Source organism: Mycobacterium sp. Root265 (genome assembly GCF_001428895.1).
In the GTDB taxonomy this organism is placed as follows: Bacteria; Actinomycetota; Actinomycetes; order Mycobacteriales; family Mycobacteriaceae; genus Mycobacterium.
In genome coordinates this window covers 1-112899 of sequence record NZ_LMJA01000004.1, presented here as the reverse complement: position 1 = coordinate 112899, position 112899 = coordinate 1, and the positions used below count along the sequence as shown (strand labels likewise).

116 protein-coding genes (1 of these 116 only partly in view) are annotated in these 112899 nt (G+C 68.0%); 49 read left to right on the top strand and 67 right to left on the bottom strand.

Features of this window, described 5'->3' with window-relative positions; translation table 11 throughout:
* Positions 1-476: the 5' portion of a DoxX family protein gene (locus ASE48_RS06850; protein WP_057166299.1), read on the bottom strand. Its footprint begins 346 nt before the window's first position; 476 of the gene's 822 nt are visible here — the first part of the coding sequence; it begins with the start codon at positions 474-476; the stop codon falls past the left edge of the window.
* A gap of 178 nt (positions 477-654) precedes the next feature.
* On the opposite strand from ASE48_RS06850, the gene ASE48_RS06845 reads away from it, so the two are divergent.
* Both ASE48_RS06845 and ASE48_RS06840 read left to right on the top strand, forming a co-directional pair.
* Entirely contained in the window at positions 655-1761 is a 1107-nt protein-coding gene (locus ASE48_RS06845) for a PQQ-dependent sugar dehydrogenase (RefSeq protein WP_442928708.1), read from the top strand.
* 137 nt (positions 1762-1898) lie between these two features.
* Entirely contained in the window at positions 1899-3311 is a 1413-nt protein-coding gene (locus ASE48_RS06840; RefSeq protein ID WP_057166298.1) for an HNH endonuclease signature motif containing protein, read from the top strand.
* A 10-nt stretch (positions 3312-3321) separates the two neighbouring features.
* Here ASE48_RS06840 and gatB read toward each other — a convergent pair whose 3' ends face one another.
* Together gatB and ASE48_RS06830 are read right to left on the bottom strand one after the other, a co-directional pair.
* On the bottom strand, positions 3322-4824 hold the full coding sequence (gatB, locus tag ASE48_RS06835) for an Asp-tRNA(Asn)/Glu-tRNA(Gln) amidotransferase subunit GatB (RefSeq protein WP_057166297.1): 1503 nt from the start codon (positions 4822-4824) through the stop codon (positions 3322-3324).
* Positions 4825-4840: 16 nt separating this feature from the next.
* Positions 4841-5314: a MarR family winged helix-turn-helix transcriptional regulator gene (locus tag ASE48_RS06830; protein WP_057166296.1), complete on the bottom strand. Its 474-nt coding sequence runs from the start codon at positions 5312-5314 to the stop codon at positions 4841-4843.
* Positions 5315-5386: 72 nt separating this feature from the next.
* Here ASE48_RS06830 and ASE48_RS06825 point away from each other — a divergent pair, with 72 nt between their 5' ends.
* A complete protein-coding gene (locus tag ASE48_RS06825; protein ID WP_057166417.1) occupies positions 5387-6079 on the top strand; it encodes an NAD(P)-dependent oxidoreductase in 693 nt (230 codons plus the stop codon).
* A gap of 7 nt (positions 6080-6086) precedes the next feature.
* Here the strand turns inward: ASE48_RS06825 and ASE48_RS06820 are convergent, their stop codons facing one another.
* From ASE48_RS06820 to ASE48_RS06805, 4 genes are all read right to left on the bottom strand, one after another.
* Positions 6087-7094 carry a hypothetical protein gene (locus ASE48_RS06820; RefSeq protein ID WP_057166295.1) on the bottom strand — a complete coding sequence of 336 codons (1008 nt, stop codon included), beginning with the start codon at positions 7092-7094 and terminating at the stop codon, positions 6087-6089.
* 1 nt (position 7095) lies between these two features.
* On the bottom strand, positions 7096-8430 hold the full coding sequence (locus ASE48_RS06815; protein WP_057166294.1) for a Dyp-type peroxidase: 1335 nt from the start codon (positions 8428-8430) through the stop codon (positions 7096-7098).
* Positions 8427-8987 carry a hypothetical protein gene (locus tag ASE48_RS06810; RefSeq protein WP_057166293.1) on the bottom strand — a complete coding sequence of 187 codons (561 nt, stop codon included), beginning with the start codon at positions 8985-8987 and terminating at the stop codon, positions 8427-8429. Before ASE48_RS06810 ends, ASE48_RS06815 begins: the two co-directional genes overlap by 4 nt.
* A gap of 205 nt (positions 8988-9192) precedes the next feature.
* A complete protein-coding gene (locus ASE48_RS06805) occupies positions 9193-10224 on the bottom strand; it encodes an ATP-dependent 6-phosphofructokinase (protein ID WP_057166292.1) in 1032 nt (343 codons plus the stop codon).
* A gap of 77 nt (positions 10225-10301) precedes the next feature.
* Between ASE48_RS06805 and poxB the strand changes: the two genes are divergently transcribed.
* Complete coding sequence (gene poxB / locus ASE48_RS06800) at positions 10302-12032, top strand: ubiquinone-dependent pyruvate dehydrogenase (RefSeq protein WP_057166291.1); 1731 nt, start codon at positions 10302-10304, stop codon at positions 12030-12032.
* A gap of 3 nt (positions 12033-12035) precedes the next feature.
* On the opposite strand, the gene gatA is transcribed toward poxB, so the two are convergent.
* On the bottom strand, positions 12036-13517 hold the full coding sequence (gatA, locus tag ASE48_RS06795) for an Asp-tRNA(Asn)/Glu-tRNA(Gln) amidotransferase subunit GatA (RefSeq protein WP_057166290.1): 1482 nt from the start codon (positions 13515-13517) through the stop codon (positions 12036-12038).
* Positions 13514-13813 (bottom strand): Asp-tRNA(Asn)/Glu-tRNA(Gln) amidotransferase subunit GatC, encoded by a 300-nt coding sequence (gene gatC / locus ASE48_RS06790; RefSeq protein WP_057166289.1) that lies wholly within the window; start codon positions 13811-13813, stop codon positions 13514-13516. The genes gatA and gatC overlap by 4 nt, the downstream gene beginning before the upstream one ends.
* A 70-nt stretch (positions 13814-13883) precedes the next feature.
* Between gatC and ASE48_RS06785 the strand changes: the two genes are divergently transcribed.
* The 7 genes from ASE48_RS06785 to ASE48_RS06755 all read left to right on the top strand — a co-directional run bounded on the left by ASE48_RS06785 (position 13884) and on the right by ASE48_RS06755 (position 18702).
* Positions 13884-14543, top strand: coding sequence for a hypothetical protein (locus ASE48_RS06785; RefSeq protein ID WP_057166416.1), 660 nt, complete (start codon positions 13884-13886; stop codon positions 14541-14543).
* 73 nt (positions 14544-14616) lie between these two features.
* Entirely contained in the window at positions 14617-15246 is a 630-nt protein-coding gene (locus ASE48_RS06780; RefSeq protein ID WP_057166288.1) for a DUF4178 domain-containing protein, read from the top strand.
* An 8-nt stretch (positions 15247-15254) separates the two neighbouring features.
* Positions 15255-15761 carry a DUF2617 family protein gene (locus ASE48_RS06775; RefSeq protein ID WP_057166287.1) on the top strand — a complete coding sequence of 169 codons (507 nt, stop codon included), beginning with the start codon at positions 15255-15257 and terminating at the stop codon, positions 15759-15761.
* Entirely contained in the window at positions 15758-16189 is a 432-nt protein-coding gene (locus ASE48_RS06770; RefSeq protein ID WP_057166415.1) for a DUF4247 domain-containing protein, read from the top strand. Before ASE48_RS06775 ends, ASE48_RS06770 begins: the two co-directional genes overlap by 4 nt.
* Positions 16190-16204: 15 nt before the next feature.
* The gene (locus ASE48_RS06765) at positions 16205-16669 is read left to right on the top strand and encodes a DUF350 domain-containing protein (RefSeq protein ID WP_057166286.1); all 465 of its coding nucleotides are present in this window, start codon (positions 16205-16207) and stop codon (positions 16667-16669) included.
* Positions 16666-18201, top strand: a complete 1536-nt coding sequence (locus ASE48_RS06760; protein WP_057166285.1) for a polyamine aminopropyltransferase — start codon at positions 16666-16668, stop codon at positions 18199-18201. Before ASE48_RS06765 ends, ASE48_RS06760 begins: the two co-directional genes overlap by 4 nt.
* 240 nt (positions 18202-18441) lie before the next feature.
* Entirely contained in the window at positions 18442-18702 is a 261-nt protein-coding gene (locus tag ASE48_RS06755) for a hypothetical protein (RefSeq protein ID WP_057166284.1), read from the top strand.
* Between the two features lie 87 nt (positions 18703-18789).
* Here the strand turns inward: ASE48_RS06755 and ligA are convergent, their stop codons facing one another.
* On the bottom strand, positions 18790-20865 hold the full coding sequence (ligA, locus tag ASE48_RS06750) for an NAD-dependent DNA ligase LigA (RefSeq protein WP_442928706.1): 2076 nt from the start codon (positions 20863-20865) through the stop codon (positions 18790-18792).
* Positions 20866-20898: 33 nt separating this feature from the next.
* The gene (locus ASE48_RS06745) at positions 20899-21492 is read right to left on the bottom strand and encodes a class I SAM-dependent methyltransferase (RefSeq protein WP_057166282.1); all 594 of its coding nucleotides are present in this window, start codon (positions 21490-21492) and stop codon (positions 20899-20901) included.
* An 83-nt stretch (positions 21493-21575) separates the two neighbouring features.
* Between ASE48_RS06745 and ASE48_RS06740 the strand changes: the two genes are divergently transcribed.
* Positions 21576-21971 carry an MmcQ/YjbR family DNA-binding protein gene (locus ASE48_RS06740; RefSeq protein WP_057166281.1) on the top strand — a complete coding sequence of 132 codons (396 nt, stop codon included), beginning with the start codon at positions 21576-21578 and terminating at the stop codon, positions 21969-21971.
* Between the two features lie 34 nt (positions 21972-22005).
* Here ASE48_RS06740 and ASE48_RS06735 read toward each other — a convergent pair whose 3' ends face one another.
* Positions 22006-22893, bottom strand: coding sequence for an alpha/beta fold hydrolase (locus tag ASE48_RS06735; RefSeq protein ID WP_057166280.1), 888 nt, complete (start codon positions 22891-22893; stop codon positions 22006-22008).
* A 94-nt stretch (positions 22894-22987) separates the two neighbouring features.
* Between ASE48_RS06735 and ASE48_RS06730 the strand changes: the two genes are divergently transcribed.
* Positions 22988-24598, top strand: coding sequence for a 4-coumarate--CoA ligase family protein (locus ASE48_RS06730; RefSeq protein ID WP_057166414.1), 1611 nt, complete (start codon positions 22988-22990; stop codon positions 24596-24598).
* A 4-nt stretch (positions 24599-24602) separates the two neighbouring features.
* On the opposite strand, the gene ASE48_RS06725 is transcribed toward ASE48_RS06730, so the two are convergent.
* The 8 genes from ASE48_RS06725 to ASE48_RS06690 form a co-directional block, all read right to left on the bottom strand.
* Positions 24603-25391: a hypothetical protein gene (locus ASE48_RS06725; RefSeq protein ID WP_057166279.1), complete on the bottom strand. Its 789-nt coding sequence runs from the start codon at positions 25389-25391 to the stop codon at positions 24603-24605.
* Between the two features lie 50 nt (positions 25392-25441).
* Positions 25442-26452, bottom strand: coding sequence for a methionine synthase (locus ASE48_RS06720; protein ID WP_057166278.1), 1011 nt, complete (start codon positions 26450-26452; stop codon positions 25442-25444).
* 25 nt (positions 26453-26477) lie between these two features.
* Entirely contained in the window at positions 26478-27545 is a 1068-nt protein-coding gene (mnmA, locus tag ASE48_RS06715; protein WP_057166277.1) for a tRNA 2-thiouridine(34) synthase MnmA, read from the bottom strand.
* Positions 27542-28729, bottom strand: coding sequence for a cysteine desulfurase family protein (locus ASE48_RS06710; RefSeq protein WP_057166276.1), 1188 nt, complete (start codon positions 28727-28729; stop codon positions 27542-27544). Before ASE48_RS06710 ends, mnmA begins: the two co-directional genes overlap by 4 nt.
* A gap of 47 nt (positions 28730-28776) precedes the next feature.
* Positions 28777-29637: a lysophospholipid acyltransferase family protein gene (locus tag ASE48_RS06705; RefSeq protein ID WP_057166275.1), complete on the bottom strand. Its 861-nt coding sequence runs from the start codon at positions 29635-29637 to the stop codon at positions 28777-28779.
* A complete protein-coding gene (locus ASE48_RS06700; protein ID WP_057166274.1) occupies positions 29634-30485 on the bottom strand; it encodes a GNAT family N-acetyltransferase in 852 nt (283 codons plus the stop codon). Before ASE48_RS06700 ends, ASE48_RS06705 begins: the two co-directional genes overlap by 4 nt.
* Positions 30486-30629: 144 nt before the next feature.
* Entirely contained in the window at positions 30630-31586 is a 957-nt protein-coding gene (locus ASE48_RS06695; protein ID WP_057166273.1) for an electron transfer flavoprotein subunit alpha/FixB family protein, read from the bottom strand.
* 43 nt (positions 31587-31629) lie between these two features.
* Positions 31630-32421 carry an electron transfer flavoprotein subunit beta/FixA family protein gene (locus ASE48_RS06690; RefSeq protein ID WP_057166272.1) on the bottom strand — a complete coding sequence of 264 codons (792 nt, stop codon included), beginning with the start codon at positions 32419-32421 and terminating at the stop codon, positions 31630-31632.
* Positions 32422-32618: 197 nt separating this feature from the next.
* Here ASE48_RS06690 and ASE48_RS06685 point away from each other — a divergent pair, with 197 nt between their 5' ends.
* The 5 genes from ASE48_RS06685 to ASE48_RS06665 all read left to right on the top strand — a co-directional run bounded on the left by ASE48_RS06685 (position 32619) and on the right by ASE48_RS06665 (position 37770).
* The gene (locus ASE48_RS06685) at positions 32619-33404 is read left to right on the top strand and encodes a class I SAM-dependent methyltransferase (RefSeq protein ID WP_057166271.1); all 786 of its coding nucleotides are present in this window, start codon (positions 32619-32621) and stop codon (positions 33402-33404) included.
* 62 nt (positions 33405-33466) lie between these two features.
* Positions 33467-34999 carry a 1,4-alpha-glucan branching protein domain-containing protein gene (locus ASE48_RS06680; protein ID WP_057166413.1) on the top strand — a complete coding sequence of 511 codons (1533 nt, stop codon included), beginning with the start codon at positions 33467-33469 and terminating at the stop codon, positions 34997-34999.
* Positions 35000-35024: 25 nt separating this feature from the next.
* Positions 35025-36254, top strand: coding sequence for a glycosyltransferase family 4 protein (locus ASE48_RS06675; RefSeq protein ID WP_057166270.1), 1230 nt, complete (start codon positions 35025-35027; stop codon positions 36252-36254).
* Positions 36255-36374: 120 nt separating this feature from the next.
* Complete coding sequence (locus ASE48_RS06670) at positions 36375-36992, top strand: ArsR/SmtB family transcription factor (RefSeq protein WP_057166269.1); 618 nt, start codon at positions 36375-36377, stop codon at positions 36990-36992.
* The gene (locus tag ASE48_RS06665) at positions 36976-37770 is read left to right on the top strand and encodes an SRPBCC family protein (protein ID WP_057166268.1); all 795 of its coding nucleotides are present in this window, start codon (positions 36976-36978) and stop codon (positions 37768-37770) included. The genes ASE48_RS06670 and ASE48_RS06665 overlap by 17 nt, the downstream gene beginning before the upstream one ends.
* Here ASE48_RS06665 and ASE48_RS06660 read toward each other — a convergent pair whose 3' ends face one another.
* Complete coding sequence (locus tag ASE48_RS06660; protein WP_057166267.1) at positions 37771-38508, bottom strand: acyltransferase; 738 nt, start codon at positions 38506-38508, stop codon at positions 37771-37773.
* 47 nt (positions 38509-38555) lie between these two features.
* Between ASE48_RS06660 and ASE48_RS06655 the strand changes: the two genes are divergently transcribed.
* Complete coding sequence (locus tag ASE48_RS06655) at positions 38556-39845, top strand: outer membrane protein assembly factor BamB family protein (protein WP_057166266.1); 1290 nt, start codon at positions 38556-38558, stop codon at positions 39843-39845.
* Here ASE48_RS06655 and ASE48_RS06650 read toward each other — a convergent pair.
* The 8 genes from ASE48_RS06650 to ASE48_RS33085 all read right to left on the bottom strand — a co-directional run bounded on the left by ASE48_RS06650 (position 39842) and on the right by ASE48_RS33085 (position 46031).
* Positions 39842-40546: an esterase gene (locus tag ASE48_RS06650; protein ID WP_057166265.1), complete on the bottom strand. Its 705-nt coding sequence runs from the start codon at positions 40544-40546 to the stop codon at positions 39842-39844. The genes ASE48_RS06655 and ASE48_RS06650 overlap by 4 nt on opposite strands.
* Before the next feature lie 63 nt (positions 40547-40609).
* Positions 40610-41836 (bottom strand): class I SAM-dependent methyltransferase, encoded by a 1227-nt coding sequence (locus ASE48_RS06645; protein ID WP_162264193.1) that lies wholly within the window; start codon positions 41834-41836, stop codon positions 40610-40612.
* Positions 41770-42795 (bottom strand): class I SAM-dependent methyltransferase, encoded by a 1026-nt coding sequence (locus ASE48_RS06640; protein WP_235570855.1) that lies wholly within the window; start codon positions 42793-42795, stop codon positions 41770-41772. The genes ASE48_RS06645 and ASE48_RS06640 overlap by 67 nt, the downstream gene beginning before the upstream one ends.
* Before the next feature lie 9 nt (positions 42796-42804).
* Positions 42805-43524, bottom strand: a complete 720-nt coding sequence (locus tag ASE48_RS06635; protein ID WP_057166264.1) for an enoyl-CoA hydratase — start codon at positions 43522-43524, stop codon at positions 42805-42807.
* Positions 43521-44363 (bottom strand): NUDIX hydrolase, encoded by an 843-nt coding sequence (locus tag ASE48_RS06630; RefSeq protein WP_057166263.1) that lies wholly within the window; start codon positions 44361-44363, stop codon positions 43521-43523. The genes ASE48_RS06635 and ASE48_RS06630 overlap by 4 nt, the downstream gene beginning before the upstream one ends.
* On the bottom strand, positions 44360-45202 hold the full coding sequence (locus ASE48_RS06625) for an ABC transporter ATP-binding protein (RefSeq protein WP_057166262.1): 843 nt from the start codon (positions 45200-45202) through the stop codon (positions 44360-44362). Before ASE48_RS06625 ends, ASE48_RS06630 begins: the two co-directional genes overlap by 4 nt.
* Entirely contained in the window at positions 45163-45891 is a 729-nt protein-coding gene (yczE, locus tag ASE48_RS06620; RefSeq protein ID WP_057166261.1) for a membrane protein YczE, read from the bottom strand. The genes ASE48_RS06625 and yczE overlap by 40 nt, the downstream gene beginning before the upstream one ends.
* Positions 45888-46031: a hypothetical protein gene (locus ASE48_RS33085; protein WP_200962094.1), complete on the bottom strand. Its 144-nt coding sequence runs from the start codon at positions 46029-46031 to the stop codon at positions 45888-45890. The genes yczE and ASE48_RS33085 overlap by 4 nt, the downstream gene beginning before the upstream one ends.
* 62 nt (positions 46032-46093) lie before the next feature.
* Between ASE48_RS33085 and yczR the strand changes: the two genes are divergently transcribed.
* A complete protein-coding gene (yczR, locus tag ASE48_RS06615) occupies positions 46094-47542 on the top strand; it encodes a MocR-like transcription factor YczR (RefSeq protein WP_057166260.1) in 1449 nt (482 codons plus the stop codon).
* Here yczR and serB read toward each other — a convergent pair.
* Together serB and ctaD are read right to left on the bottom strand one after the other, a co-directional pair.
* Entirely contained in the window at positions 47539-48804 is a 1266-nt protein-coding gene (gene serB, locus ASE48_RS06610) for a phosphoserine phosphatase SerB (RefSeq protein WP_057166410.1), read from the bottom strand. The genes yczR and serB overlap by 4 nt on opposite strands.
* A gap of 51 nt (positions 48805-48855) precedes the next feature.
* Positions 48856-50601, bottom strand: a complete 1746-nt coding sequence (ctaD, locus tag ASE48_RS06605; protein WP_057166409.1) for an aa3-type cytochrome oxidase subunit I — start codon at positions 50599-50601, stop codon at positions 48856-48858.
* Between the two features lie 162 nt (positions 50602-50763).
* Here ctaD and ASE48_RS06600 point away from each other — a divergent pair, with 162 nt between their 5' ends.
* The 4 genes from ASE48_RS06600 (at position 50764) to ASE48_RS06585 (ending at position 54202) form a co-directional block, all read left to right on the top strand.
* Entirely contained in the window at positions 50764-51834 is a 1071-nt protein-coding gene (locus tag ASE48_RS06600) for an iron-siderophore ABC transporter substrate-binding protein (RefSeq protein ID WP_057166259.1), read from the top strand.
* Positions 51835-51843: 9 nt separating this feature from the next.
* Positions 51844-52119, top strand: coding sequence for a YciI family protein (locus ASE48_RS06595; RefSeq protein WP_057166258.1), 276 nt, complete (start codon positions 51844-51846; stop codon positions 52117-52119).
* Between the two features lie 176 nt (positions 52120-52295).
* Positions 52296-53345 carry an NAD(P)-dependent alcohol dehydrogenase gene (locus ASE48_RS06590; RefSeq protein WP_057166257.1) on the top strand — a complete coding sequence of 350 codons (1050 nt, stop codon included), beginning with the start codon at positions 52296-52298 and terminating at the stop codon, positions 53343-53345.
* 77 nt (positions 53346-53422) lie between these two features.
* Positions 53423-54202: a DUF6498-containing protein gene (locus ASE48_RS06585; protein WP_057166256.1), complete on the top strand. Its 780-nt coding sequence runs from the start codon at positions 53423-53425 to the stop codon at positions 54200-54202.
* A 4-nt stretch (positions 54203-54206) separates the two neighbouring features.
* Here the strand turns inward: ASE48_RS06585 and ASE48_RS06580 are convergent, their stop codons facing one another.
* Genes ASE48_RS06580 through ASE48_RS06560 form a run of 5 tightly spaced genes read right to left on the bottom strand, consistent with a single transcriptional unit; the run spans position 54207 to position 59276 of the window.
* Positions 54207-54527 (bottom strand): DUF3349 domain-containing protein, encoded by a 321-nt coding sequence (locus tag ASE48_RS06580; protein WP_057166255.1) that lies wholly within the window; start codon positions 54525-54527, stop codon positions 54207-54209.
* A 12-nt stretch (positions 54528-54539) separates the two neighbouring features.
* Positions 54540-55517: an FAD binding domain-containing protein gene (locus tag ASE48_RS06575; RefSeq protein ID WP_057166254.1), complete on the bottom strand. Its 978-nt coding sequence runs from the start codon at positions 55515-55517 to the stop codon at positions 54540-54542.
* On the bottom strand, positions 55514-56026 hold the full coding sequence (locus ASE48_RS06570) for a (2Fe-2S)-binding protein (protein ID WP_057166253.1): 513 nt from the start codon (positions 56024-56026) through the stop codon (positions 55514-55516). Before ASE48_RS06570 ends, ASE48_RS06575 begins: the two co-directional genes overlap by 4 nt.
* Positions 56023-58218: a xanthine dehydrogenase family protein molybdopterin-binding subunit gene (locus ASE48_RS06565; RefSeq protein WP_057166252.1), complete on the bottom strand. Its 2196-nt coding sequence runs from the start codon at positions 58216-58218 to the stop codon at positions 56023-56025. Before ASE48_RS06565 ends, ASE48_RS06570 begins: the two co-directional genes overlap by 4 nt.
* Entirely contained in the window at positions 58215-59276 is a 1062-nt protein-coding gene (locus ASE48_RS06560; protein ID WP_057166251.1) for a cupin domain-containing protein, read from the bottom strand. The genes ASE48_RS06565 and ASE48_RS06560 overlap by 4 nt, the downstream gene beginning before the upstream one ends.
* Before the next feature lie 212 nt (positions 59277-59488).
* On the opposite strand from ASE48_RS06560, the gene ASE48_RS06555 reads away from it, so the two are divergent.
* Positions 59489-60142, top strand: a complete 654-nt coding sequence (locus tag ASE48_RS06555; RefSeq protein WP_057166250.1) for a response regulator — start codon at positions 59489-59491, stop codon at positions 60140-60142.
* A 4-nt stretch (positions 60143-60146) separates the two neighbouring features.
* Here the strand turns inward: ASE48_RS06555 and ASE48_RS06550 are convergent, their stop codons facing one another.
* Positions 60147-60500, bottom strand: a complete 354-nt coding sequence (locus ASE48_RS06550; RefSeq protein WP_057166249.1) for a response regulator — start codon at positions 60498-60500, stop codon at positions 60147-60149.
* A 93-nt stretch (positions 60501-60593) separates the two neighbouring features.
* Between ASE48_RS06550 and ASE48_RS06545 the strand changes: the two genes are divergently transcribed.
* Entirely contained in the window at positions 60594-62096 is a 1503-nt protein-coding gene (locus ASE48_RS06545) for a GAF domain-containing sensor histidine kinase (protein WP_235570852.1), read from the top strand.
* On the opposite strand, the gene ASE48_RS32610 is transcribed toward ASE48_RS06545, so the two are convergent.
* From ASE48_RS32610 to ASE48_RS06515, 7 genes are all read right to left on the bottom strand, one after another.
* Positions 62086-62259, bottom strand: a complete 174-nt coding sequence (locus tag ASE48_RS32610) for a hypothetical protein (RefSeq protein ID WP_156409086.1) — start codon at positions 62257-62259, stop codon at positions 62086-62088. The two genes, ASE48_RS06545 and ASE48_RS32610, sit on opposite strands and share 11 nt — an antisense overlap.
* A gap of 139 nt (positions 62260-62398) precedes the next feature.
* Complete coding sequence (locus tag ASE48_RS06540) at positions 62399-62731, bottom strand: hypothetical protein (RefSeq protein ID WP_057166248.1); 333 nt, start codon at positions 62729-62731, stop codon at positions 62399-62401.
* A 107-nt stretch (positions 62732-62838) separates the two neighbouring features.
* Positions 62839-63459 carry a nucleotidyltransferase domain-containing protein gene (locus ASE48_RS06535; protein WP_057166247.1) on the bottom strand — a complete coding sequence of 207 codons (621 nt, stop codon included), beginning with the start codon at positions 63457-63459 and terminating at the stop codon, positions 62839-62841.
* Between the two features lie 11 nt (positions 63460-63470).
* On the bottom strand, positions 63471-64433 hold the full coding sequence (gene nrdF / locus ASE48_RS06530; RefSeq protein WP_057166246.1) for a class 1b ribonucleoside-diphosphate reductase subunit beta: 963 nt from the start codon (positions 64431-64433) through the stop codon (positions 63471-63473).
* Between the two features lie 142 nt (positions 64434-64575).
* Positions 64576-65091, bottom strand: coding sequence for a nuclear transport factor 2 family protein (locus ASE48_RS06525; RefSeq protein WP_235570850.1), 516 nt, complete (start codon positions 65089-65091; stop codon positions 64576-64578).
* 49 nt (positions 65092-65140) lie between these two features.
* Entirely contained in the window at positions 65141-66625 is a 1485-nt protein-coding gene (locus ASE48_RS06520) for a flavin-containing monooxygenase (RefSeq protein WP_057166245.1), read from the bottom strand.
* Between the two features lie 100 nt (positions 66626-66725).
* Positions 66726-67469, bottom strand: a complete 744-nt coding sequence (locus ASE48_RS06515) for a TetR/AcrR family transcriptional regulator (protein ID WP_057166244.1) — start codon at positions 67467-67469, stop codon at positions 66726-66728.
* A gap of 169 nt (positions 67470-67638) precedes the next feature.
* Here ASE48_RS06515 and ASE48_RS06510 point away from each other — a divergent pair, with 169 nt between their 5' ends.
* From ASE48_RS06510 to ASE48_RS06500, 3 genes are read left to right on the top strand one after another with little or no spacing between them, the layout of a single operon-like run.
* The gene (locus ASE48_RS06510; protein WP_057166243.1) at positions 67639-68823 is read left to right on the top strand and encodes a geranylgeranyl reductase family protein; all 1185 of its coding nucleotides are present in this window, start codon (positions 67639-67641) and stop codon (positions 68821-68823) included.
* Between the two features lie 39 nt (positions 68824-68862).
* A complete protein-coding gene (locus tag ASE48_RS06505) occupies positions 68863-69270 on the top strand; it encodes a VOC family protein (protein WP_057166242.1) in 408 nt (135 codons plus the stop codon).
* Positions 69271-69307: 37 nt separating this feature from the next.
* Positions 69308-69724, top strand: a complete 417-nt coding sequence (locus tag ASE48_RS06500; protein ID WP_057166241.1) for a VOC family protein — start codon at positions 69308-69310, stop codon at positions 69722-69724.
* A gap of 5 nt (positions 69725-69729) precedes the next feature.
* Here the strand turns inward: ASE48_RS06500 and ASE48_RS06495 are convergent, their stop codons facing one another.
* Positions 69730-70443 carry a GntR family transcriptional regulator gene (locus ASE48_RS06495; protein WP_235570848.1) on the bottom strand — a complete coding sequence of 238 codons (714 nt, stop codon included), beginning with the start codon at positions 70441-70443 and terminating at the stop codon, positions 69730-69732.
* Between the two features lie 169 nt (positions 70444-70612).
* Here ASE48_RS06495 and ASE48_RS06490 point away from each other — a divergent pair, with 169 nt between their 5' ends.
* From ASE48_RS06490 to ASE48_RS06470, 5 genes are read left to right on the top strand one after another with little or no spacing between them, the layout of a single operon-like run.
* Positions 70613-71599: a BMP family protein gene (locus tag ASE48_RS06490; RefSeq protein WP_057166239.1), complete on the top strand. Its 987-nt coding sequence runs from the start codon at positions 70613-70615 to the stop codon at positions 71597-71599.
* Between the two features lie 14 nt (positions 71600-71613).
* Positions 71614-73149, top strand: coding sequence for an ABC transporter ATP-binding protein (locus ASE48_RS06485; protein WP_057166238.1), 1536 nt, complete (start codon positions 71614-71616; stop codon positions 73147-73149).
* Complete coding sequence (locus ASE48_RS06480) at positions 73146-74216, top strand: ABC transporter permease (protein ID WP_057166237.1); 1071 nt, start codon at positions 73146-73148, stop codon at positions 74214-74216. Before ASE48_RS06485 ends, ASE48_RS06480 begins: the two co-directional genes overlap by 4 nt.
* A complete protein-coding gene (locus tag ASE48_RS06475; protein ID WP_057166236.1) occupies positions 74213-75139 on the top strand; it encodes an ABC transporter permease in 927 nt (308 codons plus the stop codon). The genes ASE48_RS06480 and ASE48_RS06475 overlap by 4 nt, the downstream gene beginning before the upstream one ends.
* Before the next feature lie 28 nt (positions 75140-75167).
* The gene (locus ASE48_RS06470) at positions 75168-76151 is read left to right on the top strand and encodes an ornithine cyclodeaminase family protein (RefSeq protein WP_057166235.1); all 984 of its coding nucleotides are present in this window, start codon (positions 75168-75170) and stop codon (positions 76149-76151) included.
* A gap of 3 nt (positions 76152-76154) precedes the next feature.
* Here the strand turns inward: ASE48_RS06470 and ASE48_RS06465 are convergent, their stop codons facing one another.
* A complete protein-coding gene (locus tag ASE48_RS06465) occupies positions 76155-76868 on the bottom strand; it encodes a LysR family transcriptional regulator substrate-binding protein (RefSeq protein WP_057166234.1) in 714 nt (237 codons plus the stop codon).
* A gap of 41 nt (positions 76869-76909) precedes the next feature.
* Between ASE48_RS06465 and ASE48_RS06460 the strand changes: the two genes are divergently transcribed.
* A complete protein-coding gene (locus ASE48_RS06460; RefSeq protein ID WP_057166233.1) occupies positions 76910-77296 on the top strand; it encodes a DUF5997 family protein in 387 nt (128 codons plus the stop codon).
* Positions 77296-77775: a hypothetical protein gene (locus ASE48_RS06455; protein WP_057166232.1), complete on the top strand. Its 480-nt coding sequence runs from the start codon at positions 77296-77298 to the stop codon at positions 77773-77775. Before ASE48_RS06460 ends, ASE48_RS06455 begins: the two co-directional genes overlap by 1 nt.
* Here ASE48_RS06455 and ASE48_RS33080 read toward each other — a convergent pair.
* The 9 genes from ASE48_RS33080 to ASE48_RS06410 form a co-directional block, all read right to left on the bottom strand.
* Complete coding sequence (locus tag ASE48_RS33080; RefSeq protein ID WP_200962090.1) at positions 77753-77917, bottom strand: hypothetical protein; 165 nt, start codon at positions 77915-77917, stop codon at positions 77753-77755. The two genes, ASE48_RS06455 and ASE48_RS33080, sit on opposite strands and share 23 nt — an antisense overlap.
* Before the next feature lie 34 nt (positions 77918-77951).
* Positions 77952-78584 (bottom strand): hypothetical protein, encoded by a 633-nt coding sequence (locus ASE48_RS06445; RefSeq protein WP_156409085.1) that lies wholly within the window; start codon positions 78582-78584, stop codon positions 77952-77954.
* 34 nt (positions 78585-78618) lie between these two features.
* A complete protein-coding gene (locus ASE48_RS06440; RefSeq protein WP_057166229.1) occupies positions 78619-79047 on the bottom strand; it encodes a VOC family protein in 429 nt (142 codons plus the stop codon).
* Between the two features lie 142 nt (positions 79048-79189).
* On the bottom strand, positions 79190-81358 hold the full coding sequence (gene nrdE / locus ASE48_RS06435; protein ID WP_082614033.1) for a class 1b ribonucleoside-diphosphate reductase subunit alpha: 2169 nt from the start codon (positions 81356-81358) through the stop codon (positions 79190-79192).
* Complete coding sequence (gene nrdI, locus ASE48_RS06430; RefSeq protein WP_057166227.1) at positions 81325-81777, bottom strand: class Ib ribonucleoside-diphosphate reductase assembly flavoprotein NrdI; 453 nt, start codon at positions 81775-81777, stop codon at positions 81325-81327. Before nrdI ends, nrdE begins: the two co-directional genes overlap by 34 nt.
* A gap of 33 nt (positions 81778-81810) precedes the next feature.
* Positions 81811-82056, bottom strand: coding sequence for a redoxin NrdH (locus tag ASE48_RS06425; protein WP_057166406.1), 246 nt, complete (start codon positions 82054-82056; stop codon positions 81811-81813).
* Between the two features lie 418 nt (positions 82057-82474).
* Entirely contained in the window at positions 82475-85672 is a 3198-nt protein-coding gene (locus tag ASE48_RS06420; protein ID WP_057166226.1) for an ATP-binding protein, read from the bottom strand.
* 1 nt (position 85673) lies between these two features.
* Positions 85674-86900: a glycosyltransferase gene (locus ASE48_RS06415; RefSeq protein WP_057166225.1), complete on the bottom strand. Its 1227-nt coding sequence runs from the start codon at positions 86898-86900 to the stop codon at positions 85674-85676.
* Positions 86901-87011: 111 nt separating this feature from the next.
* On the bottom strand, positions 87012-87578 hold the full coding sequence (locus ASE48_RS06410; protein ID WP_235570846.1) for an NADPH-dependent FMN reductase: 567 nt from the start codon (positions 87576-87578) through the stop codon (positions 87012-87014).
* 83 nt (positions 87579-87661) lie between these two features.
* Here ASE48_RS06410 and ASE48_RS06405 point away from each other — a divergent pair, with 83 nt between their 5' ends.
* The 4 genes from ASE48_RS06405 to ASE48_RS06390 are packed head-to-tail and all read left to right on the top strand — an operon-like array spanning position 87662 to position 90666.
* Positions 87662-88270 carry a TetR/AcrR family transcriptional regulator gene (locus ASE48_RS06405; protein ID WP_057166224.1) on the top strand — a complete coding sequence of 203 codons (609 nt, stop codon included), beginning with the start codon at positions 87662-87664 and terminating at the stop codon, positions 88268-88270.
* On the top strand, positions 88267-89298 hold the full coding sequence (locus tag ASE48_RS06400; RefSeq protein ID WP_057166223.1) for a DNA polymerase IV: 1032 nt from the start codon (positions 88267-88269) through the stop codon (positions 89296-89298). The genes ASE48_RS06405 and ASE48_RS06400 overlap by 4 nt, the downstream gene beginning before the upstream one ends.
* Positions 89292-90446, top strand: a complete 1155-nt coding sequence (locus ASE48_RS06395) for an AAA family ATPase (protein ID WP_057166222.1) — start codon at positions 89292-89294, stop codon at positions 90444-90446. The genes ASE48_RS06400 and ASE48_RS06395 overlap by 7 nt, the downstream gene beginning before the upstream one ends.
* A 19-nt stretch (positions 90447-90465) precedes the next feature.
* A complete protein-coding gene (locus ASE48_RS06390) occupies positions 90466-90666 on the top strand; it encodes a hypothetical protein (RefSeq protein ID WP_057166221.1) in 201 nt (66 codons plus the stop codon).
* Here ASE48_RS06390 and ASE48_RS06385 read toward each other — a convergent pair.
* Positions 90663-91523, bottom strand: coding sequence for an SDR family oxidoreductase (locus tag ASE48_RS06385; protein WP_057166220.1), 861 nt, complete (start codon positions 91521-91523; stop codon positions 90663-90665). The two genes, ASE48_RS06390 and ASE48_RS06385, sit on opposite strands and share 4 nt — an antisense overlap.
* A gap of 34 nt (positions 91524-91557) precedes the next feature.
* Positions 91558-92202 carry a TetR/AcrR family transcriptional regulator gene (locus ASE48_RS06380; protein WP_057166219.1) on the bottom strand — a complete coding sequence of 215 codons (645 nt, stop codon included), beginning with the start codon at positions 92200-92202 and terminating at the stop codon, positions 91558-91560.
* A gap of 135 nt (positions 92203-92337) precedes the next feature.
* Between ASE48_RS06380 and ASE48_RS06375 the strand changes: the two genes are divergently transcribed.
* The 3 genes from ASE48_RS06375 to ASE48_RS06365 all read left to right on the top strand — a co-directional run bounded on the left by ASE48_RS06375 (position 92338) and on the right by ASE48_RS06365 (position 95801).
* Positions 92338-93819: a cytochrome P450 gene (locus ASE48_RS06375; protein ID WP_057166218.1), complete on the top strand. Its 1482-nt coding sequence runs from the start codon at positions 92338-92340 to the stop codon at positions 93817-93819.
* A 111-nt stretch (positions 93820-93930) separates the two neighbouring features.
* The gene (locus tag ASE48_RS06370; RefSeq protein ID WP_057166217.1) at positions 93931-95424 is read left to right on the top strand and encodes a cytochrome P450; all 1494 of its coding nucleotides are present in this window, start codon (positions 93931-93933) and stop codon (positions 95422-95424) included.
* Positions 95424-95801: a DUF4267 domain-containing protein gene (locus tag ASE48_RS06365; RefSeq protein WP_057166216.1), complete on the top strand. Its 378-nt coding sequence runs from the start codon at positions 95424-95426 to the stop codon at positions 95799-95801. Before ASE48_RS06370 ends, ASE48_RS06365 begins: the two co-directional genes overlap by 1 nt.
* A gap of 15 nt (positions 95802-95816) precedes the next feature.
* Here the strand turns inward: ASE48_RS06365 and ASE48_RS06360 are convergent, their stop codons facing one another.
* Entirely contained in the window at positions 95817-96290 is a 474-nt protein-coding gene (locus ASE48_RS06360) for a hypothetical protein (RefSeq protein WP_057166215.1), read from the bottom strand.
* Positions 96291-96510: 220 nt separating this feature from the next.
* Between ASE48_RS06360 and ASE48_RS06355 the strand changes: the two genes are divergently transcribed.
* On the top strand, positions 96511-97260 hold the full coding sequence (locus tag ASE48_RS06355; protein ID WP_057166214.1) for a sulfite exporter TauE/SafE family protein: 750 nt from the start codon (positions 96511-96513) through the stop codon (positions 97258-97260).
* A gap of 3 nt (positions 97261-97263) precedes the next feature.
* Here the strand turns inward: ASE48_RS06355 and ASE48_RS06350 are convergent, their stop codons facing one another.
* Together ASE48_RS06350 and ASE48_RS06345 are read right to left on the bottom strand one after the other, a co-directional pair.
* On the bottom strand, positions 97264-98619 hold the full coding sequence (locus tag ASE48_RS06350) for a neutral zinc metallopeptidase (protein ID WP_057166213.1): 1356 nt from the start codon (positions 98617-98619) through the stop codon (positions 97264-97266).
* 109 nt (positions 98620-98728) lie between these two features.
* On the bottom strand, positions 98729-99496 hold the full coding sequence (locus ASE48_RS06345) for an SDR family NAD(P)-dependent oxidoreductase (protein WP_057166212.1): 768 nt from the start codon (positions 99494-99496) through the stop codon (positions 98729-98731).
* Positions 99497-99595: 99 nt separating this feature from the next.
* On the opposite strand from ASE48_RS06345, the gene ASE48_RS06340 reads away from it, so the two are divergent.
* Positions 99596-101128 carry a molybdopterin-dependent oxidoreductase gene (locus tag ASE48_RS06340; protein WP_057166404.1) on the top strand — a complete coding sequence of 511 codons (1533 nt, stop codon included), beginning with the start codon at positions 99596-99598 and terminating at the stop codon, positions 101126-101128.
* Here ASE48_RS06340 and dosR read toward each other — a convergent pair.
* The 3 genes from dosR to narJ all read right to left on the bottom strand — a co-directional run bounded on the left by dosR (position 101109) and on the right by narJ (position 102940).
* Positions 101109-101759, bottom strand: a complete 651-nt coding sequence (gene dosR, locus ASE48_RS06335) for a hypoxia response regulator transcription factor DosR/DevR (protein WP_057166403.1) — start codon at positions 101757-101759, stop codon at positions 101109-101111. The two genes, ASE48_RS06340 and dosR, sit on opposite strands and share 20 nt — an antisense overlap.
* Before the next feature lie 13 nt (positions 101760-101772).
* On the bottom strand, positions 101773-102213 hold the full coding sequence (locus ASE48_RS06330; protein ID WP_057166402.1) for a pyridoxamine 5'-phosphate oxidase family protein: 441 nt from the start codon (positions 102211-102213) through the stop codon (positions 101773-101775).
* Positions 102214-102304: 91 nt separating this feature from the next.
* A complete protein-coding gene (gene narJ, locus ASE48_RS06325) occupies positions 102305-102940 on the bottom strand; it encodes a nitrate reductase molybdenum cofactor assembly chaperone (protein WP_082614032.1) in 636 nt (211 codons plus the stop codon).
* Between the two features lie 121 nt (positions 102941-103061).
* Between narJ and ASE48_RS06320 the strand changes: the two genes are divergently transcribed.
* Genes ASE48_RS06320 through ASE48_RS32095 form a run of 3 tightly spaced genes read left to right on the top strand, consistent with a single transcriptional unit; the run spans position 103062 to position 107062 of the window.
* On the top strand, positions 103062-104591 hold the full coding sequence (locus ASE48_RS06320) for an ATP-dependent DNA ligase (protein ID WP_057166211.1): 1530 nt from the start codon (positions 103062-103064) through the stop codon (positions 104589-104591).
* A gap of 45 nt (positions 104592-104636) precedes the next feature.
* Entirely contained in the window at positions 104637-106925 is a 2289-nt protein-coding gene (locus ASE48_RS06315) for a carbon starvation CstA family protein (RefSeq protein ID WP_057166210.1), read from the top strand.
* On the top strand, positions 106871-107062 hold the full coding sequence (locus ASE48_RS32095) for a YbdD/YjiX family protein (RefSeq protein WP_082614031.1): 192 nt from the start codon (positions 106871-106873) through the stop codon (positions 107060-107062). The genes ASE48_RS06315 and ASE48_RS32095 overlap by 55 nt, the downstream gene beginning before the upstream one ends.
* Here the strand turns inward: ASE48_RS32095 and ASE48_RS06310 are convergent.
* The 3 genes from ASE48_RS06310 to ASE48_RS06300 are packed head-to-tail and all read right to left on the bottom strand — an operon-like array spanning position 107059 to position 110197.
* Positions 107059-108294 (bottom strand): cytochrome P450, encoded by a 1236-nt coding sequence (locus tag ASE48_RS06310; protein WP_057166209.1) that lies wholly within the window; start codon positions 108292-108294, stop codon positions 107059-107061. The two genes, ASE48_RS32095 and ASE48_RS06310, sit on opposite strands and share 4 nt — an antisense overlap.
* Positions 108291-109151, bottom strand: coding sequence for an SDR family oxidoreductase (locus ASE48_RS06305; RefSeq protein WP_057166400.1), 861 nt, complete (start codon positions 109149-109151; stop codon positions 108291-108293). The genes ASE48_RS06310 and ASE48_RS06305 overlap by 4 nt, the downstream gene beginning before the upstream one ends.
* Positions 109151-110197: an LLM class F420-dependent oxidoreductase gene (locus ASE48_RS06300; RefSeq protein WP_057166208.1), complete on the bottom strand. Its 1047-nt coding sequence runs from the start codon at positions 110195-110197 to the stop codon at positions 109151-109153. The genes ASE48_RS06305 and ASE48_RS06300 overlap by 1 nt, the downstream gene beginning before the upstream one ends.
* A gap of 86 nt (positions 110198-110283) precedes the next feature.
* On the opposite strand from ASE48_RS06300, the gene ASE48_RS06295 reads away from it, so the two are divergent.
* Positions 110284-111780 (top strand): acyl-CoA carboxylase subunit beta, encoded by a 1497-nt coding sequence (locus ASE48_RS06295; RefSeq protein WP_057166207.1) that lies wholly within the window; start codon positions 110284-110286, stop codon positions 111778-111780.
* Between the two features lie 54 nt (positions 111781-111834).
* Here the strand turns inward: ASE48_RS06295 and ASE48_RS06290 are convergent, their stop codons facing one another.
* Entirely contained in the window at positions 111835-112692 is an 858-nt protein-coding gene (locus ASE48_RS06290; protein ID WP_057166206.1) for a type IV toxin-antitoxin system AbiEi family antitoxin domain-containing protein, read from the bottom strand.
* Positions 112693-112899: the final 207 nt, after the last annotated feature.

Below are 112899 nucleotides of genomic sequence, written 5' to 3'. Positions count from 1 at the left end.
GCGCCGACATAGGTCAGCAGGCCGGCGTGCTGGTAACCGAGGTCGGCCAGCGAGCCCTCGAATCCGCTCAGGCCCGCGCCACCCCACCAGCCGAAGATCTTCTGCAGGCCGTGCACGATCAGCAGTGCACCCAGGCCGACCCGCAGCAGCATCAGGCCCAGGTCGGTGGTGCCACGCCGGCCGGCGTGGCGAATCTGCTGTTCAGCGTCGTACGGGCCGATCTCGGTCGGGGCGGCGGGTGCCGCGGCGTACGGGTTGGGCTGCGCCGGAGAGACATAGGGCAGCGGCTCGGGATCGTTGAGCAGCGCGAAGGGCGACTGATCGGGCTTGGGGCTGCCATCGATGTCATAGCGCGGGATGGCGGTGGTTTCGAAGTCTCCCCCATAGGTCGACGAGGGAAGGTCTTCTTCGGGGTCGACCAACTGCGCCGACGCCGGCCGTTGCCAGTCGGTCAGGTTCTGAGGTTCAGCGGTCACGAATGCCAGCGTAAGTGCAAGTCACCGCAGAGCAAGGGATTGGCGCGGCGCATTGCGCAGCGTATCCACACCGTTGCCGAGTTGTGACACACCGGCGCATACAACAGGCCTTCGTGGCGCGCACTGCTCGGCGATCCGTAATCTGGCCAGCATGAGACTGGGCGGACCGACGCGGAGCATGCCGGCGCGACTGGCCGCGCTGCTGTGCGCGGCATTGCTGGTCGGTTCGGGCTGCGCGCGGTTCGACGACGCCCAGTCCCAGCCGTTCACCACCCAACCCGCGATGACGCCTCCGCCGCCGACCAAGCCCGAACCGCCACCACCGCTGCCGGCGACGCCGTTCCCCAAGGAGTGCAAGGCCCAGGGCGTCATGCAGGGCTGCCTGGACAGCACCAGCGGGCTGATCATGGGCGGCGACAGCCAGTCGGCACTGGTCGCCGAGCGCACCACCGGTGTGGTGAAAGAGGTGTCGACGAGGGCCGAGCCGATCGTCAAGCTCGTCATCCCGGTCGATCCGACCGGCGACGGCGGTCTGCTCGACATCATCAAGTCGCCGACCTACGCCCAGGACCGGCTGATGTACGCCTACATCAGCACGCCCACCGACAACCGTGTGGTGCGCATCGCCGACGGCGATCCGCCCAAGCCGATCCTCACCGGGATCCCGAAGGGCGCGACGGGTAATGCCGGGGCACTGGTGTTCACCAGTCCGACCACCCTGCTGGTGCTGACCGGTGACGCCGGTAACCCGGCGCAGAGCAATGATCCGGGCTCGATGGCCGGCAAGGTGCTGCGCATCGAGCAGCCGACGACCGTCGACCAGGCACCGCAGACCACGGCGCTGTCCGGGATGGGCGCCGGCGGCAGCATGTGCGTGGATCCGGCCGACGGCGCGCTGTATGTCACCGACCGCACCCCGACCGCGGACCGCGTACAGCGGATCACCAAGGACTCCAACGTCTCGACGGTGTGGACCTGGCCGGACCGTCCCGGGGTGGCCGGCTGCGCCGCACTCGACGGCACCGTGCTGGTGAACCTGGTGAACACCAAGCAGACGGTGGCACTGCGGTTGGCGCCCGACACCGGCGCGGTCACCGGCGAGCCCGAGGTCGTGCGTCAGGACCAGCACGGCCACGCCTGGGCGCTCGCGGTGTCCCCGGACGGCAACATCTGGGGCGCCACGGTGAACAAGACCTCCGGGGACGCCGGGTCGTTCGACGATGTGGTCTTTCCGCTGTTCCCGTCCGGTGGCGGATTCCCCCGCAGTAACGCCGACAAGACGTAACGGGAATACCCGCCTGCTGGGGTGGATCGCCCGACCAGCCGGCGACATTCGGGCGCCATCGAAAAACTTTGCTCACTGTGGTCCCACCTGCCACATCTCGGCGATTTTTGTCGGTCTATCGAACTAATGTTCGAAGCATGGATGGCGGTCTGCTCACCGATCTGGTGGCCTTGCTCGACAAGGTCACCAGCATCGGGTTCGACCGCGCCACCCCGGCCGAACTGCTCAGCTTCGAATCCGCCTTGGAAGATCTCGCCCGACGCATCCCCGCCGTCGAACATCGGCTGCTGGCCGCGCTGACCTTCCAGACCACTCCCGCGGAACTGGGCGCCAAAAGCTGGGCCGAAGTGCTCCAGGTCCGCATGCTGATCTCGTCCCCCGATGCACACCGACGCTTCGCCGAAGCCGACACCCTGGGTCCTCGCCGCTCGGTGACCGGGCAGGCATTGCCGCCGAAGTATCCGCACACCGCAGGCGCCCAAGCCGCCGGGGCGATCACCGCCGAGCACGTGCGCATCATCACCGCCGCAATGGCCGCGATGCCGGCCCACATCGACGCTGCGACCCGTGCCGACGCCGAGGCCACCCTGGCCCAGATCGCTTGTGAACAAACCCCCGAAGCCCTACGCAAAGCCGCCAACCACTTGCTGGACGTCCTCGACCCCGACGGACCCGAACCAAACGACGACGAGGTCGAACAACGCCGCCGCGACCGTCGCGACTGCGTCCTGGGTGACCAGGACCAGGACGGCATGTCCGAGATGCGGCTGACCATCACCCCGGAGTTCCGGGCCTACCTGGGGCCGATCTTCGCCAAATTCGCCGGCAAGGGCATGTGCAACCCGGACAACGACACACCCTGCACCGCGGGCACCCCCAGCCAGGACAAGATCGACACCGACACCCGCACCACCGGGCAACGCCAACATGACGCTCTGATGACACTCGCCCGCGGCACCCTGACCTCAGGGAAACTCGGCGACCACAACGGGCTGCCCGTCACCGTCGTCATCGGGGTCGGCGCTGCCGAACTCGACGCCGGCACCGGCACCGGACACACCGCCGACGGCACCAAGATCCCAACCCGTGATGTCATCCGGCTGGCCTCCCACGCCTACCTGTGCCTGACGGTGTTCGACGACGTCACCGGCAAAGTGCTGGATTTCGGGCGCACAAAACGCTGCGCCACCCTCGACCAACGCCTCGTGCTGACCTACTTGCAACGCGGGTGCACCTTCCCCGGCTGCCGGGTCCCCGCCTATGGCTGCCAGGTCCACCACGCCGTCAGAGACTTCGCAAGAAACGGCCAGACGAATATCAACGAACTCGCCCTGGCCTGCGGTGTGCACAACCGGCTCGTCACCGAAGGCGGCTGGAGGACCACCATTTCAGCCGACGGCACCGTGCACTGGCATCCACCCGCGGCCCTCGACACCGCCGGACCGCGGACAAATCTGTTCCACCATCCAGAAAGGATGCTGGGAACGCGGCCGCCGGAGACGCAGGTAACCAAGGAACGCAAACCCAAAGCAGAGGAACGAGACCCCTGACCGACGTCACTCAGGAGCAGGCGGCGAGCACCAGTTCGCGCACCCGGGCGGCGTCGGCCTGGCCCTTGGTCGCCTTCATCACCGCGCCGACGATCGCGCCTGCGGCCTGCACCTTGCCGCCGCGGATCTTCTCGGCGATATCGGGTTGGGCGGCCAGCGCCTCATCGATGGCGGCCTGGATCAGGGAATCGTCGCGCACCACGACCAGACCGCGGTCGTTCATCACCTGCTCGGGTTCGCCCTCACCGGCCAGCACACCCTCGATGACCTGACGGGCCAACTTGTTCGACAGCTTGCCGTCGTCCACGAGTTTGATCACCGCGGCCACCTGGGTGGGCGTGATCGGCAGAGCCTCGAGTTCGACCCCTTGTTCGTTGGCCTTCTGCACGAGGAAGTTTCCCCACAGGGCGCGGGCGGACTCGCTGGACGCGCCCTGGGCCACGGTCGCGGCCACCAGGTCGATCGCGCCATTGTTGACCAGGTCGCGCATCACCTCATCGGAGATGCCCCACTCCTGCTGAACGCGGTTGCGCACCAACCACGGAAGCTCCGGGATGGTGCCACGCAACCGCTCCACCAGCTCGGCCGACGGCGCCACCGGCTCCAGGTCGGGCTCCGGGAAGTACCGGTAGTCCTGCGCGGTCTCCTTGCTGCGGCCCGCGTTGGTGTGTCCGTCCTCGTGGAAGTGGCGGGTCTCCTGGGTGACGGTGCCACCGGACTTCAGCACCGCCGCCTGACGGCGCATCTCGTAGCGGACCGCGACCTCGACACTCTTGAGCGAGTTGACGTTCTTGGTCTCGGTGCGGGTGCCGAACTCACTGGCGCCCTTGGGTTTCAGTGACAGGTTGGCATCGCAGCGCATCGATCCCTGGTCCATCCGCACATCGGACACATCGAGCCCGCGCAGCAGATCGCGCAGGGCGGTCACGTATGCGCGCGCGATCTCCGGGGCCCGTTCGCCGGTGCCCTCGATGGGCCGGGTGACGATCTCGATCAGCGGCACACCGGCCCGGTTGAAGTCGGCGAGCGAGGTGGTCGCACCGGAGATCCGGCCGGTGTCACTGCCCAGGTGGGTGAGCTTGCCGGTGTCCTCTTCCATGTGCGCGCGTTCGATCTCGATGCGCCAGGTGGTGCCGTCGTCGAGCGGCACGTCCAAGTAGCCGTCGATGGCGATCGGCTCGTCGTACTGGGAGATCTGATAGTTCTTCGGCTGATCGGGATAGAAGTAGTTCTTCCTGGCGAAACGTCCCCAGGGCGCGATGGCGCAGTTGAGGGCCAGCCCGATCCGGATCGCCGATTCGACCGCGGCCTGATTGAGCACCGGCAGTGACCCGGGCAGGCCCAGGCACACCGGGCACACCTGCGTGTTGGGCTCGGCGCCGAACTTGTTGGCGCACGGGCAGAACATCTTGGTGGCGGTGGACAGCTCGACGTGCACTTCCATGCCCATCACGGGGTCGAACTCGGCGATGACGTCGTCGTAGTCGACGAGGTCGGCAGTAGAAGTGGTCATGACCGCGATTTTAGTGTCAGCCCTCCGCCAGCTTCGGATGCACACCCGGGCTCATGCCCAGACCCGCCGAGATGGTCTGCAGCAGACCCAGCAGCACGGTGCGTTCCTGAGCCGTCAGCGAGGCGGTGATCTCGTCCTCCTGGGCCCGCCCCTGGGCATCCAGATCGGGCAGCAGCTCACGGCCGGCGTCCGTCAGCGTGACGGCGAAGGCCCGGCGGTCATCCGGGTGCGGACGGCGCGCCACCAGGCCTTTGACCTCCAGATCATCGATGACCGTGACCATCGCGTTGCGGTGGATGCCGAGCCGCTGGGAGAGCTGTCGCTGCGACTGTCCGTCGCCGGCGGCGAGCGCCATCAGCACCGCATAGGTGCGCGGACCCACCTCGTAGGGCAGCAGGCGGGTGACGAAGTCGTCGGCGATGTGCACGCCGAGCTGAGACAGCAGGAACGGGATGCGCTGATGCAGCTCGACGATGCCGGGTCCGGTCACCGCCCAAGACTAGCCCGAGAATTGATAGTCATATAGTGTGATAATCACAACCAGTGACTATTGGAGATCATCATGCGCATTGCCGTCTTCGGCGCGAACGGTCAGACCGGTCGGCTGCTGACCCAGCAGGTCCTCGACGCAGGACACGATGCGGTCGCGGTGACGCGCAAGCCCGCCGGGTTTCCACTGTCCGGCGAGCGGCTACGCGTCGCCGAGGCGGACGCCCATCACCCCGCCGATGTCGCAGCCGCCGTCGCGGGTGCTGATGCCGTGATATCGGTGCTCGGCGTGCCGATGGGCCTGCGCCGCATCGACACCTACTCGGTCGCCGCTCAGAACATCGTCAAGGCCATGGCGGACAGTGGGATTCGGCGCCTCATCGCCGTCAGCTCGACCGCGGTGGCCACCTATCCCGGGCGCACCGGAGCGCCGTTGGCCCTGAAATTCGTCGAGCCCGTCCTCAAGACGAGCATCGGCCGGACCACCTACGCCGATCAGCGCGCAATGGAAGCGGTGGTGTCCGGCTGCGGGCTGGACTGGACGGTGGTGCGCCCGTCCGGCTTGTTCGATCTGGACCATGTCACCGAATACGTTGCCGGAAAGGTCGATCCGGTGGGGGCCTTCACCTCACGTACCGACCTTGCGCATTATCTGCTGGCGCTGGCGCAGACATCCGGGCCGAATTCCCGTGTGACGATCTCCACCGTGGCCGATACTCCCACCCTGTGGCAGATGGTCCGGCGCGAGGCCTTCGCGTCGGCGTGAGCGGGAATCACGTCATGGTGGCGACGTTGCGCCAGAAGTTCTGCAGGCTGTCGGTGCCGCCGAACAGGGTGGTGAAGTTCGTGGAGTCGACCAGCACCATGTGACCCGCCCGTGCCCCGGTCGGTGGCATCGAGATCAATGCGTTGAACTCCGTATGGCCGGCCGCGGTGAAGGGGTGGGGCCGATTGGGGTCGACGCGCTGCTTGCCGAGCACCACCAGATCCGCGCTTTCGGGGGCGGTCAGTTCGTAGTGCGGCAGGTGCGGGTGGAAGTTGAAGGTGGTGACGTCGGCCAGCAGGCCGGTCCCGTCGAGATCGTGAAACGCGGTCAGCGGCGCGATCTGGTTGGTGGTGCCGTCGACGACGGCCGGGCGCAGCCCCCAGGTGTTGTGCACCGGTACCTGCAGCGCCGCCATCAGGGAGCGGGTGTACTGGCTGAAACGCTGCTGCCGGGGCACCAGCCGGTCGCCGTGGTGCAGGTACTCGACCTGGCGCTGGTCGTAGTCGTCGGTGAATCCCACGTCATGGTGCGGGGCCAGCACCAGGCAGGTGCCCTCCCGTTGCAGCCACTGCTTGATCGCGGCGATCTCGTCGGGGTCGGCGTCCTGCGCCGACGGCAGATGGTCGAGCCCGAACACCATCAGGGTGTCGGTGTCGGCCAGGATGCGTTCGTCGATCGGTAGCCGGTAGCCGGCCTGGTCGATTCGCTGGAACACCGCCACTGGATGCCCGGTGGCTTCCTCGGCCAGCGCCTGGAACGCCAGCGTGGACCGGTGGAAGAGTTCGAGCGTGCCCGGGATGCCTTGCAGGAAGTTCGCCGCGTCGTATTCGGGCGTCTCGTAGGCCGGCCACAGCACATTGCGGACTTCGGTGATGGTCGAGAACCGGTTCGCCATGGCCGCCGGATCGCGTTGCGCCTCCCAGGGATAACTCCACGTCCAGTAGATGCTGATCCGGCGGCGCCCGTTGTGCGGTCGCGGCACATGGGATTGGTTGTAGGTGCGCGCAGCGGTCATGTCACTCTCCCGTGTCCAGTGCCGCCAGGTACCTCATCGCCGACATGCCCGGCAGAAAGAAGTACGCCCCTCCGGTGAGGGTGGTGAACGCCGGCAGGCCCTTATGGACCTTGCGGATCGGCCGGTTGGGGACGGTGAAATCCAGCGTGCCGTCCTGGGTCCCGGCGATCGGATCGTGCTCATTGCCCAACTCGTGGAATGCCTTGTCATTGATCCAGACGTTTTGCGCGAATTCGAACTGGCGCACCAGATCTGCACAGATGATGAACGCCGCGATACCGCGCTCGACACCGTCATCGGGTGCGCCGTCGGGTAGCGCCGGACCGTAGGTGGCGCCGCGCCGGATCATCCGGCGACGGTTCATGTAATGCGCAGTGTCACGCGGGTTGAGCCGGCGGGCGTGCGAACCCAGCGGGCAGGCGTACCCGTGCGGATCCATCTCCTTGTAGTTGAAATCGTTGTTGCGCATCGGGTCGGCACCCAACTCCGGATCGTCGTGCTCGGGTGCCAGCACCAGTGGTGCGCCGCTGCGCCAGCGGCCCATGAACTTGGCGGCCAGCAGTTCCTGCTCCTCGGGCGTCTCGGCGTGATCGCTCAGATACTCGCGAAACGTTCCGACGTGCTCCTGCAGCCTGCGGTAGGCCATGAAACTTCCGTTGCGCGACAAGATCTCGGGCTGAGGAAGATTCGCGACCGGACCGTTCTCGTCGGGATACCCGAGGATGAACTCGCCGGCTTCCAGCGCGTCGCCCGATCCCGGTGTCGGTTCCTCGCCGGAGCCCTTCATGACCGGCTGGGACAGCCGGTCCCGGAAGCCGAAATGATCGTGGGCGTAGTTGAACGGCGGCGAGGCGTTCAGGTCGAGGTAGGACAGGCTGCGCACACCCTCGGTGCGCGCCAACAGTTTGTCGTGTTCTTCGATCGAGCGGGCGCACTGCTCGTCGGTGCGGGAGAACAGGATCGCAATGGCGTGCACATCGTCGCCGGCCAGCCCGCCGACCCAGTGTTCGGGTGCGCACGTACCGGTGTCACCGAGGATGGCGGCCCTGCCGGCCATCCCCTCGCGGAACGCGTCGGGGAAGGTGGCCAGCGATTCCTCGGGCACGCCGAGTGCGCGCAGGCCGGTCCAGGTGAACGCGAGGGTGACCCAGCGGTCCGATTCGTCCATGGTCGATGTGGCGTCGGATGCGGACTGCACCCGATCGAGCAATGCCGTCAGCCAGGCGCGTCCACCGGCCGGGGTATCGAACGTCAGGAACTCGTAACGCCCGGTGATCGCCGGCGTCCTGGTCAGCAGGATGTGCTGGATATCGTCGAATTCGAGCGTTGTGGTCACTGCATCTGGTCGAGCATGTCCGAGAAGGCGGCCTTGAGTTTCAGTGCCTTCTTGATCTCGTCGGCGGTCACGTAGGGGTATTCGCCGTATTCCAGGAAGCTCGGCTGCTGGTGGTCGCGGACGAACTTGATGAAGGCCTCGGGGTTCTCCTTCCAGTCCTCGGGGAAGCCTTCGAGTTGGGTGAAAATGGTGGTGATGCCGGTCGCACTGAACAACTGGACGGCATCCTCGGTGTATTTGTCGAAGTCGGTGTCGAAGATGCCCATGTACTGGAAGTGCAGGCCGGAACCGATGTCGAAGAGATTCCACCGCAGGTAGTGCAACTTCAGCGGCGCCAATGCCTCCGGGCTCGCCGCGATGGTCTCCTCGATCGTCTTGCCGTAGGCGCGGACCGCCTCCTCGCGGCCCTCTTTCACCTTCGCGATGATCGAGAAGCCGTGGCACGCGGGCGTCCTGGGGTAGACCGGACCGTACCTTCCGCGTTCCAGCTCAAAATAGCCCTCTTTGGGGATGGCCATCGCTGCCGGCTTGGTCCAGTCGTCATTCCCTGCCGCCATGTCGACACCTTTCCCGATTCGGTGTCTCGGACGCTACACCCGGAGACCCGTTCCGGCGCGCGAACTGCAAGAGGTGAAATCACTGATCCGCCTGCGGCTTAGGCGATTTCGATGCGGCCGGGGCTCGCCGGGAAAAAGTAAGGACGACTAACTTGGTTGCCGCCTTTGCAAACATCGGGAAGCGCGAAGCGCGGACCAGCCGCGGCTACCCGAAGAACTCCGCGGCATCGTCATAGCGGCTTTGCGGGACGAGCTTGAGCTGACGCACGGCGTCGGCCAGCGGGACCCGGCCGATTTCCTGTCCGCGCAGCGACACCATCATCCCGTACTCACCCGCGTGCGCGGCGTCGGCGGCGTTGACGCCGAATCGGGTGGCCAGCACCCGGTCATACGGCGTCGGGGTACCGCCACGCTGCACGTGGCCGAGCACCGTGACCCGCACTTCCTTGTTGATCCGCTTCTCGATCTCGACGCCGAGCTGGTGTGCCACACCGGTGAACTTCTCGTGCCCGAACTCGTCGGTACCGCCCTGCTTGAGCTGCATCGAACCCTCTGCAGGCTTGGCACCCTCGGCCACCACACAGATGAAGTGCGAATCACCGCGCACGAAGCGCTGTTTGACCAGCCGGCACACTTCCTCCACGTCGAAAGGTTGCTCGGGGATCAGCGTCATGTGCGCCCCCGAGGCCAGGCCGGCGTTGAGCGCGATCCACCCGGCGTGGCGGCCCATCACCTCGACCAGCATCACCCGCTGATGCGATTCGGCGGTGCTGTGCAGCCGGTCGATGGCGTCGGTCGCGACGTGCAGGGCGGTGTCATGGCCGAAAGTGACGTCGGTGCAATCGATATCGTTGTCGATGGTCTTGGGCACCCCGACCACCGGGACGTTCTCCTCGGACAGCCAGTGCGCCGCGGTCAGCGTGCCCTCGCCGCCGATGGGAATCAGGACGTCGATCCCGTTGTCTTCGAGGGTCTGCTTGATCTGGTCCAGACCGGCGCGCAGCTTGTCCGGGTTGACACGCGCGGTGCCCAGCATGGTGCCGCCCTTGGCGAGCAGCCGGTCATTGCGGTCGTCGTTCGACAGCTGGATGCGGCGGTCTTCCAACAAACCGCGCCAGCCGTCCTGGAAACCCACCACCGACGAGCCGTACCGCACCGCACTGGTGCGCACCACCGCGCGGATCACCGCATTCAGGCCAGGACAGTCACCGCCACCTGTGAGAACACCAATACGCATGGGTTAGATCCTGCCAGCTTCGTCCAGTCCGGGCTCGCCCACAGCGAAAGTGGAGCTCAGCGTCTTAGGGTTGAGGTATGACCACCTTCGCCGATCACGTCATCTCGACACTGCAGGCCAGTGGGATCACCCGCGTCTACGGGCTGCCCGGAGACAGTCTCAACGGGCTGACCGACGCCATCCGGCGTGCCGACGGCTTCACCTGGGAACACGTTCGCCACGAGGAGGCGGCCGGTTTCGCCGCGGCCGGCGATGCCGCCCTGACCGGACAACTCGCGGTCTGCGCGGGCAGTTGCGGGCCGGGCAACCTGCACCTGATCAACGGGCTCTTCGACGCCCAGCGCAGCCGGGTGCCGGTGCTGGCCATCGCGGCGCACATCCCGCAGTCCGAGATCGGCTCGGAGTACTTCCAGGAGACCCGGCCGCAGGAACTGTTCCGCGAGTGCAGCGTGTACTGCGAGCTGGTCACCACACCGGAGGCCGCGCCACGGGTGCTGCAGATGGCCATGCGTGCCGCCGTCGAGGAGAACGGGGTGGCCGTCGTCGTCATCCCCGGCGAGGTGTTCCTGCACAAGGTCGGCGACCTGAGGGTCACTCCCGTGCTGCCCACCCGCTCGATCTGCCGGCCTGCCGATGATGAATTGCGCAAGGCCGCAACCATTCTCAACAACTCCAGCAAGATCACCATCCTGGCGGGCGCCGGTGTCGAGGGCGCCCACGACGAGCTGGTGACCTTGGCCGGCACCGTGCAGGCGCCGGTGGTGCACGCGCTGCGCGGCAAGGAGTTCGTCGAATACGACAATCCGTACGACGTCGGGATGACGGGCCTGCTCGGATTCGCCTCCGGCTACAAGGCCATCAAGGAGGCCGAGGTGCTGCTCATGCTGGGCACGGACTTCCCGTACCGGCAGTTCTATCCCGAGCGCGCCACCGTCATCCAGGTGGACATCCGCGGCCGCAACCTGGGCCGGCGCACCCCCATCGACCTCGGTCTGGTCGGCTCCGTCGGCGACACCATGGCCGCCTTGCAGCCGCTGCTCACCGCCAAGAACGACCGCACGCATCTGGACCGGTCGCTGACGCACTACCGCAAGACCCGGCGCCGGCTCGACGAGCTCGCCGTCAACGACCGCGACAAAACCCCCATTCGGCCGGAATACCTTGCCGCCGCGGCCGATCGGCTGGCCGACGACGATGCGGTGTTCACCGTCGACGTCGGATCACCGGTGGTGTGGGCGGCGCGATACCTGACGATGAACGGGCGCAGGCGCCTGCTGGGCTCGTTCAACCACGGCACCATGGCGTGTGCGCTGCCGCTGGCCATCGGCGCCCAGACCGTGGACCGCGACCGGCAGGTGGTGGCCTTCGCCGGCGACGGCGGACTGACCATGCTGTTCGGTGAGCTGATCACCCTGAGCCAGAACCGGCTGCCGGTGAAGGTGATCGTGTTCAACAACTCGTCGCTGAACTTCGTGGAACTGGAGATGAAGGCGGCCGGCATCGTGACCTTCGGCACCGACCTGCACAATCCCGACTTCGCGGCCGTCGCGCGGTCACTGGGGCTCTTCGGCCGACGGGTGGAACAGCCAGGTGACCTCGAGTCCGCGCTCACCGAGGCGTTCGCCCACGACGGCCCGGCGGTGATCGACGTGGTGACCGCGCGTCAGGAGCTGTCCATTCCGCCGGCCATCACCGTCGAACAGGCCAAGGGCTTCTCGCTGTACGCGATCCGGACCATCCTGGCCGGACGGTCCGACGAGCTGCTGGATCTGGTCAGCACCAATGTGGCGCGCCGCATCCTGGACTGACGGCTACAGCGCGGTGGGCAGCGCTCCCCGCGCCGTTTCGTAGGCCGCACCGACCCGGTAGAGCCGGTCATCGGCCAGCGCCGGCGCCATGATCTGCAGACCGACGGGCAGATTGTCCTCGGCCGCCAGACCCGAGGGCACCGACATACCGCAGTGCCCGGCCAGGTTCAGCGGCAACGTGCACAGGTCGAACAGGTACATGGCCAGCGGATCGTCGACCTTCTCCCCCAGCCGGAAGGCTGTGGTCGGCGTCGCGGGGGAAACCAGCACGTCGACCTTCTGGTAGGCCTCGTCGAGGTCGCGGGCGATCAGGGTGCGGACCTTCTGCGCCTGGTTGTAGTAGGCGTCGTAGTACCCGGCCGACAGGGCGTAGGTGCCGATCATGATGCGGCGCTTGACTTCCGGGCCGAATCCGGCCGCGCGGGTCAGGGCCATCACCTCTTCGGCACTGTGCGTGCCGTCGTCGCCGACGCGCAGCCCGAACCGCATCGCATCGAACCGGGCGAGGTTGGAGGACACCTCCGAGGGCAGGATCAGGTAGTAGGCCGCCATCGCATGATCGAAGTGCGGGCAGTCCACCTCGGTCACCTCGGCGCCGAGCGCGGTGAGCTGGTCCACGGCGGTGTTGAACGAGGCGAGCACGCCGGGCTGATACCCGTCGCCGCGCAGCTGCTTCACCACGCCGATGCGCACGCCCTTGAGGTCACCGCTCGCGCCCGCACGGGCGGCTGCCACGACATCGGGCACCGGGGCGTCCACCGAGGTGGAGTCCCGTACGTCATGGCCCGCGATGACCTGATGCAGCAGCGCGGTGTCGAGCACGGTGCGCGCGCACGGCCCGCCCTGGTCCAGCGAGGACGCGCAGGCGACCAGACCGTAGCGACTGACCGTGCCGTAGGTCGGCTTCACGCCGACGGTCGCGGTGAGGGCGGCGGGCTGGCGGATCGAGCCGCCGGTGTCGGTGCCGATTGCCAGCGGCGCCTGGAAGGCCGCCAGGGCGGCGGCGCTGCCACCACCGGAGCCGCCGGGCACCCGGTCGGTGTCCCACGGGTTGCGGGTCGGGCCGAACGCCGAGTTCTCCGTCGAGCTGCCCATGGCGAACTCGTCCATGTTGGTCTTACCGAGGATCGGGATGCCGGCCGCGCGCAGCCGCGCGGTCACCGTCGCGTCGTACGGCGGGTTCCAGCCCTCCAGGATCTTCGACCCGCAGGTGGTCGGCATGTCCGTGGTGGTGAACACATCCTTGAGTGCCAGCGGCACACCGGCCAGCGGGGACGGCAGCTGCTCACCGGCGGCCACCTTGGCGTCGATCTCGGCGGCCGCGGCCAGCGCCTTGTCCCCCGCGACGTGCAGGAAGGCGTGGTAGCGCTCGTCGGTGGCGGCGATCTGGTCCAGGTGGGCCTGGGTGACCTCGGTCGAGGACACCTCCTTGGCGGCGATGCGGGCGCCGAGGGTCGCGGCGTCCTCGCGAATCAGCTCGCTCACTCTGCCTCCCCCAGAATCCTGGGCACGGCGAACCGGCCGTCCTCGGCGCGCGGCGCGGCGGCGAGCGCCTCGTCCTGCGTCAGCCCGGGCACCACGGCGTCCGGACGGGTGACGTTGAGAACCTTGAGGGGGTTGTCCGTGGCTTCGACGCCGGTGACGTCGACGGATTGGATCTGGCCGACGTGGGCCAGGATGGCGTCGAGCTGGCCTGCGAAGCTGTCCAGCTCACCGTCGGTCAGGGCGAGCCGGGCCAGCCGCGCCAGGTGCGCTACCTCGTCCCGGGAAATCTGTGACACGACTGCAAAGCCTAGTCACCCTGCATTCCCCGGGTCGCTGCGCCCCGACCCCTGTGACATCGTGTTGGCCGTGCCGTCATATCTGCTGCGGGTCCAGCTGGAGGACCGACCGGGCAGCCTCGGCTCGCTGGCCGTCGCGCTCGGTTCGGTGGGCGCCGACATCCTGTCCCTCGACGTCGTCGAGCGCGGTGCCGGTTACGCCATCGACGATCTGGTGGTCGAACTGCCGCCCGGCGCCATGCCCGACTCCCTGATCACCGCCGCCGAGCACATCAAGGGTGTGTACGTCGACAGCGTGCGCCCGCACACCGGCCTGCTGGAAGCCCACCGTGAGCTCGAGCTCATCGACCACATCGCCGCGGCGCGTGGCCGGGCCGACAAACTGCACGTGCTCGCCCAGGACGCCCCGCGGGTGCTGCGGGTCAGCTGGTGCACCGTGGTCCGGTCCACCGGCGACGGTGTCGAGCGGGTCGCGGGCAGCTCGGGCGCCCCGGAGACCCAGGCCACCGCCGCCCCGTGGCTTCCGCTGGAACACGCCGAGGCGCTGGACGCGACCGCGGACTGGGTGCCGCAGGTGTGGCGCGATATCGACACCGCACTGGCCGCGGCCCCGCTGGGCGACCCGCTCACCGCGGTGGTGCTGGGCCGTGCCGGCGGCCCGGCGTTCCGTCCGTCGGAGGTGGCCCGACTGGGCTATCTCGCGGGCATCGTGGCGACGATCCTTCGCTGATAAAGCTGAGAAGGCGCTGTGAGCAAGGCTGTACGGTGGAAATCTGGCTGTCGAACACGATGAAAGGTGTTGCGTGGGGGAACTACTGATCGTCCTCGCCATCGTTGCGCTCGCGGCGGGCGTGATCGTCTTCCTCGTCGCCCGCAACCGCCCGAAGCAGCCCAAGGAGCCCGCGGCCCGACAGGACCCGTTGCGATTCGCTTCGCAAACAGAGGCTTTCGGCCCGCGGCAACTGGGCCCGGGTGCCATCGTCAGCTACGGCGGCACCGACTATGTGGTGCGCGGCTCGGTCACCCTGCGCGAGGGTCCGTTCGTCTGGTGGGAGCACCTGCTCGAAGGGAAAGCCGACGAGCCGCCGGTCTGGTTCAGCGTCGAAGAGGACGAGGGCCGTCTCGAGCTGGTGTGGTGGCACAAAAGGGCGGGACTGCCCGCTGAGTTGCCGTCGGTGCCGGGCAGCAGCGTCGAGGTCGACGGGGTGTCGTTCACCGTCGACGAGAACGGCCGCGCGTCCTACACCACCGAAGGCACCACCGGACTGCCCGCGGGCGGCGACATGGATTACGTCGACTACAGCGCCAACGGCGGTACCGCCCTGCTCGGTTATGAGCGCTGGGCGCCCACCATGGCGTGGGAGGTCTCCTACGGCACGCCGGTGCGCGCCGGAGAACTGACCGTCTACCCGGCCCCGCCGGCCGGCTCCTAGGTACCGCGTTGCCGTTGCACCGTCTCAGGGTGGTTCCCGCCGATGTCAGCGGCGCGAGTCTGCGGTTGACGCTGAACGCCGCGGCCCCGGCGCCGCTGGCGGCCTGCACGCTGCGCCATCCCGACGGCGCCGATCTGGTCCTCGGGGTGCTCGGCGCGTCCCACGTCGTCACGGTGGCCGGGTTTTCCGAGCAGGTGTCCTGCACCGAGCACGACACCAGTGCGGCGCTACCGGAGACCGCGCGGGCACCCGGTTACGCGCTGAAGTCCGAGACCGCCGGCCACGACGAGATCACCTTCCGCCGGGTGGCCGCCGACCTGCGGCACCGCTGCGAACACGAGACCGGTTGGCTGGGCGGCAGTTTCCCCGGTGACGAGGCCGCACTCACGGCGTTGTGCGCGACGCCCGACGGACCCGGCTGGCACTGGCAGACCTGGCACCTCTACCCCGCCGACCGCGGGGTCGCCTCAGGTGGCGGAACCATTGTGCACACCGACAGCAGGTGGCGGCCATGAGCCGCAATGCGCTGTTCGGGCTGGCCGCGGCGCTGGGGGCGCTCGGCGCCGTCCTGCTGGTCTCCGGAATGGTGTTGCTGAACAAGGATGTTCGCGGCCATGTGGGCGAGAACTACCGGCAGTACTCGGCGGACGGCGGTGACGGCCGCTACGAGTGCAGCGGGTCCCCGAAGTCGGTGGCCGACGACATCGCGTCCTACGACGCACCGGAGTCACGCGCTTCCGACCGCGGCAGTGAGTATCTGCGCTATCCCGATGACATCGTCATCGTCGGGCCGGACGGACAGTATCCGTGCAGCGTCCGGGTCGAGGACATCAATTCCCGCTACAGCGGTGGCGGATTCATTTTCCTGGGTCCGGGATTCACCCCGGGCTCACCAGCGGGCGGTTCGGGCGGCAGCTCCGGCGGACCCGGCGGAACGAAGTAAGAGCAGGAGACACCGATGGACACGTCCTATCTTGCACTGGAGTTCGGCACGGTCGACGGCGGCGCACTGACCCAGAACGTGGTCGCGGCAGTGCTGTACTTCGTCGTCGGGATCGTGGTGTTCGGCGCCGGATTCGTGATGACCGATGTGCTGACGCCCGGCAGCCTGCGCGAGTTGGTGTTCGTGCAACACCGCCCGAATGCGGTCGCGGTGGCGTGCGGCATGTACGGGGCGCTGTCGTTGGTGACGGCCGTGGCGATCATCGCCAGTTCGGCCGAATTGGCGCAGGGACTGGTCGACGCGCTGGTGTACGGACTGGTCGGGGTGGTGCTACAGGGTGTCACGCTGCTGGTGCTGGAGGGCTTGGTGCCGGGACGTTTTCGCGACCTGATCGGCGACGAGAAGCTGCACCCGGGTGCCGTCGCGACCGCGGTGATCCTGCTGGCCGTCGGAGGGGTGAACGCAGCCGCGCTGTCATGACGGGCACCACGCGCTGGCGGGCACTACTGCTGGCCGCGGTGGCGGCCTGCGCGGCGTGCGGGCTCATCTACGAACTCGCCCTGCTGACGCTGTCGGCCAGTCTGCACGGCGGCGGTATCGTCGCCACCTCACTGATCGTCGCGGGTTACGTCGCGGCGCTCGGCGCCGGCGCACTGCTGGTCAAACCGCTGCTTCCGCACGCCGCCATCACGTTCATCGCCGTGGAGACCCTGCTCGGGGTGATCGGCGGATTGTCTGCCGCGGCCATGTATGTGGCGTTCTCCTTCATCGGCGGTTCGCTGTGGGTGCTGGTGCTGGGCACCGCGGTGATCGGCGCGCTGGTGGGTGCCGAGGTGCCGCTGTTGATGACGCTGTTGCAGCGGGGCCGGACCGCGGGTGCGGCCGACGCCGGCAGGGTGCTGGCCAACCTGAACGCCGCGGACTATCTGGGTGCACTGATCGGCGGTCTGGCCTGGCCGTTCCTGGTGCTGCCGCAACTCGGGATGATCCGCGGCGCCGCGGTCACCGGGATGATCAACTTGACCGCGGCGGCCATCGTGGCGGTGTTCCTGCTGCGCACCATCATCAGCCGCCGCCAACTCACCTCGGCGCTGGCCGTGCTCACCGCCGCCGCCATCGGGCTGGCCGCGCTGATCGTCGCCTCCGACGGCATCCAGAGCACCACCCGCCAGCGGCTGTACGCCGACCCGATCGTCGCCTATCAGCAGTCCTCCTACCAGGAGATCGTGGTGACCCGCCGCGGCACCGACACCCGGTTGTATCTCGATGGCGGACTGCAGTTCTCGACGCGCGACGAATATCGCTACACCGAGAGTCTGGTGTACCCCGGCATCGGCGAAGACGCGCGTTCGGTACTCATCCTCGGCGGCGGCGACGGTCTGGCGGCCCGCGAGCTGCTGCGGATGCCCCAGGTGCAGCAGATCGTTCAGGTGGAACTCGATCCGGCCGTGATCGCGTTGGCCCGCGGACCCTTGCGCGCCGCCAATTCCGGTGCGCTGGACGACCCGCGGGTGCAGGTGGTGGTCGATGACGCCATGACCTGGTTACGCGAACCCTCGGTGCTGCCCGAGGGCGGGTTCGACGCGGTGATCATCGACCTGCCCGACCCGGACAATCCGGTGCTGGGCCGGCTGTATTCGCTCGAGTTCTACGCGCTGGTGACCCGGGTGCTGGCCGTCGACGGGTTGGTGGTGGTGCAAGCGGGCAGCCCGTTCTCGACTCCGAATGCGTTCTGGCGCACGGTGTCCACCCTGGGGTCGGCGGGGTTCGCGGTGACTCCGTATCACGTGCACGTACCGACCTTCGGCGACTGGGGTTTTGCGCTGGCCCGGCGCGGGACCTCGCCGCCGGCGCCCACGATTCCCGAAGGCGCTCCCCCGCTGCGATTTCTGACCCAACAGGTGCTCGACGCGGCGACGGTGTTCTCACCGGACAACGCCCCACAGGTGCTCGAGCCCTCGACGCTGGACAATCCGCGGATCGTCGAGGACATGCGCGCGGGGTACCGCTAAGGCCCCGGTTCCCGCGCGTTCGCGGATATCGACGATGCCCGCAATGCTGTCCGACTGAACGATTCTTGGCGTTCCGTATGAGTCCCGTGACAGAGATTTTCCTGGCCCATAGGTTGGAAGACAGGAAATATCCACACCACGGAAGGCGAATGAAGCTCCTGAAAATCATTGATAGACAATGACATTGCACACTCATGCGCCAAACACACTGTCAACAACGCACCAGAAAGGCACAGAGAAATGCACAAAACCAGCTTGATCACAGCCGGCGTCATCGCGTTGACGGCCACGATTCTCGGGACCGCGCCGGCCGTGTCTGCGACCCCGTCGGCGCCTGCTTCGGCCGTCAAAACCGTAGCCGACCAACCCAGCCCGGGCGACGGAGTACAGGCCAACGGGACGCGCAGCGGGCGCCAGAAATCGGTCGACACCACCGCCGGAAACGTCTTCACTCCCCCGGTGACGGCCCCCCAGGCCACCGTTGATCCATACAACGACTGAGCGACACTCCCATGCACAGGGCGGGTCCGAAGACACTTCGGGCCCGCCCTGACTTTTGGACCGGCCTCGGTGATCGCGGGCGCGGAGCTAGGTCTCGGCCGGCTCCGGTTCGGGTTCGGGCCCGTCGGCCAGCAGCTTGCGGAAGCCGTCTTCGTCGAGCACCGGCACCCCGAGTTCGATCGCCTTGTCGTACTTGGATCCCGGCGCGTCCCCGGCGACCACGTAGGAGGTCTTCTTGGAGACCGAGCCGGCGGCCTTGCCGCCCCGGGTGAGGATGGCCTCTTTGGCCTCGTCGCGGGAGAACCCGGTCAGCGAACCCGTCACCACGATCGACAGACCCTCCAGGGTGCGTTCGATACCGGCATCACGTTCATCGACCATCCGGACACCGGCGGCGCGCCATTTGTCGACGATCGCGCGGTGCCAGTCGACCTCGAACCATTCGATCACCGCGGCGGCGATGGTCGGACCGACACCCTCCACCGCGGCCAGTTCGGACTCCGAGGCCGCGATGATCGCGTCCAGGCTGCCGAATTCGCCGGCCAGCGCGCGGGCCGCGGTCGGCCCGACGTGCCGGATGGACAGCGCGACCAGGACCCGCCAGAGCGGTTGGGATTTCGCCTTGCCCAGGTTGGCGAGCAGCCGCTTTCCATTGGCCGACAGCTCGCCGGCCTTGGTGGTGAACAGCTCGGTCCGCAGCAGCTGTTCCGCGGTGAGGGTGAACAGATCACCCTCGTCGGCGATCACCCCGGCCTGCAGCAGCGCGATGCCCGCCTCGTAGCCGAGGCCCTCGATGTCGAAGGCGCCGCGGCCGGCGACGTGAAACACCCGCTCCCGCAACTGAGCCGGGCAGCTGCGGGTGTTGGGGCAGCGGATGTCGGCGTCGCCCTCCTTGGCCGGCGCCAGGGTGGTGCCACACTCCGGACACGCAGTGGGCATGACGAATTCGCGTTCGGACCCGTCCCTGAGGTCGACCACCGGGGCCAGTACCTCGGGGATGACGTCACCGGCCTTGCGCAGCACCACGGTGTCACCGATGAGCACACCCTTGCGTTTGACCTCGGAGGCGTTGTGCAGCGTGGCCAGCCCGACCGTGGACCCGGCCACCTTGACCGGCTCCATATAGGCGAACGGGGTGACCCGCCCGGTGCGCCCGACGTTGACCCGGATGTCGAGGAGTTTGGTGGTGACCTCCTCGGGCGGGTACTTGTAGGCGATGGCCCAGCGGGGTGCCCGTGACGTCGCGCCGAGCCGGCGTTGCAGGTTCACGTCGTCGACTTTGACCACCAGACCGTCGATCTCGTGTTCGACGTCATGGCGGTGCTCGCCCCAGTAGGCGATGCGTTCGGCCACCGCCTTGATGCCCTGCACCTGCACAATGTGGGTGGACACCGGCAGTCCCCAGGCGCCCAGCGCCCGGTACGCATCGTGCAGGGAGGCGGGGGTGAAACCTTCGGCCTTGCCGAGCCCGTGGCAGATCATCCGCAGCTTGCGCCGCGCGGTGACGGCGGGGTTCTTCTGCCGCAGTGAACCGGCCGCGCTGTTGCGCGGATTGGCGAACGGCGGCTTGCCCTCGGCCACCAGACCGGCGTTGAGGTCCTCGAAATCGGCCAGCCGGAAGAACACCTCCCCACGTACCTCGAGCACGGCGGGTACCGGGAATTCGTCTGTGCCGGTGAGTCGTTCGGGGATATCGTCGATGGTGCGGGCGTTGTTGGTGACATCCTCGCCGCTGCGGCCGTCGCCTCGGGTGGCGCCGCGGACCAGGACACCGTCGCGGTAGACCAGTGCCAGCGCGACGCCGTCGATTTTGAGTTCGCACAGATAGTCGATATCGGTGCCGATCTCGGCGCCCACCCGCGCGGCCCACGCCGACAGCTCGTCGGTGTCGAATGCGTTGTCCAGCGACAGCATCCGTTCCAGATGGTCGGCCGCGGCGAAGTCGGTGGCGAATCCGGCGCCGCCGACCAGCTGGGTCGGCGAGTCCGGGGTGCGCAGTTCCGGGTAGGTGTCCTCCAGGCCCTGCAGTTCACGCAGCAGGGTGTCGAACTCCGCGTCCGAGACGACCGGTGCGTCCTTGACGTAGTAGCGGAACTGATGCCCGCGCACTTCCTCGGCGAGTTCCTGCCATCGACCTCGTGCCTCTGCGTCCGGTGAGCTCACCCTGGTCAGGCTAGTCGAGCCCTCCGACACGATTCACAGGGTCGGGATGCGCCGGAATTGCACCACATCACGCCAGGTGGTGCCCTCCCAGCACTGCAGCACGAATCCGCGGGGCTCGACCAGTTCGCGCAGCGCCGCCACGCTCTGGCGATCAGGGTCCGGGAAGGCCTCGACGAACACCAGCAGCGCCCCCGGGTTGAGCACCCGTTCGAGCGCGCGGATGCAGGCGTCCTGGTCGGGTACCTCGCCGAGCACCGCGGCCAGGAAGGCGACGTCAAAGGATTCGTCGGGAAACGGCAGTCCGTCACCGGCGTCCCCGGAATGGAACCCGACCCGGCACCCGCTGTCGATATCGGCCAGCGTGCGCCGCGCCTTGTCCAGCATCTGCGGTTGCAGATCGAACAGGTCGAGCCGGCCCAGCGGCAGGCGCCGGGCGAGTTCGGTGCTGAAGTATCCGGGTCCGGGACCGATCTCCAGCACGCGTTCGTTTCCGGTCAGCCGCAGCGAAGCCACGACGCTGCCGGGCCGCCCGACGAGCCTGCGGATCGGGTTGTTCAAGAACACCGCGGCCCAGTGCGGATACGGGAAGTCACCCACCCGCCTACTCTGCCGGAGCACGGTATCCATCCACGACGTCGGCATATGACCACTCCTCACCTGCGAAAGTAAGGGTAGCCCAACCCATTGGTGGCGCCGATAGACTGCTACCCGTGCCGCACCCGATCATGTTCTCCGACGACGACTTCGGGCTCGCCGAGCTGCGCGAGCTGGCGCTCGGCTTTCCCTCGGCCTTCGAGAAGGTCTCCTGGGGCCGGCCGGTGTTCTGCGTGCCCAAGATGTTCGCCATGTACGGCGGCAACGTGAAGACGGCAGGCGAGATGCTTGCCTTCCCGCACTCGTTGCTCGTCAAGGTGGACGACTCCGACCGCAAGTCTCTCGAGCAGGACGACCGGTTCTTCTTCCCCGCGTACATGGGCCCGTTCGGGTGGATGGGCCTGGACCTGACTGCGGCGAAGGTCGACTGGGACGAGGTCACCGAACTGCTGGACGCCTCGTTCCGGTTGGTGGCAGCGAAGAAACTGGTCAGACAGCTCGACGAGCGCTAGCGGCGAAACTGGCTGCCGGGGCGTCAGATTCGGGCTAGGTGGTCGTCAGGAACGTCCGCAGCCGGTCGAGCACCAGCTCGGGACGCTGCTCGACGATCCAGTGCCCGACGCCGGGTACCAGTTCGAGCTCGAAGTCCGAACAGTGCTCGGGCAGCACCCGCAACAGTTCCGGGGTGAGCACCGAGTCGTCGGTGCCGTGCAACCAGCGCACCGGTATCGACACATGGTGATCGTCGAACTCGCCGCGCATCCAGCGCGCGGCTTCGCGGGTCTGGAAGGTCCGGTACCAGCGCGAGCCGGCTCGGGCGTACCCGGGGCGACGCATACACGCGACATAGAACGCGATGTCCTCGTCGGGTGTCTGGAAGTCCCCGCCCACCCAGGAGCCCAGGAACCGGAAGAACCGTGCCTTCGGGTCGGCGATCACCTTCGGGCCGATCACCGGCAGCAGCATCGGGATCTGGTACCACATGCGCCAGATGTTGATCAGTGCCTCGCGGTCGTGCTTGAGCCAGGGCACCGCGGTGTTCAGGCCCATGAAGGCCGCGACCTTCTCGGGGTGGCGCAGCAGGAAGATGGTGGCCACCGGCCCGCCCCAGTCGTGGGCGACGAGTTTGACCGGTCCCACGCCGAGCCGGTCACAGACCGCGGCCAGATCGTCGGCCATGTCGTTCTTGAGGTAACGGTCCTTGGGCGCCGAGCTCCAGCCCGCCCCGCGCAGATCCGGGCACAGCACCCGGTATCCGTCCTCGGCGAGCGGGCCGATCAGCTCGTGCCATTCCCACCAGTTCTGCGGGAAACCGTGCACCAGCATGACCGGCGGGCCGTCGGCCGGACCGGCGTCGGCGACGTGGATCGTCACGCCGCGACCGAGATCGACATAGCGGTGTTGCACGCCGGGGAGATCGGGCGGGTTGTCCATGACGACAATCTACGGTATCCAGTACCGCTGGTAACGCGACGGCTTCGGAGGTTGCCCCCATTTGCCCCGACGGCGTGGTTCGATGGGCAGCACCATGAGTATCGAAAGCCCGTTTCCCAAGGTCCAGATCCCCTCATCGAGCGTCTATGACTACCTGTTCGCGGACATCGATCCCGCAGTGGCAGAACAGGTCGCGCTGCTGGACGCCAAGACCGGTAACACCACCACCTACGGCCAGCTGGTCGAGCGGATCGACGGGTTCGCCGGAGCGCTCGCGGCCCGCGGGCTCGGCACCGGTGACGTGGTGGGCCTGCTGGCCCCGAACAGTTCGGCGTTCGCCGTCGCCTTCCACGGCATCCTGCGCGCCGGTGCCACCGCCACCACCATCAATGCCCTGTTCACCGCCAAGGACATCACCAAGCAGCTCACCGACAGCAAGGCCGCACTGCTGGTGACGGTCACCGCGCTCACGCCGCAGGCCCTGGAGGGCGCGGCCGGCGCGGGCCTGGACGCGTCCGCGGTGATCGTGCTCGACGGCCCGGGCGCCGACGCCGACGGGCACCCCAACGCCGAGGATCTGCTGGGTCCGGCCCACCCGGCGCCGCAGGTGAGCTTCGATCCGGCCACCCACCTGGCCGTGTTGCCCTACAGCTCGGGCACCACCGGCAACCCCAAGGGCGTGATGCTCACCCACCGCAACCTGGTGGCCAACGTCGCGCAGATCCGGCCGCTGCAGGGCATGACCTCCGGTGACGTCGTCCTGGCCGTGCTGCCGTTCTTCCACATCTACGGGATGACGGTGTTGCTCAACGCCGCACTGCACGCTCGCGCCCAGCTGGTCATCATGCCCGCCTTCGACCTGACCGAATTCCTGGCCAACATCGCCGAGCACAAGTGCACGCACGCTTTCATCGCCCCGCCGGTCGCGGTGGCCCTGGCCAAGCATCCGCTCATCGACGACTACGACCTGTCCTCGTTGCGCGCCATCATGTCCGGTGCCGCGCCGCTGGACGAGGAACTCGGCCGCGCCGTCACGGCCCGCCTCGGCTGTGCGCTGGTGCAGGGCTACGGGATGAGCGAGCTGAGCCCGGTCAGCCACATCACCCCGTTCGACGGCGGCAAGGAACTCGTGGGAGCGGCGGCGCCCGTCAGCTCCTGCGGATGGACGGTGCCCAACGCCGAGTCCAAGCTCGTCGACCCCGCCACCGGGGCGGAGATCGGGCTGCCCGAATCCGGTCTCAGCGAGACCGGCGAGCTCTGGTTCAGGGGCCCCAACGTGATGGTCGGCTACCTCGGCAATGACACCGCGACCCGCGACACCATCGACGATGACGGATTCCTGCACACCGGGGACCTCGCGCGCGTCGACCCGACCGGCTGCGTGTTCATCGTCGACCGCCTCAAGGAGCTGATCAAGTACAAGGGCTACCAGGTGCCGCCCGCCGAGCTGGAGGCCGTGCTGCTGGGCCATCCGTCGATCGCCGACGCCGCCGTCATCGGGGTGATCGAGCAGGAGTCCGGCGAGGAGGTGCCCAAGGCGTTCGTGGTGCGCCAGCCCGACGCCGAGCTCAGCGAGGATGCGGTGATGGAGTTCGTCGCCGGGCAGGTGGCGCCGTACAAGAAGGTCCGTCAGGTGGCGTTCATCGATGCCATCCCGAAGTCGGCGGCGGGGAAGATCCTGCGCAAGGATTTACGGGGTAAGTAGCGGGTCAGATGCGTGGCAGCGCGCCGACGGAGCGCGCCGCCCGGGCCTGCCGGTAGCCCAGAGCGGCGCCGGCCAGCGGGATCAGCAGCAGGCCGAGGATGCCGAACAGTGAGGTCATGGGCTGGCCGGGGCGTGGGTCGGGCCCGATCGGCAGCACCGACAGGCCCATATCGGCCACCCGCAACCCCGCGACCGGCGGCGCGATCGGCGCCGCCACGGGCGCCGCGGCCTGCGATGCGATCACATCGGCCGACACGTCCACCGGCGTCACCGGCGATCGCGGTGGCGATGCCGGTTCGGCGACGCCTGCCGACGGGGTGAGGTCGGGCGCGGAGGGGTAGCTGGGTGCGACGGGTGCGGCCGGGCGCAGTCCCGAACCGGTGCTGATGTCATCGGCCGTTCGCGCGGTTCTGGCCGTGCGCACCGTGCGGGCGCCGTCCGCGGTGGTCACCGAGGGCCGTCTCGTTGCGCTCGACGAGGAGTCCTCGCTGCTGCGTGCGGTGTCGGCGGCTGCGGAGCTGCCGGTGCGCGCGGTGCTCTGCTCCGTGCCGCTGGTGCGTGCGGTGGTCTGCTCAGTCCGGCTCGCGCTGTCGCCGCGGGAGTCGTTGCTGGAGGTACCGCCACGGAAGCCGTCACTGCCACGCCTGCCGGAATCGTCGCGGCGATCGGAATGGTCTGAGTGTGATCCGCGGTGTCCCGGGTCAGCGGTGGCGATGGCGCCAGGTGCAATGACCAGCGTCAATGCGACCGTTGCGCCCGCACCGGCCGTGACCACACGCTTCCACTGATTCACTGGCTCCCCAACCTTCAGAGCTCACCTTACGCCACCGCGAAGTTTGCTTGTCAGATTCCCTCAGGATCGGTTTCCAAACCGTCGGCGGCCTTCTGCACCAGGCCGATCGCGGTGCGCGCCCACTCCTCGGTGGCACCGGACAGCCCGCAGGCAGGGGTGATGCCGATCCGCTCGCGCAGCACCGTTCGGGGGAAGCCCAGCCGGTCGGTGACCTTGGCCGCCGCGGCGGCGACCTGCTGGGGTGTCCAGCGCTGTTGCTGCGCGGTGCCGGGCAGCACGCCGAGCAGTACGGTCCGCCCGGACTCCACGAACTCGCCGACCCCGTCCAGGTCGGCGGCCTGCAGGGTGGCGACGTCGACGGAAAGGGCCTGTAATTGGCTGCGCTGCAACAGCTTCCACGGCAGGTCCGGGGCGCAGCTGTGCAGCGCGACCTCGCCGCCCACCCGGGCGATGCATTCGTCCAGCAACGCCGCGGCGACCTGTTCCTCGACCGGATTCACCGGCGAGAAGCTGGTCACCCCGGTCAGCCGGCCCAGCATCGCCGCGGGCAGCAAGGGTTCGTCGAGTTGCACCACGACCTCGGTGCCCAGCCGGCGCGCCACCTCCGCCCGGTGCTGCGACAGACCTTCGGACAGCGACTCGGCCAGGTCGCGCAGCGCACCGCTGTCGGTGATGGCCCGGTGCCCGTTCGCGAGCTCCAGCTGGGCGGCCAGGGTGATCGGCCCGGCGGCCTGGACCTTCACCGGGCGCCCGGAACCGTGCAGACCGGCCTTCTCCCAGGCCTCCTCCAGTGCGTCGAGGTCCTCGTTGAGCATGCTGACCGCGCGGCGCAACACCGAACTGCGGCCCGGGGCGATGCGGTAGGCGCGGGCCACGGTGTCGAAACCGATGTCCACCAGCAGCGCGCCGGTGCGCCCGATCAGGTCCGCGCCGACACCGCGGGCGGGCAACTCCACCAGGTGCGGAAGGGTGTGCAGCTCCCCGATGACGATCTCGGCGGCCTCGCGTGCCGACTCACCCGGCCAGGAACCTATGCCGGTAGCGGCGGCGAAAACACTCATCGGCCAACCGTATTCGATCGCGGTGTCAGCGGGTGACGGTGGCGCTGGCGATGACCTCGTCGCCGGCGGGATCCGGCCGGTAGAGCACCATGGTCTGCCCGGGTGCCACCCCGCGGATCGGGGTCCGCAGGTCGGCGATCAGCCGGCCGTCGTGCAGCTGGGCGACGGCATCGGCGAAACCTCCGTGGGCGCGCACCTGCACGACGCCCTCGATGGGCCCGGTCGGTGCGGTGCCTGCGGTGAACACGGGCTTCTCCCCCGTCAGCGTCGACACGTCCAGATCATCGGCGGCGCCCACGCGCACCGTCCCGGTCTCGGCGTCGATACCGGTCACGTACCGCGGCTGTCCGTCGGGGCCCGGCCCGGCGATGCCCAGGCCCTTGCGCTGGCCGATGGTGAAACCGTGCACGCCGTCGTGCTCGGCGAGGACGGCGCCACCGGAGTCGACGACCGCACCGGGACGCACCCCGATGCGGGCGCCCAGGAAGGCGCGGGTGTCGCCGGACGGGATGAAGCAGATGTCATGGCTGTCCGGTTTTTCGGCGACGGCCAGACCGCGGCGGGCCGCTTCGGCGCGGATCTCCGGCTTGGGGGTGTCACCGATCGGGAAGAGCGCGTGCCGCAGCTGCTCGGCGGTCAGCACCGCCAGCACATAGGACTGGTCCTTGTCGATATCGACCGCGCGGCGCAGCCGGCCGTCGGCGAGCCGCGCGTAGTGACCGGTGGCGACGGCGTCGAATCCCAGCGCCAGCGCGCGCGCCGAGAGCGCGGAGAACTTGATCGTCTCATTGCACTTCACGCACGGATTGGGCGTTTCGCCGCGCGCGTAGGAGTCGACGAAGTCGTCGATCACCTCTTCCTTGAAGCGGTCCGCGAAGTCCCACACGTAGAACGGGATGTCGAGAATATCGGCGACGCGGCGGGCATCGCCGGCGTCCTCCTTGGAGCAGCAGCCCCGCGACCCGGTGCGCAGCGTCCCCGGGGCCGCCGACAGCGCCAGGTGCACACCGACGACATCGTGGCCGGCGTCCACCATCCGCGCCGCGGCCACCGACGAGTCGACCCCGCCGCTCATCGCGACCAGAACCCTCATCGTCGTGTCCCCGCACTGGCCAGCGCGGCCTGCCTGGCCCGCTCCACCGCGGCGGGCAGCACAGCCACCGCGGCATCGACGTCGGCCTCGGTACTGGTGTGCCCCAACGAGAGTCGCAGCGAACCACGGGCAGCGGCCGGGTCGGCGCCCATCGCGACGAGCACATGGGAGGGCTGCGCCACACCGGCCGTGCAGGCCGAACCGGTCGAACATTCGACACCCTTGGCGTCGAGCAGCATCAGCAGGGCGTCGCCCTCACAGCCGCGGAAGGTGAAGTGGGCGTTGCCGGGCAGTCGGTGATCGCCGCTCGCGCCGTTGACGTCGACATCTTCGATCTGTGCCTGCACGCCGGCGATCAGCCGGTCGCGCAGCGCGCGTACCCGGGCGCTGGACTCGGCGAGTCCCTCCACCGCCACCCGGGCGGCCGCGGCCATCGCCACCGCGGCGGCGACATCCGGTGTGCCCGAACGAACGTCACGCTCCTGACCACCACCGTGCAGGATCGGCACGCAGGCGGTGTCACGCCGCAGTACCAGTGCGCCGATGCCGGTCGGTCCGCCGAACTTGTGCGCGGCCACGCTCATCGCCGACAGCCCGCTCTCGGCGAACGCCACCGGGATGTGCCCGACGGCCTGGATCGCGTCGCTGTGCATCGGGATCTCGAATTCGGCTGCCACTGCTGCCAATTCGGCGATCGGCAGGATGGTGCCGACCTCGTTGTTGGCCCACATGATCGACACCAGTGCCACGTCGTCATGGGTGCTCAGTGCCGCACGCAGCGACTCGGGCGCCACCGAACCGTCGGCGTCGACGGGCAGCCAGGTGACCTCGGCGCCCTCGTGCTCGGCGAGCCACTCGACGGCGTCGAGCACGGCGTGATGCTCGACGGGAGTGGTCACGATCCGCCGGCGGCGCGGATCGGCATCCCGGCGTGCCCAGTAGATGCCCTTGACCGCCAGGTTGTCGGACTCGGTGCCGCCGGCGGTGAAGATCACCTCGGACGGGCGGGCACCCAGCAGACCGGCCAGCGTCTCGCGGGCCTCCTCCATCCGCCGGCGCGCCGCGCGGCCGGACGTGTGCAGCGAGGATGCGTTGCCGACCGTGGCCAGCGCACCGACCATCGCCTCGATGGCAGCGGGGTGCATCGGGGTGGTGGCAGCGTGATCGAGGTAAACGGCTGTCATGGCCCATCAAGGATAGCCGCCGGCCCGGGTGCGGCCGGCCGTCGAGGTCAGGCGGCCAGTGCGTGCCCCGGTGTGTGACCGTGCGCGCCGGGTGCCACGGCGCGGCGGGCGGTGCCGCGCACGGCCGCCTCGCAGCGGGCCGCCAGGTCGCGCCGGTTCTCCCCGGGCAGTTCCAGCGACTGCACCTGCACGTGCACCACCGTGCGGCGGGCCGTGACGAGCCGGCGGATCGAGTCCAGCAGGGTGTCCTCGCCGATGTAGGCGGGCACGGTCGACGGGCTGCCGTCACGATGGTGGTAGTCCAGCCGCAGCGGCTGCACCGGGCGGCCCGCGTCCACGGCGGCCTGGAACATGGCCGGCCGGAACCGTCCGTATCCGAGCCCGCACCAGGTGGTGCCCTCCGGGAAGGCCACCACCGTGTGGCCGTTGCGCAGCCGCGCCGCCACCGCGCTGACCACCGCGGGCAGCCTGCGCAGATTCTCCCGTTCGATCGGGATGACCTTCATGATGCGGGCGACGACACCGAGCGCAGGCCAGTTGATCAGGTCGGCGCGGGCCACGAACGACCCCGGCATCACCGCCCCGATGCTGAAGATGTCCAGCCAGGACACGTGGCCGCTGACCACCAGCACGCCACGCAGGTTGCGGATGGGGCCACCGGAGACGGTGATCCGCACGCCGACGCAGCGCAGCATGAGCCGGCAGTAGGCGCGCTGCAGGTGCGAGCGGCCCGGTAGCGGCACCGCCAGCAGCGGCACCGCCAGGAACAACAGCAGTGCACCGGTGACGCGCAGCGTCGTGCGGGTCCAGACCGCCGGACGGGATCCGAGCGGGGCCGCACCGGCGTGCATGCAGCTGGCGTCGCAGGAGGCCCGCGGCAGCCAGGAGTGATCGCTCGCGACGGTCATGATCCGGTCTCGCTCTCGGTGGTGTCGGCGGCCTGCGATACCGAGCGCAGCCTCTTCAGGTAGCGCACGTCGGCGTGCCGCTTGTCCAGCAGCGCCGGGAAGTCACCGACGCCGAACTCGGGATCGTGGGCGGGTTCACCGCACACCTGGGCGCCGAGGCGCAGGTAGCCGCGCATCAGCGCCGGCACGGTGACCCGGGCCGGTGGTGCGATCTCGTCGAGGCCGCGGCCGTCGATGACCACCGGGCGGTAGGGCCGCACGGTGAACTCCCGCGGGGCGCCGTGGCGGCGCAGCACGAAGTCGCGGACCCCGCGCAGCTGGCTGCCGGGGCGCTCCAGGTCGCCGGCTGGATGCGTGGGCACCGACACACAGCCGGTCACGTAGTCGTAGCCGCAGCGGTCCAGGTAGGCCAGGATGCCCGCCCACATCAGCAGCACCACACCCCCGTTGCGGTGATCCCCGCGGACCACGGCGCGGCCCATCTCGACCAGCGACGGCCGCAGGGCGTCCAGCGCGCGGACGTCGAATTCGGTGGCGGTGTACAGACTTCCGGCGGCGATGGCGCCGGGCGGCGGGAGCATCCGGTAGCAGCCGACGAGTTCGCCGGAGCCGTCCTCGCGCACCAGCAGGTGATCGCAGAACTGGTCGAAGCGGTCGGCGTCCAGTCCGTCGCTGGTCTGCGCCATGGCGAAACCGGGCTCGGAGGTGAACACATCGTGGCGCAGGCGCTGGGCCGCCTCGATATCCGCGGGTTCGGTGGACAGCAGCAGGGTGTAGCGCGGCCCCGGTGTCCCGGGTGTCGCCTGGTCGATGTCATCAGCCGGTATGAGTACAGATGCGGTGCTCATGCTGAGCACGGTCGCGCCTGCGGGTCTCCGGGCGGCATCAGGGGCGTGACGTGTCCGTGCACGGTGCGTGAACAGCACGCACAGCACGCGAAAGCGCCCCGGAACATGTGTTCCGGGGCGCCTTCCGAGCTGCAGAGAGCGGGATTAACCCTTGCGGGCCTTGACCGCCTCGGTCAGCTGCGGGGTGACCTTGAACAGGTCGCCGACGATGCCGAGATCGGCGATCTCGAAAATCGGCGCCTCTTCGTCCTTGTTGACCGCGATGATGGTCTTGGACGTCTGCATACCGGCGCGGTGCTGGATGGCACCGGAGATGCCCAGCGCGATGTACAGCTGCGGGGAGACCGTCTTACCGGTCTGACCGACCTGGAACTGACCGGCGTAGTAGCCGGAGTCCACGGCGGCACGCGAGGCGCCGACGGCGGCACCGAGCGAATCGGCGAGCTCCTCGACGACCTTGAAGTTCTCCTCGCTACCGACACCACGGCCACCGGCGACCACGACGCTGGCCTCGGTGAGCTCCGGACGGTCACCCGCCACGACGGGTTCGCGGGACGTGATCTTCGTCGCATTTTCGGCCTGCGCCGGAACCTCGACGGAGACGACCTCGCCGGCACCGTCGGCCGGGGCGGCCTCGACGGCACCCGGGCGCACGGTGATCACGGGGAGTTCACCGGTGGCCTGGGCGTCGACGGTGAACGCGCCACCGAAGATGCTGTGGACGCCGATGCCGCCTTCTTTGATCTCGACGACGTCGACCAGCAGGCCCGAGCCCAGACGCGCGGCCAGCCGGCCGGCGACCTCTTTGCCCTCGGCGTTGGCGGCGATGACGACGGCGGCGGGAGCGGCCGACTCGGTCAGCGCGGCGAGCACGTCGACCTTCGGGGTGACCAGGAAGCTGTCCACGTCGGCCGACTCGGCGACGTAGATCTTGGCGGCGCCGGCGGCCTTGAGGCCGTCGGTGAGGGCCGCGGCGGTGCCCTCGGCACCCACCACGACCGCGGAGGGCTCACCCAGAACGCGGGCGGCGGTGATCAGTTCGGTGCTGACCTTCTTCAGTGCACCTTCGGCGTGCTCGACGAGCACAAGTACTTCAGCCATGAATATGTCCTTATGTGTTGTCAGAGAAGAGTGGGATCGGCGACTAGATCAGCTTCTGGGAGACCAGGTACTCGGCGACCTTCTTGCCGCCCTCGCCCTCGTCGGTGACCTTCTCGCCCGCGGTCTTCGGGGGCTTGGGGGTCGACGAGAGCACCTTGGAACCCGCGTTCGCCACGCCCACCTCGTCGGCCTCGACACCGATCTCGGCCAGGGTCAGGACGGTGACTTCCTTCTTCTTGGCGGCCATGATGCCCTTGAAGGACGGGAAGCGGGGCTCGTTGATCTTCTCGTTGACGCTGACCACGGCGGGCAGCGAGGCCTCAAGGCCGAAGACGCCGTCGTCGGTCTCGCGCTCGCCGGTGACCTTGCCGCCCTCGACGTTCAGCTTGCGTACGTGGGTCAGCTGCGGCAGACCCAGGTATTCGGCGATGACGGCGGGCACTGCGCCGCCGACGCCGTCGGTGGCCTCGTTACCGGCGATGACCAGCTCGGTGCCCTCGATGGTGCCCAGCGCGCGGGCCAGGGCCCAGCCCGTCTGGATCACATCGGAGCCGTGTAGGCCGTCGTCCTTGAGGTGCACGGCCTTGTCGGCACCCATGGACAGCGCCTTGCGGATGGCCTCGGTGGCGCGCTCGGGGCCGGCGGTCAGCACGGTGACAGTGCTGTCGCCGCCCTCGCGCTCCTTGATGAGCAGCGCTTCTTCGACGGCACGCTCGTTGATCTCGTCGAGCACGGCGTCGGCAGCTTCCCGGTCCAGGGTCCAATCACCCTCGGACAGCTTGCGCTCGGACCAAGTGTCAGGGACCTGCTTGATCAGGACCACGATGTTTGTCATGACTGTGGTTCGTCCTCCTCGATGAGGCCGGCAGCCGGCCTGGGCATATCACGTTTTGTCGAACGGCCTCCAGGTTACTCGCGGGTAACTTTGACGGCACGCATGGACACCATAACCCGTTGGTTGGTTCGCTCAGACCCCACGGTCGCCAGGGCATCCGTTCGCGAACCGGCCATTACGGGTTAGCCTGCCTTCCAATGAGCACAATCGGTTCCGTCGACAGCGCTGGCCCGGGCGATCCCCTGCCCCTGACCGGCGAGCGCACCATCCCCGGCCTGGCCGAGGAGAACTACTGGTTCCGCCGCCACGAGGTCGTCTATCAGCGACTCGCCGACCGCTGCGCCGGTCGCGACGTGCTGGAGGCCGGCCCCGGCGAGGGGTACGGCGCCGATCTGATCGCCGCCGTCGCGCGCAGTGTCACCGGGGTGGATTACGACGAGCAGGCCGTCGCGCACATCCGCGCGAAGTATCCGCGGGTGCAGATGCACCTGGGCAACCTCGCAGACCTGCCATTAGCCGATGGCTCGGTGGATGTGGTGGTCAACTTCCAGGTGATCGAGCATCTGTGGGACCAGGGCCAGTTCGTCACCGAATGCGCCCGCGTGCTGCGCCCGGGCGGGGTGCTGCTGATGTCCACGCCGAATCGCATCACCTTCTCACCGGGCCGTGACACCCCGCTCAACCCGTTCCACACCCGGGAACTGAACGCCGACGAACTCACCGAACTGCTGGAGCAGGGCGGCTTCCGCGTCGAGGCCATGCTCGGGGTTTTCCACGGCACCGCACTGGCCGAACGCGACGCCCGCCACGGCGGTTCCATCATTGCGGCCCAGATCGACCGCGCGGTTGCGGATGCGCCGTGGTCGCAGGAGTTGCTCGCCGACGTCGCCGCGGTGCGCGCCGAGGATTTCGATCTGCTCGACGCGAAGGAAAGCCGAATCGACGACAGCCTGGATCTGGTGGCCATCGCGGTGCTGCCGTGACGCGATCACTTCCCCAGTCGCTGCGCTCCCGCCCGCCGGAATCTGTGCCGGAGTCCCCCGGCATGTTCACGCTGGTGCTGCACACGCACCTGCCCTGGCTGGCCCACCACGGCCGCTGGCCCGTCGGCGAGGAATGGCTGTACCAGTCCTGGGCGGCGGCCTATCTGCCGCTCATGCGGGTGCTGCGCACGCTGGCCGCCGAGGACCGCAGCCACCTGGTCAGCCTGGGCATGACCCCGGTGGTCACCGCCCAGCTCGATGACCCGTACTGCCTGACCGGCATGCACCACTGGCTGGCCAACTGGCAGCTGCGGGCACTGGAAGCGACCACCGTGCAGACCGGCACCGGCGCCGCGGGCACCTTCGGTTCGGCGGAAGCGATGCGCCAGTTCGGTATCCGCGAACATGCGGCCGCCACCGAGGCCCTGGAGGACTTCACCACGCTGTGGCGCCACGGCGGCAGTCCGCTGCTGCGCCAGCTCGTCGACGCCGGGACCATCGAGCTGCTCGGCGGTCCCCTCTCGCACCCGTTCCAGCCGCTGCTCAATCCGCGGTTGCGCGAGTTCGCGCTACGCGAGGGCCTGGCCGATGCCCGGCAGCGCTTCGCCCACACCCCGACGGGCATCTGGGCCCCCGAGTGCGCGTACGCCCCGGGAATGGAAACCGGTTACGCCGCAGCCGGTGTCAGCCACTTCATGGTCGACGGTCCGTCGCTGCACGGCGATACCGCGCTGGGCAGGCCCGTCGGTGACACCGACGTGGTGGCCTTCGGTCGCGACCTGCAGGTCAGCTACCGGGTGTGGTCGCCGAAGTCCGGCTACCCCGGGCACGCCGCCTACCGCGACTTCCACACCTATGACCACCTCACCGGGCTCAAGCCCGCGCGGGTGACGGGGCGCAACGTGCCCTCCGACGCCAAGGCGCCCTACGAACCCGAGCGCGCCGACAAGGCGATCGACAAACACGTCGCGGACTTCGTCGGCGTGGTGCGCCGCAGGCTGCGTCAGGAATCCGAACGCATCGGTCGGCCGGCGCATGTGGTCGCCGCCTTCGACACCGAACTGTTCGGGCACTGGTGGTACGAGGGCCCGCGGTGGCTGGAACGACTGCTGCGCGCGCTGCCCGAGGCCGGTATCCGGGTGGGCACCCTTTCCGACGCCATCGAGGCCGGATTCGTCGGCCCTGCGGTCGAATTGCCGCCCAGCTCTTGGGGTTCGGGCAAGGACTGGCAGGTCTGGAACGGCGAGAAGGTGTCCGATCTGGTGCAACTCAACGCCGAGGTCGTCGACACCGCGCTGTCGGCGGTGGACAAGGCGCTGGCCCACCGCGGGCCCGGCGCGTCGCGCGATCTGGTGGCCGACCAGATCCTGCGCGAGACCCTGCTGACGGTGTCCAGTGACTGGCCGTTCATGGTCAGCAAGGACTCCGCCGCCGAATACGCCCGCTACCGCGCCCATCTGCACGCCCATGCCACCCGGGAGATCTCGGCGGCGCTGGCCTCCGGGCGGCGCGAGCAGGCGCAGCGGCTGGCCGGCGACTGGAACCGCGCCGACGGGCTGTTCGGCGCCCTGGACGCCAGGCGGCTCCCCCGATGACCCCGTCCGTCGAAGGTGCGTGCACGTGAAGATCCTCATGGTGTCGTGGGAGTACCCACCGGTGATCATCGGCGGCCTCGGCCGCCACGTGCACCACCTGGCCACCGAACTCGTGATGGCCGGCCATGAGGTGGTGGTGCTCTCGCGCCGGCCCACCGGCACCGACCCGAGCACCCACCCGTCGACCGACGAGGTCACCGAGGGCGTGCGCGTCATCGCCGCCGCCCAGGACCCGCACGAATTCACCTTCGGCACAGACATGATGGCCTGGACGATGGCCATGGGACACGCCATGGTGCGCTCCGGGCTGACGCTGCGCGACTGGGAACCCGACCTGGTGCACGCGCATGACTGGCTGGTGGCCCACCCCGCTATCGCGCTGGCCGAATTCTTCGATGTGCCTTTGGTTTCCACCATTCACGCCACCGAGGCGGGACGACATTCGGGGTGGGTTTCCGGACCGGTCAGCCGCCAGGTGCACGCACTGGAATCCTGGCTGGTGCACGAATCCGATTCGCTGATCACGTGTTCGGCGTCCATGCGCGAGGAGATCGACGCCCTGTTCGGACCGGGACTGTCCGAGACCACCGTCATCCCGAACGGGATCGACACCGACGGCTGGCCGTTCGCGCCGCGCCGCGCCCACGGCGGCCCGGCCGAGCTGCTCTACTTCGGTCGACTGGAGTACGAGAAGGGTGTGCACGACGCGATCGCCGCACTCCCCCGCATCCGCAAGACCCACCCGGGCACCACGCTGACCATCGCCGGCGACGGTACCCAGCTGGACTTCCTCACCGCACAGGCCCGCAAGCACAAGGTGCTCAAGGCCACGAAGTTCATCGGCCGCGTGGACCATCAGGGCCTGGTCACCTTGTTGCACCGCGCCGATGCGGCGGTGCTGCCCTCGCATTACGAACCGTTCGGCATCGTCGCGCTCGAAGCCGCCGCCACCGGCACCCCGCTGGTGACCTCGACCGCAGGCGGGCTGGGTGAGGCCGTCATCGACGGCGTCACCGGCATGTCCTGCCCGCCGCGCGACGTGGCGGGCCTGGCCACCGCGGTGCGGGGCGTGCTCGACGACCCGGCCGCCGCCCAGCAGCGGGCACTGGCCGCCCGTGACCGGCTGACCTCCGATTTCTCCTGGCCGACGGTGGCCGACCACACCGCGCAGGTCTACCTGGCCGCCAAACGCGCCGAGCGGCAACCGCAACCGCGCCGGCTCATCGTGGAACGCCCGCTGCCCGACTACGGCTGACCCACCCGCGCCTTCACCCGGCGAAACTCGCGTACCCGTTGCTCCACAGGCCTTGGGAGCAACGGGTACGCGTGTTTCGGCACCCTTGACAATATTTTTTGTCAAGGTCAAACTGGGCACATGGTCGAGATCGAGGTGATCACCGACCCGGCGGCCGCGACAAGCGCGCTCGATCCCGTGCGTGCACGACTGCTGGCCGAGCTGAGCGAGCCGGCGTCCGCCGCGACGCTGGCGGCTCGGGTCGGTCTTTCCCGCCAGAAGGTCAACTACCACCTGCGCGCGCTGGAACGTCATCGGTTGGTGGCCGTCGCCGAGGAGCGGCAGTGGGGCGGGCTGACCGAACGCCTGCTGGTCGCCAGCGCGGCCTCCTATGTGGTGTCCCCCAGCGCGCTGGGGCAGGTCGCCTCCCGGGTCGACAACACCAACGACCGCTTCTCGGCCGGCCACCTCATCGCGCTGGCGGCGCGGGTGGTCAACGAGGTCGGTGAAATCTGGCAGGCGGCAAGGCAAGCCGACAAACGCCTGGCGACGCTGTCCATCGACACCACGATCCGCTTCCGGTCCCCGGCGGATCGTGCCTTTTTCACCAGGGACCTCACCGAAGCGGTCGCGGCGCTCGCCGCCCGCTACCACGACGAGACGGCACCACGCGGACGTCCTCATCGACTGTTCGTCGCGTCCTACCCCGCGCCGTCGCCCGACGAGAGCCAGGAGAACCGACATGCCCGTGAACCATGACGACGAAAAGCGCTGGGTCGAAATGCAACTCGTGGTCCCCGGCACGCCGGAACAGGTATGGCAGGCCGTCGCCACCGGACCGGGAAACACGGCCTGGTTCACCAACACCACCATCGAGGAGAAGGTGGGCGGTGCCGTCGCCTTCGACTTCGGGCCGAACGGATCCTCCAGCGGCGAAGTGACGCAATGGGAACCGCCGCACCGGTTCGGCTACGTCGAACGCGAGTGGTGCGACGACGCACCGCCGGTGGCCACCGAGGTCACCGTCACCGCGCGTTCCGGCGAGCGCTGCGTCATCCGGATGGTGCACTCGCTGTTCACCGACAGCGCCGACTGGGATGACCAGATCGAGGGTTTCGAATCGGGCTGGCCCGGCCACTTCGCGGTGCTGCACAACTATCTCGCGCACTTCGCGGGCACACCGGCCGTCACCTTTCACCTGTCGGCCACCGGGGACATCCCCCAGCCCGAGGCGTGGAAGCTGATGCTGGCCGCCTTCGGGCTCGACCACGCCGATGTGGGAGACCTGCGCACGCTGCGGCCCGCGCAGGACGATTTCGTCGGTCTCGTCGACCGGGTGTATCAGGACGACAAACAGCGCTACCTGGTGGCGCGGCTGGCCGAACCGACCACGGGTGCGGTGATGTTCGGCATGTGCGCACCGGGCGGTCAGACCACCACCGGCATCAACGCGTTCTTCTACGGCGACGATGCGGCGAGCAACGCCGAACTCGCGAAGCCCGCGTGGCAGAAACTGCTGGAGGGCGCGCTGCGCTGATCAGCGCGCGGCTTTCTTCCGCTCGATATCGGCCAGGTTCGCGGCCAACTCGGCGCGCTCGGCGGCCGACGCGTCCCAGGCCACCTTGCGGTTCTTGACCACCTTCGCCGGTGAACCGACGGCGATGGAGAAGTCCGGGATCTCCCCCTTGACCACCGCGTGCGCACCGAGCACACATCCGCGGCCGACGGAGGTGCCACGCAGCACGCTGACCTTCGCCGCCACCCAGGTGTCCGGACCGATCCGCACCGGGCTCTTGATGATGCCCTGATCCTTGATCGGCAGCTCCAGGCTGTCCATCTTGTGGTCGAAATCGCAGACGTAGCACCAGTCGGCCATCAGTACCGAATCACCGAGCTCGATGTCCAGGTAGGTGTTGATCACGTTGTCCCGGCCCAGCACCACCTTGTCGCCGATGCGCAGCGACCCCTCGTGGCACCGGATGGTGTTCTTGTCCCCGATGTGTACCCAGCGCCCGATCTCCATGGTGGACAGCTCCGGGGTGGCCTCGATCTCCACACCCTTGCCCAGGAACACCATGCCGCGGGTGATGATGTGCGGGTTGCGCAGCTTGAACTTCAGCAACCGCCAGTAGCGCACCAGGTACCACGGCGTGTACGCCTTGTTCGCCAGCACCCAGCGCAGCGAGTCGCGGGTCAGAAACTGCGCCTGGCGCGGATCGCTCAAGCGCGAACCACGCCACCTCTTGTGTAACGGCGCGCCCCACATCGTCGTCATGGCCGGTCAGCCTACGCGAGCCCGGCACGGGCTAGTCTCGGACCTCGATGCCTGCTCGAGGAGGAACTGTGCGCCGGCTTGCTGCCGTGCTGGGAATCGCGGCGCTGACCGTCAGTTCCTGCGGAAAAACCGATTCGTGGGTCGAGGCCCACCCGTCGATCGGCTGGGCGGCCCAGTACGCCGACGCCGCCAACAGCAGCTACAGCCCCGTCACCGGGGCGCAAACGCTCTCCCCCGACTGGGAGCGGTCGGTCAAGGGTGAGCTCGGCGCGCAGGCCTCGCTGGGTTCGGGCAGCTACCTCGCCCTCAACGGCCAGACCCGCGACGGCTGCTCGCTGATGGTCTGGGAGACCGACAACAACGCCCGTCAACGCTGGTGCACCCGGTTGTGGCAGGGCGGCGCGCTGTCCAGTCCCCTCTTCGACGATTTCGACAACCTCTACGTCGGCCAGCCCGGCGCGATCATGTCCTACCCGCCCACCCAGTGGATCCGGTGGCGCCAGCCGGTGATCGGGATGCCGACCACGCCACGGCTGCTGGCGCCGGGCCAGTTGCTCGTCCTGACCCATCTGGGTCAGGTGCTGGTGTTCGACGCGCACAAGGGCACCGTCGTGGGCACGTCACTGGATCTGGTCGCCGGGGTGGATCCCACCGATTCCGCGCGTGGTCTCGCCGACTGCGGACCGGCCCGCCCGCAATGCCCGATCGCGGCCGCACCCGCGTTCGGCGTCGACACCGGGATCGTTGTGGTCGGGCTGTGGGAGCCCGGCGCGCAGGCACCCGTGCTCGTCGGCCTGCGGTACCGGCCGGACCAGACCCCGATCCTGAGCCGCGAGTGGACCAGCGAGGCGGTGGGCGGTGGGCCCATCGCCAGCCCGGTGCTGTCGGCCGACGGGTCCACCGCCTACGTCAACGGCCGCGACGGGCGGCTGTGGGCCGTCGACACCGCCAACGGCCGAGCGAGATGGTCGGTGGAGCTGGGCTATCAGCCGCAGACACCGCCCTCGGTGTCCGCCGAAGGCGTGATCGTCGCCGGCGGCGGCCCGGGCGCTCAGTTGACCGGTATCAGCGACACCGGTGAGATCGTCTGGACCCGTGCGGATGTGGAGCCGCTGTCGACATCGAGCCGGGCCGGTGAGGACATCGGTTACACGGTGGTGCGCGACGGCGAGCAGGGGCAGGCGCTGCTGGTGTTCGATCCGATCGAGGGCGGCACCATCAACCGCTACCCGCTGCCGGAGGCCACCGGCCGCCCGGTCGGGGTGTCGATCGGTCATGACGGCCGGGTGGTCACCGCCACCAGCGACGGCCAGGTCTACGGGTTCGCGCCCGCCTAGGCGAGCAGCGGGGCGACGGTCGCCCGCGGCACCGACACCTGAACGGCTCCGGCCGATTCGGGAAGCAGCTCGCCCTGACCGAAGAAGAAGATCACCGCATCGTCGGTGATGGCGAAGTTCTGGTAATTGGCCGGGTCCAGACCAGTTTCGGGCAGCACCGGGTCGGGGATGCCGGACTGCCGGGCCAGGTCGGCCTGCACCACCGGGAAGATGACCGGCAGCGGGTCGGTGCCCGGGCGGAACAGGTTCTCGAAGGTGATCGGCTTGCGGTAGGCCTGATCCCAGCTGAACGTCTTGTAGAAGGTCTGCGGGTGCGCGCCGCCCACGTTCTGATAGGTGGTGAACACCACCGACTGGGTGCCGCGCGGCGGGACCGCGGAGCTGTACTGCGCCGAGGTGGTGTCCAACTCATAAGGCATCCCCCGGAAGTCGGGGGTCTTGGCGACATTCAGGAAACCGTCGCGGGTCTGCTTGACGTACTCCACGACCGCCTTCTGGTCCGGGAAATCGGACGGGAAGCTGATGTTGAGCATGTAGGCCGGTTCGGCCTGCTGGATCTGGCAGGTGAACCCGGGCCCGGCGATGGCGCCCACGTCCTCGCATTTGGGCGGCGCGGCCGACGCCGTGGCGGCACCCGCAAGACCCGACAGGGCGGTGGCGGCTGCGGCCAGCACCGATACGGCAACCGTGGGTACGCGCATCTAGGGGATCCTCCAGAACCGGGAGCAGCACAGGCGCCGCTGCCCGTCAGGGTACCTGTGGCGCTATCGGGACGGCCGACAAATGAATGCCACCGCACGGCCGGCCGCTCCGGTGCCGATGCGGGTGATGACCACCGAGTGCGGTTGTGCCCCGCGCAGCTTCAGCCGGCGCCGCAGCGCGTCGGGGTCCACGTCCACCCCGCGCACCAGGATTTCCAGCGCCCCGCCGTCGCGGGACGTCAGTTCCCGGCGCAGCCGCTTCTCGTCGAACCCGATCTCGCCGAGGACCTCGAAACCCCGTACCCCGTCCGGGAGTTCGTCTCCGGACAGGTACGCGATATCGGGGTCGAGCTGCCACAGCCCGTACCGGGTGCCGTACTGGCGCACCAGGCCCGCCCGTACCACCGCCCCGTCGGGGTCGACGATCCAGCGCCCCGCCGGTCCGACAGTGCACTCGTCGGGGTCCGCATCGGTGAGCTGTTCGCCGCGATCCAGCAGGGTGGCGCGCCGGCGCACACCCGCTTCGGCCAGACCCGCAGGCCACAGGCAGGCCTCACGCACGCTGCCGCCCAGCGAGCACAGCTCGACCTCGCCGTCGAATCCGAGCTCGGGTAGTTGATCGAAATCGATTCCGGGCGCGCACTTCACGACCAGATCGCGCCCGCGGTAGGCGTCGAACAGCTCGTCCAGCGGCGGGGTGTAGGCGCGCGGATCAAACCGCCGCCGTCCTCCGGTGCGCCGGCCCGGATCGGCCAGCACCACGGTGTCCCGGGTGACCGGCCGCAGCGCGTCGGCGCGGCACACGGTTACATCGGGAACGTTGTTGCGCGCCATGGCCAGTCGCACCGGGTCCAGGTCACTGCCCAGCAACTGCCCGGCGAGCGGTCGCAGCGCGGCGAGTTCGGCGCCCACCGAGCAGGTGACATCGTGTACCCGCGCGCCGGTGAGCCGACGGGCCCGGTGCGCGGCGACCGCCGCAGCGGTGGCCTGCTGTAGCGCGTCGTCGGTGAACAACCACGACGAGGGATCGTCGAACTTGGCCGCCGCCCTGCGTCGCAACAGTGTCGTCTCCACCAGTACCGCGGTGCGCTCACCGAAACGTGTTCGTACCGTGGCGATATCGGCGACCCGGGTGGCATCCGTCAGCGCATGACCGGCGACCATGTCCAGCGCCGCCCGGCCCTCGTCGCGGGCCAGGTAGCCGACGTCCTCAGTCGTAAAGGTTACGACGGCTTGACCCCGGTGACCATCACGTTGTAGAACCAGCCCTTCGGCACGACGCGTCGCCACACGTTGGCGTCCACCCAGCTCAGCGTCGTCCAGCTGTTGAACGCGAATCTGGCCCAGCCCCAACCCAACCGGCCCGGAGGCACCGAGGCCTCGAAGGTGCGGATCGGCCAGCCCAGCATCGCCGCGGTGAATTCCTCGCTGGCGGTGGCCACCTCGACGGCACCCGCATTGGCCGCCATCCGCTCCAGATCCTCGGGATCGAAGGTGTGCAGGTCGACCACGGCCTCCAGCGCCGCGGCACGCGAGGACTCGTCGAGCTCCTCCTGCGGGCGCCGCCAGCCCTCCAGGCCGGGCAGCTTGGTGATGTTGGTGGACAGCCGCCAGGTCAGGGTGGACAGGTTGCGGGCGTAGACGTTGCCCGCGCTGGTGGGCTCGCCGGCGAAGACGAAGCGGCCACCCGGCTTGAGGATGCGCACCACCTCGCGCAGCGACTTCTCCACATCGGGGATGTGGTGCAGCACGGCGTGGCCGACCACCAGATCGAAGGTGTTGTCCTCATATGGGATGCCCTCGGCGTCGGCGACCCTGCCGTCGATGTCGAGTCCCAGGCCTTGCCCGTTGCGGGTGGCGACCTTGACCATGCCCGGGGACAGGTCGGTGACCGAGCCGCGGCGGGCCACCCCGGCCTGGATCAGGTTGAGCAGGAAGAACCCGGTGCCACAGCCGAGCTCGAGCGCCCGGTCGTAGGGCAGTTCGCGCTGCACCTCGTCGGGGACGATGGCGTCGAAGCGACCGCGCGCGTAATCGATGCAGCGCTGGTCATAGGAGATCGACCACTTGTCGTCGTAGGTCTCGGCTTCCCAGTCGTGGTAGAGGATCTGGGCCAGCTTGGTGTCCTTCAGCGCGGCCTCGACCTGCTCGGCGGTGGCGTGCGGATTGGGCGCTGGAGCCGCTTCGGCGACATGGGTCAAAGCAGCCGCGTCGTCATCGACGTGGGGCGTATGGTCCGTGCTCGTCATATGGGCAGCCTAACTGCCGATGGTCGCCCCGAAGACCTCGACGTAGCTGCGTACCCCTTCACCTGGGGCGTCGATCATCGCCTTGGCTCCGGCAAGCACGTATCCGGGTGCCTCGGCGTGCCGGCGCGCCCAGCTCAGCGCGGCGTCATAGACACCGTCCGGGGCCACCAACTCATCGACCAGACCGAGTGCCAGCGCCTCTTCGGCTCCGACGAACCGGCCGCTGAACACCAGTTCCTTGGCCCGGGCGGGGCCGACGGTGCCCACCAGCCGGTCGGTGCCCGCGGCGGGCAGCAGGCCGGCGAGCACCTCGGTGACGCCCACCTTGATGTTGTCCCCGGAGATCCGCCAGTCCGCGGCCAGGGCGAGTGCCAGCCCGGAACCCAGCGCGTAGCCGGTGACCGCGGCGACGGTCGGCTTCGGGATGGCCGCGACGGCGTCCAGCGCGGCCCGGCAGGCGGTGGTGACGCTCTCGGCGTCGGTGGCACCGAGGCGGCGCAATTCCGGTACGTCGTCACCGGCGCTGAAGACCTCGTGCCCGCCGAACACGATGACGGCACCGACATCGTCGCGGGCGCCGAGATCGGCGGCTGTCGCCTCGATCTCGCGGTACATCTGCCGGGTCAGCGCATTGCTGGGCGGACGGGACAGCACCAGGGTGCCGATTCCGTCGTTGACGACAGCGGACACGAATTCGCTTCCCGCCGCGGAGGCGGCACATTCGGTCATGTGGGCTTCGCGTCCTTGTAGCCCTGCGGGGCGCGCCGGTTGCGGGCCTCGTTGTAGCGGGCGCCGTCGAAGAACTCGATGTCCCAGTCGCCGGTCCCCTTGTCCGCGGTCAGGCTCGGCTCCATCGCCACGATCCGGCGTTCGGTGGCCAGTACGTCGGCCACCGTGCGGCCATTGACGGAGTCGAGTTGCGACCAGGTGGGCGGCAGCAGGAAGGAGCGGCCCTCGGCGAACTCGTCGAGCGCGGCCTGCGGGGTGGACCAGAACGCCCGGTCGCTCTCGGTGTTCTCACCGTCGGCGCGCTGGCCTTCCGGGATGACGCCGACGAAGAAGTAGGTGTCGTAGCGGCGGGTGCGTTCCTCTTTGGGGGTGACCCAGTTGGCCCACGGCCGCAGCAGATCGGCGCGCAGGACCAGTTTCTCGGCGCGCAGGAAGTCGGCGAAGGACAGCGAGTTGTTGGCCAGCGCCGCGCGCTGCTCGCGGTACACCGACGCGTCGTCGACGAGGATGTCGGAATCATCCGCGGCGCCCGCGAACAGCACCCCGGACTCCTCGAAGGTCTCCCGGGCTGCGGCGCACACCAGCGCCTCGGCCAGGTCGACATCGACGTTCAGGCGCTCGGCCCACCAGGTGGGCTCCGGGCCGTACCAGGCTGTCCCGGTCCCCCGATCGCGCTCGTCGACGCCGCCACCGGGGAACACCATCACACCGGCCACGAAGTCCATCGCCGAGTGCCTGCGCATCAGGAAGATCTCCAGGGACTCCGGGGTGCCCTGGTCCCGCAGCAGCATGACGGTGGAGGCGGGCCGGGGCACCAGCGGATCGTTGGGGTCTGTCATGTGGCTCGCCTCCTGTGTGCGGCGCGGCTGCGGGTGCGACGGGCGAAGTAGCGGCCGTCGAGGTACTCCAGGGCGATCGACTGCCCGAACGCCGTGGACAGATTCTCCGCGGTCAGCACGTCGGTGAGCAGCCCGGCACCGACCACGCTGCCCTCCGAGAGCAGCAGGCAATGGCTGAACCCGGGCGGGATCTCCTCGACGTGGTGGGTGACCAGCACGATGGCCGGCGCATCGGGGTCGGCGGCCAGATCGGCCAGCCGGGAAACCAGTTCCTCGCGGCCGCCGAGGTCCAGTCCGGCGGCCGGCTCGTCGAGCAGCAGCAGTTCCGGATCGGTCATCAACGAGCGGGCGATCAGCACCCGCTTGCGCTCCCCCTCGGACAGGGTGCCGTAGGCGCGTTCGGCCAGATGCTCGGCGCCCAGGCTTTCCAGCATGTCGACGGCCTGCTCGTAGTCGACATCGTCGTACTTCTCGCGCCAGCGGCCCAGCACCGCATACCCGGCCGAGACCACCAGGTCGCGCACCACCTCGTCGTCGGGGATCCGTTGACTCAGAGCCGAACTGCTCAGCCCGACCCGGGACCGCAGCTCCGACATGTCGGTGCGCCCGAGTCGCTCACCGAGCACGAACGCGGTGCCCGACGACGGGTGCTCGATGGCGGCCGCCATCCGCAGCAATGACGTCTTGCCCGCCCCGTTGGGACCGATCACCACCCAGCGTTCGTCGAGTTCGACGGCCCAGTTGATGGGCCCGACCAGGGTCTTGCCCCCGCGGCGCAGGGTGACCTTGGCGAAATCGATCAGCAGGTCGGGGTCTGCAATGGGCTCGTCTGCTGGCACCCGCTCATCGTAGTGTCGTCGCCCTTGGCCGAACGGGGCCGCCCATCACCGCTCGGCGTGCTTTCCCGTAGCTCCGCTCGCCCGGCTGCGCCGAAGTCGTGGAAGAGCAGCCGGCGCGGCATGTGCCGCAGGATCAGTTGCACCAGCGGTCCGATGCCGAAGGCGTAGATGACGGTCCCGACGCCGACGGTGCCGCCGAGCAGCCACCCGGCGGTCAGCACGGTGGCCTCGATGAGGGTGCGGATCAATCGCACCGACAGGCCGGTGCGCGCCACCAGGCCGGTCATCAGCCCATCGCGCGGGCCGGGGCCCAGCCCGGCGCCGATGTAGAGCACCGTGCTGATCGCGTTGAGCAGCACCGCACCGAGCATCATCGGCACCCGCAGCCGGAGGTCGTCGGGGGCGGGCAGCACCGCGATACCGATGTCGACGGTCACCGCGATGACGATGACGTTGGCGATCGTGCCGATACCGGGCCGGTTGCGCAGCGGGATCCAGGCCAGTAGCACCACCAGACCGACGACGGCCGAGGCGACACCGATGGTCATCCCGGTGTGCCGGCTCAGGCCTTGGTGGAACACGTCCCAGGGGTCCAGTCCGAGTCCGGCCTGGACCATCAGGGCCATGGAGAAGCCGTAACCGGTCAGGCCGAGCAGGAGTAGCGCTCCGCGGGTCAGTCCGGTGGTCATGCGTGGTCGGGGAAACGTGCGCGGATGGCGTCGAGTTCGCCGTGGACCCGACGGGCATCGGTGCTGTCGATGGCACGCCGGTTATAGGTGCCGGACCGCCGATACTTTCCCGCCACTCGAGACATCCAGTTCTTTCGCATGACTCGATGATCGTGGCCATGTGGCTTGCCAATCAATAGCCAGTTGGCAGATACTGGCCTCAATGTCTAGCGATATGGGTACCCGAGCACTCGATGTGGACCTACTGGCCCGCGAACTGGGTAACTGGCGCACGTCCAGTTTGACCGGCCCCGCCTATCTCGGACTGGCCGATGCCATCCGGTTGCTGATCGTCGACGGCCGCGTTCCGGTGGGTTCGCGGTTGCCCAGCGAGCGCGCCCTGGCCGATGCGCTGCGGGTGTCGCGGACCACGGTCACCGCGGCATTCAACGCGCTGCGCGAGGACGGCTACCTCAACGCCCGCCGCGGCGCCCGCAGCACCGCGTCACTGCCTCCGCGCCCGGAGATCCCCGCCGCGGACGGCGCACCGACGATGAGCCTGGCGGCCGCCGCGCTGTCGGCGCCCAGTGCCGCGGTGCTGGAAGCCTTCGCCGATGCCGCCCGCGACATCACGCCGTATCTGGCCGAACCGGGTCACGAGCTGACCGGGGTCTGTGCGCTACGCACCGCGGTGGCCGAAAGATATTGCACGCGTGGATTACCCACCGACCCCGCGCAGATCATGATCACCAGCGGGGCCCAGCATGCCATCGGCCTGATCCTGGCGGCGTTCACCCAGCCCGGCGACCGGGTGCTCGTCGAGCAGCCCAGCTATCACGGTGCGCTGTCCTGCATCTCGACCTCGGGAGCCCGTGCGGTTCCGGTGGCGCTCAACGAGAACGGTTGGGAGCTGGACGCTCTGCACGCCGCGATCCGTCAGCTGGCGCCCGCGCTCGCCTACGTCATCCCCGACAACCACAACCCGACCGGTTTCACCATGCCGCCGGAGGAACGAAACCGGCTGGGCCACATCATCTCCGAGACCAGGACACGCACCATCGTCGACGAGTCCATCCTGGACATGTGGATCGACGAGGAGCCGCCCGCGCCGTTGGCCGCCTCCGTGCCGTCCCGGCACGACCTGGTGCTCACTGTCGGTTCGATGTCCAAGTCGTTCTGGGGCGGGCTGCGCATCGGGTGGATCCGCGCCGAGCCCCCCACCCTGGCCACCATCGCGGCGCACCGCGCCTCGGTGGATCTGGGCACGCCGATCCTGGAACAGCTCACCGCGGCAAGGCTTCTCCAGATCCGCGACGAGGTACTCCCGGAGCGCCGCGAGCTGCTGCTGGCCCGGCGGGCCTTCCTCATCGAGCTGCTGGCCCGCCGGCTGCCGGACTGGCGTCCCGGTCCGGGGCGCGGCGGGATGTCGCTGTGGGTGCAACTGCCCGCGCCGATGAGCACCGCACTGTCCGCGGCGGCATCGCGGCTGGGACTGGACCTGCCCGCTGGACCGCGGTTCGGGGTCGACGGCACCCTGGAACGGTTCATCCGGGTGCCTTATGCGTTGCCCGAACCTCAGCTGGAAGCGGCCGTCGACCTGATGGCGCGGGCCTGGCAGTCCATCACCGGTGTCGCCGTCACGGGCGAAACCCGCGCGGCGGTCGTCGTTTAGTCCTCGGGGATCTCGACGCGGCGCGCGGTCCCGTCGACCGCATCGGCGGCCTCGATCTCACCGCGGGTCACCCCGAGGATGAACAGCACGGTGTCCAGGTAGGGATGGCTCAACGAGGCGTCGGCGACCTCGCGCAGCGCCGGCTTGGCATTGAAGGCCACACCGAGCCCGGCCGCCGACAGCATGTCGATGTCGTTCGCGCCGTCACCGACGGCCACCGTCTGCTCCATCGGCACCCCGACCTGCTGCGCAAAATCGCGCAGCGCCTTGGCCTTTCCGGGGCGGTCGATGACCTGACCCACCACCCGGCCGGTGAGCTTACCGTCGACGATCTCCAGTTCGTTGGCGGCCACGAAGTCCATCATCAGGTCGTGGGCGAGCGGCTCGATCACCTGACGGAAGCCGCCGGAGACGATGCCGCAGTGATATCCCAGCCGACGCAACGTCCGGATGGTGGTCCGCGCGCCCGGGGTCAGCTCGATCTGGTCGGCCACCTCGTCGAGCACCTCGGCGGGCAGGCCCGCCAGCGTGGCCACCCGCTTGTGCAGTGACTCGGCGAAGTCCAGCTCACCGCGCATCGCCGCCTCGGTGACCTCGGCGACCGCGGCCAGCGCACCCGCCCTGTCGGCGAGCATCTCGATGACCTCGCCCTGGATCAGCGTGGAATCGACGTCGAACACGATGAGCCGCTTGGTGCGCCGCGACAGGCTGTAGTCCTCCAGCGCGATGTCGACACCGAGCGCGACGGCGGTGCGGGCCATCACGTTCTGCAACTGGACGTAGGCCGCGCCGCCGCGGGGCACCGAGACCCGCAATTCCAGGCCGGTCACCGGGTAGTCGGAGACACCACGGATGGCGTCGATGTTGACCCCCAGCGCGGCGACCTCATGGGCCACCACCCCGAACGCCTCGGCGGTGATGGGCCGGCCCAGCACCACGATGGTGTGGGTGGAGGGCTCCTCCAGTACCGGCTTGTCGTCGCTGCGCTCGATCTCGACGTCCAGGCCCACGCCGTGGATGGCGGCGCGGACCTCGTCGGCGAACTCGGCGCCGTCGGCGACCTTGGTGTCCACCGACACCAGCACACCGAGGGTGAGCCGGCCGCGGATGACGACCTGTTCGACGTTGAGCAGCTCCACGTGATGCCGCGACAGCACCTCGAAAAGTGCGGATGTCACGCCGGGCTGGTCCACGCCGCTGACGGTGATCAACAACGACGAACGCTTGCGCGAGGGGTCGACTGACTGCGAGGCCGTCGGCACACTCACCTCCGTTAGATGCCTCGAGTCAGCTGATGTGGGGTACGCGTCAGATCAGCTGCGGACTTCGACGTCGTCGATTCTGGTGACGTCACCGTCGGAGGGCCCGTGTGCCCGGCCGATGTGCGCCTCGGCGCGCATCCGCTCCACCATGTGCGGGTAGTGCAGCTCGAACGCCGGGCGCTCGGAACGGATCCGGGGCAGCTCGGTGAAGTTGTGCCGCGGCGGCGGGCAGCTGGTGGCCCACTCCAGGGAGTTGCCGTAGCCCCACGGGTCGTCGACCACGACGGGCTCGCCGTAACGCCAGCTCTTGAAGACGTTCCAGACGAACGGCAGCGTGGAGATGCCCAGGATGAACGCGCCCGCGGTGGAGATGACGTTCAGCGTGGTGAACCCGTCGCTGGGCAGGTAGTCGGCGTAACGACGCGGCATGCCCTCGTCTCCGACCCAGTGCTGCACCAGGAAGGTGGTGTGGAAGCCGATGAAGGTCAGCCAGAAGTGCAGCTTGCCCAGGCGCTCGTCGAGCAGGCGGCCGGTCATCTTCGGGAACCAGAAGTAGATGCCCGCATAGGTGGCGAACACGATGGTGCCGAAGAGCACGTAATGGAAGTGCGCGATGACGAAGTAGCTGTCGGTGACGTGGAAGTCCAGCGGCGGGCTGGCCAGCAGCACGCCGGACAGGCCACCGAGCAGGAAGGTGATCAGGAAGCCCACCGAGAACAACATCGGTGTCTCGAAGGTCAACTGCCCCTTCCACATCGTGCCGATCCAGTTGAAGAACTTGATACCGGTCGGCACCGCGATCAGGAACGTCATGAACGAGAAGAACGGCAGCAGCACCGCGCCGGTGGCGTACATGTGGTGCGCCCACACCGCCACCGACAGTGCCGCGATGCCCAGCGTCGCGTAGATCAGGGTGGTGTACCCGAAGATCGGCTTGCGGCTGAACACCGGGAAGATCTCGGACACGATGCCGAAGAACGGCAACGCGATGATGTACACCTCGGGGTGCCCGAAGAACCAGAACAGGTGCTGCCACAGCAGCACACCGCCGTTGGCCGGGTCATAGATGTGTGCGCCGAGATGTCGGTCGGCGGCCAGGCCGAACAGCGCCGCGGTCAGCAGCGGGAAGGCCAGCAGCACCAGGATCGAGGTCACCAGGATGTTCCAGGTGAAGATCGGCATCCGGAACATGGTCATACCGGGAGCGCGCATGCAGACCACCGTGGTGATCATGTTGACGCCACCGAGGATGGTGCCCAGACCACCGACGGCCAGACCCATGATCCACAGGTCGCCACCGGCGCCCGGGGAGTGGATGGCGTCGGTCAGCGGCGAGTAGGCGGTCCAGCCGAAGTCTGCGGCGCCACCGGGGGTGATGAAGCCACCCATGGCGATCAGCGCGCCGAACAGGAACAGCCAGAAGGAGAAGGCGTTGAGCCGCGGGAACGCGACGTCGGGGGCGCCGATCTGCAGCGGCAGCACCAGGTTCGCGAAACCGAACACGATCGGCGTCGCGTAGAAGAGCAGCATCACGGTGCCGTGCATGGTGAACAGCTGGTTGAACTGTTCGTTGGAGAGGAACTGCAGGCCCGGCACCGCGAGTTCGGTGCGCATCAGCAGGGCCATCAGGCCGCCGATGAAGAAGAAGATGAAGCAGGCGACGCAGTACATCATGCCGATCAGCTTGTGATCGGTCGTGGTGATCAGCTTGTAGATGAGGTTGCCCTTGGGGCCCATCCGCTGCGGGAACGGACGCCGTGCCTCGAGTTCTCCGATTGGGGGCGCTTCGGCTACCAACAGATCCTCCATAAAAAGTCGACGGGTCATCCCGGCAATGGCTCTGTCGGGCATCTTATCCCCATCTCCGCCGGGCGCGGCATCGGTGTCCTACAAACTGTCGTATTCGAGCCCGAACGGTGCCTGACCGGCCGGAAACAGCCCGGTTGATACCCTCGGCCCGTGCCGTTACCCAGTGCGCGCAAAGGCCTGTTCGCCGCGGGTGTCGCAGTCACGTTCGCTCTGCTGACGGCGTGTGGGGCCGACGACACCGCACCCATCACCGAACCGGGCGCCCCCATCACCAGCACCACCCGGATAGCCAGCGCCGACGTGCTGGGCAACCACCGCAGGCCCGATGAATCGTGTGCCCCCGAACCGGCGCCCGCCCAGTCCCCCGATGAACCGCGCCGAGTGCGCAACGCCGGCGGCGTGGCGCCGGAAACCGAGGTGCGCGGCGATCCGCAACGCATCGTGGCGCTGTCGGATTCCGAGCTCGACGCGCTGTGCGCGCTGGGCCTGCAGAGCCGGGTGGTCGGCACCGCCGCGCCCCCGCCGTCCTACCTGGGCACCGTCCTGCACGACGCCCCCGCCTTCGGTCCGCGTGACGCACCTGACCTGGACGCCATCCGCACTGCCGCCCCGGACCTGATCCTCGGATCGGCGGACCAGACCCCGGATTCCTTCGCCGCGCTGACCGATATCGCGCCGACGGTGTTCACCGGCGGTGCCACCGACTGGCAGGACACCCTGCGCGCCGTGGCGGCAGCGACCGGGCGCCCCGGCGCCGCCGATGCGGTGCTCGACAATTTCGAGCGTGACGCCCGCGAGGCCGGCGAACGTGCCGACGCCACCCACTTCCAGGCCTCGGTCGTGCAATTCACCGAGACGTCCATGCGGGTGTACGGCGCGGCGAATTTCCCGGCCACCGTGCTGCGCGCGGTCGGCGTGGATCGCCCTGCCGCACAACGCTTCACGGATGTCCCCTACACCGAGGTGAGTACCGCCGACCTGTCCGGGGACACCGACCTGTCCGCGGCCGACGGCGACATCATCTACCTGTCCTTCGAGACGGCCGAAGCCAGGGAGCGGGCGGCCACCGTGCTCAACAGCGACGCCTGGCGCAAGCTGTCGGCCAACCGGGACGACCGGGTGTTCGCGGTGAACAACGAGGTCTGGCAGACGGGACAGGGAGTGGTCGCGGCCCGCGGCATCATCGAAGACCTGCGCTGGCTGAACGCGCCGATCAACTAGTCTTCGGGCGTGTTCCACGTACTCACGATCACCTATCTGCAGCCGCTCGACGTCATCGACCAGACCCGTCCGGCGCACCTGCAATGGTTGACCGACGAGGTCGCCGCCGGTCGCATCCTGCTGGCCGGCCGGGTGGAATCACAGGAGGGTGCGGTGCTGATCGCCGGGGACATGTCCGCCGCGGAGGCCGACGCCGTCGCCGCGAGCGACCCGTACACCCAGGCCGGCGTCGTGCGCTATGACCGGGTCAGCTTCAACGCCGGGTTCCGTGCGACCGGGCTATAACCCGATTCACAGCGTGAACCGGGATTAGCTCGGGTACTCCGTTCGTTGTGCTTCACAGGGCGCACAGCAGCGCCTGATTCTGTCGCCTTCACTACTGTCGGGTGAAGGTGCATGTATTCGCACGTGGACATGCCTTGCTGTCCATAAATACAAAACGCATGTAGAGGACTGAGAAAATGACTACGACCGTTTCCGCCATCGCCGCCACGTCGGCCACCGCACCGCTGACCAAGACGACCATCCAGCGCCGCGACGTCGGCCCGCACGACGTCGCGTTCGACATCAAGTTCGCCGGCATATGTCACAGCGACATCCACACCGTCAAGGCCGAGTGGGGCGAGCCCAACTACCCCGTCGTCGCCGGTCACGAGCTCGCGGGCATCGTGACCGAGGTCGGCTCCGAGGTCACCAAATTCAAGGTCGGCGATCACGTCGGGGTCGGCTGCTTCGTCGATTCCTGCCGTGAATGCGACCAGTGCAAGGCCGGCCTCGAGCAGTACTGCACCGGCGAGGGCGGCATGATCGGCACCTACAACGCCACCGGCAAGGACGGCACCCCCACCTACGGTGGCTACAGCCAGGCAACCGTGGTCGATGAGAACTACGTGCTGCGCATCCCCGACAGCATCCCGCTGGACAAGGCCGCTCCCCTGCTGTGCGCCGGCATCACCCTGTACTCCCCGCTGCACCACTGGGGCGCGGGTCCCGGCAAGAAAGTCGCCATCATCGGACTCGGCGGACTCGGCCACGTCGGCGTGAAGATCGCGCACGCGATGGGCGCCGACGTGACCGTGCTCAGCCAGTCGCTCAAGAAGATGGAGGACGGCCTGCGTCTCGGCGCGAACGAGTACTACGCCACCAGCGACCCGGACACCTTCACCAAGCTCGCGGGCAAGTTCGACCTGATCCTGAACACCGTGTCGGCCAACCTCGACATGGGTGCCTACATCGGGCTGCTCGCCATCGACGGCACCCTCGTCGAACTCGGCGCTCCCGAGCAGCCGCTGGAAGTTCCGTTCTTTCCCCTCGCGGGCGGCCGTCGCAGCCTGTCCGGTTCGATGATCGGTGGCATCGCCGAAACCCAGGAGATGCTGGACTTCTGCGCCGAGCACGGTGTCACGCCCGAGATCGAGGTCATCTCGGCGGACTACATCAACGAGGCCTACGAGCGGGTGCTCGCCAGCGATGTGCGGTACCGCTTCGTCATCGACACCGCCACGCTGTAACACCAACTGACAGCCACCGGGTATCGCCGCTGAGGCGATACCCGGTGTCTTGCGTTGCGGCGTGCGACGATCTGCGGGTGAACCGGATCCTGCACGTGCTGTCGGTGCTCGGGGTCATCGCGGTCCCCGTGGTCGGCTGGTTCACCCAGGACTGGTCCGGCGGAACCACACTGGCGGTCTACTGGTTCGAGACGCTGGCCGCCAGTCTGTTCATCGTGGCGCGTATCGCGCTGCACCGGCGGTGGTCACCGCGGCGCGGGCACTTCCGCTACAACGGGCCGGGCAACGAGGGTGGTGGCCGCAAGGCGCTGTCGACGTTCCTGTCCAGCTTCGCCGTCATCAGTCTGAGCTTCTGCGCAGCGCACGCGGTGTTCCTCGGCGCCATCCTCCTGCTACTCGACCACAACGGTGTCGGACATCTGGCCCAGGTCGATTGGCGCAGTGCCGGATTCGGCTGCCTGAGCGTGCTGGTCTTTCTGACGGTGGGCTTCGTGGTGGACCTCTTCAGCCTTCGGCGCTGGTCGTTCCGCCGGCTCGAGCAGACCGCCAGTCAGGTACTCAGCCGCGTCATGGTCGTGCATCTCACGCTGCTCATCGGTTTCGTCGCGATCGCCGTCACCGATGCCCCGGACACGTTCTTCGGGGTGTTCGTGGTGTTGAAGACCATGGCCTCGCTGAGTACCGCACTGCCCCAATGGGAACCGTCCCAGCCGCCCGAGTGGCTGAGCAATATTCTCAACCGGGTGCCCAGCGCCAAACCGGGTAAGCGGTTCGAGGAAGCCTGGGCCGACGAGCGCACCGAGGAGCGGCAGCGCCTCGAGGCCAACGAGCAGATGTGGACACCGGGTCGGCGCTAGCCGGCTACGGTCCGGCGAGGTCGGCGAGCGGCCACCCCGCGGCCGCCAATTTCGCCGCCACCCGGGCCGTGTTCTCCGGGCCCGCATCGTGGTTGGTGACCTCAGAGATCGACGCCTCGATACTGTCGCGGGTGATCGGGTCCTCGATATCGGCGGGCGCTGCGACCTCGGCGATATTGCGCACCACTTCTTGCACCTGTTCTTCGGTCAGCGGAGTCGCCCGCAGCAGCGCCAGCAGCGGCACCTGGTCCGGACCGGGCACCCCGTCGGGGTATCCGGCGCGTAACCAGTTCAAGATCGAAGCCATCAGATTCGTGACGGTCATGATGTGAGTGTCTCATTGGACCGCACGGCGCAGAGCCCGCATGACACTGTTTCGGGCCAGATCGACCTTGAAGCCGTTCTGCGCCAGCGGGGCCGCGCCCTCGGTGAGCAGTTCGGCCGCGGCACGAAATGCGGCATCGCCGGCCGGGGCGCCGACCAGGCGCGCTTCGGCCGCGGGCACCCGCCAGGGTTTGGCGGCGACACCACCGAGTGCCAGCGCGGCCGACACGATCTCACCGTCGATGACGTCGACACCGGCCGCCACCGACACCAAGGCGAACGCGTAGCTGTGCCGGTCGCGCACCTTGAGATACCAGCTGTGCGGGCCGAGGGTCGACGGCGGCAGCTCGATCTCGGTGATCAGTTCGGCCGCATGCAGCGTGTTGTCGCGTTCCGGCGAGTCCCCCGGCAACGCGAAGAACTCATCGATGCGCACCGACCGGGCACCGTCGGGCCCCCGGACGTGCACCCGGGCATCGAGCGCGGCCAGCGCGACCGCCATATCCGAGGGATGCACCGCCACACACGCCGCGCTGGCGCCGAACAGGGCGTGTTCCCGGTTGAAGCCCTGTTGCGCGGCGCAACCGGATCCCGGATCGCGCTTGTTGCAGTGGGCGAAGGACGGATCCATGAAATATGGGCACCGGGTGCGCTGCATGAGGTTTCCCCCGACGGTGGCCATGTTGCGGATCTGGGTGGTGGCACCGGACAGGATGGCCTGCGACAGCATCGGGTACTGCTGGCGGATCAACGGGTGGTTGGCCGCCGCGCTGTTGGTGGCCCCCGCCCCCACCAGCACACCACCATCCTCGGTCGGGGTGATGGCACGCAGGTCGAGGCGGCCGATGTCGACCAGTGCGCCAGGGCTTTCCACACCGAGCTTCATCAGATCGAGCAGGTTGGTGCCACCGGCGAAGTAGCGGGCACCCGCGGCGGCGCTACGCACCGCACCGTCGACCGTACCGGCGTGCTCGAAGGCAAAGGTTTTCATATCGCCGCGTCCTTGATCGCCGAGACGATGTTGGCGTAGGCGCCGCACCGACAGATGTTGCCGGCCATCCGTTCCCGGATCTCCTCGTCGGACAACTCTTCGGGTCCGTCGGTGACGCTGTGCCGGCACCCGTCGAACGATGCCGCGGACAGATCTCCGCGGGCGAATTCGCGCAGCACCGCGCGCGCCGAGGTGATCTGACCGGAAGTGCAGTAGCCGCACTGGAATCCGTCATGCCGGATGAAGGCGCACTGCACGTTGTCCAGGTCCCCACCGGCGCCCTCGATGGTTTCCACCGCGGCACCGTCGATCGAAGCGGCCAGCGTCAGACAACTGAGCACCCGTTCCCCGTCGACGGTTACCGTGCAGGCACCGCACAGCCCGTGATCGCAGCCCTTCTTGGTACCGGTGAGCCCGAGCCGTTCGCGCAGCAGGTCAAGCAATGTGGTGCGGATATCGGCGCACAACCGTTGTGGTGTGCCGTTGACGGTCAGGTGCAGATCGGTCATGATGCCGGCTCCGATTCGAAGGGCTGTAGCAGGGATTCCAGGGTGATGGGCAGATCACGCAGCCGCTTACCGGTGGCGTGGTACACCGCGTTGGCGATGGCCGCGGGCACTCCGCAGGTACCGATCTCGCCGATGCCGCGCACCCCGATGGGGTCGAGGCCGTAGTCCGGCACGTCGATGAAGGTGATGTCGAAGTCGGGGCGGTCGGCGTGTGTGGGCAGGTAGTACTCGCCGATGAGCTGGCCGGTGTGCTCGTCGTAGGGCACCTGTTCCAGCAGCGCCATACCCAGCCCGAAGGTGATACCACCCATGACCTGGTTGGCCGCCAGCTTCGGGTTCAGGACACGCCCGCAGTCCATCACCGCGGTCCATCGGGTCACGCTTGCCCGGCCGATCTCCTCGTCCACCTCGACCTCGCAGAAATGAGCGCCGAAAGATTGTGACAACGGACCGGTTTCGTCGGGTCCGGCACTGGTGACGGTGAACGTCAGGCGCTCGCACAGGTCGGGGTCGGCGCGCAGCGCGTCGCGCAGTTCGGCGGCCGAGGTCACCGTGCGACCCAACCGCTGCCGCCACTGCCGGCCGGCAAGTTCCACCGCGGATCCGACGGTGGCGGTGGTCTGCGAGGCACCGCTGTAGGGCGCGTCGGGAAACAACGAGTCACCGGATTCGAAGGTCACCGCCTCCAGCGGCATCCCGGCGGCATCCGCACCGACCTGCGCCATCACGGTGCGGACCCCGGTGCCGATCTCGTGAGTGGCCGCGGCGAACCGGATCTGCCCGTCCGGGGTGGTGACGACCCGGCACCCGGAAGCCATCCGGCGTCCCGGGTAGCTCGCGGTCGCCATCCCCCATCCCACCTGGATCCCGTTGCGGCGCATCGCGCGTGGCGCGGCCGGCCGTTGTGACCAGCCGAACCGTTCGGCACCCTGCAGGTAACAGTCCCGCAGGTGCTTACCGGACCAGGCCCGGCCGCTGGGCTGGTCGCAGGCCGGGTCGTTGTGCAGCCGCAGCGCGACGGGGTCGGTTCCGGTGGCCTCGGCGAGCTCGTCCATGGCCACTTCGAGGGCGAACATTCCCGGCGCCTCGCCCGGTCCGCGCATGAAACACGGTGTGGGTGCGTTGATCCGGGCGACCGTATGGGAGACGACCATCCGCGGGGACTCATAGAGGAAGCGGGCCGTGAGTCCGACAGGTTCGCAGAAGTGCGCCACCGTGGACGTCTCGGTGAGGGTGTGCTGTTCGGTGCTCAGCAGGCTGCCATCGGCTGCGGCCACCAGCACGACCTGCTGCTCGGTGCGGGGCCGGTGCCCGGTCGAGCTGAACATCTGGTTGCGGGTCAGCACCAGTTTGACAGGCCTGCCGACCTGCCGGGCGGCCACCGCGCACAGCACCACGTGCATCCACAGGAAGCTCTTGGATCCGAATGCGCCGCCGACCAGCGGGGACAGGATCCGCACCCGGTCCTCCGGGATGCCCAGATAGGCGGCCAGTGCCCGTCTTTCGCCGGTGATCCAGCGGGTGCTGTCGTGCACGGTGAGCATGTCGCCGTCCCAGTGCGCGACGGTCGCGGACAGTTCGATCGGATAGTGCGCGTTGATCGGTGTGGTGAACCGCGAGGCGATACGGATGCCATCGGGTTCGTCGGCGGCGCCTCGGCTGTCCTGCAGCTTCTCCTCGTCCAGCTTCACGAAATGATCCGGTCGGTAGGTGCCGTGGCGGATCTGCCCGTCCTTCTCGTCGGCGGGCACCGGCCTGCCCAGCACGTCCGCAGCGCTGAGCTGGGCGGGCTCGCCGAGGTAGTCGAAACTCATCAGCGACGCCGCTTCGGCGGCCTGCTCCGGGGTTTCGGCGATGACCACCGCAAGGTGCTGACCGACGTGTTGCACGCTCAGATCCGAGAGCGGCGGGCGGCGTTCCAGCGGCAGGTCCCAGGTCATGTCAACCGGAAGCACGTGCAGCGGTGGGCAGTTCAGTGGGGTCAGCACGTGCAGCACGCCCGGCGCTGCTGCCGCCGCGGCTGACGCCGCTGCCATGGATTCGGCGGTGACGTGGCCGTTGGCGATGGTGGACTGCACCAGCACCGCGTGCACGAGTCCGTCGATCACGGTGTCGGCGGCGTAGCGGGCCGCCCCGGTGACCTTGTCCCGGCCCTCGATGCGGTCGACGGGCCGGCCGGTGGCGGGTGTCATCGAGCGACGGTGTCGGTGTCGACGGGGTTGCACCGCGACACGATCAGCGGGTCGGCCGGGGTGAACGGGAACGCCGGCAGATCGTCGATGTGGGTGTCGAAGGCGGCGGCCAGCACCTCGCGGGAGTAGGCGCTCGCCGAGGCGCGGTAGCCGATATCGGCTGGGACGGGCTGGTCGAAGAAGATCAGGAAATGCCACGGATCAGTGCCGGTGTTCTCGATGTGGTGCGGGTAGGCGCGCGGAATGAAGTACATGTCCCCCGCGGTCAGGTTCCAGGTATCAAGCGTGCCATCGGGATTCATGATGGTCATCCGGGCGTCGCCGTGCTGGACATAGCCCATCTCGGCGGTCACCGGGTGCCAGTGCGGTTCCCGCATCCCGTTGTCGTTGACGCGCAGCGAGTACATCGAGATGTCCTTCAGGATCGGCCAGAACTGGTCGCGGGCGAAGCGCGCGTTGCCGCTGACATAGTTGAGGCCGGGTTCCTGCGCTTCGATGTCGAACTTGTGCGGATCGCCGAAGTAGGCCCCGGCCGGGATCACCGGGTCGCCGACGCGGGCGGCGATCTTGCGGTCGACGGTGCTGCGCCGGATCTTGGCCATATCCGAGGCGGGCAGGTCGTAGGTGTTGCCCAGCACTGCGTCGCTGAAAGCGCCGAGTGTGGCACCGAAACCGAAGTCCTCGGGCCGTTCACTGCGGAAGGCGACGATGAACTCGCACGCCTCGGTGCCGATGTTCTCGATGTGGTGCAGCGAGCCGGAGGCGGCGTGGAACATCTGGCCGGCGGTCACCACGAAGGTGGAGAACGTGCTGCCGTCGTCGAGGATGGAGACCAGGGCGGTCCCGGACACGCAGTAGGTGAGTTCGGTGGCGTTGGCGTGCCAGTGCGGGGTCCGCATCGCCCCGGGGTTGAGCACCAGCCGCTTCATGGACAGCCCACGCAGGATCGGGAAGTTGTCGGCGGTGATCCGGTGGATCGAGCCCAGCTCGGACTGTTCGACGTCATCGCTGTCGAACAGCGAGGTGGCGTGCGGGCTGCGGACGGGTGCTGCGGTCATGATGTGCTCTCCTCGGCTGGAGTCGATCTCGGTAGGTCCCAGCCTGGTATACGGCGGGGTGTGCTGTCGCCGCCGCTGGCCGCAATCGCCGGGGCGGACTTCTCGCAGGCCGCGCTACCGGCTAACCCCCATTCCGCATCGCATCCGCGCGCAAACCCCGCCCGGGTGCGACAATGCAGCCGCGCTGAATGGGTCGGCGCCGGAAGGACCGCATGGATGCCCTACGGGTGGTCATCGCCGACGATGACGTGCTGCTGCGCGAGGGTTTGGCCAGCCTGCTGCAGCGCGAAGGATTCGAGGTCATCGGACAGGCCGGCGACGCCGAGGAACTGCTGGGCCTCGTCCACGATCAGCGCCCGCATCTCGTCCTCACCGATATCCGGATGCCGCCGGGCCACAGCACCGAAGGCCTGGACGCCGCGCGGGTGATCCGCGAGCGCTCGCCGGAGACGGCGATCATGGTGCTGTCCGCCCACGTGGACGTCGACCACGCCATGGAACTGCTGGCGGGCGGCCAGAGCATCGGCTACCTGCTCAAGAGCAGGGTCACCGATGTGCACGATTTCGTGGACACCTTGCGCCGGGTCACCAACGGTGCGTCGGTCATCGACCCCGCGCTGGTGGCCGAGTTGGTGTCCGCACGCCGCCGCGACGATCCGCTCGCCGCGCTGAGCACGCGGGAACGCGAGGTGCTGACGTTGATGGCCGAGGGGCTGTCCAACGGCGGGATCGGGCGCCGGCTGTGGGTTACCGAGGGCACCGTCGAAAAACACGTGCGCAGCATCCTGACCAAGCTCGACCTCCCCGAAACCGGTGATGATCACCGCCGGGTACGGGCCGTCATCATGTATCTCGAAGCCCGCTGACCGCTCAGAGCAGGCCGCGGATCGCGTCTGCGGTGAGCGTGAGCTTGGGCAGGAATCCCCGGGCCGGGCTGGCCGCGACCAGGTCGGAGAAATCCTGCTCGTCGTGGGTCGAGGTGAGGATGACGGCGACATCGCCGTGTTCGTCGTGGAGCAGGCCGGCGACGTCGAACCCGCTGTCGGCACCGAGATCGACATCGACCAGGGCGACGTCGGGGTGTAGCTCCTCGGTCAGACGCACCGCCTCGGCGGCATCCGCAGCGGCGCCGACCACCGCGAAACCGCCGCGCTCCAGCATGGCGCGCGCGGCGTCCCGGAAGGCGGCGCTGTCGTCGACGATCAAGCAGCGCGGAACTCTCATGCATCCAGCTTGGCAGGGTGCGAAGGCGATGGCATTCCTGTTAACGGGAATCTTCGGGCGTCACCGGCCCCACCCGTCGCATACCATCTCCCGGTGAACTGGCAATCGCTGCCCAACCGGCTGCTGGCCCAGGTGGTGCGCCCGACCGCTCGGCCGTTGGGTGTGGGCATCGTCGTCGCGATCGTCTTCCTGATCGCCGAGATCGGCGCCGTGGTCGGGCTCAAGCAGGTGGCCCCGGAGAACGCGTTCGGCGCGGTACTGCTGCTGGGTGTGCTGGTGGTGTCCGCGGGCTGGGACTTCGGGTTGGCCATCGCGACCTCGCTGGCCAGCGCGGCCGTCTACGCCTACCTGCACCTGGAGGGTCGGGACAGCCTCGCGCCCGCGCTGGCGGTGTTCCTGACGCTCGCGTTGCTGACCAATGTGCTTGTCGGGCAAGCCCGGTTGCGTGCCGCCGAGGCCGAAGAGCGCAGGCGGGAGGCGGATCTGCTGGCCGCGCAGCAAGCCGCACTGCGCCGGGTGGCCACCCTGGTCGCGCGATCGGCCGACCTCGCCGAGGTGTACACGGTGGCTGTCGATGAGTTGGCCCACAGCTTGGCCGCCGATCACGTGACGCTGGTCCGTTTCGAGTCCGATGAGTGCGTGGTGCTGGCGGCGCGGGACCGGACCGAACAGGCCAACCCCGGACTGGTTGCCGGCGAGCGGTTTCCGCTGACCGGCGACAGCATCAGTGCCCGCATTCGCACGACCGGCCTGCCCGACCGTATCGATGATTATGCCGACGCATCGGGCCCGATCGCAGCCCGCCTGCAGGGCCTCGGGGTGCATTCCGGAGCCGGCACCCCGTTGATCGTCGACGGCGTTGTCCGCGGTGCGCTCCTGGTGGGAACGCATCAACCGCAGGCGATTTCGGCGCAATTCCAGGATCATATCGGCGACTTCGCCGACCTGGTGTCCACGGCGATCGCCAATGCCGAGACCCGCGCCGAGCTGACCGCGTCGCGGGCCCGCATCGTGGCCGCCTCCGATGAGGCCCGTCGCGGTTTCGAGCGCGATCTGCACGACGGCGCCCAGCAGCGGATCGTGTCGTTGAGCCTGGAGTTGCGCGCGATCGAGGCTGCCGCCGACGAGGCGTTGCGCACCGAGTTGTCGCAGGTGGTCACCGGTCTGGCGGAACTGCACACCGATCTGCAGGAGCTCTCTCGCGGTATGCACCCGGCGGTGCTGTCGCGTGGCGGCCTGCGACCCGCGCTGCGAGCCTTGGCGCGGCGTTCACCGATCCCCGTCGAACTCGACCTGCGGGTCGAGGGCAGGCTTCCCGAGTCCGTGGAGGTGGCCGCGTACTACGTCATCGCCGAAGCGTTGACCAACACGGCGAAATACGCCGGAGCGGACGTGGTGACGGTGTGTCTGTACGTCGAGGACGGCGTGCTGCACCTGTCGGTCACCGACGACGGCGTCGGTGGCGCCACAGCAGGCGTCGGGTCGGGGCTGATCGGTCTGCGGGACCGGGTGGAGGCGCTCTCAGGTGCGTTCGGGGTGACGAGCGCCCCGGGTGCGGGCACCACGCTGCGCGCAACGATCCCGGTCAGCTCCTGAACTGCAGGACCCGACACGCCTCGGAGTCGTTCTTGGCGACGGTCATCCGGCCGATGAAGGACGGGTGCCGGTGCTTGGCCTCGTTGATCGCTCGCAGGTTGCGGCGGGCCCGGCGCGTCGAGAGTTCGACGACATTGGTGTCGGCCATTGCGATCGTCGCCATGATGTCCTCCTAGGAGCGGCTTTCTCACCGTCTGTGTTCCAGACTCCGCTGCGGATCATTGAGGACCCTCAACAAAGGCCGTGAACTTGGTAAGAAGAATGCCCGCTGAGGTGGGACATCAAACGCCGACGGTAACCGGCTACTTTTTGCGCTGGCTCTCGGCGTATTCCTCGGGGCGGTTCTTCTTCATCCAGGCCCGCATCGGCCAGAACAGCACCCACAGCACCGGATAGACGGTGATGTAGAACAGGCCATAGACGGCAAGGCAGCCCAGGATGCCGAGCACCCACCCGGGATAGACGATGATCAGGCAGAACTGGACGAACTGTTTGAGCACCACGGGCTGGCCGTCGGCCATCTTCCAGACCGTAGACGGCTTGAGCGCGTCGACGAGGAATCGCCAGTTCGACTTCTTGGGCTCGGCCGGCGGCACGACACCGTCGATTTCGGCAGCGCTGACGGGCTCGGTCATATTGGTTCTCCAGTCGTCGGCGCCATTAGCGGCATGCTGATTCCGCTTGCGTGTCTAGCACACTGATACCGAGTTCACCCGATGAAACGTCACAACGCCCAGCGCTGTCACAGACTTTGCTGTGAAAGGTCGGGGATCCACCGGTGCCCGGGATGGATCCGGTGAAGCCAGCCACCCAGCCGGGACCGCCGTTCGCGATCCATGGCGGGTAAGACCTGGGCGAAATCGGCCTGGTCCTTCGGTCGCAGGTGCTTGGCCTTGAACAGCAGCACCACCTCGGGCGCCAGATACGGGATACCGCTGTGGGTACGCAGGATCAGCTGGCTGTACGGCAGGGTGATCGCCGGGTCGCGGCGGCAGACCCAACGATCAGCGACGTGCGGTTCCCGGAACACGTCGAGGTGATAGTGGCCGTTTTCAGGATCGCGCAGCCACGTCTGGAAATGGTTCGCCCGTTCCTGCGGGTACGGCCATACCTGGCCGTCGCCCACCACATCCCAGGCGAACCCCGGTAGCGCCGCCTCGATCTCCTCGAACCGAGCGGCGGGCACGGCTATCTCAAGGTCGTGGTGTGGGCGGGCCGCCGAGTCGGAGAACAGTTCCAGTGCCCACCCCGCGGCCACACACCACGGGGCGGTGACCGATGACAGTCGCCGGGCGACCTCGTCGGGAGTCCACGGCCGCCACGCGTCATCGATCTCAGCCTCGGAGAGTATCCGGCCTGCCACCTACCGACGGCTCAGAAGTCCCAGTCCTCGTCCTCGGTGACCACGGCCTTGCCGATCACGTAGCTCGACCCCGAGCCGGAGAAGAAGTCGTGGTTCTCGTCGGCGTTGGGGCTCAGCGCGGACAGGATCGCCGGGTTGACGTCGGTCTCGTCCTTGGGGAACAGCGCCTCATACCCGAGGTTCATCAGCGCCTTGTTGGCGTTGTAGCGCAGGAACTTCTTGACGTCCTCGCTCAGGCCGACGCTGTCGTAGAGGTCCTGGGTGTATTCGACCTCGTTGTCATAGAGCTCGAAGAGCAGCTCGTAGGTGTAGTCCTTGAGTTCCTGCTTGCGGGCGTCGTCGACCAGGGCCAGGCCCTTCTGGTACTTGTAGCCGATGTAGTAGCCGTGCACGGCCTCGTCGCGGATGATCAGCCGGATCATGTCGGCGGTGTTGGTGAGCTTGGCGCGGCTGGACCAGTACATCGGCAGGTAGAAGCCCGAGTAGAACAGGAAGCTCTCCAGCAGGGTGGAGGCGACCTTGCGCTTGAGCGGGTCGTCACCCTTGTAGAAGTCCATCACGATCTGCGCCTTGCGCTGCAGGTTCGGGTTCTCCTCCGACCAGCGGAACGCCTCGTCGATCTCGGCGGTCGAGCACAGCGTGGAGAAGATGTTGCTGTAGCTCTTGGCGTGCACCGACTCCATGAACGCGATGTTGGTGTAGACGGCTTCCTCGTGCGGGGTCAGCGCATCCGGGATCAGGGCGACGGCCCCGACGGTGCCCTGGATGGTGTCCAGCAGGGTCAGGCCGGTGAAGACCCGCATGGTGAGCTGCTTCTCGTGCTCGTTGAGGGTGCCCCAGGACGGAATGTCGTTGGAGACCGGCACCTTCTCGGGCAACCAGAAGTTGCCGGTCAGCCGCTCCCACACCTCGGCATCTTTGTCGTCCTGGAGACGGTTCCAGTTGATGGCCGAGACGCGGTCGATCAGCTTCATTCCATCGGACACCTTGGACCCCATTTCACCTGGCTTTTTGTGCTTTCGCCGGGATGTATCCCGCGACGACACCAACACTACAACTGGTGTGCGACATCGCCGAGCTGTACGAGATGTTGTGTTTCTGGCGTGTCGCCACTGATCATGATGAGCCGGCCGCCGGGGCGACCCTGTCGAGCATCTCCTGCAACGCCACCAGGTCCAGATACGCGGTCACCCGCACCACCCGGTCGTCGCGGATCGTCATCACCCAGGCGTAGTCGTTGACGTACGGGCGCCCGTCGAGCGCGGTGGCGGTGCCGCGCCAGCGGGCCATCACGACGTCGCCCTCCGTGATCAGTTCCCGGACCTCGGCCTGGATGGGGCCGGTGAGCCGGGAGACGATGGGACCGGCACCGTCGCGCAGGAATTTTGCGCGGGTGGTGTAGGTGGCCGGCTCGTTCGCGCGCGCCACCGTCCACTCCACGTCGTCGGCGAGGATCGCATAGAAGCTGTCCTGGTCACCCACTCCGCGCGCGAACGCGTCGCGCACCAGATCGGCGTTGCGCTGCTGCTGGCCGTCGCGTGCCGAATTCTCGGCGTTGCTACTGCATCCGAGCATCAGGGTCGCCGCCAGAGCGCCGAGGACCCACAGGGTGAACCGTGTCATCGATGTCATGACACCGACGCTAGGAGGGTCTCAATGCGCATGGGAGGCCGCGGTTCTCCTAGGAACGCACCGTCTGCGGCCGACTGGTGAAGCGGTACTCCGACGGCTTGAACGTGCGCGTGGCCAGCCAGTACTGCCAGGTCATGCCACTCCACAGGGTGCGGTTGACGCCATGGGAGTCCATGTACCAGCTCTGGCAACCGCCCGTGCTGAACACGGTGCCGGCCAGGTCGCGCTGCAGCTCGGCATTGAACTCGTCCTGCGCGCGGCGGCTCGGTGCCAGTGCGACGGCACCCGCCTTGTCCACCGCGGCGATGGCCTGGGCGGCGTAACGGATCTGGGACTCGATCATGAACACCACCGAGTTGTGCCCGAGCGCGGTGTTCGGTCCGAGCAGGAAGAACAGGTTCGGCATCCCGGCGACGGTGATCCCGCGGTGGGCCGCCATCCCCTCGGAGGTCCAGCGGTCCACCAGATCCTCACCGTCGGCGCCCTTGATGTCCACGTAGGTGTAGGAGTCGGTGACGTGGAATCCGGTGGCCCACACCAACACGTCCACCGGATGCTCGACCCCGTCGACGGTGCGGACACCGCTCGGGGTCACCCGCTCGATCCGCTCGGTGATCACACTGGTCTTCGGGTTCGCGATCCCACGATAGTAGGTGTCGGAGTTGAGGATTCGCTTGCATCCGGCCCGATAATCGGGGGTGAGCTTGCGCTGCAGTTCGGGATCTTTGATGCTGCGCTTGATATTCCATCTACCCATCAGCTCACCGATCTTGAGCAACCGGGGCTGTTTGGTCATGGCGAAGCCGACGCCCTCATGAGTCCAGTAGATGCCGGCGCGCAGTAGCGCCCGGACACCGGGCACCCGGCGGAACACGTTGCGCATCCACTGCGGGAAGGCGTTGTTGGGCCGCGGCATCACCCAGGCCGGGGTGCGTTGGTAGAGCTGCAATTCGGCGACGTCCTCGACGATGGCCGGCACGATCTGGATGGCACTGGCGCCGGTGCCGATCACCGCGACCCGTTTGCCCCTGATGTCCACATCGTGATCCCACTGCGCGGAATGGAAAGCCGCACCGGCGAATTCGTCGACTCCGGGAATGTCGGGGATCAGCGGGATGTGCAGTCCGCCGGCACCGGAGACCAGGAACTGCGCGATGTATTCCTGGCCGGCGGTATCGAACACATGCCAGCGCGATTCGTCCTCGTCCCAGTGCGCACTGTCGACGTGGGTGCCGAACCGGATACTGCGACGCAGGCCGTGCTTGTCGGTGACACCCTTGAGGTAATCGAAGATCTCGGGCTGGAAGGACCACATGTGGGTCCAATCGGCCTTCGGTTCAAACGAGAACGAGTACATGTGCGACGGGATGTCACACGCGCAACCGGGGTAGGTGTTGTCGCGCCAGGTACCGCCGATCTCATCGGCCTTCTCCAGGATCAGGAAGTCGACGCCCTGTTTCTTCAGCGCGATCCCCATGCCGAGTCCGGAGAATCCAGAACCGATGATCAGTGCGCGGGTGGTGATGGCAGACATGACGTCAACGCCTTTCCTGGGAGCGCCGGTACCGGATACTTTTCAGTCTTTCGGCAGCGGATAACAACTGTCAACGCCCCAGGTGGGTGCGGAGTTCCGGTCAGGCCTGCTGCGCGGGCTCCTGGCGGCGCACCGCGTCGTGAATGGGCTGATCGGGATCGATCTGGACGCCCATCAGTTCGGCGGTGCCGTTCACCGCACCCATCATGATCGTCGTCATGTGCGCCACGAACTCCTCGGCGGGCATCCTGCGGGGGCTGTCGGCGTCGCCGCCCAGCCACCAGTCGGTGGCCGATGCCGCCGTGCCGAACAGCGCGAAGGCGGCCAGTTCGAAGACGGCGGGATTGAGATCCATCTCACTGAGCTCACCGCTGACCATCTCGGCGATCGCAAGGGTGATGTCGCGTCCCCGGTTGACGGTGGTCATCGCGGCAGCGGATTGATCGGCGAAACGGCCCTGTAGCAGGAAACGCACCACGTTCGGATGCTGTTCCACCAGTTCGACATAGTGCTCGACGGCGCGGCCGATGACCTGGCGCGCCGAGTCGGACTCGATATCGATGGACGGGATGACCGCAGCCCACAACATGTCTCGCATGCGCTCGCCGATCTGAGCGAACATGTCGGACTTGTCGGTGAAGTGGCGGTAGATCTTGGGTTTGGCGGTGCCCGCCTCCTCGGCGATCTCGCGCACGCTCACGTTGGGGCCGAGGCGGTCGATGGCGCGGAAGGCGGCCTCGACGATCTCCGCCCGGACGTTTTTGCGGTGCTCACGCCAACGTTCGCTGCGCGCATCGACCTTCACGCCGGGCTGTCCCGGCAGCGGAAGCGATGGTCTGCGCACCCGCTCACTGTACCGGGCGATGCTGACCTGGTCAGACTGCCCGGCCGTGCGGGCGGTTTGGCCCGCGCCGTGAGTGGGTAACCCCCGGCCGAGATTCCGCCAACCGGCGGCCTGCACGTTGCTTCGGTAACATCCAAAGGTCCACAGCCCACCTCATCGAGACGAGACAATGACTGCCCGATACGACGTTGTGATCGCGGGCGGGGGCCCCTCAGGTTCGGCCGCCGCGTGGCAGGCCGCCCAGGCCGGCGCGCGTGTTGTCGTCCTGGACAAGGCCGAGTTCCCCCGATCCAAACCGTGCGGTGACGGGTTGACCGCACGCGCCGTGAGCTACCTGCAGAAGATGGGCCTGGCCGACGAGGTCGCCACCTACCACCGGGTGAACAAGGTGACGGTGTTCAGCCCCAGCGCATGGGAGCTGTCGTTCCCGCGCCGCCCGGGAATGCCCGATCACGGTCACACCGTGAGTCGCGAGCACCTCGATACCGTGCTGCTCAAGCACGCCGAATCCGCCGGCGCCGAAGTGCGTCAGAGCGCCGAGGTCGCCGGACCCGAATTCGATGCCAACGGCCGCGTGGTCGGCGTGGTGCTCAAGAGCGGCGAGAAGGTGCTCGGCGACGCGGTCATCGCCGCCGACGGCGCCTACTCCCCCATCAAACGCGCCCTCAAGCTGGATTCGGAGTACAACGGCTACTCGGCGATCGCCATCCGCTCCGAGATGCACCTCAACCGGCCCGACAACGACAGCCTCGACATCTATCTGAAGCTGCTGTTCCAGGGTGATCAGCTGCCGGGCTACGGCTGGGTCTTCCCGATGGGCGGGAACATCTTCAACATCGGCCTGGGCTACGTGAACAGCTACAAGAACTGGCAGTCGATCAACGCCACCCAGTTCCTCGGTGAGTTCCTGCGCGGCCTGCCCGCCGAGTGGGAAGCCCCGCCCATCGAGGAGCTCAAGAAGAACAAGAGCGTACGGGCCTGGCGACTGCCGATGGGCTTCACCGCCTGGCCGCCGTGGCGACCCGGCGTGCTCTTCACCGGCGACTCACTGGGTGCCGGGAAGCCGGCCTCCGGGGCGGGCATCTCCAAGGCCCTCGAGTCCGGGCTGGCCGCCGGCGAGTGTGCGGTCGCCGCGTTGAACAACGGCGGTCCCGACGATTTCACGAACTACGCGCAGCGCATGGAAGCGGCGTGGGGCAAGGAATACAAGCGCGGCCGCTACATGCACAAGCTGATCGGCTACCCGAAGGTCGCCGACGCCGGCATCAAGCTCATCGACAATGCCGCGTTCCGGGATCGGATGCTCAAGGCGCTGTACAAGAAGGCACAGGGGCCTCAGCACAAGGTGAAGTAGTCACTGCCCGGTGTCGGTGGTGAGGGGTACACCTGAGCCATGACGACTGGGCAGCTGACCGCGTTCATCTGTTACCGCCACCCCGAGGCAGCGGTGCGCTGGATCACCGGCGTGCTCGGGTTCGAGGTGGTGCGCAGCTTCGGCGAGGGCGGCCAGCTCTTTCATGTGGAGTTGCGCCGCGGTGACGCGGTGCTGTGTGTGCAGCACGACGACCGCGGCTACGACGTGCCCGCCCCCAAGGGCGACTGCGTCGGTTCGGGTCTGTACGTCGTGGTCGACGACGCCGAGGTCACCGTCATTCACCAGCGCGCGGTCGCCGCCGGAAGCACGGTTCTCGTCGCTCCCGAGACCACGGCGTGGGGCAACTTCCGGGTGGAGCTGCTCGACCCCGAGGGCCGGCAGTGGTCGATCGGCACCTACCTCCCCGGCCAGCCCGACAGCTGGTGAGGCGTGCTTGTCGGGGGGCATGCGTAACCTGCGGAGCATGGAACAACGCATCAGCTTGATCACGCTCGGCGTTGACGACCTCGACCGGGCCCGTACCTTCTACGAGCAGGGTCTGGGTTGGAAACCCAAGGCCGCGCCCGAGGGAGTGGTGTTCTATCAGCTCGCCGGCATCGCCCTGGCGCTGTTCGGCCGCGCGGATCTCGCCGAAGACGCCCACCATCCGATCGACGGCCGGTTCAGCGGTTTCAGCATCGCGATCAACCAGCGCACCGAGGCCGATGTCGACACCGTGCTGGCCGAGGCGGAGGCCGCCGGCGCGACGATCCTCAAACCGGCCGAAAAGGTGTTCTGGGGCGGGTATTCGGGATACTTCGCCGACCCCGACGGTCACGTCTGGGAGGTCGCGCTCAACCCGGAGTGGACCATCAATTCCGACGGCACACTGACGATCTGACGTCCCTATCCCGCGCCGCGGCGCCGGCTCTTGGTGAGCTCGATCGGGTCGATCTCCACCCGCGACCACTGCGCTGCCAGCTCCAAGCTGTGCGCGCGACCGGAGTGCACATGATGGAACGCCGACGCGGCAGCCCGGTCGGGGTCGTGCTCGGCGATCGCGGCCAGCAACTCCTCATGTTCGTGGCACTGGACGTGGGCGTCACGATCGCTGGTGAGATGGAACAGCCACTGCACCCGCGCCTGAAGCGGTTCCAGCAGCGACTCCAGCAGCGGGTTGGCCGCCAGATCGACGATGATCACGTGAAACCTGGCATTGGCGGCCGCGATGGCGGGGCCGTCTTTGCGCTCGGTCGCCTTCCGTGCGGTATCCAATTGCGCGGCAAGCAGATCCAGACCCGCCTGATCGGCCCGCTCGGCGGCCAGCCGGGCGGCCAGCACTTCCAGGCTCTCCCGGACATCGAAAAGATCCCGGACATCGTCGACGGTGAACGGTGACACGATCGCACCCTGGCGGGGCACCACGACCACCAGTCCGTCCTGGGCGAGTCGCTGCATCGCCTCACGCAACGGGATGCGCGACACCTTGAGCTCTTCGGCCAGATCACGCTCGATCAGCCGGGTGCCGGGTGCCAGTTCCAGGCCGACGATGCGGGCCCGCAACTCGTCATAGGCATGTTCGCGCAACGGCTTTCGACTGTGCGCAACAACTGAGGTCACTTCCTGAGCCTTTCCCATCGGCGTTGCCGTCGAGCTTAACCCACGCCTCAATAGCGGTATACCATTAACTCGATCCTTACATTCGTTTAACCGCACCGAAATGGCCGGGCTCAATGCTTCTGCGTAACGGTATACCGCTAACCGGTAGCCACCGAGACCAGGAGAATCCGTGAAGACCCTGCCGAAAATCCTCGCCCTGGCCACCGCGGGAGCGCTCGCCGTGGCCACCACCGCCTGCGGCTCCTCCGGCGACGCCGCCGACAGCGACGCACTGTCCGTCGGGGTGTTCCTGCCCGGATCCGTCAACGACACCGGCTTCATGCAATCGGGATATGAAGGCTTCCAACGCATCCAGGCCACCCACGGCGACAAGATCGACGCCAGCTATGTCGAACAGGTGGCCGCTGCCGACTATCAGCAGGCGTTGCAGCGGTTCGCCTCCCAGAACGACCTGGTGATCTCGGTGGGCGGGCAGACCGACGCCGACGTGCGCAAGGTCGCCCCGCAGTTCCCGGACGTGAAGTTCGTCGAGATCGGCGGCCCCTCGGACGCCGAGCCGCTGCCGAACCTCGCCTACTACGACCCGCAGCAGGCCGAAGCCGAGTTCCTCTCCGGCGCGGCTGCCGCCGCGGCGTCCAAGACCGGCACGGTCGGCTTCGTCGGCGGCGTCGAACTGCCCGCCATCGTCAACGCCGCCACCGCCTTCGGCAACGGCGCACGCTTCGTCCGCCCCGACGTGACCGTGCTGAACCCGCAGTACGTCGGTGATTTCAACGATCCGGCGAAGGCCAAGCAGGCCGCCGGCACCGCCTACGCCGGCGGCGCCGATGTGCTCGGCCAGATCGTCAACCTCGGCAAGCAGGGCATGGAACAGGCCGCCAAGGAATCCGGTAACCGGCTCAACGGCGGCCCGATCCCCGGCGAATGCACCGACAGCGTCTACGCGGGGTATGTCCGCACCGATATCGGCACCGAGATCGAATACGCGGTGTCCTCGGTGCTCGACGGCAGCTGGACCGCCGCGCAGGTGCCCTTCGGTGTCACCACCGACAAGGGCGGCAGCGACTTCCTGACCTGCACAACGGATCCCGCGGTCGCCGCGGCCGTCACCGATGCCCAGGCGGCGATCGTCGCCGGCAGTGTCACACCGTACTGAGTGAGCCGGCACCGATGACCACCACCACAGCTCCCGAACGCACCGCACTGCTCGCCATGAGCGGCGTCGGCAAGTCCTTCGGCCCGGTCCGCGCCCTGGATGGCGTCACGCTCAACGTGAAGCCCCGCTCGGTGCACTGCATTCTGGGCGAGAACGGGGCGGGCAAGTCCACCCTGTGCAACAGCATCTACGGCACCGTCTCCCCCGACACCGGCAGTATGACGTTGGGCGGCAACGAGTACCGCCCGCGCAACCCCGCCGACGCCCTGCAGGCCGGGGTGGCGATGGTCCATCAGCATTTCTCGCTGATCCCCACCATGACCGTCGCGGACAATCTGCTGCTCGGCCGGGACGGGTTCCGCCCGCCGCGCGCTCAATTGGCCACCGATCTGGATCGCATCGCCGACAGTTACGGGCTGCGTGTCGACCCGAAGGCCACCGTCGGCGGGCTGACCGTCGGTGCGCGGCAACGGGTCGAGATCGTCAAGGCCTTGTTGCGTGACCCGCAGCTGATCCTGCTCGACGAGCCCACCGCGGTGCTCGACGTGAAGGAGATCGATGCGCTGATCGCCACCTGCGCGGCTCTGACCGCCGACGGAAAGTCCGTCGTGCTGATCACCCACAAACTGGGTGAGGTGGCCCGCGCCGCCGATGAGGCCACGGTGCTGCGCGGCGGCACCGTCGTCGGTGGCGGCCGGGTCTCCGAGATGGGCATGTCCACCCTGCTGGAGCTGATGCTCGGCGATACCGAACCACTGGACCGCGCCGTCGCTCCCCGGTCACGCCGTGGCGCCGGCGGCGACGCGGTGCTGCAGATCAGCGGGTTGCGCGTCACCCGGGCCGACGGGAGCACCGCACTCGACGAGGTGGACCTCACCGTCGGGCGGGGTGAGATCGTCGGCATCGCCGGCGTGGAGGGCAACGGGCAGTCCGAACTGACCTCGGTGCTCTCCGGCGCCCTCGCCGCGGACGCGGGCTCGGTACACATCGACGGTGCCGACCTGACCACCGCGACCCCCGCGGATCGGACCGCCGGCGGTGTCGCGGTGATCCCCGAAGACCGCCACGCCGAGGCCATCATCGGTGCCCTGTCCATCGCGGAGAACATCGCCATGCCCCGGCTGTCCGCTTACCGGCGCTGGGGACTGCTCGACCGCACGCGGATGCGCGCGGACGCGGCCGCCGCCATCACCGAGTTCTCCATCCGGGCACCGGGACCCGACGCACCGATCGGATCGCTGTCCGGGGGCAATCAGCAGAAGGTGGTGCTGGCGCGGGAGCTGTCGACCGCCGGATTGCGGGTGGTGGTGGCCGCCCAGCCCACCCGCGGCCTCGACGCCGGCGCGGTCGCGTTCGTGCTGGACCGGCTGCGCACCGCCGCCGATGACGGGGCCGCCGTACTGGTCACCTCCAGTGAGATCGACGAACTGATCGCGGTGTGCGACCGGATCGTCGTCGCTTACCGGGGCCGGCTGCTGGGCTCGGTGCCCACGCAATCCGACACGGCGGCACACGATATCGGCACCCTCATGACGGGAGTGAGCACATGACGCCGACCCTGCACCCCCGCCACCCGGTGGTGGTGGCGCTGGCCGCCATGGTCATCGCGGCGCTCGTCGGCTTCGTCCTGGCCGCTGCCGCCGGCGCCGGACCCGCCGACGTCGTCGACGCACTCGTCGAGGGCACCCTGGGATCGCCGTTCGCCATCGGCACATCCTTGAACAATGCGGCTCTGCTCATGCTGGTGGCGGCCGGTTTCACCATCGCCTACCGGGCCGGGCTGGTCAACGTCGGCGGCGAGGGACAACTGTGCCTGGGCGGCATCGCCGCCACCGCGGTCGGGGTGGCGATGCCGGCGGGTATACCGGCGCCGATCGGAGTGCTCACCACGCTGACGGCCGCGGCACTGGCCGGCGCCGGATGGGCCGCGGTCGCCGCCTGGCTGCGGGTGAAACGGGGCACCAGCGAGATCATCACCACGCTGCTGCTGAACTTCGTCGGCCTGGCGCTGGTGGTGCTGATGGTGCAGGAACCCTCCTTGCTGCGCCAGCCCATGACGTCCTCGGAGACACTTCCTCAGTCCGAGCCGCTGGCCGCCTCGGCTCACCTCCCGCTGCTGGGTCTGGCCAAGAATCCGGCGACCATCGCCATCGTGCTCGCCGTCATTCTGGTGGCCGCCGTCGGAATCATGCTGCGACACAGCGCCGCCGGACTGCGTCTGAGCGCAGTGGGGCTGTCCGGTGCCGCCTCGGCGCGCCTCGGTGTGCAGGTCGACCGCACCGCCTTCCTCGGACTCACCACCGCGGGGGCCTTCTCCGGGCTGGCCGGCGGCTGCCTGGTCACCACAGCGCCGTTCATCCTGGCCGACGGGTTCTCCTCGGGCTTCGGGTTCGCCGGGCTGGTGGTCGGCCTCCTCGCTCGCGGATCCATGACCGCCGTCGCCGCGGTCTCCCTGCTGTTCGGATTCCTGGTGTCCGGCGGCATCAACCTGCAACTGGCCGCCGGGGTCCCGTCCTCCACCATCACCGTCGTGCAGAGCGTCCTGATCATCGTGATCGCCGGCGCAGCCTGGTGGACGACCACCACCCGGCCCTCCGCTCAGAAAGTAGCCGTATGAACATCGCCATGCTCACCGAAATAATTTCCAGCGGTGTGGCATTCGCGATCCCGCTGTTGCTCGCCGCGAGCGGCGAATCGATCAGTGAGCGGGCCGGAGTGCTCAACCTCAGCATGGAGGGCATGATGCTGACCGGCGCGTTCGCCAGCGTCCTCGGCTCGGTGAGCACCGGATCGGCCGTCGCGGGCGCACTCGCCGGGCTGCTCGCCGGCCTCCTGTTCGGGCTCGGTCAGGCACTGCTGAGCGTGCGATTCCGCGCCGATCAGATCGTGGTCGGCATCGCGGCGAACGCGCTGGCGCTGGGACTCACCACCTTCGGCGCGCGGATTCTGCTCGCCGACGGCAAGGGGCAGAACGTGGCTGCCTTCGCCGACATCCGGATCCCGGTGCTCAGCGAATTGCCCGTCATCGGCCCCGCCGTGTTCGGCCAGACCCTGCTCGGCTACCTGTGCATCGGGGCCATCGTCGTGCTCGCCGTGGTCTTCTCTGCCCGCACGATGGCCGGTATCCGGATCGACGCGGTCGGTGAGGACGCCACCTCGGCAGGATGGACCGGGCTCGCGGTCAACCGGACCCGGGCGCTCGGGGTGCTCATCGCCTCGGGTGCCGGTGGATTGGCCGGTGCTCAGCTCGCGCTGTCAGAGGTGCGCTCCTTCAGCGAGAACATGACCGCCGGAATGGGTTACCTCGCCGTCGTCGCCGTCATCGCCGGCCGCTGGAAGATCACCGGAATCCTATGGGCCGCGCTGTTCTTCGGTGTCGCCCGGGCGATGCAGTTCGCGCTGCCCGCGGTCGGGGTCGATATCCCCTATGCAGTCCTGGTGATGCTGCCCTACCTGATCGCCTTGATCGCCATCAGCGGATTCGTCGGCGGACGCACCGCACCGTCCTGCCTGACGGTCCCCTACGTCGGCCGCGTCTGACCCCCGCCCTTTCTACCAAGGACCTCCCATGACCCTCGTTCTCACCCACTCCGACATCAACGCCCTGATCGACCGGGCGGGCGTCTACGATGCCGTCGAACGCGCCCACGCGGATCTGGCGGCCGGCACCGCAGGCAATCCGGCACCGGCGAACCTGGCACTGGACGGCGGCGGGGCCGCGCTACCGATGGCGGCCACCTCCTCGCGGCAGCGATCCAGCGCGGTGAAGATGTTGTCGGACATGCCGTTCAACCGCGACCGCGGGTTGCCGACGCAACGGTCCACCATCCTGCTGATGTCGGCCGAGACCGGCGAATGCCGCGCGGTGCTCGACGGCCGGCTCATCACCGCGGTCCGGACGGCGGCGGCCAGTGCGGTGGCCACCGCGCACCTGGCCCGCGAGACCAGCAGCTCTCTCGGTCTGATCGGGGCGGGAACCCTGGCCGTCGAGCACACCCGGGCCATCGCGCGGGTGCGCCCGGTGGAGAAGGTGCTCGTCTGGTCACGCAACCCGGCGACCGTGGAGGCGTTCCGCGGCCGGGTGGCCGATCTGGATCTGAGCGTCGAATACGCCGAATCCCCGCGGCAGGTGCTCGCCGCGGCCGATGTGGTCTGCACGCTGACACCTTCCAAGGAGCCGATCGTGCACGGCGCCTGGTTCCGGCCCGGCCTGCACCTCAATGCCGTCGGGGCACCGCCGCGCGCCGATCACCGCGAGATCGACGGCGCCGGAATGGGTTCGGTGCGTCTGGTGGTCGACAGCCGTGCGACCGCGCTGGCCAAGTCCGGTGACGTACTGCTGGCGATCGCGGAGGGCCAGCTGTCCGAGGCCGATGTCAGCGTCGAGCTGGGTGAGGTGATCATCGATGCGCGGCGGGGCCGGCACAGCGAGGACGACATCACCCTGTTCAATTCGGTCGGTATCGGGCTGCAGGACCTGGTGACCGCGCATACGCTCGTCGAGCGTGCCACCGCACGGGGAATCGGGACGACGCTGGACCTGTCGGCCTGAGCGTCAGCGGCGGCCGCGCTTGGCCGGTCCCGGCTTACGGGCGACCTTTCCCGCGGCGGCGCGGGCGGCCTGTTTGGCGAGTGTCTTTTCCCGGGCGGTGCGTTTCGGTACCGACTCGGCCTGTCCGCGCGACGAACTCGGCTTGCGGCCGCGCACGATCCCGATGAACTCTTCGACGAGCTCGGACTGCGGTCCGTCGGCGAAGGCCAGCGCCACCGGGCAGGTGGGCGCGTCGGTGATCGGACGGAAAGTCAGGTCCTTGCGGTGGTGCAGCCGGGCCAGCGACTGCGGAACGATGAGCGTACCCATCCCGGCGGCCACGAGTTCTATTGCGTCCTCTGTGGTTTCGGGGCGGTGTTCGACCGGAGCACCAGGGGCGTCCGCCCAGTCGACGACGTGGTCGAGCGGACACAGGGTCGGCTCACCGTCGAGGTCCGCGGCGGTGATCGTGTCGGCGGCCGTGAGCAGGTGATCGGCCGGGACCACCGCCACCGTCGTCTCCTCGTAGAGCGGGATGACCGACAGCCCCGAGGTGTCGGCGGGCAGCCGCAGCACCACGACGTCGACGGCACCGGTGCGCACCTGGTCGGCGGCGTCGGCCGCGGCGACGGTGCGCAGGTGCAGGGGTACATCGGGGTGGCGCTGCGCCCAGGTCCGGGCCCACTTCGCGGGCGTCCCTCCCGGGACGTAGCCGAGGGTGAGCGAGGGCTGGGGCACCGCATCAGGCTACCGCTGGGCCTCATCGATAAGCTCTGGTCATGAGCAGGCCCAACGCGCAGTCCATGAAACCCGCCACCGCGGCGAAGAAGCTGGACGTGTACCTCCCTGCGACGCCTGCGGAATTCCAGGAGAACGCGATCACCCGCGGCGAACTCGCAGCACTGCAGGAGGACCCGCCGCAGTGGCTTCAGGACCTCCGCAAGAACGGGCCGCACCCGAAGAACCTGGTGGCAGCCAAGCTGGGCGTGTCGATCGCCGGCCTGGCCCGCGGCGGGGTCACCGAAGCGCTCACCACCGCGCAGATCACTGCGCTGCTCGAGGAGAAGCCGGACTGGCTGGTCGCCGAACGCGAGAGCTTCCAGGCGGTGCTGAGCGAGGAGCGCCGGGTGAAGGCGCTGCAGGCGCACAAGCCGCGTAAGAGCTGATGAACCGGATCGCCGCGGCCGCGGTCGTGTTCGTCGGCTATACCGCGGTGATGATGCGGTTGGAAGACCGCATGCGATGCGCCGGCGGACCGGGAGTCATCCCGTTCGAGCTCGCGGGCACTGCCGCCAAAGCGGAGGCCATCATGGGCCGCTGGGGGCCGGACGGCCGGCGCGCAGCCCGTCAGTCCATGCGGCTCGACTTCGGGTACATGAGCAGCTACGGAATCCTGCTCGGGTTGCTCGTCGACCGACGCCGGCGACGCCGGGGTCACGCGGCATGGGTACCGGGCATCGTCGCCGGTGCCGTCGCGGCCGACGCCATCGAGGGAGTGGCGCTGCTGCGCGTGCTCGACCGGCGGGACATCCCGGCCAATGCGCGTCGCGCCCAGGTCGCGGCCTCACTCAAGTTCGCCGCCATCGCGATCGCCTTGGGGTACGCCGGCTACCCGGGGCGGCCTACCGGTCGAACAGGTCGCTGAGGCGATCGAAGAAGCGATCGACACGCTGCTCCAGTCGAGAACCCTTGCCCCACTTGTCCCAGACGTAGATCACGCCGAAGATCGCGGCGACGATCCCGAATACCAGGGCGGTGATGAGGATCGCCTCAACGGTGGTCGACACCGGGACATCATCGCGCACTCCGGCCACCGCCTCGTCAACACCAGCAACCGCCGAACGATGAGGTGTGTTCGTCGGTCTCGATCGACTCCTCGCGCACCACGGCGGAACCGCCCCTCGGGTCGAAGTGCAGTACCGAGCTCACCGGGTCGTGCCGGATCCACACGGCCACCGACAGCGGATGCCCCGGGCGGAAAATGTAGGAGACCAGTTCGATGTCGCCGGGCTTCCCGAGACTGCGGACATCGGCCACTGCCGCCCGTATCCGCTGCCCCGACAGGTCCGCAGCTGTGAACGCCGTCTCGCCGGCATGCAGGTCGGCGATCGAGTCCACGTCCTCCACCTCGCCGTCGCGCACCCAGTACTTGTGAAGCTGACCGTCAGCGGCGACGGCCTCGACCGAGATCAGGTTGGACGTCACGTCCACCCGCCGCATGGGCAGCTCGCCGAGCTGGGCGCGCACCACGTCGAGTTCCGCGTCCAGCCGTTGCGCGGAGTACAGGGGCTCGCTCGAGACGCCACCTAGCGCACGGCTGATCCGGCCCGGAACGTCTCCGACGACCACGACCACCGCGGCGATGGCCACGACGACCGACACCGCGACGGCCATCGCGTACTTGACCCGGTGCGTCGGTCGTGGTGCGTCCGGCTCGCTTCCCGTGGTGTTCATGGACGGATGGTTCCACACCGCGCATTCAGCCCCGTCACCCCACCGCGGCGTCCAACTCCTCGGCGCCAGCCTCGACGGCGGCCGGGTCCATCCAGAATATCTGCCACGAGTGCCCGTCCGGGTCGGTGAAGCTGCGGCCGTACATATCGCCGTGGTCCTCGCAGTCTCCTGCCGCAGCGCCCGCGGCGAGGGCACGGTCCACCAACCCGTCCACGCACTCTCGGCTCTCGACACCCAGGCAGATCACGCACTCCTTCACCGAGGGTGCCGCGGTCTCGAACGGGTGTAGCGCGTCGAAGGCATCGCGCTGTATCAGCATCGCGAACTGATTCCGGCCCAACACGACTGTCACCGCGGTAGGTCCCGAGAACGTCGCGTTGAAGGAGTAGCCGAGGTCGGCAAAGAACTTTCGCGAGCGCTCCAGGTCGGCGACGGGCAGGTTCACGAAGAGGGTGGTGTGCATCGGGGGCTCCTGTGGTCCACGGCGTCCGGGAGCGGGCGCCGTCAATGGATAGACCGGGCGGGGCTCCGGAACTCATCGCCACAGACATAAGAGAAGCAGGCCAGGAGACGTGTCCCCTGGCCTGCTTCTGGCTACGCGAGCGCTACAACATGCAGCTGACGCAACCCTCGACCTCGGTGCCCTCCAGGGCCATCTGGCGCAGACGGATGTAGTACAGCGTCTTGATGCCCTTGCGCCAGGCGTAGATCTGCGCCCTGTTGACCTCACGGGTATCGGCGGTGTCCTTGAAGAACAGCGTCAGCGACAGGCCCTGGTCCACGTGCTGGGTGGCCGCGGCGTAGGTGTCGATGATCTTCTCGTACCCGATCTCGTACGCGTCCTGGTAGTAGTCCAGGTTGTCGTTGGTGAGGTACGGCGCCGGGTAGTAGGCGCGACCGATCTTGCCTTCCTTGCGGATCTCGATCTTGCTGGCCACCGGGTGGATCGAGCTGGTCGAGTGGTTGATGTAGCTGATCGAACCGGTCGGCGGCACGGCCTGCAGGTTCTGGTTGTAGATGCCGTGCTTCTGCACGGACTCCTTGAGCAGCTTCCAGTCGTCCTGGGTCGGGATGTGGATCTCCGCGTCGGCGAACAGCTTTCGCACCTTGTCGGTGGCCGGCTCCCAGACCTGGTCGGTGTACTTGTCGAAGAACTCACCCGAGGCGTACTTGGACTGCTCGAACCCGCCGAACCGTGAACCCCGTTCGATGGCAATGAGATTCGACGCGCGTAGGGCGTGGTAGAGCACCGTGTAGAAGTAGATGTTGGTGAAGTCCACGCCCTCTTCGGAGCCGTAGTGGATGCGCTCGCGGGCCAGGTAGCCGTGCAGGTTCATCTGCCCCAGCCCAATGGCGTGCGAGCTGTTGTTGCCCTGCTCGATCGAAGGCACCGACCAGATGTGGGTCTGGTCGCTCACCGCGGTGAGCGCCCGGATGGACACCTCGATGGTCTGCGCGAAGTCCGGCGAGTCCATCGCCTTGGCGATGTTCAGCGAGCCCAGGTTGCACGAGATGTCCTTGCCGACCTTGGCGTAGGACAGATCTTCGTTGAACTCCGACGGGGTGGAGACCTGCAGGATCTCCGAGCACAGGTTGCTGTGGGTGATCTTGCCGGCGATCGGGTTGGCCCGGTTCACCGTGTCCTCGTACATGATGTACGGGTAGCCGGACTCGAACTGCAGCTCGGCCAGCGTCTGGAAGAACTCGCGCGCCTTGATCTTGGTCTTGCGGATCCGCGCGTCGTCGACCATCTCGTAGTACTTCTCGGTGACCGAGATGTCGGCGAACGGCACGCCGTAGACGCGCTCGACGTCGTACGGCGAGAACAGGTACATGTCCTCGTTCTTCTTGGCCAGCTCGAAGGTGATGTCCGGGATGACCACGCCCAGGGAGAGCGTCTTGATCCGGATCTTCTCGTCGGCGTTCTCGCGCTTGGTGTCAAGGAACCGGTAGATGTCGGGGTGATGCGCGTGCAGATACACCGCACCGGCACCCTGGCGCGCACCCAGCTGATTGGCGTAGGAGAACGAGTCCTCCAGCAGCTTCATGATCGGGATGACGCCCGAGCTCTGGTTCTCGATGTTCTTGATCGGTGCGCCGTGCTCACGGATGTTGGTGAGCAGCAACGCGACTCCGCCGCCGCGCTTGGACAGCTGCAGGGCCGAGTTGATGGAGCGCCCGATGGACTCCATGTTGTCCTCGATGCGCAGCAGGAAGCAGGAGACCGGCTCACCGCGCTGCTTCTTGCCCGAGTTCAGGAACGTCGGGGTGGCCGGCTGGAACCGTCCGTCGATGATCTCGTCGACCAGCTTCTCGGCCAGGTCGGTGTCGCCGGCGGCCAGCGTCAGCGCCACCATGACCACGCGGTCCTCGAAGCGCTCCAGGTAGCGCTTCCCGTCGAAGGTCTTCAGCGTGTAGGACGTGTAGTACTTGAACGCACCCAGGAAGGTCGGGAACCGGAACTTCTTGGCGAAGGCGCGGTCGACCAGCGACTTCACGAAGTTCCGCGAGTACTGGTCGAGCACCTCGCGCTCGTAGTAGTTCTCCTTGACCAGGTAGTCGAGCTTCTCGTCCTGGTTGTGGAAGAACACCGTGTTCTGGTTGACGTGCTGCAGGAAGTACTGGTTGGCGGCTTCCCGGTCCTTGTCGAACTGGATGTTGCCGTCTTTGTCGTACAGGTTGAGCATCGCGTTGAGCGCGTGGTAGTCCGTCTCCCCCGGGAGCGCATGAGCGCCCGTGGTTACAGGCTCTGCAGCTGTGACGGTTGGTGGCACGTCTGTTCCTTCCAAAAGTCTTCCAAGCCCGCACGGACGGATTCCACGTCGTCCGGGGTTCCCATGAGTTCGAAGCGGTAGAGGTAGGGCACGCCGCACTTGGCGGACACCACATTGCCCGCGTAGGCGAATTCCTCACCGAAGTTGTTGTTTCCGGCGGCGATGACGCCGCGGATCAACGACCGGTTGTGCTCGTTGTTCAGAAACGCGATGACCTGTTTGGGGACATAGCCCCCGCTGTTGATGTCGGGGCTGACCCTGCCGCCGCCGTACGTCGGCAGGACGAGCACGAACGGCTGGTCCACCTCGATACGGCCGTGCAGCGGGATCCGGGTGACGTGGTCGGCGGGAAAGCCCAGCTTCTGCACGAAGCGGTGGGTGTTCTCCGACACGCTGGAGAAGTACACGAGATGACTCATGGTCTCCTCCTCGCTGTCGCCGGATCCGTCGGGTCAGGCCGTGACGGCAGCCGCGGTGCCGACGAGCGCCTTGATCCGGTCCGGACGGAAACCCGACCAGTGATCGTTGCCTGCGACCACGACGGGCGCCTGCAGGTAGCCGAGCGCCATGACGTAATCCCGGGCTTCGGCGTCGATGCTGATATCGACCTTCTCGTAGGCGATGCCCTCTTTGTCCAGCGCCTTGTAGGTGGCATTGCACTGCACGCACGCGGGCTTGGTGTACACGGTGACGGTCATCTGCGGCACGGCTCCTGTGTGGTGTGGAAGGGTTGAGCTTGTATCGGGACCGGCAACTCACCGGGTACTGCTTTCCTCTGAGTTTCAGCGGACCGCGGGGCCCGAAAATTCCGGATCTCGAGAGCCGGATCCATTGTGTACGGGGCCACCGACACGCTTTCGAATCCTGCTCCGCCGGCTCCTGAAGCTTTGGGGCCTCGCGGTCCGTCAGACACTACACCTAGTGTCCGACAAACCGAAGAGATACAAGATGTTCTGAACAACATTCGTGGAATTCCCAGGTCGTAACCAATTGATCGGCGCGTCCACCGGCGTGTCGAACGTCACAATTGGGGGTGTGTCGGCTAGCGGGAGGCCCGGGTCTACGCGCCCGGCCGATCGGCCCGGGCGGATCCGCGGCCCGACGCCGGGTAGCAAATCACCGCAGCGGCGACGGGCGCCCGGCTGCCGACATCATCTGTGCGCCGACCGCCGCGTGCCCGTCGAACCCGCAGGACTCGGCGGCGGCCAGGTACCGGGCGGCAAAGTCCCGCTCGGCCCTGAGGTCGCCCTCGGCCCGGGCCACCAGGGCCCGCAACCGTAGCAACGGAACCTCGTGCAGCATGAATCCGGGATCGGTGGGCACGGCCGCGAGTCGGTCGATCGCCGCGCGCGCGGCACGCACGTCCCCGGCGGCGTTGCGGCCGAGCAGTGCCTCGACCAGTGCGCTGACGGCCGGACCGCGCCACACCACGGCGCCGATGGAGAACAGCGCATCCACCACGACGCCGGCCAGTTCGACGGCGCCGTCGAAGTCGCCGAGCTCACACCGGCGGCGGGCGAACTGGATGTCGGCGATGTGCACGATCGACGAGTTACCGCAGCCCTGCAGCGCGCTGAGCCGAGCCCGGCGCAGGTGTTCGTACCCGGCGTCGCGGCCGGCTTCCTCCCCGGCGACCAGGACCAAACCGCGGGCCAGGTGGGCGTGCACCACCGTGAAATCGTCACCGTCGCGTTCGGCGGCGGCCAGCGCCGCGGCGGTGTCGCGCAGCGCGTCGGGCCCGGACCGCAGGGCGCCCAGTCCGATCTGCGCGTATTTGTGCAGGGTGGTGGTGACCAGGATCAGCGGATCCAGTGGGCGCGACAACTCGATGGCGCGGTCCAGGTCGTCCTTCCATCCGGGCTTTCCCACAGACATGCCGGCCACCCCGCGCATGGCGATGGCCAAGGTCAACGGCGAGCCGAAGAAGGTTCCGCCCTGATGCAGATCACCCGCGGCCAGGTCGATGACCCGCTGGGCAATCCGCGTGATCTCGGCGACTTCGGCGGTTTCCCATTTGGCCGCCAGCGCGCCGAACGACACCGCGACCGTCAGGGTGTCATCGCCGCTGCGTTCCAGCAGCCGCTCCAACTCCGAGGCGTGTGCCGAGGCGGCGCGGGGGCGGTTGTGGAAGGTCAGCGCCATCACATAGCCCGCCATTCCGGTGGCCAGCGATCGTTGGTCATCCTGTTCCCTGCACAGCCGACGCAGCTCGCCGAACTCGGCCTCGGCGTCGGCAACGCTGGCGCGCCAGGACATACCGCACAGCGCACCACTGGCATCGATGTGCATTCGCAGCCGGTCCGGGTCGCCGACCGGCAACCGCTGGGCCACCTCTGCGGCGCTGCGCCAGCTCGCGCGGGCGGCCGCGACATTGCGTCCGGTCAGCCAGACCCCGGCCCGCATATGCCAGTCGTAGGCCGTCTTCAGATCACCGGCGGCCTCCAGATGGCCGGCGATCAGCGCGGCGTTGGCCTCGGGCGTTCCCGGCCCGTGCTGCTCGATGGTCGAGGCGAGCCGCCGATGCAGCCGGGCGCGTTCCGAGCGCAGTTGCGACTCGTAGGCGACCGTGCGGATCAACGGGTGCCGGAACCCGTATTCCGCGCCGGACGCCGTCACCTCGATCATCTCGGCAGTGATGAGTTCATCGATGCACATCGGCTCGACGAGGTCGTGTAGGCGGCTCTCGGTGAACCGGGCACCGATGACCGCCGCCGCGTTGAGCGCGTTCTTGGCCGTGTCGCCGAGCCGGTCGATGCGTGCCGCGATGGTCGAGTGCAGCGTGGCCGGCACTCCCGTCACCGTGGCGCCGTCGATGGCCACATAGCGGCCGGCACGACCTTGCAGCACGCCGCGTTCGGCGAGATCGCGCACGATCTCCTCGGCGAAGAAGGGGTTGCCCGCAGCATGCTCGGCGATCTCGTCCGCCACCGACGCCACCGACGGATCGGTCCCGAGCAGTTCGCCGATCAACACCGTGGATTGCGAGTCATTCAACGGCACAAGGGAGATCGCATCCCGGACGGCCAGCCTGCCCCGGTATTCGGGACGGTAGGTGACCAGTGCCATCGACCGGCTGCCGTGCAGCAACGAAAGGAACTCGGCGATGGTGGACTCGCTGGCCTCGTCGATCCAGTGCGCGTCCTCCACGACGTAGACCGCGGGGTCCGGCCGGGCCGCCGACGCGGCGGTCAGCAGGGCGCCGAGCCTGCGCCGGCGCGCGTCCGGATCGATGGCGGGAAGGTCGTTCTCGGATTCCCGGATGCCGAGCAGATCATCGAGCAGCAGCAGTTCGTCCGGGTCGGTGGCGGGCAGATGTTCGCGGACGCATGTGCGTGCCGCCTGCCCGTGCAGGCTGCCGACACCGGTGAGATTGCGGAACAGCCGGGCCGCCGCATGGAACGGCACCTGGCGGGCGTGCGCCTCGCAGAACGTGGAAACGACGCCGATTCCCTTGCCCTGCCCGACCCGGAGCACCTCGGTGACCAGCCTGCTCTTGCCGATCCCCGGCGGCCCGATCACCCCGACGATGCCACCTGCCCCATTGAGAGCGTTGTCCAGATGGCCTGCCAGCAAACGCACTTCGGCTTCCCGGCCGACCAGACTCGACTCTCGGCGCCCGCGGCCCGCGCTCATCGCCGCGGATACCAGCCGCCGGGCGGGCACCGGGGCGTCGGCGTTCTTGATCCGCACCATCTCGACCGCGCCGAGCTTGACGACACCGTCCACCAGCCGGGCGGTCGAACCGCTGAGCATCACGCCGCCGGGCGGGGCCACCGCCTCCATCCGCTGCGCCATCCCGACGTGCGACCCGATGGCGGTGTAACTGCCGGGCAGGGAACCGATTTCACCGGTGATCACCTGGCCCGAGTTCAGTCCGACCCGTAGCTGCAGCCCCACCCCGTCGCGCCGGTGCACCTCGGCACCGAACTGGCGCACCTGCTGTTGCAGATCCAGTGCCGCCAGACAGGCGCGAAAAGCATGATCTTCCAGCGCAACCGGTGCGCCGAAGACCGCCATCACGCCGTCACCGGTGAAATCCACGGACCCGCCGTAGCGTTGGACGACCGCACTGGAACGCCTGAACAGTTCGCTCATCACCTCGCGCAGCCGCTCGGTGCCCAACGCACCGGCCAGATCCATCGATCGCACGACGTCGGCGAACAGCACGGTGACCTGTTTGAACTCCGCGTGGTGCGCGGCGGGGGAAAGCGGCGGGGCGAGCGAGGCAACGGAAGATAATGCGGCGCCGCAGGCGTCGCGGAACCGGGCTCCCGCACGGGGTTCGGTGCCGCATGTCGCGCATCCGGCCGGCATGTCAGCCGCCGGTCACCGGGATGCCGAGCAGCCGGCGCTCCAGCAGGTCGGCACCGCGCCGCACACCGCCGGCCGCGGCGAATCCGGCCGCCACCCGACGGGCGCCGTCGGTCATAGTCATCGCTTCCAGAACCCTGGACCGTAGCCGTTTGGCATTGAGCCGTTTACCCGGCAATCGGGTGCCGCTGCCCGACACCTCGACCCGGCGGGCCACCTCGAACTGATCGCGGCCGTAGGGCACCACGCACACCGGCACTCCCCTGGCCAGCGCCTTCTGCGTCACGCCCATGCCGCCGTGGGTGATCGCGCACACCGCACGGTCCAGCAGGGGGCCATGCTCGGCGAAGCCCAGGACCGTCGCGTTGGCGGGAACCTCGATGCCACCCGGCACGCCACACGGGAACGTCACGACGACGTCGACCGGCTCATCGGCCAGCGCCGCCATCGCGATGACCGGCAGTGCGTCATCACGTTGGCGCTCCGAGGAATTCGTGACCACGACCAGTGAACGTTCCCGGGCCGTCCCCGGCGGCGCGCCGAACTCGCACGGCCCGATCAACGCGACGCGTTCGCCCCAATCGGGACGGGGGTATTCGAGCGGCTCGGCGGTGGCCACGAGCATCAGCGGTGCGCGCCTGATGAAGTCGTCACCCGAACGGATGGGGCGGGTGCCCAGGGCACGGTGGATACGGCCCAGCGGTTCGATCATCGACCTGTCCAGCAGTCCGTTGATCGCCGCGCCCACCACCTCGTCGCGGACGCGCCCGAGCGGTCCCTGCCGCGGACGCAGCCCCAGCCCGAACGGCGGGACCGCCGGGGAGGACAGGTACGGCGGGTACGGCCAGAACGACGCCCACGGCAATCCCTGCGCCTCGGCGACCGCCGCTGCGCCCCAACAGTTCGCGTCGATGACGAGGGCATCCGGTACGGCCGCCGCGATCGCCGAGCGCAGGTCGTCGACCTCCAGGGCGGCCCGCTCGGCGAACACCGCGAACCCCGTCTTGATCGCCTGCCAGCCGGTCCGTGCCATCCAGTCGGTCATGGCGACCGCCTCGATGCGGGGGTCGACCGGGGTAACGTCAAAGCCCGCGCTGCGCCCGACCGCCAGCCCGGCGGTATGGGTTTTCAGCACGATCCGGTGGCCGCGGCGGTGCAGTTCGGACAGAAGCGCGGCGATGGGATACAGATTGCCTAGGGACGGCGAGGTATACGCCAGGATTGTAGACATCGTCGCACGTCAACACCCCACGCTCGGGAGCCGAGCCGGTGCTTCGACTCACAGGTGGGAGTCTATTCCCACAACTGGCGGCCCACACGCGGACGATCGAACTACACGGGATCAGCTGATCTCGGCGACGAGCTTCCCAACCACCTCACGGACGTTGGCCGCCACCTCGGCGCTCTCCCGGGGATGCTTGTCATCGAGGGTCTTGGACGGGATCGACAGCTTCAGCTCCTCGATGACCCGCGGGCCGGCGATACCGAAGGATTTGCGGGTCTCGTCGTGCGCCCACACACCGCCGAATCCGCCCAGTGCGGTGCCGATCACGGCCACCGGCTTGTCCTTGAGCGCACCGTTGCCCCACGGCCGGGACAGCCAGTCGATGGCGTTCTTGAGCACGCCGGGGATGGAGCCGTTGTATTCCGGGGTCACGACCAGCGCCGCCCCGGCCGCCGCGGCGGCGGCACGCAGTGCCTGCACGGGCTCGGCGACATCCTCGGTGTCGATGTCCTCGTTGTAATGCGGCAGCTCGCCGAGGCGGTCGAAGACCTGCAGCGTGACGCCTTCGGGAGCCGATTCGACGGCCAGTTCGGCCAGTTGCTTGTTGATCGAGGCGGCGCGCAGGCTCCCGACGAGCACCAGCACGTTGGTATCGGCGTTGTCCTGGTTTTGGGCCATGGTCATGTTCCCTTTCGTGGTCTGGGTGATCCTCGCACAGGATAACCGGACTACGGTCCGAATAATTCCGGCTGAGTTAAAGTGCAAGGGTGGGCGCACCCGACCGGCTGAATGCACTGCCGCTGAGCACCGCCGCACCGGCCGAACGCGGCGATGCGGCGCGCAACCGTGCGCTGCTGCTCGATGCCGCCCGCAAGCTTATCGCCGAACGCGGCGCCGATGCGGTCTCCATGGACGACGTGGCCGCCGCGGCAGGCGTCGGCAAGGGCACCCTGTTCCGCCGTTTCGGCAGCCGGTCGGGGTTGATGATCGTGCTGCTCGACGAGGACGAGGTGATCGAGCAGCAGGCGTTCATGTTCGGCCCTCCACCACTGGGCCCCGGCGCGCCGCCGCTGGAGCGTCTGCTGGCCTACGGGCGCAGCAGGCTGAGGTTCGTCCACGTCCACCACGCGCTGCTCTCCGATGCCGCACGTGACCCGCACACCCGCTTCAACGCGCCGTCGAACCTGCATCGCACCCACGTCCGGATGCTGCTCGAAAATGCTGGAACCACAGGCGATCTCGATGCGCAGGCCGATGCGCTCACGGCCCTGCTCGACGCCGACCGGGTGGCACACGAGCTGACCGACCGCGGCAAGACCCTCGACGAACTCGGCGACGCCTGGGAGACCGTGGCGCGCAAGCTCTGCGGCACGTGAGCGGCTGGATCCTGCATGTCGACCTGGACCAGTTCCTGGCCTCGGTCGAACTGCAGCGCCATCCCGAACTGGTCGGCCAGCCCGTCATCGTGGGTGGCAGCGGGGACCCCACCGAGGCGCGCAAGGTCGTCACCTGCGCGTCCTATGAGGCACGCGCGTTCGGCGTGCACGCCGGGATGCCGCTGCGCGTCGCGGCCCGCAGATGCCCGGATGCCACCTTTCTGCCGTCGGATCCGCAGGCCTACGACGAGGCCTCCGAACGGGTGATGGGCCTGCTGCGCGACCTCGGCCACCCACTGGAGGTGTGGGGCTGGGACGAGGCCTATCTGGGCGCCGACGTCGCCGATCCCGTCGACCTCGCCGACCGGATCCGCACCGTCGTCGCCGCAGAGACCGGGTTGTCCTGTTCGGTCGGCATCAGCGACAACAAGCAGCGCGCCAAGGTGGCCACCGGGTTCGGCAAACCCGCCGGGATCTTCGTGCTGACGGCGGACAACTGGATGGCGCTGATGGGCGACCGCCCCGTCGACGCACTCTGGGGAGTCGGTCCCAAGACCGCCAAAAAGCTTGCCGCGATGGATATCAGCACCGTTGCCGACCTCGCCGCCACCGATGCCACCACCCTGACCGAGGCCTTCGGCCCCAGCACCGGCCTGGGGATTCTGCTGCTCGCCAAGGGCGGCGGCGACACCGAGGTCAGCTCGCAGCCCTGGGTGCCGCGATCGCGCAGCCATGTGGTGACCTTCCCGCACGACCTCACCGATCGCGCCGAGATGGACCGCGCCGTCACCGATCTCGCCGCCCAGACGCTCACCGAGATCGTCGCCGAGGGCCGCACCGTGACCCGGGTGGCGGTGACGGTGCGCACCAGCACGTTCTTCACCCGGACCAAGATCCGCAAGCTGGCCGCGCCGGGGACCGACCCGGCCGCCATCACCGCCCAGGCCCTGTCCCTGCTCGACGACTTCGAATTGGACCGCCCCGTAAGGCTTCTGGGTGTCCGACTGGAACTGGAGATGCCGTGCTGAGCACCGTCGCCTTTCGCGGCTACCGGTCACTGCGTGACATCGTGCTTCCACTGGGCCCGCTGACGGTCATCACCGGCGCCAACGGCACCGGCAAGTCCTCGGTGTATCGCGCGCTGATGCTGCTCGCGGATTGTGGTCGGGGTGAGGTGATCGGCTCGCTGGCCCGCGAGGGCGGGCTGCAGTCGGTGCTGTGGGCCGGCCCTGAACAGACGGCGGGCGCCCGTCGCACCGGCGCGACGGAAGGCACCACCCGCACTCGTCCGGTATCGCTCGAACTCGGTTTTGCCTCAGACGAATTCGGTTACCTCGTGGACCTGGGCCTGCCGCAGTACGCGGGGCCCCGCTCGATGTTCGGCCGCGATCCGGAGATCAAACGGGAGTCGGTGTTCGCGGGCCCACGGTTGCGTCCGTCCTCCGCCCTCGTCCGGCGCCAGGGCGACTATGCCGATGTGGCCGACGAAACCGGGCGCGGTTTCACCGAGTTGACCAAGGCACTGCCGGCCCATCGCAGCGTTCTGTCCGAATACGCGGGCGCACTCCCGGAGCTGGATGCGGTGCGTGATCGGCTGCGCGGCTGGCGTTTCTACGACGGATTCCGGGTCGACGCCGCGGCACCGGCACGCCAGCCCCGCGTGGGTACCCGCACCCCGGTGCTCTCCGATGACGGCGCCGACCTGGCCGCCGCGTTGCAGACCATCATCGAGGTGGGCCACGATGATCTGGCACGCGCCGTCGCCGACGCGTTCGACGGCGCCACCATCTCCGTCGCCGACAACGACGGACTTTTCGAGCTACAGCTGCGGCAGCGCGGTATGTTGCGTGCGCTGCGGCCCGCCGAGCTTTCCGATGGCACCCTGCGCTTCCTGCTCTGGGGCGCAGCACTGTTCAGTCCCCGGCCGCCGTCGCTGATGGTGCTCAACGAGCCCGAGACCTCACTGCATCCCGACCTGATCCCGCCACTGGCGGGAATGATCTGCAAGGCGGCCGCGAATACACAGGTGGTCGTGGTCACCCATTCCGGCGCCATGCAGGAACGGCTGGCCGCCGCAGATGCGCTGACGGTGGAGCTGATCAAGGAGTGGGGTGAAACCCGTGTCGAGGGACAGACGATGCTGACCGCGCCGCCCTGGGACTGGGGTAAGCGCTGAACACCTACCATCGACACCCATGAGCAAGCGCATCGTGGGCACCGTCGCCGTGGCCCTCGCACTGTCGGGCTGTGCACACACCTCCGAGCCGGCAGACACCTCCACGGTGGCCCCGGTGTCGACCACCACCACGACGAAAACCACCACGACCACGAGACCCGGGGCGCCGAGTGCTCCCGAGTTCGCGCCGGCACCCGGCGGGGACCTGGCTCCGGCCTAGCTGCGGGATTTCGGGCGCAACGCCCGGGCGAACAGGACGTTCACCTGACGCATGGCCACGCTGTAGGGCCACCACGCGGTGCGCTTGAACGCATACAGCGCGCGGATATCCGGTGAGGTGTAGATCATGAACCGGTTGCGCCGCACCCCGGTGAGGATCTTCTCGGCGGCCTTCTCCGGGGAGACGGCATGCCCGGCGAACCGTTCCACCCATTTGGCCACCCGCGGGTCCTCGCGGTCCACGCCGGCGATCTGAACCGTCTGCACCAGAGGAGTTTTCACCGCACCGGGCACCACCACAGACACCCCTATCCGGTGCCGTGCCAGATCGAAGCGCAGCACCTCGCTCAGGCCGCGCAGGCCGTACTTGCTGGCGCTGTAGGCGGCGTGCCAGGGCAGCGCGACGATGCCCGCCGCCGAGGACACGTTGACCAGGTGTCCCCCGCGCCCGGCGGCGACCATCGGCGGCAGGAACGTCTCGATGACGTGGATGGGCCCCATCAGGTTGACGTCGACCATCGACTTCCAGTGTTGATGGGTCAGTGTGGAGACGGTGCCCCACGCCGAGATCCCGGCGATGTTCATCACGATGTCCAGTGCGCCGTGGGCGGAGTGGATGTCGGCGCCGAACGCGGAGACGGCGTCGAAGTCGGAGATGTCCAGCGCCCGGTGGGCGGGTACCTGCGCGCCCAACGCCTGGGCATCGACCACGGTGGTGGCCAGGCCCTCGACATCGCGGTCGGTGAGATAGAGCTCGGCGCCCTGGCGCGCCAGATTCAGTGCGACCGCCCGGCCGATACCGCTCGCCGCGCCGGTGAGCAGAACACGTTTCCCCGCAAAGCTGTCCGCCTGACCCATGTTCTCGACACTACCGAGCGCCGATGCTGGTCGATCAGTCCTCCCAGGAAGCCGCGGTTCCCCACAGGGCGCTCAGCCACAGCCGTTCCAGCACATCGATCGCCCGCTCGGGGTCGGTACCGCGTCCGACGAACGCCGCGTCATGCGACAGCGTCATCGCGGTGGTCGCGGTCAGCATGCGGACCAGGGCCGGGATGTCATCGGAGATCGGCCGGGTGCCCTTGCGGACCTCATCTTCGACGACCCCGACGATCTTGGCGATCACCAGATCCTCGAAATCGTTCATGATCGCGGCGATCTGCTTGTCGGTCGCCTGTGCCGCGGTGCAGGCCGCCATGATCGGGTCATTGGTGGCGAAGACGGCGGCGGCACTGCCGACCATCCGCTTGGCGAACGCGGCGGGCGATTCCTCCGGGTCACGCGGGGCGAAGTTGTGGGTCAGCACATCCAGTTCGGTGAGTGCGTCCTTGACGATGAAGGCCAGCACTTCGTACTTGGAATCGAAGTAGAAGTAGAAGCCTGATCGGGCCACTCCGGCGCGTTCGCTGATCATGCTGACCGACAGGTCGGCGAACGGTTTGGTGCCCAGCAGTTCACGCACCGCCTTGACGATCGCATCGCGTTGGCGGTCCCCGCGACTGCGCCGCGTCTCGGATTCCGTTTCGGGGATGGCGCTCATGGCATTAAACCTTGGCACCGCGACCCGCCGAAACAAAACTTGACATGCGTCAAGTCTGGCATACAGGATGGGTTTCGAGAGTGAGATCCACCACATGGCCCTGTCGGTGGGATGACCTTCTGAGGAGCTTGCCCGATGTCGACCGTCAGCACCCCGAGCTACCTGCTGGATCAGGCCAAACGACGATTCACTCCGACGGTGAACACGATCCCCGGCATGGGGGCCATCGAGAAGCGTTTGCTCAACCACGAGTGGAAGCAGCACATCCTGGCCGAACCGCCGGCCGGCAGCGGGCTCAAGGCCATCGCCGGAGATTCGGGCCTACCACTGGTCGGGCACATCATCGAGATGTTCCGCGAGGGTGCGGACTTCCCGTTGCACCTGTACAACACCCGCGGGCCCATCACCTTTGCCGATTCGCCGATCCTGCCCTCGATCGTCGCGCTCGGCCCGGACGCCACCCAGACCATCTTCTCCAACCGGAACAAGGACTACTCGCAGAAGGGCTGGCATCCGGTCATCGGCCCGTTCTTCAACCGCGGGCTGATGATGCTCGATTTCGAGGAACACATGTTCCACCGCCGCATCATGCAGGAGGCCTTCACCCGGACCCGGTTGACCGGGTACGTCGAGCACATTGACCAAGTAGCCACCGCGGAGGTCGCGGCCTGGCAGACCAACGATGCCCGTTTCCTGTTCCACCCGGCCATGAAGGAACTGACCCTCGACATCGCCTCGGTGGTGTTCATGGGCCACGAGCACGGCGGGCACGACCACGAACTGGTCACCAAGGTCAACGACGCATTCGCCACCACCACCCGCTCGGGCGGGGCGATCCTGCGGTTCAGCGTGCCGCCGTTCAAATGGTGGCAGGGGCTGCGCGCCCGCAAGGTGCTGGAGGACTACTTCGTCGAGCGCATCAAGGAACGCCGTAACTCCGGTGGCACCGACATGCTGTCGGTGCTGTGCCACACCAGCGACGACGACGGCAACTCGTTCTCCGACGAAGACATCGTCAACCACATGATCTTCCTGATGATGGCCGCACACGACACCTCGACGTCGACGACGACCACCATCGCCTACCACCTGGCCGCCAATCCCGAGTGGCAGGAGCGTTGCCGCGACGAGTCCGACCGCCTCGGGGACGGCCCGCTCGACATCGAGGCGCTCGACAAGCTGGAGACCCTCGACCTGGTGATCAACGAGTCGCTGCGCATGGTGACACCGCTGCCGTTCAACATGCGCCAGACCGTGCGCGACACCGACCTGCTCGGCTACTACGTGCCCGCCGGCACCAACGTGGTGACCTGGCCGGGCATGAACCACCGGCTGCCCGAGCTGTGGACCGACCCGGACACCTTCGATCCGGACCGCTTCGCCGAGCCGCGCAGCGAACACAAGAAGCACCGCTACGCCTTCGCACCGTTCGGCGGTGGCGCGCACAAGTGCATCGGCATGGTCTTCGGCCAGTTGGAGATCAAGACGATCGTGCACCGGATGCTGCGCAATTACCGGCTGGAAGTGGTCAAGCCCGGTTACACCCCGCGATGGGACAACGGCGGGATGCCGGTGCCGATGGACGGTATGCCAATCATCTTGCGCCCCATCCGCTGAGCCCACACCGCGATCAAACTTGACATGCGTCAAGTTTGACGTACAGGATGTCTGCCAAGAGTGACATCGACCACAGGTCTGTCCGCACGAACCGTTTGAGGAGGCCCGCCAGTGCCGACCACCAGCAAGCCCGCCGTCAGTACTCCGGCCTATCTGCTCGATCAGGCCAAGCGCAAACTCACCCCCACCCTGAACAACATGCCCGGCCTGGGGTCGGTCGAGAAGCGGCTGCGGCAGCACGATTTCAAGCAGTTCGTGCTGGCCGAGCCGCCCGCCGGCAGCGGGCTCAAGCCGGTGATGGGCGACTCTGGTGTGCCGATCCTGGGCCACATGATCGAGACGTTCCGGGCCGGGCCCGAGTATCTGCTCGAGGTGTACAAGAAGTTCGGCCCGGTGCACTACGCCTACTCCCCTGCGCTGCCCAGCGTGGCCGCGCTCGGGCCGGATGCCACCCAGGCGGTGTTCTCCAACCGGAACAAGGACTTCTCGCAGAAGGGCTGGGATCCGGTCATCGGGCCGTTCTTCAACCGCGGGCTGATGATGCTCGACTTCGATGAGCACATGTTCCACCGCCGGATCATGCAGGAGGCCTTCACCCGCAGCCGGCTCACGGGCTACGTCGAGCACATCGACCGGGTGGCGTCGGCGGTCATCGCCCATGACTGGGTGGAAAACGATGCCCGCTTCCTCTTCTACCCGGCGGTCAAGGAGCTGACGCTGGACATCGCCTCGGTGGTGTTCATGGGCCATGAGCCCGGCAGCGACAAGGAATTGGTGACGAAGGTCAACGACGCGTTCACCATGACCACCCGCGCGGGCGGCGCCATCATCCGCACCGGCGTGCCGCCGTTCAAGTGGTGGCGGGGACTGCAGGCCCGCAAGGTGCTCGACAACTACTTCGAGGAGCGGGTGAAGGAGAAGCGCAACTCCGACGGCACCGACATGCTCACGGTGCTGTGTCACACCTCCGACGATGACGGCAACACGTTCACCGATCAGGACATCGTCAACCACATGATCTTCCTGATGATGGCGGCGCACGACACGTCCACCTCGACGCTGACCACCATGGTGTATCACCTGGCTGCCAACCCGGAATGGCAGGAACGCTGTCGCGAAGAGAGCGCACGACTCGGGGACGGGCCGCTCGACATCGAGGCGCTGGACAAGCTGGAGACCCTCGACCTGGTGATCAACGAGGCGCTGCGCCTGGTGACCCCGTTGCCCTTCAACGTGCGGTCCACGGTGCGCGACACCGAACTGCTCGGCCACTTCATCCCGGCCAACACCAACGTGGTGACCTGGCCGTCGATCAACCATTACCTGCCCGAACTGTGGACCGACCCGGAGAAGTTCGACCCGGACCGGTTCGCCGAACCGCGCAACGAACACAAGCGGCATCGCTACGCGTTCGCTCCGTTCGGCGGCGGCGCGCACAAGTGCATCGGCATGGTCTTCGGCCAGCTGGAGATCAAGACCGTCATGCACCGGTTGCTGCGCAAGTACCGGCTGGAGCCGCCCTACCCCGGCTACAAGGCGAAGCTGGACTACGCCGGGATGCCGGTGCCGATGGACGGCATGCCGGTCATCCTGCGCCCGCTCTGATGAGCACCGCCCCCGACCGCGGCGCCCGCCTTGCCGAGGCGGGCATCGTGTCCCTGGCGGCCATGCGGATCGGCATCGGCGCCCTGGCCTGGGTGCGACCGGATGCGGCCTCGTCGCTGTTCGGTTTCCCGCGCCCTGACGGTCAGGCGCGCTACCTGTGGCGGTTGTTCGGGGTGCGCGATGTGATGGTCGGGTTGGGCACGGTGGCCTCGACCGGCTCACGCCGCCGGGTGTGGGCGCGGGTCGGGCTGGCCTGCGATGTCGCCGACGGCACCGCCGGCGCGCTGGGCCGCGGTGAGGTCACACCGCTCAGTGCCGCAGCGATGGTCGGCGTGCCCGCGGCTGCCGTGGCGTTCGGCGCCTGGGCGCTGCGTTAGCTCTCCCTGCGCCTGTCAGCAAGCCGCGATCAACCGGTTCGCGCACGCGATGACGGCCCGCAGCGCCGACTGGTTCGGGCATTCCGACCAGCCGATCGCCCATTCGGTATCCGAACCGTCGGTGCCACGGATGAAGGTCGCGGTCTGCCCGCCGGCGCGCAGCTGATGGAAGTTGAGCATCTCGACGGCGATGCCGTGCTCGTGGAGCATCGCGGTCAGCGCCCCGAGCGGGCCCGACGCGGTGGCCGATGACGTGATGGTGCGCTCGCCGATGGCAAGGGTGGCCTGGTAGGTGTGTGCGTGGCGCCCGTGGGTCCGATCGGCGCGCTCCCACCGGTCCAGGTGCAGGGGCCCGGCGCTCGAACCGAAGGTGTCCGCGACGTCATCCCAGGACATTTCGGAAGCCAGGTCACGCAGTCCGCGCGGCAGGGGTGCGTCGAAGAAGTCCGCGAAGCGGGGGCTCGCGATGGTGGTGGTGTGAGTGTTCATGTGCCGGTCTTCTCTGCTCAAAGGGAGCGACCGACGGGTAGTAGCTTCCGACCCACAGCGGGGGGTCGGTCTGGATCAGACCCCGCTGCGGGTGCTGGCTACTACGAGAAGGTGAATCACGTGGCCGAGGTTAGACCCGTTGGGCGGGTGCGCGCAACTTCTTTGTGGCGGCGGGTGGGAGCGCAGCGACCCGGCGAATCAGATAGGCAAAGATGGCCCGGTGACATGGGCCGAGATCGCGCTGCTGTTCGCCGCCGGTATCGGTGGCGGGCTGACCGGCAGCATCGCCGGGCTGGCCTCGGTGTCCACCTACCCGGCCCTGCTGATGGTCGGTCTGCCGCCGGTGACCGCCAACGTGACGAACACGGTGGCACTGGTGTTCAACGCCTTCGGCTCGGTGCGCGGCTCGCTGCCCGAACTGGTGGGTCAGGCTCCCACCCTCAGACGACTCGTCCCGGTGGGCGTGCTCGGCGGTCTCGCGGGTGCGGTGCTGCTGTTGTCCATTCCCTCGGAGGGTTTCGAGAACGCGGTGCCCATCCTGCTCGCGGTGGCCGCGGTGGCGATCGCGCTGCCCCGGGGCAAGGACACCGACGACGCACCGACGGCACGGCACCTCACCCTGCAGGCGATCGCCGTGGGCGTCATCGCGGTGTACGGCGGATTCTTCGGTGCCGCAGCGGGAGTGCTGCTGCTGGCGTTGTTCCTGCGCACCGGCGCGAACACCCTCGCCGATGCCAACGCCACCAAGAACGTGGTGCTCGGATCCTCCAATGGCGCTGCGGCCGTGGTGTTCGCGATCGTCGCACCGGTGCACTGGCCGGCCGTGGCGGCGATGGGCATCGGTTGCCTGATCGGCTCCCGACTCGGCCCCACCGTGGTGCGGCACGCACCCGCCACCCCGCTGCGCATGCTGATCGCGGTCGCCGGTCTGGCGCTGGCGGTCAAGCTGGGCTTCGATACCTACCGGTGAGCGTCAGTTCTCGTAGCTCAGGCAGCTTTCGGCGCCGTTGATGACACCCTCGCGGAACGCCCGCACCCGGTCGAAACCGGCGCCCTGGCGGTCGGCGTCGCCGTCGCCACGGAACACCAACAGCGCCTTGATGCCCTCGTCGAGATCACCCGGTGAGATCGACCAGGAACTGGTTTCGGCGCGGTTGTGCAGGATCACGCTGGCGGTGTAGCCGCCGGCCAGGCAGTCGGCGCGCAGGGTGGACGTCTTCTCATCGGACTCGTCGCCGAGGCGGCTCAGCGCGGCCAGTCCGTACTGGGTGGCCAGCAGCGTGGACACCGCGTAGTCGCCGCCCTGGCGGTACACCTCAGGCATCGTCTCGACATTGTCCCAGCCCACGTAATCGTCTGGGACGCAGTAGAACAGCGAGTAACCGTCGGTCGACTGATCGCCGCACATCGGCGGGTCGGCCGGATCGAAGGCCTCCAGGCCCGCGACCGGCGTCCAGGCCTGACCATTGGTCAGCTCCGGGTAGAGCTGCGTCCAGTAGTCCTCGAGGTCATAGGGCACTCCGTTGACGATCGAGTCATACGGCGCATTACCCTCAGATGCCGCATCCTCGATGTTGTTGAACGGCAGCGCCAGCACCATCGGCTCGTCGTCGCGGTACTCCTTGCACCGATCCAGGCCGTTGTCGAAGCCGTCCTGGAAGGCGCTGGTCCGGTCGAAGCCGCTACCGTGCGCGTCGGGGTCGGTCTTCGAGGTCCCCGGGTTGTCCCGCAGGTCGAGCACACCGGCCAGCGCCGTGTCGAGGCTGGCGCTGGTCACCTCGAAGACACCGTCGTCCTTGGCATGCCGGGCCCACGCACCGGCGAAGCAGTCCGCTTGCAGTTCACGGGTGACGGTGCGGGCGGTGAAGTTCGAGCGGGCCTGGACGGCGTGGCCGAACTCGTGGGCCATCACCACCGGGATGACGAAATCGCCGAAGCGGGACTGCAAGTCGGGCAACAGGTACTTGGCATCCCACGCGACCACGTCCTCGGTCGAGCAGTAGAACGCGTTGCCGGAGACCTCTTCGGGATCGGTCGTGCACGGCGGGGCCGGGCTGCCGTCGTCGATGGCGTAGTAGCCGCCGGCGATCTGCTCGAAATCCTTGTCGTAAAGGGCCGGGAAGTTCTCGGCCCAGTACTGCTCCAGATCCGCGATCGCCTGGATCGCGATCTGGTTCACCGGAGTGGAGGCATCACCCTCGACGGTGATGCTGCTGGTGTCCGGCGCGGAGGCCTTCTTCTCCGATTGCGAGGGGATCTCCGGCTGCGGAGAACCGCACGCCGCGACCATCAGCACGGCAGCCGTCGCGAACATGATCTTGATGTTCATGGGCAAACATTAACGGGTGTTTCGGCAAAATGGGCATTGCATGCGCACAATGCGATTTCGGCGCGCCCGCGACCGCTCAGCGGTCACCGGCGCGCCGAACCCGCAACGTCTACTTGGGGGCGAAACGCTGCCCGGCATCCAGGCGGATGCACTGACCGTTGAGCATCGGGTTCTCCACGATCGCGACGGCCAGCTTGGCGTATTCCTCGGGCTTGCCCAGGCGCTTGGGGAAGGCCGCATCCTTGGTCAGCACGGTGGCGAACTCGTCGGGGATGCCCTCGGTCAGGCCGGTGGCGAACAGGCTCGGTGCGATGGCCAGCGAGCGAATGCCCAGGCTGCCCAGGTCGCGGGCCATCGTCAGGGTGATCCCGGCGATCGCGGCCTTGGCGGCCGTGTAGGCGACCTGCCCGATCTGGCCTTCGAACGCGGCGATGGACGCGGTGTTGATGATGACGCCGCGCTCCTCGGCTTCCTCGTCGACGGGGTCGTTCTTACTCATGTGCCAGGCCGACAACCGGCTGATGTTGAAGGTGCCGATCAGGTTGAGATCGATGGTCTGGCGGAACGATTCGAGGCTGTGCGGGCCGTCCTTCTTGACGGTGCGCTCGCCGATGCCGCCGCCCGCGGTGGTCACCGCGATGTGCAGGCCGCCCAGGTCTTCGACAGTCTTGGCCAATACCTGCTCGGTGCCGTCGAAGTCGGTGACGTCCACCTCGTAAAACGATCCGCCGACCTGGTCGGCGACCTCCCTGCCCTTCGACTGGGGCCGGTCCAGGATCGCCACGCTGGCGCCACGCTTGGCCAGCGCCTCCACGGTGGCCCGCCCGAAGCCGGATGCCCCGCCGACAACCACGGCCTTCTTACCCGAAATCTCCATCTGGCTCCCTTTCCATAAAGCGGTCAGAATGTAACGCTACGTTCCGACGTCACAGTACGGTAAGCCTTTCGGGAACTTCGCTGGGCTAGCGTGGTCAGCGTGACTTCCCCCTCCCCCGGCACCCGCATTCTCAGCGGAATCGCGGCCGCCGCGGTGACCCTCGGCGTCAGCGCACTGGTGGCAGTCCCGCTCGGCTCCTCCGCCGACGCCCGCAACGCCATCGGGTCCACCGTCATCGACCTGACCCCTGGTCCGGTCAAGGAGTGGGCGATCCAGACCTTCGGCACCTCCGACAAGCTGTTCCTGGCGGTGGCGGTGCTGCTGGTCATCGCCGTGCTGGCCGCGATCGCCGGGTTGGCCGAGCGGCGCCGGGTCCCGATCGGCAGCGTCATGTTCGCCGCCGCCGCGACGGCCGGCTGTGTGGCGGTGCTGACCCGCCCCGGATCCACTCCGGTCGACGTGATCCCGACCGCGGTCGGCGGTGTGGCCGGCATCCTGGTCCTGCGTTTCCTGACCTCCGGGCGGTTGAGCGACGGGACCGCCCACGAATCCGCCGAAGCAGACCCCGGCCGCCGGTTGTCGCTGGCCGCGCTCGGCCTGCTCGGTCTCGGCGTGCTCGGCGGGGCGGTCGGCTCGGTGTGGTCGCGGCGGGTGCATTCGGTGGCCGATGACCGCGAGGCGTTCACCCCGCCGAAGATCGCCAAGCCCGCGCCGCCGCTGCCGCCCGGTGTTCAGCCCGCCGGCGTCGACCTGAGCACATTCGTCACCGACAACGCCGAGTTCTACCGCATCGACACCGCATTGAGCGTGCCGCAACTGTCGCGTGAGGGCTGGAAACTGCGCATCCACGGCATGGTCGACAACGAAAAGACCTTCACCTTCGCCGATCTCGAACAGTTCGAACTGATCGAGCAGATGGTGACGCTGGCCTGTGTGTCCAATCCGGTCGGCGGTGATCTCGTCGGCAACGCGGTCTGGGGCGGGTACCGCGTGCGGGATCTGCTGGCGGCGGCCGGGGTCTCCCCCGACGCCGATATGGTGCTCTCGAAATCCAGCGACGGGTTCACCGCGGGCACCCCGACCGAGGCCATGACCGACGATCGGGATTCGCTGCTGGCCATCACGATGAACGGTCAGCCGCTGCCGATCGAACACGGCTACCCTGCCCGTCTGGTGGTGCCGGGCCTGTACGGCTACGTCTCGGCCACCAAGTGGGTGGTCGATCTGGAGTTGACGAGATTCGATCGCGCCGAAGGTTATTGGACACCGCTGGGCTGGTCCGAGCGTGGCCCGATCAAGACGCAGTCCCGTGTCGAGGTGCCGCGCAGTGGGCAAGACGTCCCGGCCGGGCCGGTCCGGTTCGGCGGGGTCGCGTGGGCCCAGCCGCGCGGTGTGCGTGCGGTCGAGGTCCGCATCGACGAGGGCCCCTGGCAGCAGGCCACTCTCGGGGCGGCGTACTCGGATGACACCTGGCGGCTGTGGAGTTTCGACTGGCAGGCCGATCAGACCGGGCCCCATCTGATCGCGGTACGGGCCACCGACAACACCGGCTATGTGCAGACCGAGGAGATGGCCGACGTCGTCCCCGACGGCGCCACCGGCTGGCACACCGTCAGCTTCTCGGTGGTCTGACTCCCTGCTCCAGCTTCGACGCGAAAACCGCTGCCTGCGTTCGGCGTTGCATGCCCAGCTTCGCCAATAGCCGGGACACGTAGTTCTTCACCGTCTTCTCGGCGAGGAACATGCGCGCGGCGATCTGGCGGTTGGTCAGGCCCTCCGAGAGTAGATGTAGCAGTGTGCGTTCCTGCTCGGTGAGCCCGGTCAGCGGGTCATCGCGTTCGGCCGCGCCGCGCAGGTTGGCCATCAACGCCGCGGCGGCACGGTTGTCCAGCAGCGACCGCCCCGCACCGACATCCTTGATGGCCGTTGCCAATTCGAGTCCCTTGATGTCCTTGATGACATACCCGCTGGCGCCTGCCAGGATCGCATCCAGCATGGCCTCGTCGGAGGTGAACGATGTCAGCATCAGGCACCGCAGTTCCGGCAGGTCCGAGAGCAGGTCACGGCACAGCTCGATGCCGTTGCCGTCGGGCAACCGCACGTCGAGTACCGCCACATCCGGGCGGGCGGCGGGCACGCGGGCCAGCGCCTCGGCGACCGTGCCCGCTTCGCCGACGACCTCCAGGTCGGGATCGGATCCGAGCAGGTCGATGAGACCGCGGCGGACGACCTCGTGATCGTCGACCAGGAACACCTTCACCACCGGCATGACTCCATCATGGCCGGTACCGCGGCGCAGCGGCCTCGCGGAACTCCCGCCCGGTCATCCGGTCGGTCCGGATCCGGATGAAATGATCCCGTCGGCCCTGCGCCCAGGGCTCGATGAAGGTGCCGGCGACATCCACCAGATCGTCGACCCCGGTGATGGGTTCGGCGTGCCCGACCACCGTCACGCTCCAACCGTTGCGCAGGTCAGGGTCCAGCACGTCGGCTTCGAAGGCGACCACCTGGTGGGCGGTGGCCGCGTGCAACTTGGGCCCGCCGGCCACCCGGATCACCACATCGTCGCGCCATACCCGGAAGTTGACGGGCTGGATCGCGGGCAACGCGTCCTCGGTGAACACCAGCCTGCCGACCCGCACCTGCACCAGCCGATCCAGGCACTGCCTGCGGTTCAGAACATCGAGCTGCGTTCCGTGCGTCGTGACAGCGGACATCGTGGCCACCTCCCTGGGGCGGCGTGCATGTCTCGCCGCGTCGACCTCCAGTGTCGGGGACAACGGGGGTGCGCGACAGGGCCAAAGGTCCTCAGTTCGGCGGAACGTCCAGGTGAACGTGTTGCGTGCCAACCGTTTCGGCAGCCGCTCCGCTGCCGGGCACGCTGCGGACTTCTTCGGCGCCGACCTCGGGAAGTGTCGCGCAGACCGCGGCGACGGCGTGGGCGTACGGCGAACCGGCGTCGCTGAGTGCCCGTTGTAGCGCCGCGATCGGCACCCGGTGCTCGACCAACAGCTGCCGGCCCCCCTCCGGGTCGACATGGGCGGCGAACTCCAGCACCGCCGCGAGATGGTCGGGCATGACGCCGGCGGGCGGCGGCACCCCGCCCGCACGATAGGCATCCACGAACGCTTGCCGGTGCACGGCCCGTTCGCGGTTGTCGTCGGCGATCCAGTGCGTGAGCAGCAGGCTGCAATGCTTGCGCCGGCCGAACGTATGCGTGTGATCGAGAACTGCCGCCCCGGTGTCGAGGTTCCGCAGTGCGGCGGTGGTCCGGCCCAGCAGTATCGCGAACCCGGCATCGAGGTGTCCGAGCATTTCCTCGACCGTCGCCAGCCGGGCCGGGAACCGCTCGTCGGGCCGTTTCAGCAGCAGCGCGCTGCCCTGCCACACCGTCCGGTGTTGCAGCACGACGGAAGGTCGGCCGTGCTCACGGCCTCGCTTCATGAACGGCGCTCCCGGATGGCGGGCCGATTCCACGGTGTCACACCTCTAAGGGAACCACTGAACTGCCTGCTGAGCATGTTTTCCCTCATTTTGTGTCGGAGCCCGGTGGCAGGCTGGACCGATGCTGCTCGCCGAGATCGCGGCCACCTCGACGGAGGTGGGTTCCCTGTCGTCGCGCCTGGCCAAGGTCAACCGGGTCGCGGCGGTACTGTCCGCAGCCGGCACGCCCGCCGACATCGGTGTGGTGGTGGCGTGGCTGTCCGGGGAGCTGCCGCAGCGCCAGATCGGCGTCGGCTGGGCCTCGCTGCGCACCCTGCCGGACCCGGCCGCCACCGCCACCCTCACCGCGGCCGGCGTCGATGCGACGTTCTCGACGCTCAAGGGGCTGGCCGGGCCCGGTTCGCAGGCCCGTCGCGCGGAGTATCTCGGCGCGCTGTTCGGCGCCGCCACCGCTGATGAGCAGCAGTTCCTACGACGGCTGCTGGCCGGCGAGTTACGCCAGGGGGCGCTGGCCGGGGTCATGGTCGACGCCGTCGCCAAGGCCGCCGCGGTACCGGTGGCTGCGGTGCGGCGAGCGGCCATGCTGGCCGGGGATCTGCCGGTCGTCGCGGCCGCCGCCCTCAGCGGTGGGGAGCCGGCGCTGGGTCAGTTCACCCTTCAGGTCGGCCGCCCGATCGGACCGATGCTGGCCCAGACCGCGACCTCGGTCGGGGACGCGCTCGACAAACTCGGCGGCACAGCACTGTTCGAATCCAAGCTCGACGGTGCCCGGGTGCAGGTCCATCGGGCCGGCGATACCGTCTCGATCTACACCCGCAGCCTCGACGATGTGACCGCACGCCTGCCCGAGGTCGTCGCGGCCACGCTGGCGCTCCCGGTCACCGATCTCATCGCCGACGCGGAGGCCATCGCGCTGCGCCCCGATGGACGGCCGCACCGCTTCCAGGTCACCGCGTCCCGGTTCGGTACCCGGTCCGGTGAGCTGGGCCGCGAGCCACTGTCGGTGTTCTTCTTCGACCTGCTGCACCGCGACGGCACGGACCTGCTGGACCTGCCGATGACCGAACGCCTCGCCGCGCTGGACGAAGTGGTGCCCGAGCAGCAGCGGATGCAGCGCCTGCACACCTCAGACCCTGCTGCCGCGCAACAATTTCTGGATTCGACGCTCGCCGCGGGCCACGAGGGTGTGATGGCCAAGGACCCGGCCGCCGCCTACGCCGCGGGCCGGCGCGGCGCGGCCTGGCTGAAGGTCAAACCGGTGCACACCCTGGATCTGGTGGTGCTGGCCGTGGAGTGGGGTTCCGGGCGGCGCACCGGCACGCTGTCGAATATCCACCTCGGCGCCCGCGACCCGCAGTCCGGGGGCTTCGTCATGTTGGGCAAGACGTTCAAGGGCATGACCGACGAGATGCTGGCCTGGCAGACCCGGCGGTTCACCGAGCTCGCCGACGGGCCGACCGACAGCTACGTCGTGAAGGTGCGGCCCGAGCAGGTCGTGGAGATCGCCTACGACGGTGTGCAGGGGTCGACCCGGTATCCCGGCGGGATGGCACTGCGGTTCGCCCGGGTGCTGCGCTACCGCGACGACAAGAACGCCGCCGAGGCCGACACGGTCGACACCGTCCGTGAACACTACGAACGCAACGGATGACCGGAAAGTCCCGTTGCGGCCTATCTCCGGTGCAAGGATCAACGCATGGCTTCACCACGCGCACCGGAGCGCCTCGAAGAACATGACGGCGACATCACCTACATCCGCACCGACAAGGATCTGCCGCCGGTAGCGATCGTCGACCGGTCTCCCATCACCGCCAAGCACCGCATCATCTTCGGATTGGTGGCGGTGCTGGGCGCCGTCGCATGGGCGATCATCGCGTTCTTCCGCGGCGAGACCATCAACGCGGTGTGGTTCGTCATCGCCGCGATCTGCACCTACGTCATCGGCTTCCGGTTCTACGCCCGGCTGATCGAGATGAAGATCGTCAAGCCGCGCGATGAGGTCGCCACCCCGGCAGAGGTGTTCGAGAACGGCACCGACTACATGCCGACGGACCGACGGGTGCTGTTCGGGCACCACTTCGCCGCCATCGCCGGAGCCGGACCGCTGGTCGGCCCGGTGCTGGCGATGCAGATGGGCTATCTGCCCGGCACCATCTGGATCATCATCGGCGCGCTGGTCGCCGGCTGCGTCCAGGACTATCTGGTGCTGTCGATCTCGGTGCGCAGGCGCGGACGGTCACTGGGCCAGATGGCCAAGGACGAACTCGGCGTGGTGGGCGGCGCCGCGGCCATCGTCGGCGTGCTGGTCATCATGGTGATCCTGCTCGCGGTGCTGGCGCTGGTCGTGGTGAACGCCCTCGCCGAGAGCCCGTGGGGCGTGTTCTCCATCGCCATGACCATCCCGATCGCCATCTTCATGGGCCTGTATCTGCGCTTCCTGCGGCCCGGCCGGGTCTCGGAGGTGTCGCTGATCGGTGTGGTGCTGCTGTTGCTCGCCGTCGTTTCCGGCGGTTGGGTGGCCGAAACCCAATGGGGCACCGACTGGTTCACGCTGTCGAAGGTGGCGTTGTCGTGGTGCATCATCATCTACGGCCTGGCCGCTTCGGTGCTGCCGGTGTGGCTGCTGCTGGCTCCGCGCGACTATCTGTCGACGTTCATGAAGGTCGGCACCATCGCACTGCTGGCGGTCGGCATCCTGGTGGCCCGGCCGATCATGGAGGCGCCGGCGATCTCGTCGTTCGCCACCAGCGGCACCGGCCCCGTCTTCGCCGGTTCCCTGTTCCCGTTCCTGTTCATCACCATCGCCTGCGGCGCGCTGTCGGGTTTCCATTCGCTGATCTCCTCGGGCACCACGCCCAAGCTGCTGGAGAAGGAAAGCCAGATGCGCCTCATCGGCTACGGCGGCATGCTCACCGAGTCGTTCGTCGCGATCATGGCGCTGATCACCGCAGCCATCCTCAACCAGCACCTCTACTTCGTGATGAACGCGCCCGCCGCGTCGACCGGGACGACCGCGCAGACCGCCGCCGACTACGTCAACGGGCTGGGACTGTCCGGGCCCGATATCACCGCCGACGAGATCACCGGCGCGGCAGCCGGTGTCGGCGAGGAGTCGATCGTCTCCCGCACCGGCGGTGCCCCGACCCTGGCCTTCGGCATGTCCGAGGTGCTGCACCAGGTGTTCGGCGGGGAGAGCCTCAAAGCGTTCTGGTATCACTTCGCGATCATGTTCGAGGCGCTGTTCATCCTCACCACCGTCGACGCGGGCACCCGGGTGGCGCGCTTCATGCTCTCCGATGCCCTGGGCAACCTCGGCGGTCCGCTGAAGAAGCTGCAGAATCCGAGCTGGCGGGTCGGCGCCTGGATCTGCAGTCTGGTCGTGGTGCTCGCCTGGGGCAGCATCCTGCTGATGGGCGTGACCGACCCGCTGGGCGGCATCAACACGCTCTTCCCGCTGTTCGGTATCGCCAACCAGCTGTTGGCGGCCATCGCCCTGACGGTCGTCACCGTGGTGATCATCAAACGCGGCCTGCTGAAATGGGCCTGGATACCCGGGGTTCCGCTGCTGTGGGATCTGGTGGTGACGATGACGGCGTCATGGCAGAAGATCTTCTCCGGCGACCCGAAGGTCGGTTACTGGACTCAGCACTTCCAGTACCGCAACGCCAAGGATGCGGGCCAGGCGACGTTCGGCGCCGCGAAGAATCCCGATCAGATCGACGCCGTCATCCGGAACACCTTCATACAGGGCACACTGTCGATCGTGTTCGCGGTCCTGGTGATCATCGTGGTCGCCGCCGGTGTCATCATGGCGCTCAAGGCGATCCGCGGCACGGGCCGGCCGCTGACCGAGGACGAACCGGTGCCCTCGCGCATCTTCGCGCCCTCGGGGATGATCCCCACCGCTGCCGAGAAGGAGGTGCAAAAGCAATGGGACGCGCTACCGAAATCGCACGCCAGATCGGTTGGTACTGGTCATCATTGATGGGCGACAATCACTACCGGCGCTACGTCGAGCACCTCGATCGTGTGCACCCCGGTGCGCCGGTTCCCACCGAACGGGAGTACTGGCGGATGCGCCACGCGGCGACCGAGGCCAACCCGCAGTCGCGCTGCTGCTAGCTCACCCGATACCGGATCGGCAGGTGCTTGAGCCCGCCGACGAACGTGGTCGCGACGTGCGCCGGGGTGCCGGTCAATTCGACCGACTCCAGCCGCGGTAGCAGCGCGGAGAAGAAGCTGTTCACCTCGAGGCGGGCTAGGGCGGCACCCAGACAGAAGTGCACGCCGTACCCGAAGGCGATGTGCTTGTTGGGATCCCGGCCGATGTCGAACCGGAAGGGCTCACCGAAGACGTCTTCGTCACGGTTGGCCGATACGTAGGACAGCAGCACCGAATCTCCCGCCGCGATGCGCGCCCCGCGGATCTCATAGTCACGCTGGGCCGTTCGCATGAACTCCTTGACCGGGGTGGTCCACCGGATCATCTCCTCGACGGCCAGCGGCATCAGGGCGGGATTTTCGCGCAGCCGGGCCAACTGATCCGGGTGCTCGATCAGCGCATGCATGCCGCCGGAGATGCTGGCACTCGACGTATCGTGGCCGGCCGCAGCGAGAATCGCGTAGTAGGACACGGTGGCGATGTCATCGAGCGGTTCGCCGTTGATGGTTGCGTTCGCGATGGTCGAGGCCAGATCGTCGGTGGGGTTCGCCCGCCGGGACGCGGTGAGCTCGGTGAAGTACTGGAACATCTCGAGCAGCGCCAGCCCCCGCTCCTCCATGCTCTGGCCGCGCTGGAATTCTTCGTCGTCGTTGCCGAACAACTCCTGCGTCCAGCGCAACAGTGACGCGAAGTCCGCTTCCGGCACGCCCAGCAGGGTCATGATCATGTACAGCGGGTAGTTGACCGCCACCTGCTGCACGAAATCGCACTCCGGGCCTTCGGCCGCCATCGTGTCGACGAACTGTACGGCCAACTCGTCGGCGCGCTCTTTCAGAGCCCGCATCGCCTTGGGCCGGAACCAGTTCGCCCCGATGGCGCGGAAATCCCGGTGCTGCGGGTCGTCCATGTGGATCAACGTCTTGATGCCGATGGCGGCCTGCTGCTCATCGGCTTCCCTGGTGACCAGCACGGGCCGCGGAGAGTTGGTGAAGATGTCGTTGGCGCGCTCGATCTCCATGATGTCGGCGTGCTTGGTGACGGCCCAGAACGGCGCGTAGCCGGGCACATCCACCCACGACACCGGCGCGTGGGCGCGCAGATGCGTCAGCGCGCCGTGCAGTCCGGCCTCATCGGTATAGGCCTTCGGATCCGCGAGTACCTTCGCTGCGTCGTCCATGGTCGGAATGCTCACCGGTCTGCTCCTCGTTGTTCCGTGCTCACGACGCCGAGTGCGTCCTGCGCCCGCTGCTCATATCCCGACCGCGCGGTGGTGTCGAATTCCAGGAACACCTTGTCGGTGCCGAAGCGCCGGCCCACCCAGCGCCGGCCGCGCGGGCCGAGCAGCCCGATCGGGCCCAGCACGAACCGGATGCCACCGGGCACGGTGACATGGGTCTTGGGCTTGTCGAGCGCCCTGACGATCGCCGCCGCGATCGCCGCGGGTTCGACGGGCTTGTTGGTCCTGGTCTCCGCGGTGCCCGCGATCAGTTCGGTGCGGGTGAACGGCGGCATCACCACGCTGACCTGGATGCCCCGCGCGGCGAACTCGTCGGCCATCGCGCTCGACAGGCTGATCACCGCGGATTTTGTTCCGGCATAGACGGTCTGCCCCGGCACCGGCATCAAACCGGCCAGCGACGCGACGTTGATGATGTGGCCGCCTCCGCGTTCGATCATCTCGGGAAGCACCAGTTGGCAACCGGTGACCACGCCGTAGAAGTTGACCTCGATCGCCGATCTCAACGCCTGCTCGCCCTGGTCGAGAAAACCGCCGATGGGCATCACACCGGCGTTGTTGATCAGCACGTCGATGGGACCCCCACCGCGCGCCTTGTCCAGGAATACCGCGAACGAGTCCCGGTCGGTGACATCGAGCGGATATCCCTCGACACCGCCGCCCAGGGACTGCACCGCGCTCTCCAGCACGGCGACATCACGATCCCCGATCACCACCCGGGCGCCGCGATCGCGCAGTGCGCGCGCTGTCGCATACCCGATACCACGGGCCGCACCCGTGATGACGACAACCTTGCCGCCGATTCTGTCGATCATGATTGGTTCTCCGCCAACGACTTTCGAACATCACCGAGCACCGTCGCGATCGCGTTCTCCGACATTCCCGCCGGGAATCCGGGCAGCACCCGGTCGATCGCACCCGCACAGCGCCGCACCAGGGCGTCGGCGACATCCGGCAATTCGGCGACCACGGCGAACGCGGCCAGCACGTCGTCATCGACCAGCGTCGCCATGGTGTCCCACTCCCCCAGCCGCGACAGCCGGTGCAACTCGGTGTGCAGATCGCCCCAGCCGTGCAGCTCGAGCACCTTGCGGTAGGCCGGCGTCGAACCGTAGAAGGCCAACTGCTTTCGGTGCGCGGCCGCCGAGGCCTCGAACTGCTCGGCGTTCTCACCGGTCACCACGAACACCGGGCAGGACAGCTCGAAGGTCTCCCGGGACCGGCCCGCGGCGTCGAGTCCGGACTGCAGGGCAGGCGCGGTCACCTCATCGAGGTAGCGGCGGGTGGTGAAGGCATGCGCGATGAGGCCGTCGGCGACCTCACCCGCGGTCCGTGTCATCAGATCACCGACCGCGGCGATGAAGATCCTCGGCACCCCGTGCGGTTGCGGCTCGGGAGTGAACATCGGCGTCATCAATTTGTGCGTGTAGAACTCGCCCTCGAAGCTCAGCCGTGATTCGCCCTGCCACGTCGCCCAGATGGCGTGTACCGCAGCGACGAACTCCCGCATCCGGCGTGCCGGATGACTCCACGGCATTCCGTAGCGCTTCTCGATGTGCGCCTGCACCTGGGTGCCGAGACCGAGGATGAACCGCCCTTGGGAGTAGGTGTTCAGATCCCAGCCGAGGTTGGCGATCAGCATCGGGTTACGCGCGAACGCCACCGCGATGCTGGTGCCCAGCTGCAGCCGGGAGGTGTGTTCGGCGGCCAGCAGCAGCGGCAGGAACGGGTCGTGGGCGAGCTCGCCGGTCCAGCAGCCGTCGTAGCCCTGCAGTTCGATTTCCCGGGCCCGCGCGGGAACAGCGGTGAGGTCGCTCGGGATACCGCGATCGATGCTCAGCCGGGCGACATTACCCATGCCGGGGACGCTACAGTAAGCAATTCAGTATGGTCAATCAGTATGGTCACAGGGATAACCAGGGTTACCGAGAACAGGACCGGTGTATGACGAACGCTTCCGACTGGCAGGACACGCTCGACGACCTCGACCGCCGTCGTCAGCACAGCCTGGCGATGGGCGGCGAAGAGCGCGTCGCCAAGCATCACGCCAAGGGCAAGCTGGACGTGCGAGCCCGTATCGACCGACTGTTGGACGCAGGCACTTTCCGTGAATTCGGCACCTTCGCCGGCGGTGAGATCGCCGCCGACGGCATCGTCACCGGATCCGGCCTGATCAACGGCGCACCGGTGATGGTGGGCGCCGAGGACTTCACCACCCTGGCCGGCAGCATCGGTTCCACCGGCAACGCCAAGCGCTACCGGCTGGCCGAACTCGCAGTGCGCGACAAGATCCCGTTGGTGATGCTGCTCGAGGGCGCCGGGTTCCGCCCCACCGGCGCGCACTACGGCCGCACCCCCACCGACCTCATCGCCCAGGCGCAGTGCTCGGGCCGGGTGCCGACGGTCGCCGCGGTGCTGGGCCCGTCGGCCGGACACGGCGCCCTGGTCGCCCCGGTCAGCGACTTCCGCATCATGAGCAGTCAGGGCGCCATCTTCACCGCCGGGCCTCCGGTGGTGAAGGAGTCCACCGGCGAGGACATCACCAAGGAGGACCTCGGCGGGCCGGCGGTCGCGCTGCACAGCGGGGTGATCCACAACCACGCCGACACCGATGAAGCCGTCATCGACGATATCCGCCGCTACCTGGCCTACTTCCCGTCCAGCGCCTGGTCCTATCCCGACCAACTGCCCCATGACGAAGACTCCGAACCGCGGCCCACCCCGGAACTGCTCGACATCATCTCCCGCGACAACCGCCGCGTGTACAACATGCGCTCGGTGCTCGACATCCTGTTCGACAACACCGACTGGTTCGAAGTCCAGCCACAGTTCGGCAAGGCCATCATCTGCGCGCTCGCCCACCTGGGCGGGCACCCGGTCGCCGTGGTCGCCAATCAGCCCAATGTGCTGGCCGGCTCGATCGACGCCGACGCCGCCGACAAGGCAGCGCATTTCATCATGGTGGCCGACTCCTTCCACCTGCCCATCGTGTTCCTCGCCGACAACCCCGGCATGCTGCCGGGTAGCCGCTCGGAGCGGACCGGCGTGCTGCGCGCGGGTGCCCGGATGTTCGCGGCGCAGACGGCAGCGACGACGCTCAAGCTGCATGTGACGTTGCGCAAGGCCTACGGGTTCGGCTCGATGGTGATGTCGCTGTTGGGATTCGACAGTCAGGAGGCGACGTTCGCCTTCCCGGGGGCCACCATGGGCGCGATGAGCGCGGCGGCGTTGTCGAAGGCCTCACACGCCGAGGCGGATCTGTCCGCGCAGCTGCGCGATGCCGAACTGTCCGCGTCCTTCCGGTCCGCGGACCATCTCGGTTTCGACGAGCTGATCGACCCGCGCGAGACCCGCGATCAGCTGCTCGACGCGTTGCGCCGGGGCCTGCGCGCCCGTCAGGCCGCCGCCGAGCCGGTGCAGCGCACGGTGATCCTCCCCTAGCCCCTGCGATTTGTGGAGTTTTCGTCGGAACCAATCCGACGAAAACTCCCCAAATCACCGCGCGAGTGCGTGTGCAATCTGCGCGATGACGTGATCGGGGTACTCGGTGAGGTCCAGCCAGGTGAATCGCAGCACCTGGAAGCCGGCCAGAATAAGGGCATTCTGACGCACCCGGTCGTGATTGAAAACGGCTGCGTCACTGTGGAATGCCCAGCCATCGACTTCCAGGATCAGCTTCGCGTCGGGAAACGCGTAGTCGACTGTGTACCCGGCCACCCGGTGATTGGCCTTCCACCCGGTGATCCCGGCCTGGCGAAGGAGCGTCGCGAGCAGGCGTTCGGCCGCGGATCGGGTTCCGTCCTCCGCAGCTCTCAGCAGGCGTCGCGCGGCCGGTGAACCGTGCCGGCCTGTGTTGTTGAGGTGGGCCTTCCACAGCGCGGGTAGTTCGACATGCCGTTGCAGGGCGGAGTCCATCAGTTTGGCGCCCCCACCGCGACGAACGGCGGCTTCGACGACCGTCAGTGGCAGCGCCGTCACGCGCAAGTCGTCTCGTTCGATCACCTCGGCCGGATCGAGATCGCGACGACGCAACCTGGTCCCGGGCTGGAGACGCAGCCGGCATTCCCGCGGCACGGTCACTTCGACGATCTCGGGCGCGAACTGTGTGAGGCGCTGCCACCAGGCCCCGGTCAGGCCGCTGGCGACGGCTCGGTGACCGTAAGCCCACACCCCGGCACGAATTCGTGCCCGGTCGGTGAATTCCCGGTCATCCGCGAAGTAGACACCACGTGCGCATTGTCGCCAGGCGCCGGTGCGCACCCGGTAGTGCACGTCGTCCCGTCCGAGCCCGACGTCCTGTGCCTGGGCAAGCGTGATGACGCCGTCATGGTCGCGCAGTAGGTCTGCCAGCACACTGATTTGGACGCAGCATCCCGCCGATCGGTTCCCCACATCGCGGTTTGTGGAGTGCTCGTCGGAATGGTTCCGATGTGAAGTCGCAGGACATCGCTTACAGGGGTGTGTCTCGGGACATCGCTTACACCTGAGCGGGCTGGTTGGATCCAGAGTGGTTCATGGCCCAGAAGGTGACGGCGATGGACATTCGTGCGGCGGTGGCGT

Coding starts and splice junctions, on each gene's coding strand:
- ASE48_RS06580 (WP_057166255.1), bottom strand. CDS start 54,527: ATGACCGTCACGAATCTGATGGCTTCGATCTTGAACTGGTTACGCGCC.
- ASE48_RS06705 (WP_057166275.1), bottom strand. CDS start 29,637: ATGACCGTCGCGAGCGATCACTCCTGGCTGCCGCGGGCCTCCTGCGAC.
- ASE48_RS06660 (WP_057166267.1), bottom strand. CDS start 38,508: ATGACGACGATGTGGGGCGCGCCGTTACACAAGAGGTGGCGTGGTTCG.
- ASE48_RS06650 (WP_057166265.1), bottom strand. CDS start 40,546: ATGCGCGTACCCACGGTTGCCGTATCGGTGCTGGCCGCAGCCGCCACC.
- yczE (WP_057166261.1), bottom strand. CDS start 45,891: ATGACCACCGGACTGACCCGCGGAGCGCTACTCCTGCTCGGCCTGACC.
- ASE48_RS06760 (WP_057166285.1), top strand. CDS start 16,666: ATGACGGGCACCACGCGCTGGCGGGCACTACTGCTGGCCGCGGTGGCG.
- ASE48_RS06485 (WP_057166238.1), top strand. CDS start 71,614: ATGACCACCACCACAGCTCCCGAACGCACCGCACTGCTCGCCATGAGC.
- ASE48_RS06380 (WP_057166219.1), bottom strand. CDS start 92,202: ATGAGCGCCATCCCCGAAACGGAATCCGAGACGCGGCGCAGTCGCGGG.
- ASE48_RS06665 (WP_057166268.1), top strand. CDS start 36,976: ATGCCCGTGAACCATGACGACGAAAAGCGCTGGGTCGAAATGCAACTC.
- ASE48_RS06845 (WP_442928708.1), top strand. CDS start 655: ATGCCGGCGCGACTGGCCGCGCTGCTGTGCGCGGCATTGCTGGTCGGT.
- ASE48_RS06475 (WP_057166236.1), top strand. CDS start 74,213: ATGAACATCGCCATGCTCACCGAAATAATTTCCAGCGGTGTGGCATTC.
- ASE48_RS06570 (WP_057166253.1), bottom strand. CDS start 56,026: ATGACCGATCTGCACCTGACCGTCAACGGCACACCACAACGGTTGTGC.
- ASE48_RS06720 (WP_057166278.1), bottom strand. CDS start 26,452: ATGAGTGTTTTCGCCGCCGCTACCGGCATAGGTTCCTGGCCGGGTGAG.
- mnmA (WP_057166277.1), bottom strand. CDS start 27,545: ATGAGGGTTCTGGTCGCGATGAGCGGCGGGGTCGACTCGTCGGTGGCC.
- ASE48_RS06730 (WP_057166414.1), top strand. CDS start 22,988: ATGAGTATCGAAAGCCCGTTTCCCAAGGTCCAGATCCCCTCATCGAGC.
- ASE48_RS06375 (WP_057166218.1), top strand. CDS start 92,338: ATGTCGACCGTCAGCACCCCGAGCTACCTGCTGGATCAGGCCAAACGA.
- ASE48_RS32610 (WP_156409086.1), bottom strand. CDS start 62,259: ATGGCGACGATCGCAATGGCCGACACCAATGTCGTCGAACTCTCGACG.
- ASE48_RS06770 (WP_057166415.1), top strand. CDS start 15,758: ATGAGCCGCAATGCGCTGTTCGGGCTGGCCGCGGCGCTGGGGGCGCTC.
- ASE48_RS06350 (WP_057166213.1), bottom strand. CDS start 98,619: ATGAACATCAAGATCATGTTCGCGACGGCTGCCGTGCTGATGGTCGCG.
- ASE48_RS32095 (WP_082614031.1), top strand. CDS start 106,871: ATGGGACGCGCTACCGAAATCGCACGCCAGATCGGTTGGTACTGGTCA.
- ASE48_RS06670 (WP_057166269.1), top strand. CDS start 36,375: ATGGTCGAGATCGAGGTGATCACCGACCCGGCGGCCGCGACAAGCGCG.
- ASE48_RS06840 (WP_057166298.1), top strand. CDS start 1,899: ATGGATGGCGGTCTGCTCACCGATCTGGTGGCCTTGCTCGACAAGGTC.
- ASE48_RS06810 (WP_057166293.1), bottom strand. CDS start 8,987: ATGGCGGCAGGGAATGACGACTGGACCAAGCCGGCAGCGATGGCCATC.
- ASE48_RS06755 (WP_057166284.1), top strand. CDS start 18,442: ATGCACAAAACCAGCTTGATCACAGCCGGCGTCATCGCGTTGACGGCC.
- ASE48_RS06690 (WP_057166272.1), bottom strand. CDS start 32,421: ATGACAAACATCGTGGTCCTGATCAAGCAGGTCCCTGACACTTGGTCC.
- yczR (WP_057166260.1), top strand. CDS start 46,094: ATGTCTAGCGATATGGGTACCCGAGCACTCGATGTGGACCTACTGGCC.
- ASE48_RS06550 (WP_057166249.1), bottom strand. CDS start 60,500: ATGAGAGTTCCGCGCTGCTTGATCGTCGACGACAGCGCCGCCTTCCGG.
- ASE48_RS06590 (WP_057166257.1), top strand. CDS start 52,296: ATGACTACGACCGTTTCCGCCATCGCCGCCACGTCGGCCACCGCACCG.
- ASE48_RS06560 (WP_057166251.1), bottom strand. CDS start 59,276: ATGACCGCAGCACCCGTCCGCAGCCCGCACGCCACCTCGCTGTTCGAC.
- poxB (WP_057166291.1), top strand. CDS start 10,302: ATGACCACCTTCGCCGATCACGTCATCTCGACACTGCAGGCCAGTGGG.
- ASE48_RS06455 (WP_057166232.1), top strand. CDS start 77,296: ATGAACCGGATCGCCGCGGCCGCGGTCGTGTTCGTCGGCTATACCGCG.
- ASE48_RS06520 (WP_057166245.1), bottom strand. CDS start 66,625: ATGTCTGCCATCACCACCCGCGCACTGATCATCGGTTCTGGATTCTCC.
- ASE48_RS06470 (WP_057166235.1), top strand. CDS start 75,168: ATGACCCTCGTTCTCACCCACTCCGACATCAACGCCCTGATCGACCGG.
- ASE48_RS06410 (WP_235570846.1), bottom strand. CDS start 87,578: ATGACCATGGCCCAAAACCAGGACAACGCCGATACCAACGTGCTGGTG.
- ASE48_RS06640 (WP_235570855.1), bottom strand. CDS start 42,795: ATGACGAGCACGGACCATACGCCCCACGTCGATGACGACGCGGCTGCT.
- nrdI (WP_057166227.1), bottom strand. CDS start 81,777: ATGAGTCATCTCGTGTACTTCTCCAGCGTGTCGGAGAACACCCACCGC.
- ASE48_RS06575 (WP_057166254.1), bottom strand. CDS start 55,517: ATGAAAACCTTTGCCTTCGAGCACGCCGGTACGGTCGACGGTGCGGTG.
- ASE48_RS06365 (WP_057166216.1), top strand. CDS start 95,424: ATGAGCACCGCCCCCGACCGCGGCGCCCGCCTTGCCGAGGCGGGCATC.
- ASE48_RS06300 (WP_057166208.1), bottom strand. CDS start 110,197: ATGGGTAATGTCGCCCGGCTGAGCATCGATCGCGGTATCCCGAGCGAC.
- ASE48_RS06765 (WP_057166286.1), top strand. CDS start 16,205: ATGGACACGTCCTATCTTGCACTGGAGTTCGGCACGGTCGACGGCGGC.
- ASE48_RS06320 (WP_057166211.1), top strand. CDS start 103,062: ATGCTGCTCGCCGAGATCGCGGCCACCTCGACGGAGGTGGGTTCCCTG.
- ASE48_RS06745 (WP_057166282.1), bottom strand. CDS start 21,492: ATGGATACCGTGCTCCGGCAGAGTAGGCGGGTGGGTGACTTCCCGTAT.
- ASE48_RS06315 (WP_057166210.1), top strand. CDS start 104,637: ATGGCTTCACCACGCGCACCGGAGCGCCTCGAAGAACATGACGGCGAC.
- ASE48_RS06655 (WP_057166266.1), top strand. CDS start 38,556: ATGCCTGCTCGAGGAGGAACTGTGCGCCGGCTTGCTGCCGTGCTGGGA.
- ASE48_RS06385 (WP_057166220.1), bottom strand. CDS start 91,523: ATGGGTCAGGCGGACAGCTTTGCGGGGAAACGTGTTCTGCTCACCGGC.
- ASE48_RS06330 (WP_057166402.1), bottom strand. CDS start 102,213: ATGTCCGCTGTCACGACGCACGGAACGCAGCTCGATGTTCTGAACCGC.
- ASE48_RS06680 (WP_057166413.1), top strand. CDS start 33,467: ATGTTCACGCTGGTGCTGCACACGCACCTGCCCTGGCTGGCCCACCAC.
- ASE48_RS06540 (WP_057166248.1), bottom strand. CDS start 62,731: ATGACCGAGCCCGTCAGCGCTGCCGAAATCGACGGTGTCGTGCCGCCG.
- ASE48_RS06415 (WP_057166225.1), bottom strand. CDS start 86,900: ATGTCTACAATCCTGGCGTATACCTCGCCGTCCCTAGGCAATCTGTAT.
- ASE48_RS06505 (WP_057166242.1), top strand. CDS start 68,863: ATGACGACTGGGCAGCTGACCGCGTTCATCTGTTACCGCCACCCCGAG.
- ASE48_RS06735 (WP_057166280.1), bottom strand. CDS start 22,893: ATGGACAACCCGCCCGATCTCCCCGGCGTGCAACACCGCTATGTCGAT.
- ASE48_RS06510 (WP_057166243.1), top strand. CDS start 67,639: ATGACTGCCCGATACGACGTTGTGATCGCGGGCGGGGGCCCCTCAGGT.
- ASE48_RS06295 (WP_057166207.1), top strand. CDS start 110,284: ATGACGAACGCTTCCGACTGGCAGGACACGCTCGACGACCTCGACCGC.
- ASE48_RS06500 (WP_057166241.1), top strand. CDS start 69,308: ATGGAACAACGCATCAGCTTGATCACGCTCGGCGTTGACGACCTCGAC.
- ASE48_RS06805 (WP_057166292.1), bottom strand. CDS start 10,224: ATGCGTATTGGTGTTCTCACAGGTGGCGGTGACTGTCCTGGCCTGAAT.
- ASE48_RS06420 (WP_057166226.1), bottom strand. CDS start 85,672: ATGCCGGCCGGATGCGCGACATGCGGCACCGAACCCCGTGCGGGAGCC.
- gatB (WP_057166297.1), bottom strand. CDS start 4,824: ATGACCACTTCTACTGCCGACCTCGTCGACTACGACGACGTCATCGCC.
- nrdF (WP_057166246.1), bottom strand. CDS start 64,433: ATGAAGCTGATCGACCGCGTCTCGGCCATCAACTGGAACCGTCTCCAG.
- ASE48_RS06825 (WP_057166417.1), top strand. CDS start 5,387: ATGCGCATTGCCGTCTTCGGCGCGAACGGTCAGACCGGTCGGCTGCTG.
- ASE48_RS06390 (WP_057166221.1), top strand. CDS start 90,466: ATGAGCAAGCGCATCGTGGGCACCGTCGCCGTGGCCCTCGCACTGTCG.
- ASE48_RS06710 (WP_057166276.1), bottom strand. CDS start 28,729: ATGACAGCCGTTTACCTCGATCACGCTGCCACCACCCCGATGCACCCC.
- ASE48_RS06360 (WP_057166215.1), bottom strand. CDS start 96,290: ATGAACACTCACACCACCACCATCGCGAGCCCCCGCTTCGCGGACTTC.
- ASE48_RS06440 (WP_057166229.1), bottom strand. CDS start 79,047: ATGCACACCACCCTCTTCGTGAACCTGCCCGTCGCCGACCTGGAGCGC.
- ASE48_RS06820 (WP_057166295.1), bottom strand. CDS start 7,094: ATGACCGCTGCGCGCACCTACAACCAATCCCATGTGCCGCGACCGCAC.
- ASE48_RS06480 (WP_057166237.1), top strand. CDS start 73,146: ATGACGCCGACCCTGCACCCCCGCCACCCGGTGGTGGTGGCGCTGGCC.
- ASE48_RS06630 (WP_057166263.1), bottom strand. CDS start 44,363: ATGACAGACCCCAACGATCCGCTGGTGCCCCGGCCCGCCTCCACCGTC.
- ASE48_RS06460 (WP_057166233.1), top strand. CDS start 76,910: ATGAGCAGGCCCAACGCGCAGTCCATGAAACCCGCCACCGCGGCGAAG.
- ASE48_RS06565 (WP_057166252.1), bottom strand. CDS start 58,218: ATGACACCCGCCACCGGCCGGCCCGTCGACCGCATCGAGGGCCGGGAC.
- ASE48_RS06555 (WP_057166250.1), top strand. CDS start 59,489: ATGGATGCCCTACGGGTGGTCATCGCCGACGATGACGTGCTGCTGCGC.
- ASE48_RS06700 (WP_057166274.1), bottom strand. CDS start 30,485: ATGAGCACCGCATCTGTACTCATACCGGCTGATGACATCGACCAGGCG.
- ASE48_RS06345 (WP_057166212.1), bottom strand. CDS start 99,496: ATGGAGATTTCGGGTAAGAAGGCCGTGGTTGTCGGCGGGGCATCCGGC.
- ASE48_RS06425 (WP_057166406.1), bottom strand. CDS start 82,056: ATGACCGTCACCGTGTACACCAAGCCCGCGTGCGTGCAGTGCAATGCC.
- ASE48_RS06695 (WP_057166273.1), bottom strand. CDS start 31,586: ATGGCTGAAGTACTTGTGCTCGTCGAGCACGCCGAAGGTGCACTGAAG.
- ASE48_RS06445 (WP_156409085.1), bottom strand. CDS start 78,584: ATGAACACCACGGGAAGCGAGCCGGACGCACCACGACCGACGCACCGG.
- narJ (WP_082614032.1), bottom strand. CDS start 102,940: ATGAAGCGAGGCCGTGAGCACGGCCGACCTTCCGTCGTGCTGCAACAC.
- ASE48_RS06685 (WP_057166271.1), top strand. CDS start 32,619: ATGAGCACAATCGGTTCCGTCGACAGCGCTGGCCCGGGCGATCCCCTG.
- ASE48_RS06635 (WP_057166264.1), bottom strand. CDS start 43,524: ATGACCGAATGTGCCGCCTCCGCGGCGGGAAGCGAATTCGTGTCCGCT.
- ASE48_RS06525 (WP_235570850.1), bottom strand. CDS start 65,091: ATGACATCGATGACACGGTTCACCCTGTGGGTCCTCGGCGCTCTGGCG.
- ASE48_RS33085 (WP_200962094.1), bottom strand. CDS start 46,031: ATGCGAAAGAACTGGATGTCTCGAGTGGCGGGAAAGTATCGGCGGTCC.